This window comes from Janthinobacterium aquaticum, assembly GCF_009208565.1.
Lineage (GTDB): Bacteria > Pseudomonadota > Gammaproteobacteria > Burkholderiales > Burkholderiaceae_D > Janthinobacterium.
On record NZ_WFLK01000005.1, the window covers coordinates 112530 to 227872 of the forward strand.

General features: G+C 61.7%; 106 protein-coding genes and 1 riboswitch (2 of these 107 cut by a window edge). Of the genes, 42 read left to right on the top strand and 64 right to left on the bottom strand.

Annotation, left to right across the window (positions count from 1 at the left end):
* From GCM43_RS10310 to GCM43_RS10330, 5 genes are all read left to right on the top strand, one after another.
* On the top strand, nt 1-87 hold the end of the coding sequence (locus GCM43_RS10310) for a phage holin family protein (RefSeq protein ID WP_152243890.1). Its footprint begins 300 nt before the window's first position; 87 of the gene's 387 nt are visible here — the last part of the coding sequence; the start codon falls outside the window, past its left edge; the stop codon is at nt 85-87.
* Nucleotides 84-440 carry a hypothetical protein gene (locus GCM43_RS10315; RefSeq protein WP_152243892.1) on the top strand — a complete coding sequence of 119 codons (357 nt, stop codon included), beginning with the start codon at nt 84-86 and terminating at the stop codon, nt 438-440. Before GCM43_RS10310 ends, GCM43_RS10315 begins: the two co-directional genes overlap by 4 nt.
* Before the next feature lie 89 nt (nt 441-529).
* Nucleotides 530-1075 (top strand): DUF3455 domain-containing protein, encoded by a 546-nt coding sequence (locus GCM43_RS10320; RefSeq protein ID WP_152243894.1) that lies wholly within the window; start codon nt 530-532, stop codon nt 1073-1075.
* Nucleotides 1076-1167: 92 nt separating this feature from the next.
* Nucleotides 1168-1731, top strand: a complete 564-nt coding sequence (locus GCM43_RS10325; RefSeq protein WP_152243896.1) for a sigma-70 family RNA polymerase sigma factor — start codon at nt 1168-1170, stop codon at nt 1729-1731.
* A 2-nt stretch (nt 1732-1733) separates the two neighbouring features.
* Nucleotides 1734-2456 carry an anti-sigma factor gene (locus GCM43_RS10330; RefSeq protein WP_152243898.1) on the top strand — a complete coding sequence of 241 codons (723 nt, stop codon included), beginning with the start codon at nt 1734-1736 and terminating at the stop codon, nt 2454-2456.
* A gap of 104 nt (nt 2457-2560) precedes the next feature.
* On the opposite strand, the gene proC is transcribed toward GCM43_RS10330, so the two are convergent.
* Nucleotides 2561-3379: a pyrroline-5-carboxylate reductase gene (proC, locus tag GCM43_RS10335; protein ID WP_152244219.1), complete on the bottom strand. Its 819-nt coding sequence runs from the start codon at nt 3377-3379 to the stop codon at nt 2561-2563.
* Nucleotides 3380-3405: 26 nt separating this feature from the next.
* Entirely contained in the window at nt 3406-4107 is a 702-nt protein-coding gene (locus GCM43_RS10340; RefSeq protein WP_152243900.1) for a YggS family pyridoxal phosphate-dependent enzyme, read from the bottom strand.
* Nucleotides 4108-4143: 36 nt separating this feature from the next.
* Here GCM43_RS10340 and GCM43_RS10345 point away from each other — a divergent pair, with 36 nt between their 5' ends.
* From GCM43_RS10345 to GCM43_RS10355, 3 genes are all read left to right on the top strand, one after another.
* A complete protein-coding gene (locus GCM43_RS10345) occupies nt 4144-5187 on the top strand; it encodes a type IV pilus twitching motility protein PilT (protein ID WP_152243902.1) in 1044 nt (347 codons plus the stop codon).
* Nucleotides 5188-5191: 4 nt separating this feature from the next.
* Nucleotides 5192-6325 carry a PilT/PilU family type 4a pilus ATPase gene (locus GCM43_RS10350; protein WP_152243904.1) on the top strand — a complete coding sequence of 378 codons (1134 nt, stop codon included), beginning with the start codon at nt 5192-5194 and terminating at the stop codon, nt 6323-6325.
* Between the two features lie 215 nt (nt 6326-6540).
* Nucleotides 6541-8649: a putative bifunctional diguanylate cyclase/phosphodiesterase gene (locus GCM43_RS10355; RefSeq protein ID WP_152243906.1), complete on the top strand. Its 2109-nt coding sequence runs from the start codon at nt 6541-6543 to the stop codon at nt 8647-8649.
* 4 nt (nt 8650-8653) lie between these two features.
* Here the strand turns inward: GCM43_RS10355 and glcF are convergent, their stop codons facing one another.
* From glcF to GCM43_RS10370, 3 genes are read right to left on the bottom strand one after another with little or no spacing between them, the layout of a single operon-like run.
* On the bottom strand, nt 8654-9886 hold the full coding sequence (gene glcF / locus GCM43_RS10360; RefSeq protein WP_152243908.1) for a glycolate oxidase subunit GlcF: 1233 nt from the start codon (nt 9884-9886) through the stop codon (nt 8654-8656).
* A gap of 6 nt (nt 9887-9892) precedes the next feature.
* Complete coding sequence (gene glcE / locus GCM43_RS10365) at nt 9893-10975, bottom strand: glycolate oxidase subunit GlcE (protein WP_152243910.1); 1083 nt, start codon at nt 10973-10975, stop codon at nt 9893-9895.
* Nucleotides 10975-12462 carry an FAD-linked oxidase C-terminal domain-containing protein gene (locus GCM43_RS10370; protein ID WP_152243912.1) on the bottom strand — a complete coding sequence of 496 codons (1488 nt, stop codon included), beginning with the start codon at nt 12460-12462 and terminating at the stop codon, nt 10975-10977. Before GCM43_RS10370 ends, glcE begins: the two co-directional genes overlap by 1 nt.
* 143 nt (nt 12463-12605) lie before the next feature.
* Here GCM43_RS10370 and GCM43_RS10375 point away from each other — a divergent pair, with 143 nt between their 5' ends.
* From GCM43_RS10375 to GCM43_RS10385, 3 genes are all read left to right on the top strand, one after another.
* Nucleotides 12606-13157 carry a cob(I)yrinic acid a,c-diamide adenosyltransferase gene (locus GCM43_RS10375; RefSeq protein WP_152243914.1) on the top strand — a complete coding sequence of 184 codons (552 nt, stop codon included), beginning with the start codon at nt 12606-12608 and terminating at the stop codon, nt 13155-13157.
* Nucleotides 13158-13359: 202 nt separating this feature from the next.
* Nucleotides 13360-13536 (top strand): hypothetical protein, encoded by a 177-nt coding sequence (locus GCM43_RS26555; protein WP_413770945.1) that lies wholly within the window; start codon nt 13360-13362, stop codon nt 13534-13536.
* The gene (locus GCM43_RS10385; RefSeq protein ID WP_152243916.1) at nt 13520-13951 is read left to right on the top strand and encodes a DUF2442 domain-containing protein; all 432 of its coding nucleotides are present in this window, start codon (nt 13520-13522) and stop codon (nt 13949-13951) included. Before GCM43_RS26555 ends, GCM43_RS10385 begins: the two co-directional genes overlap by 17 nt.
* A gap of 11 nt (nt 13952-13962) precedes the next feature.
* Here GCM43_RS10385 and GCM43_RS10390 read toward each other — a convergent pair whose 3' ends face one another.
* From GCM43_RS10390 to GCM43_RS10420, 7 genes are all read right to left on the bottom strand, one after another.
* Complete coding sequence (locus GCM43_RS10390; protein ID WP_152243918.1) at nt 13963-15126, bottom strand: cytochrome-c peroxidase; 1164 nt, start codon at nt 15124-15126, stop codon at nt 13963-13965.
* 119 nt (nt 15127-15245) lie between these two features.
* Nucleotides 15246-17327 (bottom strand): FUSC family protein, encoded by a 2082-nt coding sequence (locus tag GCM43_RS10395; RefSeq protein WP_152243920.1) that lies wholly within the window; start codon nt 17325-17327, stop codon nt 15246-15248.
* Between the two features lie 88 nt (nt 17328-17415).
* The gene (locus tag GCM43_RS10400; protein ID WP_152243922.1) at nt 17416-18267 is read right to left on the bottom strand and encodes a carbohydrate ABC transporter permease; all 852 of its coding nucleotides are present in this window, start codon (nt 18265-18267) and stop codon (nt 17416-17418) included.
* Between the two features lie 9 nt (nt 18268-18276).
* Nucleotides 18277-19134 carry a carbohydrate ABC transporter permease gene (locus GCM43_RS10405; protein WP_226929430.1) on the bottom strand — a complete coding sequence of 286 codons (858 nt, stop codon included), beginning with the start codon at nt 19132-19134 and terminating at the stop codon, nt 18277-18279.
* A complete protein-coding gene (locus tag GCM43_RS10410; protein ID WP_413770946.1) occupies nt 19134-20354 on the bottom strand; it encodes an ABC transporter substrate-binding protein in 1221 nt (406 codons plus the stop codon). The genes GCM43_RS10405 and GCM43_RS10410 overlap by 1 nt, the downstream gene beginning before the upstream one ends.
* 88 nt (nt 20355-20442) lie before the next feature.
* The gene (locus GCM43_RS10415; RefSeq protein WP_152243926.1) at nt 20443-22395 is read right to left on the bottom strand and encodes a beta-galactosidase; all 1953 of its coding nucleotides are present in this window, start codon (nt 22393-22395) and stop codon (nt 20443-20445) included.
* Between the two features lie 4 nt (nt 22396-22399).
* Nucleotides 22400-23539 carry an ABC transporter ATP-binding protein gene (locus tag GCM43_RS10420; RefSeq protein WP_152243928.1) on the bottom strand — a complete coding sequence of 380 codons (1140 nt, stop codon included), beginning with the start codon at nt 23537-23539 and terminating at the stop codon, nt 22400-22402.
* Between the two features lie 278 nt (nt 23540-23817).
* Here GCM43_RS10420 and GCM43_RS10425 point away from each other — a divergent pair, with 278 nt between their 5' ends.
* Complete coding sequence (locus GCM43_RS10425; RefSeq protein WP_152243930.1) at nt 23818-24852, top strand: LacI family DNA-binding transcriptional regulator; 1035 nt, start codon at nt 23818-23820, stop codon at nt 24850-24852.
* 159 nt (nt 24853-25011) lie between these two features.
* On the opposite strand, the gene dxs is transcribed toward GCM43_RS10425, so the two are convergent.
* Genes dxs through GCM43_RS10440 form a run of 3 tightly spaced genes read right to left on the bottom strand, consistent with a single transcriptional unit; the run spans nt 25012 to nt 28037 of the window.
* Nucleotides 25012-26883, bottom strand: a complete 1872-nt coding sequence (dxs, locus tag GCM43_RS10430; RefSeq protein ID WP_152243932.1) for a 1-deoxy-D-xylulose-5-phosphate synthase — start codon at nt 26881-26883, stop codon at nt 25012-25014.
* Complete coding sequence (locus tag GCM43_RS10435) at nt 26884-27789, bottom strand: polyprenyl synthetase family protein (RefSeq protein WP_152243934.1); 906 nt, start codon at nt 27787-27789, stop codon at nt 26884-26886.
* The gene (locus tag GCM43_RS10440) at nt 27786-28037 is read right to left on the bottom strand and encodes an exodeoxyribonuclease VII small subunit (protein WP_152243936.1); all 252 of its coding nucleotides are present in this window, start codon (nt 28035-28037) and stop codon (nt 27786-27788) included. The genes GCM43_RS10435 and GCM43_RS10440 overlap by 4 nt, the downstream gene beginning before the upstream one ends.
* A gap of 415 nt (nt 28038-28452) precedes the next feature.
* Here GCM43_RS10440 and GCM43_RS10445 point away from each other — a divergent pair, with 415 nt between their 5' ends.
* Genes GCM43_RS10445 through GCM43_RS10455 form a run of 3 tightly spaced genes read left to right on the top strand, consistent with a single transcriptional unit; the run spans nt 28453 to nt 31411 of the window.
* Nucleotides 28453-29553, top strand: coding sequence for an aromatic ring-hydroxylating oxygenase subunit alpha (locus tag GCM43_RS10445; protein WP_152243938.1), 1101 nt, complete (start codon nt 28453-28455; stop codon nt 29551-29553).
* Between the two features lie 53 nt (nt 29554-29606).
* The gene (locus GCM43_RS10450; RefSeq protein WP_152243940.1) at nt 29607-30530 is read left to right on the top strand and encodes a DMT family transporter; all 924 of its coding nucleotides are present in this window, start codon (nt 29607-29609) and stop codon (nt 30528-30530) included.
* 26 nt (nt 30531-30556) lie between these two features.
* Nucleotides 30557-31411, top strand: a complete 855-nt coding sequence (locus GCM43_RS10455) for a sulfurtransferase (RefSeq protein ID WP_152244223.1) — start codon at nt 30557-30559, stop codon at nt 31409-31411.
* A gap of 43 nt (nt 31412-31454) precedes the next feature.
* Here GCM43_RS10455 and GCM43_RS10460 read toward each other — a convergent pair whose 3' ends face one another.
* On the bottom strand, nt 31455-32177 hold the full coding sequence (locus GCM43_RS10460) for a ZIP family metal transporter (protein ID WP_226929442.1): 723 nt from the start codon (nt 32175-32177) through the stop codon (nt 31455-31457).
* Here GCM43_RS10460 and GCM43_RS26120 point away from each other — a divergent pair.
* Complete coding sequence (locus tag GCM43_RS26120) at nt 32098-32313, top strand: hypothetical protein (protein WP_226929445.1); 216 nt, start codon at nt 32098-32100, stop codon at nt 32311-32313. The two genes, GCM43_RS10460 and GCM43_RS26120, sit on opposite strands and share 80 nt — an antisense overlap.
* 120 nt (nt 32314-32433) lie before the next feature.
* On the opposite strand, the gene GCM43_RS10465 is transcribed toward GCM43_RS26120, so the two are convergent.
* Together GCM43_RS10465 and polA are read right to left on the bottom strand one after the other, a co-directional pair.
* On the bottom strand, nt 32434-33321 hold the full coding sequence (locus GCM43_RS10465; RefSeq protein ID WP_152243944.1) for a dienelactone hydrolase family protein: 888 nt from the start codon (nt 33319-33321) through the stop codon (nt 32434-32436).
* A gap of 28 nt (nt 33322-33349) precedes the next feature.
* Nucleotides 33350-36100 (bottom strand): DNA polymerase I, encoded by a 2751-nt coding sequence (polA, locus tag GCM43_RS10470; protein ID WP_152243946.1) that lies wholly within the window; start codon nt 36098-36100, stop codon nt 33350-33352.
* A gap of 228 nt (nt 36101-36328) precedes the next feature.
* On the opposite strand from polA, the gene GCM43_RS10475 reads away from it, so the two are divergent.
* From GCM43_RS10475 to GCM43_RS10485, 3 genes are all read left to right on the top strand, one after another.
* Nucleotides 36329-36721 (top strand): hypothetical protein, encoded by a 393-nt coding sequence (locus GCM43_RS10475; RefSeq protein WP_152243948.1) that lies wholly within the window; start codon nt 36329-36331, stop codon nt 36719-36721.
* 81 nt (nt 36722-36802) lie between these two features.
* Nucleotides 36803-37759 carry a homoserine kinase gene (locus tag GCM43_RS10480; RefSeq protein WP_152243950.1) on the top strand — a complete coding sequence of 319 codons (957 nt, stop codon included), beginning with the start codon at nt 36803-36805 and terminating at the stop codon, nt 37757-37759.
* A gap of 3 nt (nt 37760-37762) precedes the next feature.
* The gene (locus GCM43_RS10485; RefSeq protein WP_152243952.1) at nt 37763-38548 is read left to right on the top strand and encodes a BPSS1780 family membrane protein; all 786 of its coding nucleotides are present in this window, start codon (nt 37763-37765) and stop codon (nt 38546-38548) included.
* Between the two features lie 174 nt (nt 38549-38722).
* Here GCM43_RS10485 and GCM43_RS10490 read toward each other — a convergent pair whose 3' ends face one another.
* From GCM43_RS10490 to GCM43_RS10550, 13 genes are all read right to left on the bottom strand, one after another.
* Nucleotides 38723-41035 (bottom strand): UvrD-helicase domain-containing protein, encoded by a 2313-nt coding sequence (locus GCM43_RS10490; protein WP_152243954.1) that lies wholly within the window; start codon nt 41033-41035, stop codon nt 38723-38725.
* A 57-nt stretch (nt 41036-41092) separates the two neighbouring features.
* Nucleotides 41093-41683 carry a hypothetical protein gene (locus GCM43_RS10495; RefSeq protein WP_152243956.1) on the bottom strand — a complete coding sequence of 197 codons (591 nt, stop codon included), beginning with the start codon at nt 41681-41683 and terminating at the stop codon, nt 41093-41095.
* A 128-nt stretch (nt 41684-41811) separates the two neighbouring features.
* Complete coding sequence (locus tag GCM43_RS10500) at nt 41812-42918, bottom strand: S-(hydroxymethyl)glutathione dehydrogenase/class III alcohol dehydrogenase (RefSeq protein ID WP_152243958.1); 1107 nt, start codon at nt 42916-42918, stop codon at nt 41812-41814.
* 13 nt (nt 42919-42931) lie between these two features.
* Nucleotides 42932-43564 carry an ANTAR domain-containing response regulator gene (locus GCM43_RS10505; RefSeq protein WP_152243960.1) on the bottom strand — a complete coding sequence of 211 codons (633 nt, stop codon included), beginning with the start codon at nt 43562-43564 and terminating at the stop codon, nt 42932-42934.
* A gap of 102 nt (nt 43565-43666) precedes the next feature.
* Nucleotides 43667-44272: a thiamine phosphate synthase gene (thiE, locus tag GCM43_RS10510; RefSeq protein ID WP_152243962.1), complete on the bottom strand. Its 606-nt coding sequence runs from the start codon at nt 44270-44272 to the stop codon at nt 43667-43669.
* 10 nt (nt 44273-44282) lie between these two features.
* Entirely contained in the window at nt 44283-45077 is a 795-nt protein-coding gene (gene thiD, locus GCM43_RS10515; RefSeq protein ID WP_226929431.1) for a bifunctional hydroxymethylpyrimidine kinase/phosphomethylpyrimidine kinase, read from the bottom strand.
* Complete coding sequence (locus tag GCM43_RS10520) at nt 45074-45862, bottom strand: thiazole synthase (protein WP_152243964.1); 789 nt, start codon at nt 45860-45862, stop codon at nt 45074-45076. The genes thiD and GCM43_RS10520 overlap by 4 nt, the downstream gene beginning before the upstream one ends.
* Nucleotides 45863-45890: 28 nt before the next feature.
* The gene (gene thiS / locus GCM43_RS10525) at nt 45891-46094 is read right to left on the bottom strand and encodes a sulfur carrier protein ThiS (RefSeq protein WP_152243966.1); all 204 of its coding nucleotides are present in this window, start codon (nt 46092-46094) and stop codon (nt 45891-45893) included.
* On the bottom strand, nt 46091-48004 hold the full coding sequence (thiC, locus tag GCM43_RS10530) for a phosphomethylpyrimidine synthase ThiC (protein WP_152243968.1): 1914 nt from the start codon (nt 48002-48004) through the stop codon (nt 46091-46093). Before thiC ends, thiS begins: the two co-directional genes overlap by 4 nt.
* A gap of 89 nt (nt 48005-48093) precedes the next feature.
* Nucleotides 48094-48205, bottom strand: a riboswitch (TPP riboswitch).
* Between the two features lie 70 nt (nt 48206-48275).
* Nucleotides 48276-49499 carry a type II toxin-antitoxin system HipA family toxin gene (locus GCM43_RS10535; protein WP_152243970.1) on the bottom strand — a complete coding sequence of 408 codons (1224 nt, stop codon included), beginning with the start codon at nt 49497-49499 and terminating at the stop codon, nt 48276-48278.
* Nucleotides 49496-49843 carry a helix-turn-helix transcriptional regulator gene (locus tag GCM43_RS10540; protein ID WP_152243972.1) on the bottom strand — a complete coding sequence of 116 codons (348 nt, stop codon included), beginning with the start codon at nt 49841-49843 and terminating at the stop codon, nt 49496-49498. Before GCM43_RS10540 ends, GCM43_RS10535 begins: the two co-directional genes overlap by 4 nt.
* A 112-nt stretch (nt 49844-49955) precedes the next feature.
* Nucleotides 49956-50210, bottom strand: a complete 255-nt coding sequence (locus GCM43_RS10545; RefSeq protein WP_152243974.1) for a hypothetical protein — start codon at nt 50208-50210, stop codon at nt 49956-49958.
* A gap of 48 nt (nt 50211-50258) precedes the next feature.
* Entirely contained in the window at nt 50259-51290 is a 1032-nt protein-coding gene (locus GCM43_RS10550; RefSeq protein ID WP_152243976.1) for a porin, read from the bottom strand.
* 465 nt (nt 51291-51755) lie between these two features.
* Here GCM43_RS10550 and GCM43_RS10555 point away from each other — a divergent pair, with 465 nt between their 5' ends.
* Both GCM43_RS10555 and GCM43_RS10560 read left to right on the top strand, forming a co-directional pair.
* Entirely contained in the window at nt 51756-54566 is a 2811-nt protein-coding gene (locus tag GCM43_RS10555) for a valine--tRNA ligase (RefSeq protein ID WP_152243978.1), read from the top strand.
* A 111-nt stretch (nt 54567-54677) separates the two neighbouring features.
* Nucleotides 54678-55145: a DUF2147 domain-containing protein gene (locus GCM43_RS10560; protein ID WP_152243980.1), complete on the top strand. Its 468-nt coding sequence runs from the start codon at nt 54678-54680 to the stop codon at nt 55143-55145.
* A gap of 82 nt (nt 55146-55227) precedes the next feature.
* On the opposite strand, the gene GCM43_RS10565 is transcribed toward GCM43_RS10560, so the two are convergent.
* The 10 genes from GCM43_RS10565 to tyrS form a co-directional block, all read right to left on the bottom strand.
* Complete coding sequence (locus GCM43_RS10565) at nt 55228-55698, bottom strand: YaiI/YqxD family protein (protein WP_152244227.1); 471 nt, start codon at nt 55696-55698, stop codon at nt 55228-55230.
* Between the two features lie 23 nt (nt 55699-55721).
* Nucleotides 55722-56777: a Holliday junction branch migration DNA helicase RuvB gene (gene ruvB / locus GCM43_RS10570; RefSeq protein ID WP_152243982.1), complete on the bottom strand. Its 1056-nt coding sequence runs from the start codon at nt 56775-56777 to the stop codon at nt 55722-55724.
* 12 nt (nt 56778-56789) lie between these two features.
* Complete coding sequence (ruvA, locus tag GCM43_RS10575) at nt 56790-57368, bottom strand: Holliday junction branch migration protein RuvA (protein ID WP_152243984.1); 579 nt, start codon at nt 57366-57368, stop codon at nt 56790-56792.
* Nucleotides 57369-57415: 47 nt separating this feature from the next.
* Nucleotides 57416-57955 (bottom strand): crossover junction endodeoxyribonuclease RuvC, encoded by a 540-nt coding sequence (ruvC, locus tag GCM43_RS10580; protein WP_152243986.1) that lies wholly within the window; start codon nt 57953-57955, stop codon nt 57416-57418.
* A gap of 146 nt (nt 57956-58101) precedes the next feature.
* Nucleotides 58102-59685: a bifunctional phosphoribosylaminoimidazolecarboxamide formyltransferase/IMP cyclohydrolase gene (purH, locus tag GCM43_RS10585; protein WP_152243988.1), complete on the bottom strand. Its 1584-nt coding sequence runs from the start codon at nt 59683-59685 to the stop codon at nt 58102-58104.
* 101 nt (nt 59686-59786) lie between these two features.
* The gene (locus tag GCM43_RS10590; RefSeq protein WP_008445162.1) at nt 59787-60020 is read right to left on the bottom strand and encodes a helix-turn-helix domain-containing protein; all 234 of its coding nucleotides are present in this window, start codon (nt 60018-60020) and stop codon (nt 59787-59789) included.
* A gap of 68 nt (nt 60021-60088) precedes the next feature.
* Nucleotides 60089-61126, bottom strand: a complete 1038-nt coding sequence (gene dusB / locus GCM43_RS10595) for a tRNA dihydrouridine synthase DusB (RefSeq protein ID WP_152243990.1) — start codon at nt 61124-61126, stop codon at nt 60089-60091.
* 103 nt (nt 61127-61229) lie between these two features.
* Nucleotides 61230-61874 carry a histidine phosphatase family protein gene (locus GCM43_RS10600; protein WP_152243992.1) on the bottom strand — a complete coding sequence of 215 codons (645 nt, stop codon included), beginning with the start codon at nt 61872-61874 and terminating at the stop codon, nt 61230-61232.
* Between the two features lie 22 nt (nt 61875-61896).
* The gene (gene dtd, locus GCM43_RS10605; RefSeq protein WP_152243994.1) at nt 61897-62367 is read right to left on the bottom strand and encodes a D-aminoacyl-tRNA deacylase; all 471 of its coding nucleotides are present in this window, start codon (nt 62365-62367) and stop codon (nt 61897-61899) included.
* On the bottom strand, nt 62364-63623 hold the full coding sequence (gene tyrS / locus GCM43_RS10610) for a tyrosine--tRNA ligase (RefSeq protein ID WP_152243996.1): 1260 nt from the start codon (nt 63621-63623) through the stop codon (nt 62364-62366). The genes dtd and tyrS overlap by 4 nt, the downstream gene beginning before the upstream one ends.
* Before the next feature lie 142 nt (nt 63624-63765).
* Here tyrS and GCM43_RS10615 point away from each other — a divergent pair, with 142 nt between their 5' ends.
* Both GCM43_RS10615 and GCM43_RS10620 read left to right on the top strand, forming a co-directional pair.
* Complete coding sequence (locus GCM43_RS10615) at nt 63766-65133, top strand: M23 family metallopeptidase (protein WP_152243998.1); 1368 nt, start codon at nt 63766-63768, stop codon at nt 65131-65133.
* 101 nt (nt 65134-65234) lie between these two features.
* Complete coding sequence (locus GCM43_RS10620; RefSeq protein WP_152244000.1) at nt 65235-66326, top strand: anhydro-N-acetylmuramic acid kinase; 1092 nt, start codon at nt 65235-65237, stop codon at nt 66324-66326.
* Between the two features lie 113 nt (nt 66327-66439).
* On the opposite strand, the gene erpA is transcribed toward GCM43_RS10620, so the two are convergent.
* The 4 genes from erpA to rplM form a co-directional block, all read right to left on the bottom strand.
* The gene (gene erpA, locus GCM43_RS10625; protein ID WP_029496047.1) at nt 66440-66802 is read right to left on the bottom strand and encodes an iron-sulfur cluster insertion protein ErpA; all 363 of its coding nucleotides are present in this window, start codon (nt 66800-66802) and stop codon (nt 66440-66442) included.
* Between the two features lie 101 nt (nt 66803-66903).
* A complete protein-coding gene (gene argC / locus GCM43_RS10630; protein WP_152244002.1) occupies nt 66904-67941 on the bottom strand; it encodes an N-acetyl-gamma-glutamyl-phosphate reductase in 1038 nt (345 codons plus the stop codon).
* A 165-nt stretch (nt 67942-68106) separates the two neighbouring features.
* Nucleotides 68107-68499 (bottom strand): 30S ribosomal protein S9, encoded by a 393-nt coding sequence (rpsI, locus tag GCM43_RS10635; RefSeq protein WP_152244004.1) that lies wholly within the window; start codon nt 68497-68499, stop codon nt 68107-68109.
* Nucleotides 68500-68508: 9 nt separating this feature from the next.
* Nucleotides 68509-68937 (bottom strand): 50S ribosomal protein L13, encoded by a 429-nt coding sequence (gene rplM / locus GCM43_RS10640; protein WP_152244006.1) that lies wholly within the window; start codon nt 68935-68937, stop codon nt 68509-68511.
* A 193-nt stretch (nt 68938-69130) separates the two neighbouring features.
* Between rplM and GCM43_RS10645 the strand changes: the two genes are divergently transcribed.
* On the top strand, nt 69131-69553 hold the full coding sequence (locus GCM43_RS10645; protein ID WP_152244008.1) for an OsmC family protein: 423 nt from the start codon (nt 69131-69133) through the stop codon (nt 69551-69553).
* Nucleotides 69554-69665: 112 nt separating this feature from the next.
* On the opposite strand, the gene coq7 is transcribed toward GCM43_RS10645, so the two are convergent.
* Together coq7 and GCM43_RS10655 are read right to left on the bottom strand one after the other, a co-directional pair.
* Nucleotides 69666-70310 carry a 2-polyprenyl-3-methyl-6-methoxy-1,4-benzoquinone monooxygenase gene (coq7, locus tag GCM43_RS10650; RefSeq protein WP_152244010.1) on the bottom strand — a complete coding sequence of 215 codons (645 nt, stop codon included), beginning with the start codon at nt 70308-70310 and terminating at the stop codon, nt 69666-69668.
* An 84-nt stretch (nt 70311-70394) separates the two neighbouring features.
* The gene (locus tag GCM43_RS10655) at nt 70395-70838 is read right to left on the bottom strand and encodes a hypothetical protein (protein ID WP_152244012.1); all 444 of its coding nucleotides are present in this window, start codon (nt 70836-70838) and stop codon (nt 70395-70397) included.
* A 135-nt stretch (nt 70839-70973) separates the two neighbouring features.
* Here GCM43_RS10655 and GCM43_RS10660 point away from each other — a divergent pair, with 135 nt between their 5' ends.
* The 4 genes from GCM43_RS10660 to GCM43_RS10675 all read left to right on the top strand — a co-directional run bounded on the left by GCM43_RS10660 (nt 70974) and on the right by GCM43_RS10675 (nt 77617).
* The gene (locus GCM43_RS10660; protein ID WP_152244014.1) at nt 70974-71753 is read left to right on the top strand and encodes an ABC transporter ATP-binding protein; all 780 of its coding nucleotides are present in this window, start codon (nt 70974-70976) and stop codon (nt 71751-71753) included.
* A 2-nt stretch (nt 71754-71755) separates the two neighbouring features.
* Entirely contained in the window at nt 71756-72952 is a 1197-nt protein-coding gene (locus GCM43_RS10665) for an ABC transporter permease (protein WP_152244016.1), read from the top strand.
* A 183-nt stretch (nt 72953-73135) separates the two neighbouring features.
* Complete coding sequence (locus GCM43_RS10670; RefSeq protein ID WP_152244018.1) at nt 73136-74029, top strand: ABC transporter ATP-binding protein; 894 nt, start codon at nt 73136-73138, stop codon at nt 74027-74029.
* A 9-nt stretch (nt 74030-74038) separates the two neighbouring features.
* Nucleotides 74039-77617, top strand: a complete 3579-nt coding sequence (locus tag GCM43_RS10675) for an ABC transporter permease/M1 family aminopeptidase (RefSeq protein WP_152244020.1) — start codon at nt 74039-74041, stop codon at nt 77615-77617.
* A 343-nt stretch (nt 77618-77960) separates the two neighbouring features.
* On the opposite strand, the gene GCM43_RS10680 is transcribed toward GCM43_RS10675, so the two are convergent.
* The 4 genes from GCM43_RS10680 to GCM43_RS10695 all read right to left on the bottom strand — a co-directional run bounded on the left by GCM43_RS10680 (nt 77961) and on the right by GCM43_RS10695 (nt 81631).
* Complete coding sequence (locus tag GCM43_RS10680) at nt 77961-78356, bottom strand: hypothetical protein (RefSeq protein WP_152244022.1); 396 nt, start codon at nt 78354-78356, stop codon at nt 77961-77963.
* Between the two features lie 170 nt (nt 78357-78526).
* On the bottom strand, nt 78527-79987 hold the full coding sequence (locus GCM43_RS10685) for a catalase (RefSeq protein ID WP_152244024.1): 1461 nt from the start codon (nt 79985-79987) through the stop codon (nt 78527-78529).
* Nucleotides 79988-80079: 92 nt separating this feature from the next.
* The gene (locus GCM43_RS10690; RefSeq protein WP_152244026.1) at nt 80080-80742 is read right to left on the bottom strand and encodes a DsbA family protein; all 663 of its coding nucleotides are present in this window, start codon (nt 80740-80742) and stop codon (nt 80080-80082) included.
* Nucleotides 80743-80779: 37 nt separating this feature from the next.
* Nucleotides 80780-81631 (bottom strand): MBL fold metallo-hydrolase, encoded by an 852-nt coding sequence (locus tag GCM43_RS10695; RefSeq protein WP_152244028.1) that lies wholly within the window; start codon nt 81629-81631, stop codon nt 80780-80782.
* A gap of 220 nt (nt 81632-81851) precedes the next feature.
* Here GCM43_RS10695 and GCM43_RS10700 point away from each other — a divergent pair, with 220 nt between their 5' ends.
* From GCM43_RS10700 to GCM43_RS10710, 3 genes are all read left to right on the top strand, one after another.
* Nucleotides 81852-83300: an alkaline phosphatase gene (locus GCM43_RS10700; RefSeq protein ID WP_413770942.1), complete on the top strand. Its 1449-nt coding sequence runs from the start codon at nt 81852-81854 to the stop codon at nt 83298-83300.
* A 51-nt stretch (nt 83301-83351) separates the two neighbouring features.
* Nucleotides 83352-84749 (top strand): alkaline phosphatase, encoded by a 1398-nt coding sequence (locus GCM43_RS10705; protein ID WP_193315596.1) that lies wholly within the window; start codon nt 83352-83354, stop codon nt 84747-84749.
* A 73-nt stretch (nt 84750-84822) separates the two neighbouring features.
* Nucleotides 84823-85530, top strand: a complete 708-nt coding sequence (locus GCM43_RS10710; RefSeq protein ID WP_152244032.1) for a hypothetical protein — start codon at nt 84823-84825, stop codon at nt 85528-85530.
* Between the two features lie 186 nt (nt 85531-85716).
* Here the strand turns inward: GCM43_RS10710 and GCM43_RS10715 are convergent, their stop codons facing one another.
* The 3 genes from GCM43_RS10715 to dprA form a co-directional block, all read right to left on the bottom strand.
* Entirely contained in the window at nt 85717-88359 is a 2643-nt protein-coding gene (locus tag GCM43_RS10715) for a DNA topoisomerase III (protein WP_152244034.1), read from the bottom strand.
* Nucleotides 88360-88597: 238 nt separating this feature from the next.
* Nucleotides 88598-89062, bottom strand: coding sequence for a Smg family protein (locus GCM43_RS10720; protein ID WP_152244036.1), 465 nt, complete (start codon nt 89060-89062; stop codon nt 88598-88600).
* 92 nt (nt 89063-89154) lie between these two features.
* The gene (gene dprA, locus GCM43_RS10725) at nt 89155-90267 is read right to left on the bottom strand and encodes a DNA-processing protein DprA (protein WP_152244038.1); all 1113 of its coding nucleotides are present in this window, start codon (nt 90265-90267) and stop codon (nt 89155-89157) included.
* A 242-nt stretch (nt 90268-90509) separates the two neighbouring features.
* On the opposite strand from dprA, the gene def reads away from it, so the two are divergent.
* From def to GCM43_RS10740, 3 genes are all read left to right on the top strand, one after another.
* Entirely contained in the window at nt 90510-91052 is a 543-nt protein-coding gene (gene def, locus GCM43_RS10730; RefSeq protein WP_152244040.1) for a peptide deformylase, read from the top strand.
* 95 nt (nt 91053-91147) lie between these two features.
* Entirely contained in the window at nt 91148-92110 is a 963-nt protein-coding gene (fmt, locus tag GCM43_RS10735; protein WP_152244042.1) for a methionyl-tRNA formyltransferase, read from the top strand.
* A gap of 12 nt (nt 92111-92122) precedes the next feature.
* Nucleotides 92123-93025, top strand: a complete 903-nt coding sequence (locus tag GCM43_RS10740) for a LysR family transcriptional regulator (RefSeq protein WP_152244044.1) — start codon at nt 92123-92125, stop codon at nt 93023-93025.
* Between the two features lie 4 nt (nt 93026-93029).
* Here the strand turns inward: GCM43_RS10740 and GCM43_RS10745 are convergent, their stop codons facing one another.
* Together GCM43_RS10745 and GCM43_RS10750 are read right to left on the bottom strand one after the other, a co-directional pair.
* Nucleotides 93030-93434, bottom strand: coding sequence for a tautomerase family protein (locus GCM43_RS10745; protein WP_152244046.1), 405 nt, complete (start codon nt 93432-93434; stop codon nt 93030-93032).
* Nucleotides 93435-93593: 159 nt separating this feature from the next.
* The gene (locus GCM43_RS10750; RefSeq protein ID WP_152244048.1) at nt 93594-96083 is read right to left on the bottom strand and encodes an IPT/TIG domain-containing protein; all 2490 of its coding nucleotides are present in this window, start codon (nt 96081-96083) and stop codon (nt 93594-93596) included.
* A 659-nt stretch (nt 96084-96742) separates the two neighbouring features.
* Here GCM43_RS10750 and metH point away from each other — a divergent pair.
* Nucleotides 96743-100540, top strand: coding sequence for a methionine synthase (gene metH, locus GCM43_RS10755; protein WP_226929432.1), 3798 nt, complete (start codon nt 96743-96745; stop codon nt 100538-100540).
* Nucleotides 100541-100819: 279 nt separating this feature from the next.
* Here metH and GCM43_RS10760 read toward each other — a convergent pair whose 3' ends face one another.
* The 8 genes from GCM43_RS10760 to rsmB form a co-directional block, all read right to left on the bottom strand.
* Nucleotides 100820-102100, bottom strand: a complete 1281-nt coding sequence (locus GCM43_RS10760) for an EAL and HDOD domain-containing protein (RefSeq protein WP_152244050.1) — start codon at nt 102098-102100, stop codon at nt 100820-100822.
* Between the two features lie 152 nt (nt 102101-102252).
* Nucleotides 102253-103032, bottom strand: coding sequence for a class II glutamine amidotransferase (locus GCM43_RS10765; protein WP_152244052.1), 780 nt, complete (start codon nt 103030-103032; stop codon nt 102253-102255).
* A 101-nt stretch (nt 103033-103133) separates the two neighbouring features.
* Nucleotides 103134-103391: a BTH_I0359 family protein gene (locus GCM43_RS10770; protein ID WP_152244054.1), complete on the bottom strand. Its 258-nt coding sequence runs from the start codon at nt 103389-103391 to the stop codon at nt 103134-103136.
* Nucleotides 103392-103546: 155 nt separating this feature from the next.
* Nucleotides 103547-103948 carry a P-loop NTPase family protein gene (locus GCM43_RS10775; protein WP_152244056.1) on the bottom strand — a complete coding sequence of 134 codons (402 nt, stop codon included), beginning with the start codon at nt 103946-103948 and terminating at the stop codon, nt 103547-103549.
* Nucleotides 103945-104667, bottom strand: coding sequence for a response regulator (locus GCM43_RS10780; protein ID WP_152244058.1), 723 nt, complete (start codon nt 104665-104667; stop codon nt 103945-103947). The genes GCM43_RS10775 and GCM43_RS10780 overlap by 4 nt, the downstream gene beginning before the upstream one ends.
* 112 nt (nt 104668-104779) lie before the next feature.
* Entirely contained in the window at nt 104780-107059 is a 2280-nt protein-coding gene (locus GCM43_RS10785) for an ATP-binding protein (RefSeq protein ID WP_152244060.1), read from the bottom strand.
* The gene (locus GCM43_RS10790; RefSeq protein WP_193315592.1) at nt 107059-107652 is read right to left on the bottom strand and encodes a DUF4390 domain-containing protein; all 594 of its coding nucleotides are present in this window, start codon (nt 107650-107652) and stop codon (nt 107059-107061) included. The genes GCM43_RS10785 and GCM43_RS10790 overlap by 1 nt, the downstream gene beginning before the upstream one ends.
* A gap of 19 nt (nt 107653-107671) precedes the next feature.
* Nucleotides 107672-109081 (bottom strand): 16S rRNA (cytosine(967)-C(5))-methyltransferase RsmB, encoded by a 1410-nt coding sequence (gene rsmB / locus GCM43_RS10795; protein WP_152244064.1) that lies wholly within the window; start codon nt 109079-109081, stop codon nt 107672-107674.
* Between the two features lie 375 nt (nt 109082-109456).
* On the opposite strand from rsmB, the gene argS reads away from it, so the two are divergent.
* The 7 genes in view from argS to GCM43_RS10830 are tightly spaced (at most 31 nt apart) and all read left to right on the top strand, a layout consistent with a single transcriptional unit that may run on beyond the window.
* Nucleotides 109457-111166: an arginine--tRNA ligase gene (gene argS / locus GCM43_RS10800; RefSeq protein WP_152244066.1), complete on the top strand. Its 1710-nt coding sequence runs from the start codon at nt 109457-109459 to the stop codon at nt 111164-111166.
* 20 nt (nt 111167-111186) lie between these two features.
* Nucleotides 111187-111891: an SPOR domain-containing protein gene (locus GCM43_RS10805; RefSeq protein ID WP_152244068.1), complete on the top strand. Its 705-nt coding sequence runs from the start codon at nt 111187-111189 to the stop codon at nt 111889-111891.
* Between the two features lie 9 nt (nt 111892-111900).
* A complete protein-coding gene (locus GCM43_RS10810; RefSeq protein WP_152244070.1) occupies nt 111901-112572 on the top strand; it encodes a thiol:disulfide interchange protein DsbA/DsbL in 672 nt (223 codons plus the stop codon).
* A 31-nt stretch (nt 112573-112603) separates the two neighbouring features.
* On the top strand, nt 112604-113374 hold the full coding sequence (locus GCM43_RS10815) for an SDR family oxidoreductase (protein ID WP_152244072.1): 771 nt from the start codon (nt 112604-112606) through the stop codon (nt 113372-113374).
* Between the two features lie 16 nt (nt 113375-113390).
* A complete protein-coding gene (locus GCM43_RS10820; RefSeq protein WP_152244074.1) occupies nt 113391-114182 on the top strand; it encodes a biotin--[acetyl-CoA-carboxylase] ligase in 792 nt (263 codons plus the stop codon).
* Between the two features lie 4 nt (nt 114183-114186).
* Complete coding sequence (locus tag GCM43_RS10825; RefSeq protein ID WP_152244076.1) at nt 114187-114930, top strand: type III pantothenate kinase; 744 nt, start codon at nt 114187-114189, stop codon at nt 114928-114930.
* A protein-coding gene (locus GCM43_RS10830) for an SPOR domain-containing protein (protein WP_152244078.1) crosses the window boundary here: on the top strand, nt 114923-115343 show its 5' portion. Its footprint extends 284 nt past the window's final position; only the first 421 of its 705 coding nucleotides appear in the window; it begins with the start codon at nt 114923-114925; its stop codon lies beyond the right edge, outside the window. Before GCM43_RS10825 ends, GCM43_RS10830 begins: the two co-directional genes overlap by 8 nt.

Genomic DNA, 115343 nt, shown 5'->3' on the forward strand with positions numbered 1-115343 from the left:
AAGCTGCTGTCATTCACCATGAACGAGCTGAGCAAGGATCTCGACAGCCTGCAGCATGTCGTTCACCGCACACCGGAGCAGCCATGACCACGCACCCGACCAAACTGGCGGCCGTACGCGAAGCCGCGACCCCGGCGCAGCGGCGCGACGCGCTGCTGGCCGAATGCGCATTGCAGCGCAGCGCGCTGGGCGTGGAAACGCGCCAGCTGCTCGAACCGATCAGCGGCGGCAAGCTGCGCCAGAATCTGATGGCGCGCCTGAAAGTGCCCCTGATTGCCGGCGCCGCCGTGCTGGGCGTGATGCTGCTGCGCCCGCGACGCACCTTCCCGCTGCTGCTCAAGGCCAGCGCCCTGCTGCGCCATGGCCGGCACGCGATGCCGCTGATACGCACCCTGCTGCAGCGCATGGACAAGCACCGGCAGGTGCCGCCAGCAAAATAAATTTTTTTTGCTGCATCCAAACGCCGTCCCCGTGGGTAGTACCGGTAACAGCCAGCCGGCTGCGATGCTACCCACCTGAGGAGACTGCCATGCAACGCCCTGCCATCACCGCCACCATCCTGTGTTCCTCCCTGCTGCTGGCCGCTTGTGCGCCCATGCCGATGAACACCCCCTATTCCCAGGACGCCCTGGCCGACGCGGTCAAGGTGCCGGCCGGCCACAAGGTGACCATGCAAACCGTGGGCGTGGGCAAGATCGTCTACGAATGCAAGGCCAAAAAAGACATGAGCGGTCACGAATGGGTGTTTGGCGGCCCTGACGCGGTACTCAATGACCGCGGCGGCATGCAGGTCGGCACCTATGTCGGCCCACCTGCCACCTGGGCCAGCCGCGACGGTTCGGCCGTCACTGCCACGCAAGTGGCCGTGGCGCCAGCGGGCGCCGGCAATATCCCCAGCCAGCTGGTCAAAGCCAATCCGGCCACCGGCAGCGGCGCCATGCAGGGCGTGACCTATATCCAGCGCGTGGCCACCCGTGGCGGCGTGGCGCCGTCGGCAACCTGCAGCGCAGAGAACCTGGGCGCGAAGCAATGGGTGTCCTACCAGGCCGATTATATTTTCTGGAAAGCAGCCTGAGCTTTTTTCATGACGGATGGCAAGAGTGCGCTTTTTCTGCCCTATAATCGATTGGAGATTGAAAATTTGCCAACCTGACGATAAGGCCACCCTTGCCTGCGCCAACTGCCACTTTTGACTACGACGCCGCGCTGCGCGCCTGTGCCCGCGGCGACCAGCAGGCGCTGCACGGCCTGTACCAGCAGGAAAGCCGCTACCTGCTCGGTGTGGCGCTGCGCATCGTGCGCCAGCGCGCACTGGCCGAAGACGTGCTGCACGACGCTTTCCTCAGCATCTGGCGCCGCGCCGGCAGTTTTGACGCCACGCGCGGCAGCGGCAAGGGCTGGATCTATGTGGTGGTGCGGCACCAGGCGCTTAACGTGGCGCGTGCCCGCACCCGTGAAGTGGGCGCCGACGAGGACACCGTGGAAGCGTTGCTGCATGAGCGGCAGGCCGAGGGCGGCGACAGCAGCGACGCGTATGCGCTGCAGGCCGACATGGGCCGGCTGCACGATTGCCTCGGGCACCTCGACGAGGCCAAGCGCAACTGCATCCTGTATGCGTATGTCGATGGCTGCTCGCACAGCGAAATCGCCCAGCGCCTCAGCTCGCCACTGGGCACCATCAAGGCATGGGTCAAGCGCGGCCTGGCCAGCTTGCGCCAGTGCCTGGGATGAATATGGATAACAACGACGACGAACTGCAAGAACTGGCCAGCCAATATGTGCTGGGCACGCTGGAGTCGGCCGAACGCATGCAGGTCGAGCAGCGCCTGGCACGCGAGCCGGCCCTGCGCGAGGCGGTCGACGCGTGGGAATTGCGCCTGCTGCCGCTGACAGCGCTGGCGCCGCCAGCCGAGCCGTCTGCACAGCTATGGCCGCGCATCAGCGCCAGCCTGACACCGGCCGCCGTGCGCCAGGTCGGCGGCTGGCAGGCATGGTGGAACAACCTGGCTTTCTGGCGCGTGTTGGCTGGCGGCGCCGTCGCCTGCACCGCCGTGCTGGCCGTGGTACTGGGCCTGCAACTGCAATCGCCCACCGGCCCCGGCTACCTGGTGGTACTGGTGGCGCCGCAGGACAAGGCGCCCGGCTGGATCGTGCAGGCCGGCAACCGCAACGCGCTGGGTAAACCCAATACCGACCTGGCCCTGATACCGCTGGGGCCAACGGCGGTGCCGGAACAAAAATCGCTGCAGTTCTGGACCAAGGGCAAGGACTGGAAGGCGCCTGTTTCGCTGGGTCTGGTGCAGGCCGGCCAGAGCCTGAAAGTCAATCTCGACAAACTGCCGCCGATGCAGGCCGACCAGCTGTTCGAGATCACACTTGAACCGCAGGCCGGCTCCCCCACGGGCCGGCCGACCGGGCCGATTCTGTATATCGGGCGCGCGGTCAAGGTGATGTAGGTCGGATTAGGCGCGTAGCGCCGTAATCCGACAACACCGCAAACGCCAACAATATTGTCGGATTACGGCCCCTTTGGGGCCTCGGCGGCCCCGCCTAATCCGACCTACTTGCCCAGCTCCTCGCCCAGCTCGCGTCCGCGCGCGGCTGCAGCCTTGATGCCGTCGACGATGCGCTGCTTGACGCCGGCTTCTTCCATGCTGGTCAAGGCGGCGTAGGTGGTGCCGCCCTTGGAGGTCACGCGCTCGCGCAGCAGCGCTACCGGCTCGTTCGATTGCGCCGCCAGTTGCGCTGCGCCGGTAAAGGTGGCAATCGCCAGCTGCGTGCCTTGCTCCGGGCTTAGCCCCAGTTCGCTCGCTGCCTGCTGCATCGCTTCGATAAAGTAAAACACATAGGCCGGGCCGCTGCCTGACACGGCGGTGACCGGGTCGATCTGCGCCTCGTCAGCCAGCCACACGGTGCTGCCGACCGCCTTTAAAATGGCATCGGCCTGTTCGCGCTGCTGCGCCGTGACGCCGTTGCTGGCCACCAGGCCGGTAATACCCATGCCGATCAGCGCCGGCGTATTGGGCATGGCGCGCACGATGGACGGATAGTCGCCCAGCCAGCGCGACAGATCGACGGCGCGGATGCCCGCCGCAATCGACAGCACCAGCGGCGTCTTGTCTGCGTCCAGGAACGGCAGCAGCTGCGCCGCCACCTCGCGCATGCTTTGCGGCTTGACGGCCAGCACGATCACGTCGGCATCGCGCAAGGCGACATCGGCTGCGCCTGCCGTGCTGACTCCGAACTGCACCTTCAGCTTTTCAAGCGCTGGCGCATGCGGATCGATCACGTGAATATTCGCGCCTGCCGTCAGTTTGTTGGCCAGTCCGGCGATCAGGGCCGCCGCCATATTGCCGCCGCCTACAAATGCTATCTTCAATGCCGTCATGTGTGTCTTTCGAAAGATCAGGAATAGTTGCGGGAACCAAAAATGGCGCTGCCCACGCGCACGATGGTGGCGCCTTCCAGCACCGCCGCCTGCAGGTCGGCCGACATGCCCATCGACAGGGTATCGAGCGCCAGGCCACCGTCACGCAACTGCTGGAACAACTGGCGTAATTGCGCAAAGGCGGCGCGCTGGCGTGCCGGGTCGGTTTCCGGTTCGGGAATCGCCATCAGGCCGCGCAGGCGCAGGCGCGGCAGCTGCGCTACCGCATGCGCCAGCGCCGGCAGGTCCGCTGGCGCCACGCCGCTCTTGCTCGCTTCGCCGCTGATATTGACCTGCAGGCAGATATTGAGTTCAGGCAGCTCGGCAGGACGCTGCTCGGACAGGCGCACCGCGATTTTTTCGCGCTCGACCGTATGCACCCAGTCGAAGTGTTCGGTAATCGGGCGCGTCTTGTTGCTCTGGATCGGGCCGATAAAGTGCCATTCGAGCCCTGCATCAGGCTGCGCTGCCTGCACGGCGGCAATCTTGTCGAGCGCTTCCTGCAGATAGTTTTCGCCAAACGCCGTCTGTCCCGCATCAGCGGCGGCCAGCACGGCGTCAGCGCCAAAAGTCTTCGATACGGCCAGCAGCATCACGTCGGCGGCAGGACGCTGCGCCTGGTCAGCGGCCTGGGCAATACTGCGCCGCACGGCTTGCAAGTTCTGTTCGATTGTGGACATAATCATTTTCTAATGGATACGGCACAGGGATTATAAATGGACATCTCCGAACTACTCGCATTCTCCGTCACCAACAAGGCCTCTGACCTGCATCTGTCGGCCGGCCTGCCGCCGATGATACGGGTCAACGGCGATGTGCGCCGCCTGAACGTGGCACCGCTCGAGCACAAGGAAGTGCACCGCATGATCTATGACATCATGAACGACGGCCAGCGCAAGGCGTACGAGGAAGCGCTTGAATGTGACTTCTCGTTTGAAATTCCCGGCCTGGCGCGCTTTCGCGTCAATGCCTACAATCAGGAACGCGGCGCCTCGGCCGTACTGCGCACGATTCCATCAAAAGTACTGACGCTCGAAGAACTCAATGCGCCGCGCATCTTTGGCGAACTGGCGCTGCGCCCGCGCGGGCTGGTGCTGGTGACGGGGCCGACCGGCTCGGGCAAGTCGACCACGCTGGCGGCCATGGTCAACCATGTCAACGAACGCCTGAATCACCATATCCTCACCATCGAAGACCCGATCGAATTCGTGCACGAGCCGAAAAAATGCCTGATCAACCAGCGCGAAGTGGGCGAACATACGCATTCGTTCAGCAATGCGCTGCGCTCGGCGCTACGCGAAGACCCGGACGTGATTCTGGTGGGCGAACTGCGCGACCTGGAAACCATCCGCCTGGCGCTGACGGCGGCCGAAACTGGCCATCTGGTGTTCGGTACGCTGCATACCTCGTCGGCCGCCAAGTCGATCGACCGCATTATCGATGTCTTCCCGGCCGAGGAAAAAGAGATGGTACGCGCCATGTTGTCCGAATCCTTGCAGGCCGTCATCTCGCAGAACCTGCTCAAGACCAAGGACGGCACCACCCGCGTGGCCGCGCATGAAATCATGCTGGCCACGCCGGCGATCCGCAACCTGATCCGCGAAGCGAAAGTGGCGCAGATGTATTCGGCCATCCAGACCGGCAGCCATGTCGGCATGCAGACACTCGATCAGTGCCTGACGGACCTGTTGCGGCGCGGCGTCATTTCGGCCGACACCGCGCGCACGGCCGCCAAGTCGCCTGAAAACTTCCCGGGATAAGCGCATGCAAAACCATCATCTCGACAGCATGCACGCGCTGCTGGCGCGCATGCGCGAACTGGGCGGCTCGGACCTGTTCATTACTGCCGGCTTTCCACCTGCCATCAAGCTCGACGGTAAAGTCACGCCCCTGGCAAGCGAGCCGTGCAGCGCCGAACAAAGCGCTGCCTGGGTAGGCGCCATCATGACCGACAAACAGGCGCTGGGGTTCGAGGCTGAAAAAGAAGCCAATTTCGCCATCAGCCCGCCCGGCCTGGGACGCTTTCGCATCTCCGCCTTTGTGCAGATGGGGCAGGCAGGCATGGTGGCGCGCGTAATCAATACCGCCATTCCCGACTTGTCCACGCTGGGCCTGCCAGCCACCTTGCAGGAGGTCGTGATGAGCAAGCGCGGGCTGGTGATCATGGTGGGCGCCACCGGCAGCGGCAAGTCGACCACGCTGGCAGCCATGCTGGGCCATCGCAACGCCAACAGCCACGGCCATATCATCACCATCGAAGACCCGGTGGAGTTCGTCCATCCGCACGGCAACTGCATCGTGACCCAGCGCGAAGTGGGCGTCGATACGGAAGACTGGGCAACGGCGCTGAAAAATACCCTGCGCCAGGCGCCCGACGTGATACAGATCGGTGAAATCCGCGACCGTGAAACCATGGATCACGCGATTGCGTTTGCTGAAACAGGCCATTTGTGCCTGGCCACGCTGCATGCCAATAATGCCAATCAGGCGCTGGACCGTATCATCAATTTCTTTCCCGAAGAACGGCGCCAGCAATTGCTGATGGATTTATCGCTTAATCTGAAAGCCATGATTTCGCAACGCCTGATTCCGCGCAAGGAAAGCAGCGGGCGCACGGTGGCGATGGAAATCATGCTCAATTCACCGCTGATGAGCGAATTGATCTTCAAAGGCCAGGTTCATGAAATCAAGGAGTTAATGAAGAAATCGCGCGAACTGGGCATGCAGACATTCGACCAGTCGCTGTTCGACCTGCACGAGAGCGGCGCCATCAGCTATGAAGATGCGCTGCGCAATGCCGATTCCGTCAACGACTTGCGGCTGTCGATCAAATTGCACGGCAAGGCCGATGCCGGGCGCGAGCCGGCGGCAGGCGGGCGACCACTGGGCTTGCTGTAGCAGATTGTTGTAGTAACAATACAATCAGGCTTTAATTTGAAACAACATTCGTATCTTATTTGATCAGTTTATTGTATTTAAGGACAAGTTTTCAATCTCATGTCGCAAATAACAATTTTTCAGCGATAATGTTTCCTTATTAAGAATATCGTTCCAACACGATCAAGAAAACAGCGATGCCACTTTTAAGGAAACTCTTATCGCCATGGCTCAAGATGGGAACATATTCCCGTCTGTTTATTCCGGTATTGCTGCTGATATTGATTGTTTCTGCCGTGCGTTACCATATTTTATTCAATGCAGAAACAAATGCAGCTGCCACCAGCTATCAATACGAGGCGCGCCAGCTCAATCTGTATCTGGCCAATACGGTCTTGCCGCAGGCCGTACGCACCGGCGATGCCGCCAGCGTGCAGCAGGCGCTGCGCGGCGCTTTGCCGCTCAACCGCAATCTCGACCTGCTGCGTTGGCACACCGCCCATACGCAGATCGAGGTGCGTCCTGGCGAAGCTGACGATACTGCGCCAGCGCGTGTGCCGGACTGGTTTGCCCGCCTGACCGGCATCGCCCCCATCCATAGCCGCATGACTGTGTCGCTACCGGGCGGCGAAGACGGCACGCTCGAGGCGCGCTATGCGCCGCAACTGCCGCAGCTGCAGGTATGGCAGGCCGTGCGCCAGCAGGCGCTGCTCAGCGCCGTCAATATCATGATCGTATTTTCCATGCTGGGCCTGCTGCTGTTGGTGTATCGCCGGCTGCTGGCGCGCCTGACACAGGCCATCGTACGTCTGCGCAGCGGCGACTTTACGGTGCGCATGGCCAGCGGCGTCACACCCGAGACCGGCCAGTTGTCGCTCGCTTTCAATGGCATGGTCGACGAGGTCGGCGAGATGCTCGCTTCGCTGCAGGCCAGCCAGCGCCGCCTCGGTGAACAGCTCGACGAAACGGTGCACATGCAACAGGCGCTGCAAAAGATGTCCTGGCAAAACTATAACGATGTACTGACCGGGCTGCCCAACCGCGCTGCGCTGGCGGCGCGCTTCGAACAGGAACTGTTCCTGGCGCGCGAGCGCCAGCGCCTGCTGGCCGTGTGCCTGTTCGATCTCGATCACTTCCAGCAGATTAACGACCGCTTTGGCGCCGAGGCCGGCGACGATATCCTGCGCCAGGTGGCTGCACGGCTGCAGGACTTTGCCGGCCAGGTGCATTACGTGGCGCGCCTCGGCGGCGATGAATTCGTTATCCTGCTGTGCGGCCAGGCCAGTATCGCCACCATCGAGCACAATGTCACGACGCTGATGCGGGCGCTCAATGAGCCGTATGTCTGCGACCAGCAGGCGCTCGACATGACGTCGAGCGTCGGCATCGCCGTGTATGCCGGCAAGGAGTTCAATACCGAGAGCCTGCTGCGCCATGCCGACCACGCCGTCTACCAGGCCAAGCTGACCGGGCGCAATCAATACCACTTCTTCGACACCAATCTCGATGAAGAAGTGCGCACCCACCACAACCAGCGCACCGAGGTGCGCCATGCGCTGATCAACAATGAACTGCGCCTGTATTACCAGCCCAAGGTCAATATGCGCACCGGTGTGGTGGTCGGCATGGAAGCGCTGCTGCGCTGGCAGCATGCGCGCCGCGGCGTGCTGTCGCCGGCGCAGTTTCTGCCGCTGGTCGAGCAGACCGACCTGATCATCGATATCGGCGAATGGGTGCTGCGCCAGGCGCTGTGGCAGATACGCCGCTGGAGCGCCGCCGGCCAGCACTGGGTGGTAAGCGTCAATATCGCCGCGCGCCATTTCCAGCGCCCCGATTTCGTGCCGCGCCTGAAAGCCATCCTGGACGAGTTTCCCGGCGTGCGCCCGAACATGCTGGAGCTGGAAATTCTCGAATCGTCGGCGCTGCACGACCTGGAGCACGTGCGCCGCATTATCCGCGCCTGCCAGGCGCTGGGCATTACCTTTGCGCTCGACGATTTCGGCACCGGCTACTCATCGATGTCCTATCTGAAGCGTTTGCCGGCCGATATCGTCAAGATCGACCAGAGCTTTGTGCGCAATATGCTCAACGATCCCGACGATCTGCACCTGGTGCGCGCCGTGATCGGGCTGGCACGCTCGTTCTCGCTGACCGTGATCGCCGAAGGCGTGGAGAGCGTCGAACACGGCGCGCGCCTGCTCGAACTGGGCTGCGACCTGGCACAGGGCTACGGCATTGCCCACCCGATGCCGGCCGAAACGGTACTCGACTGGGCCGGGAGCTTCGTGCCGGCGCCGCAATGGCAGGCGGCGCTGCATCACTCGGACGGCCAGCTTCAGGCCTGAAGCATCAAGCCCGCGCTGGCGGCAAGGCCGCGTCGAGCAATTCGATCCAGTGCCGCACTGGCGTTTCGGTACCCGACTGCAGATGCGACAGGCAGCCGATATTGGCCGACACGATCATGTCCGGTGCGCAGGCATCGAGATGGGCCAGCTTGTTGTCGCGCAGCTGCTGCGACAGTGCCGGCTGCAGCAGCGAATAGGTGCCGGCCGAGCCGCAGCACAGATGGCTGTCGGCGCACAGGCGCACATCGACGCCGACCGCGCGCAGCACCTGCTCGACATGGCCGCGCAGCTGCTGGCCATGCTGCAGCGTACAGGGCGGGTGGTACGCCACGCGCCCGTCAATGCGTCCCCTGAGCAGGCCGGCCAGCTGTGCTTCAAACGGTGGAATCACTTCGCACAGGTCGCGCGCCAGCGCGGTGATGCGCGCGGCCTTGAGCGCATAGCGCGCGTCGTGCGCCAGCAGATGGCCGTATTCCTTGACCGTGGCGCCGCAGCCCGAGGCCGTGATCACGATCGCTTCAACCTGCTCCACATACGGCCACCAGGCGTCGATATTGCGCCGCATGTCGTCCAGCGCCGCCTCCTGATCATTGAGGTGATGGCGCAGCGCGCCGCAGCAGCCGGCCTTGGGTGCCACGATCAGCTTCACGCCCAGCGCATCGAGCACGCGTGCGGTGGAAGCGTTGATATTGGGCGACATGGCCGGCTGCACGCAGCCGTCGAGCAGCAGCATCTTGCGCGCATGCGCGCGAGTCGGCCAGCGGCCAGGTTTTGCGGCCGGGCGCAGCTTGTCCTGTAAGCTTTTCGACAGCAGCGGGCGCAGCGCCTGGCCGGTTTTATACAGCGGCGTAAATAGCCAGCGGCGCGGCAGCGCTTCTTTCAGCGCAAAGCGCAGCGCGCGCTCGCGCAGGCTGCGCGGCACGCGCTGCTCGATCACCTGGCGGCCGATATCGGCCAGCCGACCATACTGGACGCCGGACGGACAGGTCGACTCGCAATTGCGGCAGGTCAGGCAGCGGTCGAGGTGGTTTTGCGTCTTGCTAGTCACCGGTGCGCCTTCGAGCACCTGCTTGATCAGATAGATGCGCCCGCGCGGGCCATCGAGTTCGTCGCCCAGCAACTGATAAGTCGGGCAAGTCGCGGTGCAAAAGCCGCAGTGCACGCAAGCGCGCAAAATGGCTTCGGCTTCGTCGCCAGCCGGCGTGTTTTTAATGAAATCGGCAAGGTTGGTTTGCATGCGTCCTCAGTACATTCTGTGCCGGTTGAAAATGCCGGCCGGATCAAACGCCTGCGCCAGGCGCTGGTGGATGCGCGCCACGGCCGGCGCCAGCGGCTGGAATACACCGACCGCCTTGTCGCCTCCACGAAACAGCGTAGCATGACCGCCGGCGGCAGAGACCACCTGGCGGATGCGCTGCGCCGCCTCGGCATCGGCAGCGCCGTCCAGCCTGAGCCAGCGCTGCGCCCCGCCCCACTCGATCAGCTGGCGCCCTTTCAGTATCAGGCTGCTGGCGTGCGGCGGCAGCGACAGGCGCCACAGGCTGCCGGCGCCGTCAAAAAAGGCGTGCGTCTGTTCGCGCAAGGTCAGCCAGAAAGCGCCGGCCGCTACGGCGTCGAGCAACTCTCCTCCCAGCGACTGCGCGGCTGCCTGCACCGCCGCCTCGGCGCCCGACAGGCGCAGCGTCAGCACGCCGTCATGCCAGCAACTGGCCGAGATCGGCAAAGGCTGGCCGGCCCATTCATTGAGCCGGCGCAGCGCCGCCACTTCTTCGCATTCAAAGCGCAAGCTCGCTTCGCGCAGCGGCAGTGGCAACACCTTGAGCGACACTTCGAGGATCAGGCCCAGCGTGCCCATGGAACCGGCCAGCAGCCGCGACACGTCGTAGCCGGCCACGTTTTTCATCACCTGGCCGCCAAAGGCCAGGCGCTGGCCGGCACCGTCAAGCAGCACCGCGCCCAGCACGAAGTCGCGCAGTGCGCCGGCACTGGCGCGGCGTGGCCCCGACAGCGCGCAGGCCACGGTGCCGCCGATGGTGGCGCCGGCGCCGAAATGCGGCGGCTCGAATGCCAGCATCTGGTTGCGCGCCGCCAGCGCTGCTTCGATCTCGGCCAACGGCGTGCCGCAGCGCGCCGTGATCACCAGTTCGGTCGGCTCGTAGTCGATAATGCCGGTGTAGCCGCGCGTATCGAGCACTTCGCCCTCGAGCTGCTGGCCGTACCAGTCCTTGCTGCCGCTGCCGCGCAGGCGCAGCGGCGTGCCGCTGGCGCTCGCTTCGATGATGCGCTCTTTGAATTGTGCCGCTATGGTCTCCACTGTACGCTCCATTAAAAACGCGGCAGGCCGGCAAACGGCAGCCGTCCGCCCGACACATGCATCTTGCCAAATTCGGCGCAGCGGTGCAGCGTCGGTATCGCCTTGTCCGGGTTGAGCAGGCCGTGCGGATCGAAGGCGCGCTTGACGGCAAAAAAGGCCTCGAGTTCGGCGCGCGCAAACTGCACGCACATGGAGTTGATCTTCTCCATGCCCACCCCGTGTTCGCCGGTAATGGTGCCGCCCACGGCCACGCACAACGCCAGGATATCGGCGCCAAACGCCTCGGCGCGCTCGAATTCCCCCGGCACATTGGCATCGAACAGAATCAGCGGATGCAGATTGCCGTCGCCGGCATGAAACACGTTGGCGCAGCGCAGGCCATGCGTCTGCTCCATGCGCGCAATGCCGGTCAGCACCTCGGCCAGCTTCTTGCGCGGGATGGTGCCGTCCATGCAGTAGTAATCGGGCGAGATGCGTCCGGCTGCCGGAAAGGCGTTCTTGCGGCCCGACCAGAAGCGCATGCGTTCGGCCTCGGTATTTGACACGGCAATCGCGCTGGCGCCCGCCCCTTCCAGCACCGATGTCATGCGGGCGATTTCCTCGGCCACTTCGGCGTGCGTGCCATCGGCTTCGCACAGCAAAATGGCGGCTGCATCGATATCGTAGCCGGCTTTGACAAACGGCTCGACCATGCGCGACGAGGTCTGGTCCATCATTTCCAGGCCAGCCGGAATAATGCCAGCGGCAATCACATTGGCCACTGCATTGCCGCCGGTGACGACGTCGTCAAACGAGGCCATGATCACGCGCGCCGTGGCCGGCTTGGGAATCAGGCGCACCGTGACTTCGGTGACGATGCCCAGCATGCCTTCGGAGCCGATAAAGACGGCCAGCAGATCGAGCCCGGGCGCGTCGAGCGCTTCGCCACCAAGTTCGATGATGTCGCCGTCGATGGTGGCTACGCGCACGCGCAGTACATTGTGCACTGTCAGGCCGTATTTCAGGCAATGCACGCCGCCCGAATTTTCCGCCACGTTGCCGCCGATGGTGCAGGCAATCTGCGACGACGGATCGGGCGCATAGTACAGCGCATGGGGCGCGGCGGCTTCGGAAATGGCCAGGTTGCGCACGCCCGGCTGTACCACGGCCAGGCGCGCATAAGCGTCGACGCGCACGATGCGGTTCAGGCGTGCCGTCGACAGCACCACCCCGTCGGCAATCGGCAGCGCACCGCCGGACAGGCCGGTGCCGGCGCCGCGCGGCACCACCGGCACCTGCAGCTCGCGGCACACCTGCAGGATGGCCAGCACCTGCTGTTCGGTGTCGGGCAAGGTGACGATCATCGGCAACTGCCGGTAGGCGGCCAGACCGTCGCATTCGTAGGGGCGCGTGTCTTCGGTAGCCGACAGCACGCAGCGCGCCGGCAGCACTGCCAGCAAGGCGGCCAGCACTTGCTGCTGGCGCGAGAGGGAAAATCCGGTGGATGCAGCAGTAAGCATGAAAGCGTGTCCTGGCATGGCATTGCCACGATTGTAAGCACAATTTGGCGCTGCACTGCAAGTTTTGGCGCGATTGGCCGTGCGGCCGCTGGCTGGCAGGCGCACAGTGTCGTATGCTGCCCCTTTTCATTGAAGGATCAACCATGGGCAAGCGACTCTCGAAAATAGCCACGCGCACCGGCGACGATGGCACCACCGGCTTGGGTGACGGCAGCCGCGTCGGCAAGGACAGCGCGCGCATCCACGCCATGGGCGACGTCGACGAGCTCAACTCCCATCTGGGACTGCTGCTGTGCGAAGACATGCCGGCCACCCTGGGCGACGAGCTGATGGCGATCCAGCACGACCTGTTCGACCTGGGCGGCGAAATCTGCATCCCTGGCTACCAGCTGATCAAGGAAGAGCATGTGCTGCGGCTCGACACCCTGCTGGCCAAATACAACGCTGACCTGCCTGCGCTGAGCGAATTCATCCTGCCAGCCGGCTCGCGCGCCGCTTCGCTGGCCCATGTCTGCCGCACCATCTGCCGGCGCGCCGAACGCCAGCTGGTGGCGCTGGCCGGCAGCGAAACCATCAATGCCCATCCGCGCCAGTACCTGAACCGCCTGTCCGACCTGCTGTTCGTGCTTGCGCGCGTGCTCAACCGCTTTGCCGGCGGCGGCGATGTGCTGTGGCGGCACGACCGCACCAGATAATTGAGGACTCTGCGATAGCGCAACCAAACCATCGATCACGACGGACAACCAGCGCAGGCCGGCCTAAGATGACCGCTGCTACTAAAAAATAGTAAAAAATAACCCAATCACTTAGGTTTACGCTAAAATTCCTACCATCCTGACCTTGCAAGGCCTGCGCGTTGTCATTTATTCCAATGATCATCGGCCGGCCCATGTGCATGTGATCGGGCGCGGGTGTGAGGCTGTGTTTGTCCTGTCGTGTCCCCATGGGCCACCGCAATTGCGAGAGAACTACGGCTACGCACGACAACAATTGAACCGGATCGTTGCGGCCCTGCTGGCCGTATTGACCGATCTGTGCTGGCATTGGAGGCAAATCCATGGACCTGACCGATAACGATTTTCTGCTGGCTAACCAGCGCGCGGCCGACAAGGCTGCCACCTTTCCTGCGGCCGTGGCCGTGCACTACGACCGGCATCTGGCGCGCGTGGTCATTACGCTGGCGTCAAAACTGCAGCTGGCTTTTGCACCGGGCGATGTGGAGGCGCTGGCACAGGCCACACCGGAACAACTCGACATCAGCGAAATCAGCCCATCGGGGCTGGGCGTGCATTTCCCGCTGGTTGACGCCGACCTGTATCTGCCTGCCCTGCTCGAAGGTTTTCTGGGGTCGCAACGCTGGGCAGCGGCGCAAAACGGTCGCAAGGGCGGCCAGGCGCGCTCAAGCGCCAAGGCTGCTGCATCGCGTGAAAATGGCAAACTGGGCGGACGCCCGAAGAAAGCCGGTGCGGCTGCCGAACCGGCAGCCTGACGCACCGGCAGTTACAGCACTTCCAGGAAACTCTTCATGGCATCGAGTTCGTCTGCCGTCAGTTTCAATGGCTGCAACAAATCTGACGATATCGGGAATTTCGGATCGGCTTTCTGCGCGGCTGTGCGCGGCTTGGGCTTGGGCATGCCGGTGTTGTACATGATCAGCACTTCATTGAGCGATGGAATCAGGCCATGGTGCATCCACGGGCCTGAATGCGACACCCCACGCAGCCCGGGCGTGCGAAACTTGCCCACATCGGCATCGGCGTTGGTGGCCTGGTAGCGGCCCCAGTCTTCAAAAAACTTGCGACCATACAGCGATAGCCCCAGGTTATGGAACTGCTGGTCGGTCAGCAGCACGCCGCTGTGACAGCTCATGCAGCGCGCCTTGGTGCGATACAAGTGCAGGCCCAGCAATTCACGGTCGTTCAGCGCCGTGCGCTGGCCTTCCAGGAACGTGTCAAACCGCGTCTCGGGCGGAATCAGGGTACGCTGGTAATCGGCCAGCGCCGTCAATATGCGCGGCAACGTCACGCCCCCCTCCTTGCCGAAGGCAGCATCGAACTGTTGCATGTAGTCGTCGAGCCTGGCCAGCTTGGCTGGCAGCGCCTCGATATCCATCGCCATTTCATCGGGATGCCTGAGCGGCCCCAGCGCCTGCTCTTCCAGCGTGGCGGCGCGGCCATCCCAGAACAGCGACTTCATCTGCCCCGCGCCCAGCAGCCCCGGCGTATTGCGCACGCCGGCGCGGCCACCATCGCCAATCGAAAAACGCTTGTTGTCGGCAAAACTGTAAGCGGGACTATGGCAGCTGATGCAGGCAATCGCGTTCGAGCCCGACAGGCGCTGATCGGCAAACAGGCGCTGGCCCAGCGCCACTACCTTGGGATCAACCTTGGGCTGCGGCAATGACGACACGGGTGCCATCTCGACCGGCGTAATGCCATCGGCCACCTGCGGCTTGGGCCAGTTGGCAATCGGCCCGGCATACACCTGGCGCAGGCAGGCGATGTTCCAGCCAGTGCCCTGCGCGCACGCATCGGTGCCCGGCGCCGCTGGCGCAACCCTGGCGGCGGCACGGGCCTGGCCGTCGCTGCCAGGCAAGGTCGCGCCGGCAGCCAGCAGCACGGCGCAAGCAAAAAAAGTCTTCTTCAGATGAAATCGGATGGTCATAGGCCGTCTGGTTAAGCCAAGCAGCGAGTTCTGCTTTGGCAACCCGAAATGATAGATAGTTGCATTTCCATTTGCAATGCCGAAGGCCATGTTTGTCAGCTTTTTTAACAGTGCTCAATTCATGCTTCGGCTGCGACCTGCCACAGCAGGCCATGCAAGGCCTGCAACTGCGCCACGGCATCGTGCTGCAGCGGCGTCAGGCCCTCTGGCGCGCAAGGCGGCAACGCTTTCGCGTCGGCGCCGTCGTGCAGCAAGGCTTCGATCTGCACCACCGCTTGCGCCAGCCACTGCTGCAGCGCCGGCGGCGCCGGCATGGCCAAAGGACTCAGGCTGATGCGCGCAGCGCTGCCGGCCACGCGCCGCAGCAGCGGCAGCAAGCGCATGGCGCGGTAGGCCAGGCCATGGCGTTCGAGCCGGCGTTCAATGCGCAGGCGCTGCAGCACCTGCTCGGCATTATTGCTGGCTAGTCCCGCCTCGCGGCGCACGCCGGCGATCGTGCGATCCCATTTGCCGCCGGCCGCCATCACGGCCAGCAAATACTGCAAATTGGCCGACACGGCCTGCGCCAGGCGCGGCCGCAGGTCGTCGGCCTCGCGGTCGGGCCACAGGAAAAAAGTGGCCAGCAGCGCCAGCAGGCAACCCAGCACATTGTTGCCCAGGCGGCTGATCGCATACATGGCCTCGTTCGCCGGCGCCGCGTAGTCGGCCACCAGCACAAAGGCCGGCGTCATGAACAGCACGTGCAGGCTGTAGCTGACGCGGCGCAGCGCCATGGTCGCCACGATCAGCGGAAACACGATCAGTGAAATGGCCAGCGGACTCTGGATCGCCAGCCCGATCAGCACCGCCAGCAGGGCGCCCAGCACGCTGCCGGTCACGCGCTCGATGCCGCGCGGCCAGGTGCTGGCCACCGACGGCTGCAGAATCAGCAACGTGGCCATGGTAGCCCAGTAGCCAAATGGAATCTGCAGCCAGGCCACCAGCGCAAAACCGGTGGTGGTGGCCAGCGCCACGCGCGCCGCATGGCGCCAGCCCAGCGACTGCACGGTGGCGTTGTTCTTGAGCGTCTGCCAGGCCTGCAGCAGGGTTTGCCTGGCAGCTTCGGGCCAAGGCAGCTCGACCATTGGGGCTGCGTCCAGTTCGATAGTGTCGACATGCAGGCGCAAGGGCAGCAGCGCGCCCAGCGCCGCCTCCAGCCGCCGGCCGCAGGCGGCCAGGCGCTGCTGCAGCACGGCAACTTCGCCCTCGCGCATATCGGCGCCGCCCGCCACGCGGCCAAAACGGCGCAGCAGCACCGCCATGGTGTCCAGACTGCGCCGCGCACGCGGCTGCGCATGCAGGCTCTGGCGTTCGTGCTCGCAGGTATGGGTGACGGCAATCAGGTAGGCAAACAGGCGCTCGGCGTCCGACAGCGCCAGCAGCAATTGCTCGTACTGATGATGGCGGGCGGCCTGCGACGGCGGCACGGCAGCGAGCGCCACGCGTCCGGCCTCCAGTGCGGCGCGGGCCCGTGCGCGATGCACGGCGCCATGGGCAACGCCCTCGCCTGTGGTACCGGCCAGCGGCGTGCGTGCCAGGAAGCGCGCATTGTCACGCGCAATGGCGGCCAGGCGCGCATAGGCGCTGCGCACGGCGCGCCGCGCCGGCAGCAGCGGATCGATGCGCCAGACGGTAAAGCTGAGCAGGGTGGCAAACAGACAGCCCGACAGGTAAATGCCGAGGAAAGACAGCGCCTGGCGCGCGTCATGCAAGGGATGCGTGACCATCACCACGCAGGCGGTGGCCGACAAAATAGCCACCAGGCCGGCCGCCGCGCCCCAGATACGCGCCAGCGCGCCCAGCCAGGAAAACAGCAGCACCGCCAGCGCCGCCGGCCAGATGCCCTGTGCGGCGGCCAGTGCCGAAACGCCGCCAGCGACGGTCGACGCTGCGGCAAAGCCCAGCATCGAGGCAAAGCGCATGCGCCGCGTGCCGGCCGCATCGGCCAGGCAGGTCCAGAAGGCGCCGATGGCGGCCCAGGAAAAATCGGGATGGTCAAACAGCCAGCCCAGCAGCAGCATGGCGGTGGCCGCGCTGGCCGCACGCAAGCCTTCGGACAGATTGGTTTCATCGACAGCCAGCACCGCCAGCCAGGCCGGACGGCGCTGTGCCCAGCGTTCGCTGGCACGCACTCTCATCTGCTGCAGTTGTTTCAGTTTCATGCGCCCCTTGCCGTCTCTGCGAATTGACCTGCAGATATTGTAAGGGGCGCAACGCCCGCCATGCAGCGGGGGGAACTACGTAGCGAACTTAACCCTTGGTCGCGCCAAAGGTCAGGCCGGCAACAAAATGCTTCTGCATCAGGAAAAACATGATCACCGATGGCAAGGCCGCCAGGATGGAGCCGGCCGAGACCAGATTCCAGGCCGTGGTCCACTGCCCTTTCAGGCCGGCCACGCCAACCGTGATCGGCGCCGCTTCGTCCCCTTGCGTCAGCACCAGCGCCCAGAAGTAGTCGTTCCACACAAACGTAAACACCAGGATGCCCAATGCGGCCAGCGCCGGCCGGATCAGCGGCAGGATCACTTTCGTGAAAATCGTCCACTCACCGGCGCCTTCAATGCGCGCCGCCTCGATCAGCTCGAACGGCAGCTGCTTGATGAAGTTGCGCAGGAACAGCGTGCAAAAGCCGGTCTGGAAAGCCACATGGAACAGGATCAGTCCCTGCACTGTGTTGAACACGCCAAACTCGAGCGACATATTGCGCACCGGGATCATCAGGATTTGCACCGGCACGAAGTTGCACGCTACAAAGGTCGCAAACAGCAAGATGTTGCCTTTGAACTTGTAGGTCGACAGGGCAAAGCCGGCCATGGCCGCCAGCGCAATCGAGCCGACCACCGAAGGCACGGTAATGAGGATGCTGTTCCAGAAATAATGCAGCATGGGCGAGGCAGTCAGCGCCTCGTGGTAATTGGCCCACAGCGACAGGTCTTTCGGCCAGCCCCAGTAATTGCCTTCCATCAGCTCTTCGGTCGAGCGCACCGACGTCACCAGTACGGCGATCATCGGCAGCAGCCACACCAGCAGCGCCAGCGGCAGGGACAGTTTGTAGAGGCCGCGATTGAACGGCTTCCACTTGGCAACGGGCATCGGATACATGGTTTCCCCTTATTTTTCGTTGCGCAGCATGCGCTTGAGGTGGTACACGATGTAGATCAGCATCAACCCGAACAACACCACGGCAACAGCTGCCGAATACCCCTGGCGGTAATACTTGATGGCCTGGTCATATGCGTAATAGGCCAGCACGGTCGAGCTTTCAAACGGACCGCCGCTGCTCATTACCGAAATCAGGTCAAAGCTGCGCAGCGCGCCGATAATCGTCACCACCACCGCCATGAAGGTACTGGGGCGCAGTTGCGGCAAGATGACGTACACCAGCATCTTCCAGCCTTTGGCGCCCTCCATGCGCGCCGCCTCCACCTGCTCGGAATTGATCGAGGTCAGGCCGGTCAGGTACAGGATCATGCAATACGCTGTTTGCGGCCACAGCGCGGCAAAGATAATGCCGTAGGTCACGTAGCGCGGGTCGCCCAGCACCGGCACGCCATGGCCGAGGATCAGCGCCAGCAGGCCAAAGGTCGGGTCGTAGAACCAGCTGAAGATCAGACCGACCACCACGCCCGAGAGCACGAACGGCGCAAAAAACAGCGACTTGACCAGCCGGATGCCGCGTACCTGCTGGTTCAGGTACAGCGCCACGGCCAACCCTGCCGGCGGCGCCAGCAGGAACAGCACCAGCCACAGGAAGTTGTTTTTCAGCGCAGTAAAAAACGTCTCCGCGTGGAACAGCTCGACATAGTTGGCCAGCCCGACGAAGCTCTTTTCCGCCAGACCATCCCATTCAAAAAAGCTCAGGTAGATCGTGGACAGGATCGGGTAGACGACGTACAGGCCAACCAGCAGGCAGGCCGGCGCCAGGAACAGGAAGGCGGCGCGATGCCGCTTGAACGCCGGCGAATTCATCACGATTTCTTGTAGATGCGTTTGCGGGCCTGTTCCAGCTGCGCCAGGATTTCATCGATGGCAGCCGGATTGTTGATGAATTTCTGCATGCCTTTCATGCCTTCATCAGCCATTTCCTTGGTCATGTCGCGGTCGTAGAACTGCGCAATGCCACCCTTGGTATTGGACAGGATCTCAAAACCGATGCGCGAGATCGGTTCTTCCGGCGGGGCCGATTTGCTGTTGGCCGGCAGCGAACCCAGGCCTTCGGCCAGCTTGGCGCTGATCGCGGGCGAGCCGGCAAAGGCCAGGAAGCGGCGCGCATCGACCTTGTTCTTGGCGCGGCTAGGAATATGCAGCGACTCGATCGGGCCTTCTTCGGCACCGACAATGGCAGGGTCGATAGTCGGGAACTGGAAGTAGCCCATCACCTGGGCCTGCTTGGCCGGGAAGCCCTTGGCAATGAAGGTGCCCATCAACATCATGGCAGCCTTGCCCTGGAACATGAACGGCTGGGCCGCGTCGAGGTCATACGACAGCGCATTGTCGATAAAGTATTTGCTGTCGAGCAGCGTCTTCCAGGTGGTGTAGACCTTTTTCACGCGCGCATCGGTGTACGGCACTTCGCCGCTCATCAGCTTTTGATGGAACTCGTAGCCGTTGATGCGCAGGTCCAGATAGTCGAACCAGCCAGCCAGGGTCCAGGCATCACGGCCACCGACGGTAAATGGCGTAATGCCGGCAGCCTTGAGCTTCTTGCTCGCGTCGAGCAGCTCGGCCCAGGTTTTCGGCTCGGCAGTGATGCCTGCTTTTTCAAACAGGTCCTTGCGGTAGAACATGCCCCACGAGTAGTACACGGTCGGCATTGCATACTGCTTGCCTTTGTAGGACGAGGCTTCCTTGCTCGAAGCAAAGGTTTCGTTCCAGTTGTTCTTGACCCAGTCGCCGCTCAGGTCTTCAAACAGGCCGCGGCTGGCGTAGTACGCCATGCGCTCGCCGTTGTGCCAGGTCACTACATCGGGCGCCGCCGACGACAGCCAGTTCGGCAGCTGGATCTTGTAGGCTTCTTCGTCGACAAACGCCACCTTCAGTTCCACATCGGGATTGGCCTTTTTGAATTCGTCGAGCGTCGATTGCCATACCGTGCGCTGGCTGGCACCCTTGTAGGCGATATTAATGGCCAGCGTGCCGGCCTGGGCGATACCACTGAGCATGACAGCGGAAGCCACTGCCGACAGCATTACAGTCTTGATCGTGCGTTTCATTTTGTCTCCTTGGTTTTTTATAAGGGAAGAGCCACTGCTACACAAAGTCGGATCTGCCGCCCGCTCACTGTTGATCCTCGAATACCGACACACCTTGCGGCGGCACCTGCTGCGCGCCGATCACGAAGCGTGCACCTGCCTGGGCTGGCGCCGCAGCGGGCGTATCGCCGTAATTGAATACATAAGTCAAACCGCCACGGCGGCTGATGCGCATGCTGTCGGCCAGGCGCAGTACCGTCAACCCCGCTTCCTGCGCCACTTCGGCAAAATAGTCGCGCATGAAGTCAGTATCGAACACGCTGGCCAGGTAATGAAACTGCTGGTGGCGCACGATGGCCGGATGGCCGTCATCGAAACTGGCGACCACCTTCGTGGCGCCCTGCACTTCAATCAGGTCGCGCCATTTTGTGGCCACGCCCTGCTGTGCGCCGCGCTGTACCGCTACTTCAGTGGTCGGACGCATCGAGTCGACACGCCAGACGCGCATCGGCAGTTGCGCTGTCAGTGGTCCCGGTGCCAGGTTGGCCGGTATGCTCAGTTCTACCGTTTTCGAGCCGCTGCGCGGACCGACAATCACGTGCGCACCGCTGTCGTGCAAACGCTGCACCAGTTCGCCGGACATCACCGGCAGCGGCGGCACCACGATCAGCGCGTAGCCGTCCAGCGCTGCCGACGCCGGAATCACGTCGACGTCAAAGCCCAGTGTGCGCAGGGCCGAGTAATAATCAAATACCAGCGGGCCATATTCAAAGTCGATACCCTGATGATGAATCTGGAACAGCCACTTGGCTTCGTAGTCGAAAATCAGCGCGACCTTGGTTGCCACCTTGGCGTCGGGCACGGCAATCGAGGCCAGCTCCTGCGCAACCTGGTGCGCTTCGCTGCCGCCGATATCGAGCACGTTGTCTGGCGTATTCAAGCCCGCGTGCATTTGCTCCTGTGCGAACGGGCACTGGCGCCAGCGGAAATACGACACGCAGCCGGCGCCGTGGGCAAACGCCTCCCAGCTCCACAGGCGCACCATGCCCGGCAGCGGCGCCGGATTCCATTTGGCCCAGTTGACCGGACCCGGTTGCTGCTCCATGACCCAGAACGGCTGCTTCGACATGCCGCGATACAGGTCGTGGTTGAACGAGGCAAAGTCAGGATGGCCGGTGCGCAGCCAGCGCGCTTTCACATCCGGTGCAAACCAGAATTCTTCCAGCGCGCCCAGCGGGTAGCTGTCCCAGGTAGCGGCGTCAAGGTCGGCGGCAACCGGATAGTGATCGAACTCGAAGAAGTTCTGCATGAAGTTATGCACCATCACGCGGCCCGGTGCATGGGCGCGCAGGATATCGACCTGCATGCGGTTGTAGCGCGCCACTTCGCTCGACGCGAATCGGTGGTAATCGAAGCGGTGCGCCGGATGCGCTTCGGTGACGGTACCGACCGGTGCGTCGATCTGGTCAAAGCTGGTGTATTCCATGCTCCAGAAGACCGTGCCCCAGGCCGTATTCAAGGCTTCGATGGTGGCGTAGCGCTCTTGCAGCCAGCCACGGAAACGCACTACCGCATCGTGCGAGTAGCTCAGTACCGTCTGGTGGCAGCCGTATTCATTGTCGGTCTGCCAGGCCGAGATGGCGGCGTGCTGGCCATAGCGCTCGGCCAGCAGGGTGACGATGCGCTGCGACGCCTCAAAATAGGCGGTCGACGAAAAATCGTAATGGCGGCGCGAGCCGAAACCACGCGTGCGGCCATCGGCACCGACCGGCAAAATATCGGGATGCTGGTCGATCAGCCACTTTGGCGGCGTGGCCGTCGGCGTCGACATCACCACCTGCAGGCCGGCAGCGCCCAGTACATCGATGGCACGATCAAGCCACTCCCACTGCAGCTTGCCTGGTTCAGGCTCGATGCGGCTCCAGGCGAATTCGCCGATGCGCACCTGTTCGATGCCGAGCGACTTCATGCGGCGGGCGTCGTCGGCCCACATCGATTCGGACCAATGTTCCGGGTAATAGCAAACTCCTAAACGCATGGCGTCACTCCTGAGGGGATGATTGAATGGGGGCAGGCACGGCGTTGCCGTCTTCCCTGAACAGATGGCAGTGCTGCGCCAGCATGCCCAGCGTCAGCTCGGCGCCGGCTTCGATGGCCACATTGCCGGGCGCCTTGGCCAGCAGCGACTCGCCACCAGGCTGCTCGAAATGCAGATAGGTCTGCTCACCCAAACGTTCGATCAGCATCACGCGGCGCGTCATGGCGTTGCCCGGCTGCGCAGACAGCAGCAGATGCTCAGGGCGGATGCCCACGCAAACGGCTTCGCCGTCGCGCAGCGTGCGGCCATCGGCCGCTACCGACAGCGTTTCACCCGTATGGTCGAGCGTCACGCGCACCATGTAGGCGCCAGCCGACGACACTTTGCCGGGCAGGAAATTCATTTGCGGCGAACCGATAAAACCGGCCACGAAGCGGCTGTTCGGGCGGTGATACAGTTCCAGCGGACTGCCGACCTGGGCGATGCTGCCCAGGCGCTGCACGTCAGGACCGGCGCGCAGCAGCACGATCTTGTCGGCCAGCGTCATCGCTTCAACCTGGTCATGCGTGACATACACCACGCTGGCGTCGGCAAACTGCTTGTGCAGGCGCGCGATCTCGATACGGGTCTGGCCGCGCAAGGTGGCGTCCAGGTTCGACAGCGGTTCATCGAACAGGAACACGCCAGGGCGGCGCACGATAGCGCGGCCGATCGCCACGCGCTGGCGCTGGCCACCCGACAACTGGCCAGGCTTGCGTTCGAGCAGCTCGTCCAGTTGCAGCACGCGCGCCGCTTCGCGCACGCGCCGGTCAAGTTCATCTTTGGGGGTTTTCGCCAGCTTCAGACCGAAGCCGATATTGTCATACACCGTCATGTGCGGGAACAGAGCATAGCTCTGGAACACCATCGCCACACCGCGGTCGGCCGGCGCCACATCGTTCATCAGCTTGCCGCCGATGCGCAGTTCGCCGCCGGTCACATCTTCCAGGCCGGCGATCATGCGCAGCAAGGTCGACTTGCCGCAGCCTGAGGGCCCGAGGAAAACACAAAATTCATGCTCGCCGATATCGAGGTCGACATTGCGGATCACCGCCGTCGCCCCGCCATACGACTTTTGCACCGCATTCAAGGTAATGCTTGCCATCTTTGTCTCCATCCAGCAGTAGGTTAAGCGCTTAACCTTCCTACTCAAAAAAAAGTGTCTGTCAGTCAGACACGGTTTTCCGGTGCGGTTTTTTTATTCTTGTAGCGCTTGCTTGACACGGAATATAACAAAGGATTTTTGCGCATGCAATCAATTCTTGTGATGCATTGCAGCATAGGCATTGCAGCATAGCTCGTGCCGTCAGGCTTCTGCCGGACGGCCATTGACAGGAGCACGCTAACGCTGTTGAATGCACGCATCTTCACCTGACCAGACCCATGACCACCCTTAGCCAAGTTGCCCAGCATGCCGGCGTTACCTCCGCCACCGTCTCGAACGTCCTGCGCCAGCGCGGCAAGGTTGGCGAGGAGACGCGCGCGCGTGTACTGGCGGCCGTCGAAGCGCTCGGTTATCGCCCCCACCTGACAGCGCGCGCGCTGGCCGAGGGCAGCGCGCCGACGCTGGCGCTGATGGTGGCCAGCATAGCCAACCCGTTTTATCCTGAATTTGCGCTGGCGGCCGAACAGGCGGCGCGCCAGCATGGCCGCTTTCTGATCGTCTGCAACACCAATGACGATCCCGATATCGGCCGCGCCTACCTCGACCAGATTGCCGGCACGCTATCCGATGGGGTGCTGGTGATGAATGCCAAGCTGCGCGTGGACGATCTGAAAATGACCCAGCGGCGCGGCGCACCGGTGGTGCTGGGCATGTGGGAAAAGCCGCATGAGCCGCCTGGCCTGCCGTGCGTGGCGGTCGACTTCCATCTGGCCGGTGCGCTGGCGGCGCGCCACCTGATCGCACTCGGGCATCGCAAGATTGGCATACTGTTTGGTGGTGGCGCCAGTTGCATCCACTCGGAGCGCGAACGCGGCTTTCACGATGCGCTGGCCGAACTGGGCCACAGCGACGCCGTGGTGCGCATCATGCATGTCCATGATTCGGTCGAAGGAGGCTTGAGCGCCGGCGCCGAGATGCTGGCCGACGGCCTGGTGACGGCCGTGTTTGCCACCAACGACCTGCCCGCGCTGGGCATGCTGCATGCGGCAGCCGACCTTGGCATCAAAGTGCCGCAGCAGCTGTCGGTAATCGGCATTACCGATATCCAGAGCGCGCGCCAGGCCCGCCCGGCCTTGACCACGGTGGCACTGCCAACCGAACAGGCCGCGGCCATGAGCATTGCACTGCTGCTTGAACTGATTGCCAACCCGAGCCTGGGCTCACCGATGCGCACGGCAGAAGCGCCACAGCTGGTGGTACGGGCGTCGACGGCGGTGGTGCCAAAACGCAGACTTAAGCGTAGGTCGGATTAGGCCCTTCGGGCCGTAATCCGACAACTGTGTTGGCACTGACTGTGGTGGTGTCGGATTACGCGGGGCTTTGCCCCGCCTGCGCGGCCCGGCTAATCCGACCTACGATCACGGCCAACGATCACGATCAACGGTCAACGATCAACGATGCACAACCCCGATTTACACCACGCTCAGGCGCGGCTCGGCTGCGTCCTGTGGAAAGCGCTGGCGGATCGAAGCGGCAATGCCGGCCGCATCGAGGCCCACGTTTTTCAGCAGCTGCACCGGGTCGCCATGGTCGATAAAGGTATCGGGCAGGCCCAGCATCAGGATCGGCTTGACCAGGCCTTCGGCAGCCAGCGCCTCGGCGACAGCCGAGCCGGCGCCACCCATGATGCTGCCCTCTTCCACCGTCACCAGGTAATCGTGATCGGCAGCGAGCTGCTTGAGCAGCGCCACGTCGAGCGGTTTGACAAAGCGCATATTGGCCACAGTCGCGCCCAGCTGTTCGCCGGCGGCCACGCTTGGCGCCACCATCGAGCCGAAGGCCAGAATGGCGACCTTCTTGCCCTGGCGCTTGACTTCGCCCTTGCCGATTTCAATCGTGTCGAGCTGCGGCTGTACGGCCACGCCGGCACCGGCGCCGCGCGGGTAGCGGATGGCCGCAGGACCGGGGTAGTAGTAACCGGTAGTGAGCATCTGGCGGCATTCGTTTTCATCCGAGGCAGCCATGATGACCATGTTCGGGATACAGCGCAAAAACGCCATGTCGTAGTTGCCCGCGTGGGTCGCGCCATCGGCGCCGACCAGACCGGCGCGGTCGAGCGCAAACGTCACATCGAGGTTTTGCAGCGCCACATCGTGGATCAATTGATCGTAGGCGCGCTGCAGAAAGGTCGAGTAGATCGCCACCACCGGTTTGAGGCCTTCGCAGGCCAGGCCGGCGCCAAAGGTCACCGCATGTTGCTCGGCAATGCCAACGTCAAAGTAGCGCTCGGGATACTGCTGCTCGAACTTGACCATGCCCGAGCCTTCGCGCATGGCCGGCGTAATGCCAACCAGGCGCTTGTCATGGGCCGCCATGTCGCACAGCCAGTTGCCGAACACTTCCGTGTAGGTCATCTTGGCGGGCGCCGTGGCCGGCTTGATGCCTTCGGCCGGGTTGAATTTGCCGGTGCCGTGGTACAGGATCGGCTCGTTCTCGGCCAGCTTGTAGCCCTGGCCTTTCTTGGTCACCACGTGCAGGAACTGCGGGCCCTTGAGCTGCTTGATGTTCTGCAGCGTCGGGATCAGCGAATCGAGGTCGTGGCCGTCGATCGGGCCGATATAGTTGAAACCGAACTCCTCGAACATGGTGGCCGGCACCACCATGCCCTTGGCGTGTTCTTCAAAGCGCTTGGCCAGTTCCAGCACCGGCGCCGGCAGCACCGACTTGCCGACGTTCTTGGCCGCCGCATAGAACTGGCCCGACATCAGCCGCGCCAGGTGGCGGTTCAGTGCGCCGACTGGCGGCGAAATCGACATGTCGTTGTCGTTCAGGATCACCAGCAGGTTCAGGTCTTCCTGCACGCCGGCGTTATTGAGCGCTTCAAAGGCCATGCCGGCCGTCATCGAACCGTCGCCGATCACGGCGATCGCATGCAGCGGGTCGCCCTTGATCTTGGCGGCCTGCGCCATGCCCAGCGCCGCGGAAATCGAGGTCGACGAATGGGCCGTGCCAAAGGTGTCGTATTCGCTTTCATCGCGCTTCGGAAAACCCGAAATGCCGCCCTGCTGGCGCAGCGTCGGCATGCGCTCGCGTCGCCCCGTCAGTATCTTGTGGGTATAGGTCTGGTGGCCTACATCCCACACGATGCGGTCGTGCGGTGTATTGAACACATAGTGCAGCGCCACGGTCAGCTCGACCGTGCCCAGGTTGGACGACAGATGGCCGCCCGTCTTGGAGACGGAATCGAGCAGAAAGCTGCGCAACTCCTGCGCCAGCGGCACCAGTTGCGAACGTGGAAGCTGGCGTACCTGTGCTGGCTCGTTGATGGTTTCTAACAGTTTCATTTATGCCTTCCGCTGCACAACCAGGTCTGCCAACTCGCGCAGGCGGCGTGCCTTGTCCCCGAATGGCGCCAGCGCCGCATGGGCGTCGCACCGCAATTGTTCTGCCAGGGCCTGCGATGGTTCCAGGCCCAGTATCGATACATACGTCGGCTTGTTGGCCGCCGCATCCTTGCCTGCCGTCTTGCCCAGCGTAGCCGAATCGGCCGTGGCGTCAAGCACGTCGTCGACCACCTGGAACGCCAGGCCGACCGCGCGCGCATAGGCGTTCAGCGCGGCCATCTCGCCAGGCTCCAGGTCCTTGCTGGCCAGCGCACCCAACACCACCGCCGCGCGTAGCAGGGCGCCGGTTTTGAGCTGGTGCATCTGCTCTAACTGCGCCAGCGTCAGCGGCAGGCCGACGCTGTCGAGGTCGATCGCCTGGCCGCCGCACATGCCGCTTGATCCTGATGCCTGCGCCAGCAGGCGCAGCATGGCCATCTGGCGCGCCGGGGGAATTGCCGCGCCTTCGGCCAGCAGCGTGAAGGCCTGCGATTGCAGCGCGTCACCCACCAGCAGCGCAGTGGCTTCATCATAGGCGATATGCACGGTGGGCTTGCCACGGCGTAAGGCATCGTCATCCATGCACGGCATGTCGTCATGCACCAGCGAATAGACGTGGATCATTTCCAGCGCACCGGCAGCGCGCGACACAGTGTCAGGATCGGCGTCAAACAGCTCGCCGGCGGCAAACACCAGCAAGGGGCGCACGCGCTTGCCGCCCCCCAGCAGCGCATAGCGCATGGCCGCATGCAGCTTGTGCGGCACCGTGTCGGCTGACGGCAGGAACTGGTCGAGTGCGCTTTCCACGCCGGCCTGGGTAGCCTGCATCCAGTCGCTGAAGGTCACGCCGTGATCGATGGCCGTCATTGTGCGGCCTCGCCGGCGTCGGAAAACGGTTTGAGCATGTCGCCTTCGAGCACCTTGACCTGCGCTTCGACACTGTCGAGCTGTGCGGCACAATACTTGACCAGCCCGGAGCCGCGCTGATAGGCGGCGACCGAGGCTTCCAGCGGCAACTGGCCAGCTTCCATTTGCGTTACCAGCTGCGCCAGTTCAGCCATGGCCTCTTCAAACGAGGCCGGCGCAGCGTCAGCAGCAGTTAATTTCTTAGACATAAACTCAGATCTTTTCGTGGCACGAGTGACTTGCCGGGAGACGCCAGGGCAGCCCCGGCCAGCACGGAAGCGTTATTTTAGAACAAACCACCAGCAGCGTGAAAACTAAAGCGCTTCTGCTGTGCTCAAAGCAAGGATTGACGGCCGTGAAGCTGCCGATTGTGATGAAATCGACCCCAATTGAACAAAATCGCATGATGTTGGCTCTATTTCGCCTGAATCTGGCGGTGCGATCAAGCTTTTGCAGGCAGGTCGGCAATGCCGGTGCCGATTCGCGCTATAATCTCCGGTTCTGTCCGAAATACCGTTTCAATTGTTTTGAATTCAGGTCTTTGCGGATTCTTTCTCTCTGTAGCGCTTGCCGTGGATGGTCCGGGCAAGCTGCTGACCGTTGTACCTATTATGGGGGGTTGGGATGTCCGATCTGGCTACGCAAGCCAAGCTGGCGCGTTCAAACGCGCAACTTCCGGTCCACGTCTATTTTGACGAAACGCTGTTGCAGCGTGAAATAAAGCAATTATTCCAGGCCGGCCCGCGCTATGTTGGCCATGAACTGATGGTGCCGGAAACCGGCGATTTTGCAACCCTGGCGTCCGAGAACGAGGGGCGCATGCTGGTGCGTAACAGTAATGGCATCGAGGTGCTGTCGAACGTATGCCGTCACCGGCAGGCGCTGATGTTCAACGGCCGCGGCAACGCCAACAATATTGTCTGCCCGCTGCACCGCTGGACCTATGACCTCAAGGGTGAATTGATCGGCGCACCGCATTTCCCCGAAACGCCGTGCCTGAACCTGGCCAAGACCACGCTGCAAAGCTGGAATGGGCTGCTGTTCGAGCAGAACGGCTATAACGTGATGGAAAAATTGAAAGATTTGTCCGTCTCGAAGGATCTCGATTTTTCCGGCTACATGCTCGACCATGTGGAAGTGCACGAATGCAACTACAACTGGAAGACTTTCATCGAAGTCTACCTGGAGGACTATCATGTCGAACCGTTCCATCCGGGCCTGGGCAGCTTTGTCAGCTGCGACGACCTGCGTTGGGAATTCGGCAAGGATTACAGCGTGCAAACGGTGGGCGTGCACCGCGGCCTGCAGCAGTCCGGTTCCGCCGCCTATAAAAAGTGGCAGGAGCAGGTATTGCAGTTCCGTGGCGGCGAGCCGCCGCCGTATGGCGCGATCTGGCTGACGCTGTATCCGAACATTATGGTCGAATGGTATCCGCACGTGCTGGTGGTGTCGACCCTGTGGCCGGACGGCCCGCAAAAGACACGCAACGTGGTCGAGTTCTACTACCCGGAAGAAATCGTGCTCTTCGAGCGCGAATTCGTCGAGGCAGAACGCGCCGCCTACATGGAAACGTGCGTCGAGGATGATGAAATCGGCCAGCGCATGGATGCCGGCCGCCGCGCGCTGATGCTGCGCGGCACCAGCGAAGTGGGCCCTTACCAGTCGCCGATGGAAGACGGCATGCAGCATTTCCACGAATGGTACCGCAGCAATATCGCACTGTAATCCCGGGGCCGCCTTGCGGCCCTTTTTTATTCCAGCCTTTTTCAGCTTAGCCCATGCAATCACTTTGGATGTTATTTGCCAGTTTCATGTTCGCCATTATGGGCGTGTGCGTGAAGCTTGCCTCCGACCTGTATTCCACTTCCGAGATCGTGATGTATCGCGGCATTATCGGCACGACCATCATGACCTGTACCGTGCTGTACCAGGGCGGCAGCTTCAAGACCAGCATGCCCTTGCAGCATCTGTGGCGCGGCGTGGTGGGCGTGGTGGCGCTATGGCTGTGGTTTTACGCCATTTCCATTTTGCCGCTGGCCACTGCCATGACGCTCAACTACATGGCGCCGATCTGGATTGCCGTGATCCTGCTGGTCGGCGGCTGGTGGAAAGGCATGGCGCAGGTCGAATGGCCACTGACCGTGGCCATTGCCATGAGCTTTGTCGGCGTAACGCTGCTGCTGCAGCCGGTGTTTGAAACCGACCAGGCTGCCGGCGCGATTACCGCCCTGGTCTCCGGCATGCTGTCGGCGCTGGCCTACCTGCAGGTGCGCAAGCTGGGCCTGCTGGGCGAACCGGAATACCGCGTGGTGCTGTATTTCTCGATCGTCAACTTCCTCGCCGGCGTGATCGGCCATGTGGCCAGCGCCGGCGGCGGCCCCGTGGTCTGGCACGCCCATACCAGCGCCTACGGCGTGGGCCTGCTGGCGGCCATCGGCCTGTGCGCAACCATGGCGCAGGTGGCCATGACGCGCGCCTATCGCCTCGGTAAGACGCTGGTGGTGGCCAACCTGCAATATACGGGCATCGTGTTTTCCAGCTTCTGGGGCGTGGTGATCTTTGGCGACCTGTTCGACTGGCACGGCTGGCTTGGCATCGGCATTATTCTTGCCTCCGGCCTGGCGGCAACCTATTACAATACACGCAAGACTGCACGTGGCGTGGCCGTCGAACGCACCGACCCGATTGCCAGCGAAGTGTAAAGTATAAGGAGACTGCCTTGCCCAATATCCATCTGACCACCCTGATCAGCGCCAGCGAACTGGCCAGCCACCTCGGCGACGACAACTGGGTCATCCTCGACTGCCGCCATGACCTGATGAATCACGCCGCCGGCAGCGACGCTTTTGCCGCCGGGCATATCCAGAACGCACAGTTTGCCGATATCGATACCGTATTGTCGGGCCCCAAGGCGCCGGCCGGCGTGGACTTTACCGGCCGCCATCCCTTGCCCGAACGCACGGCGCTGATTGCGGCGCTGCGCGCCTGGGGCGTCAATCACGACACGCAAGTGGTGGCCTACGATGCGCAGGGCGGCATGTTTGCCGCGCGCCTGTGGTGGCTGCTGCGCTGGATCGGCCACGCGCAGGTAGCCGTGCTCGACGGCGGCCTGGCCGCCTGGCAGGCACAAGGCTTGCCACTGGTCACGCCGGTGGCGCCGCGCGCACCCGGCAATATTACCGAACAAGCGAGCCTGACGCGCACCGTCAGCGTGCAGGACCTGGTCGCCAATCTGGAAACGCAGGCGCTGCAGGTGCTCGACGCGCGTGCGCCGGACCGCTTCCGTGGCGAAAACGAAACCATCGACCCGGTCGGCGGCCATATTCCCGGCGCAAAAAACCGCTTTTTCAAGGACAACCTGCAGGCTGACGGCCGTTTCAAGAGCGCCGATGAGCTGGAAAAGGAGTTCGCCGGACTGATCACCACACCACAAGCAACCGTGCTGCAATGCGGTTCGGGCGTCACGGCCTGCCATAACCTGCTGGCAATGGAAGTGGCGGGCCTGCCGGGCGCAGCGCTGTATCCCGGTTCCTGGAGCGAATGGTGCGCCGATCCGGCGCGGCCGGTGGCGACCGGACACTGAAAAAAAAAGGCGAACCTGAAAGTTCGCCTTTTTTATTGATGCCTCAGCCGTGCCGGTGACGCGTCAGAAACAGCACAATACATACCCCCAGCGCAATCAAAATCACCTGCGGAATGGTTTCGCGCAAGGTAGCGCGGCGTTGCATCTGCGGCATCAGGTCGGACAGGGCAATATAGATAAAGCCCGATGAGGCAAACACCAGCACATAGGGAATCAGGTTGCTGGCGCGGTCGAGCGTAAAGTAACCGAGCAGGCCGCCAGCGACCGCCATCAGGCTGCACAAGAGGTTGAACACAAACGCGCGCAAACGCGAGAAGCCGGCGTTGAGCAGCACGATGAAGTCGCCGATTTCCTGCGGAATCTCATGCGCGATAATCGCCAGCCCCGTGACAATGCCCAGTTTCGGGTCAGCCAGGAAAGCGGCGGCAATCAGAATGCCGTCGGTGAAATTGTGCATGCCGTCGCCGACCAGGATCATCCAGCCGGCCTTGCCCGCTTCATGCTTGTCATGCCCATGCGCATGGTGGTGGCCGTCGCCTTCGTGATGGTGCGAATGGCGCAGGATGGCAAACTTTTCCAGCATAAAAAACGCCAGCAGCCCGGCCAGCAAGGTGGCAAACAGGCTGCGCGGGTCGGCCTGCGACTCGAATGCCTCAGGCAATGCATGCAGCAAGGAAGTCGACAGCATGATGCCGACCGACAGGCTGACCATGCGCTCGACCACCTTGGACAGGAAGGCAAACGAAAAGATCGCCGCCGCAGTAATGCTGACGACACCTGCGACGGTGGTCGCAAGCAAAATGGATATAAGGACGGGATCGATGATGTCTTACCTCAAAATGGGCGTCAAAGTACTGGCGCCCGCGATGCTGGAGCCTGCAAATACGGTGTTGCTTGAGTGAATGAACGATGCAACCTGGCGGCGGCGCGGTGCAAACAATAATCTACAAGATGCAATTGTACTGCATCTGGTGACAGGCCGGGCATTTGCTGCCTGGCCGGCTTGACTCAGGGCAAGGCCATCAGGACGCCACGCCGTGCTGTTTGAACCACGCCAGGCAGCGCGCATAGCCGTCTTTGGCGTCAGCGGCTACGTAGCTGGGGCGATAATCGGCATTGAAGGCGTGGCCGGCGTCGTCGTACACCACGAACTCCGAGCGGCTCGTGCCCTTGGCCAGTGCAGCCTTCATTTTGGCTATCGTGTCGAGCGGGATGCCGGTGTCCTTGCCGCCATACAGGCCCAGCACCGGCACCGTCAGGCTGGCGGCAATATCGACCGGGTGCTGCGGCGTGACCGGCGTCGATTCGCCGACCAGTCGGCCATACCAGGCCACGCCGGCCTTGACCTGGGGATTGTGCGCTGCATACATCCAGGTAACACGCCCGCCCCAGCAAAAACCGGTAATGCCCAGGCGGCTGATATCGCCGCCATTCTGCTTGGCCCAGGCCACCACCGCATCGAGGTCTGTCATGACCTGCGCATCGGGCGTCTTGCCGACAATGTTTTTCATCAACTCGGGAATGCTGGCCACCTTGGTGGCGTCGCCCTGGCGCACGAACAGGTCTGGCGCCAGTGCCAGGTAGCCTTCCTTGGCAAAACGGCGCGCCATGTCGGCGATATGCTCATGCACGCCAAAGATTTCGGAAATGACCAGCACCACCGGCAAACCGGTCTTGCCTTCAGGCTGCGCCGCATACACAGGAATATCCTGGCCGTCGACCTTGACCGTGATGGTGCCCGAAACCAAGCCGACGTTGTCGGTCTTGATCACGTTTTGCGCCACCACCGGCATCACGGCCACAGCAAAACCGGTGCCGAGCGCCACTTTCAAAAAGCCGCGCCGGCCATCAGGACCGGACAGCGTGCTCGGTCCCAGCAAACTTTCACCATCGGTAATCAAATCCTTCATTGCCGCTCCTTTGTGATTAGGTTGAAAATCAATGCGCCTCGTCCCAGTTCTTGCCCACGCCCACTTCGGCAATCAATGGCACTTTCAGTTCGGCCACGCCGGCCATCAGTTCGGGCAGCCGGCGCTTGACCAGTTCGAGTTCGGCGTCCGGCACTTCAAGCACCAGTTCGTCATGTACCTGCATAATCATTTTGGTCTGCAGGCCATCGGTTTCGAGCCAGTTCTGGACGGCAATCATGGCCAGCTTGATCAGATCGGCGGCCGTGCCCTGCATTGGCGCATTGATCGCGGCGCGCTCGGCGCCCTGGCGGCGCGGGCCGTTCGGTGAATTGATTTCAGGCAGCCACAGGCGGCGGCCAAACACGGTTTCCACATAGCCGCGCGCCTTGGCTTGCTGGCGCGTATCTTCCATATACTGCTTCACACCCGAGAAGCGTGCAAAGTAGCGGTCGATATAGCTTTGCGCGGCGGCCCGCTCCAGGCCCAGGTTGCTGGCCAGGCCAAAGGCGCTCATGCCGTAGATCAGGCCAAAGTTGATGACCTTGGCGTAGCGGCGCTGTTCGCTTTGCACTTCGCTCGCTTCCACGCCGAAGATCTCGGCTGCCGTGGCGCGGTGAATGTCGACGCCTTCGGCAAAGGCGCGCAGCATCGCTTCGTCGCCGGAAATATGCGCCATGATGCGCAGTTCGATCTGCGAATAGTCGGCCGAGACGATATGGCTGCCGTGCGGCGCAATAAACGCTTCGCGGATGCGGCGCCCTTCGGCGCTGCGGATCGGAATATTCTGCAGATTGGGATCATTCGAGGCCAGGCGCCCCGTCACCGCCACCGCCTGCGCATAGTTGGTATGCACGCGGCCGGTGGTCACATTGATCATCTTGGGCAGCTTGTCGGTATAGGTCGACTTGAGCTTGGCCATGCCGCGGTAGTCGAGCAGCACCTTGGGCAGCGGATAATCCTCGGCCAGCTTCTGCAACACCTCTTCGTCGGTTGACGGCGCGCCGGTCGGTGTTTTCTTGACCACCGGCAGTTTCAGCTTGTCAAAGAAGATTTCACCAATCTGCTTGGGAGAGCCGAGGTTGAAGGGCTGGCCGGCCAGTTCATGGGCCTGCTTTTCCAGGTCCAGTATCTTGATGGCCAGTTCGGCCGACTGCACATTGAGCAGCGCATCGTCGATCAGCACGCCATTGCGCTCGATCTTCTGCAGCACCGTAGCCGTCGGCAGCTCGATCTTTTCATAGATAAAGGTCAGCTTTTCATCATTGGCCACATTGCCCCACATGGTGTTGTGCAGGCGCAGCGTGATATCGGCGTCCTCGGCCGCGTATTTTGCCGCCTGTTCGATCGCTACCTGATTGAAGGTGATCTGCTTGGCACCCTTGCCGCACACATCCTCGAAAGGAATGGTGGTGTAGTTCAGGTGGCGCAGCGCCAGGCTGTCCATATCGTGTTTCTTGTGCGACTCGAACACATAAGATTCAAGCAGCGTGTCATGCACGATGCCGCGCAGCGTAACGCCATGGTTGGCGAAGATATGGCTGTCGTATTTCAGGTTCTGGCCCAGTTTTGGCTTTGTATCGTCTTCCAGCCAGGATCGCAGCTTGCCCAGTACATGTTCGCGTGACAATTGATCGGGTGCGCCCGCGTAATCGTGTGCCAGCGGGATATAGCAGGCGGCGTGCTCGGCCACGGACAGCGAGATGCCGACCATTTGCGCGGCCATCGGTTCAAGCGAGGTGGTTTCCGTATCGACTGCCGTCAATGGCGCGGCCATGATCAGGGCGATCCATTTATCGAGCTGGGCGTCGGTCAGCACGGTTTCATATTCCGCTTCAACGGCCGGGGCGGCGTCGGCAAACATATCGCCGGTGGTATTGGCTGCCAGCACCGGAGCGCCAACAGGCGACATCGGCGGCGGCGCCGCACCGAGTTCGCGCAGCAGCGCCTTGAAGCCATAGCGCTGGAAAAACGCCAGCAGCGCTTCCTTGTCTTCGCCCTTGGCCACCAGCGATTCGCCGATCGAGGCCATATGGTCCGACAGGTCGCAATCGGTTTTCACGGTAATGAGTTCGCGCGCTTTCGGCAGCCATGGCAAGGCCGTACGCAGGTTTTCGCCAACCGCGCCGCCCACGCTGGCGGCGTTTTCCATAATGCCGTCCAGGCTGTCATACTGGGTCAGCCATTTGACGGCCGTTTTCGGGCCGCATTTCGATACGCCTGGTACATTATCGACCGTATCGCCGATCAGCGACAGGTAATCGATAATGCGGTTGGGCGGCACGCCGAACTTGGCCAGCACGGCCGCTTCGTCGAGCTTTTCATTGCTCATGGTATTGATCAGCGTGACCTGGCTGTTGACCAGCTGCGCCAGATCCTTGTCGCCGGTCGATACCACCACGTTCATGCCCGCTTGCGCGGCCTGCACGGCCAGCGTGCCGATCACGTCATCGGCCTCCACGCCGTCAACCATCAGGATCGGCCAGCCCATGACGCGCACGGCCTCATGAATCGGCTCGATCTGCAGGCGCAAATCATCGGGCATCGGCGCACGCGTGGCCTTGTAATCGGCATACATATCATCGCGGAAGGTCTTGCCCTTGGCGTCAAACACGCAGGCAATATAGGCAGCCGGGTAGTCGGCGCGCAGGCGGCGCAGCATATTGACCATGCCGTGCATGGCGCCAGTCGGATAGCCATCCGGGCTGCGCAAATCGGGCAGCGCATGGAAGGCGCGATAAAGATAGCTGGAACCGTCGACTAACAGCAGGGTATTTTGCATAAGACTGATCATTTACTGATGAATAAGGTGAGCCGCGCTGGCAAACAGAAAAAGCCGGCGGGCAGGATGATTCATTATCGCAGAGTTTGCCCGCGCCCCACTGAGCGCACCACGCCCTATTTCTGCGCTTTCATCACAGCATGTTGACCAGTTTGTTACAATGCTTTCAGATACAGACGGCATGAAAACTGCAATGGCTGCAGTTCACTACATGGAAGCGAGCCCATCATGATGCGTACCCCGACACTCTGGAAAATCCTGGCCCTGCCCCTGCTGGCAGTGGCAGCTGTTGCGGGCGCCCAGACGCCTGCCAAACCGAGCGATGCGCCACCGCAGCTCGAACGTATCGACGAAATGGGCGAAGCGCCCATTACCGTGACGCCGCAGGCGCCCAAACAGCAAATCACCGAAAAACGCGAAGGCGGCGCCGTCACCGAAGTGAAGGTCACCACCGGCGGCAGCACTTATTACATGAAGCCGTCGGCCGGCGGCGACCTGGCCAACAGCGGCACCCTGCGCGGCCCGCAGTGGAAAGTGCTGGAATTTGATCTGGGCAAGAAAAAACAGAAGCAAAACGAAGAAGAGGCCGCTGACGTACCGGCGCCGCCACCGGCCAAGTAAGTCTGCCCTGCCGCCCTGGTTCCCGCGCTTTTCGCGGGGCCACGGGCTTTTTTTGACCGTTAGACCTTAATCCTACTTCCCATGGCAGTTTTTACCGCGCTAAACCTGGACGATATCGGCCAGTGGATGCAGCAATTTCCACTCGGCAAACCTCTGGCGCTCAAAGGCATTGCTTCCGGCATTGAGAACAGCAATTTCTTCCTCACCACCGAGCGTGGCGAGTTTGTGCTGACGATCTTTGAAAACCTGAGCTTCGAGCAACTGCCGTTTTACCTGCAGCTGATGCGCCACCTGGCCGAACGCGGCGTGCTGGTGCCGGCGCCGATTGCCAACGCCGATGGCGAACTGGTGTGCGCCTTGCAGGGCAAACCGGCCGCCATCGTCAGCAAGCTCGACGGCCAATCGCAGATGGCACCGCAAGCCGTCCACTGCGCCGCCGTGGGCGCCATGCTGGCAAAGATGCACCTGGCAGCGCAGGACTTTCCGTTGCAGCAGCCGAATCTGCGCGGCCTCGATTGGTGGAACGCCACCACGCCCACGGTGCTGCCGCATCTCGATGACGCCAGGGCGCACCTGCTGCGAGCGGAAATCCATTTCCAGGATGCGTTTGCAGCGTGCGCCAGCTACAAGGCCTTGCCGCGCGGCCCCGTACATGCCGACCTGTTTCGTAATAACGTGATGTTTGACGGTGAACGGCTGACCGGCTTTTTCGACTTTTATTTTGCCGGCTGCGACAGCTGGCTGTTTGACGTGGCCGTCACCATCAACGACTGGTGCATCGACCTCGATACCGGCGTACTGGACATTGCTCGCGTACGCGCCCTGCTTGATGCCTATCAGGCTGTGCGGCCATTTACTGCAGAAGAACAGACCGCCTGGCAGCCGATGCTGCGCGCTGCCGCCTTGCGATTCTGGCTGTCGCGCCTGTACGATTACTATCAGCCGCGCGCAGCAGAGATGCTCACGCCGCACGACCCCACGCATTTCGAACGCATTTTGCGCGAACGCATTGCTACACCCGCACCGGAATTGTTTTAAAAAATGGAAAAATTACCTGCAGTCACAGGCTGGCACTGGGTGAAGGAAGGCTTCGGCCTGTTTCGCAAGCAGCCAGGCGGCCTGTCAATGCTGTTTCTCGGCTATATGTTCTGCATGCTGGCAGTGAGCATTATTCCCTTGCTGGGCCAATTGCTGCCAGTGATCCTGGTGCCGGTGTTTTCGGTGGCCTTTGTACAAGCCTGCCTCAATATCGACCAGGGCAAGCGCGTGTTTCCCAGCCTGCTGTTGTCGGGCTTTCGCAAACCGGCCTTTCCGATGCTGTTTTCGCTGGGCCTGCTGTATCTGGGCGCCGCCATTATCGCCATCGGCGCTTCGTCGCTGGTGGACGGCGGCGTATTGTGGCAATTGGTCAGCGGCCAGCTGGCGCGCGACGACGCCGCCGATGTGATCCGCAATTCCAATATGGGTTCGGCGCTGCTGCTGACCATTTTGCTGTATGTGCCGGCCGCCATGGCGTTCTGCTTTGCCGCACCGCTGATCTATTGGAAACAAACCAGCTTGATCAAGGCGCTGTTCTTCAGCTTTTTCGCCGTCTGGCGCTCACTGCGCGCCTTCCTGGTGTTTGCCGCCACCTGGTTTGCCATCAGCATCGTGACCAGCCAGCTGCTGTTCATGATCGCCGGCCGCACACCGATCGCCATGCAGCTGATGATGCCGCTGTCGATGATCTTGACCGTGATTATGCATTGCTCGTTTTATGCGGCGTACCGGCAGATTTTCGGCTTGCCGGTGGATACTGCCAAGACGGTATCGCTCGATAAAGACTGAGCGGTGTTGTCGGATTACGGCCTGGCGGCCTAATCCGACCTACGGCACTAAGCAAGTGTTGTCTACGGTTTTTTCGCCGCGTAGGTCGGATTAGCCGCTGCGCGGCGTAATCCGACAACATTGTTGGCGTCCGCGGGGTTGTCGGATTACGGCCCCATCGGGGCCTAATCCGACTTACCGTCCCAGTTTTTCCAGCTTGGCAATACCGAGGTCCAGCACCTTCATGCCATGCTGGCCAAAGTTGATCTGCGCACGCGCATTGCCGCCACCGCCTTCGATATTGACGATCACGCCTTCGCCAAACTTGGCGTGGGCTACCGATTCGCCGATGCGCCAGCCGCCGCCTGGCGACTTTTGCGCGATCTTCTGGGCAATCGCATTGTCCGAGCCCAGGCTGCCGACCGTGCGCGGTGCTTCGTCCCAGGCGGATTTACGGTTGCCGAACCAGTTGGCCTGCACCTTGGGCGAGAGCCACTTCAGCGATTCTTCCGGCAATTCGTCAAAGAAACGCGACTTCATGTTGTAGCGGGTCTGGCCGTGCAGCATGCGCGTTTGCGAAAAGCTCATATACAGACGCTTGCGGGCACGCGTAATGGCCACGTACATCAGGCGCCGCTCTTCTTCCACGCCGCCGTCTTCCTTGGAGCTGCTTTCGTGCGGAAACAGACCCTCTTCCAGACCCGTAATAAACACGTTGTCAAATTCCAGGCCCTTGGCCGAGTGCACGGTCATCATCTGCAAGGCGTCCTGACCGGCCTGGGCCTGGTTGTCGCCCGCTTCGAGCGACGCATGCGACAGGAAAGCCGACAATGGCGACATTACGGCTGGCAGCGGTGCATCGGCATCGAGGATCTCGATGCCATCCTGGTTCAGCACTGCTTCGCCAGCCTGCGCCTGGGCCGCCGGCCCCAGATGGGCGGGAGCAGCCTGGCCAAAGCCTTCTTCGGACACAAACTGTGTGGCCGCACCGACCATCTGCTCCAGATTCTCGATACGGTCGGCGCCTTCTTTTTCGTTCTGGTAATGCTGGAGCAAAGTACTCGCTTCAAGCACCACGCGCACCATTTCCGGCAACGATAGTTGCTGGGTTTCAAAGCGCACGCCTTCGATCAGGCGCACGAAGCCGCCCAGGCTGGTGCCAGCCTTGCCGGTCACATACGGCACGGCCGCGTACAGCGAAATACCGTATTGCTCGGAGGCTGCCTGCAGCTGCTCGATCGAGCGCATGCCGATGCCGCGCGTCGGGAAGTTCACCACGCGCAGAAAGGCCGAATCGTTGTGCGGATTGTCCATCAGCTGCAAATAGGCAATCGCATGCTTGACCTCGGCGCGCTGGAAGTAGCGCTGCCCGCCGTACACATGGTACGGAATGGCCGCTGAAAACAGCGCGTGCTCGATTACGCGCGACTGCGCATTGGAGCGGTACAAAATCGCGATCTCGCTACGCGAGGCGCCTTCGGCAATCAGCGTCTTGGCTTCTTCGATGATCCACTGCGCTTCCTGCAGATCGGAGCTCGCTTCATACACGCGTACCTGCTCGCCATGGCCGGCGTCGGTGCGCAGATTCTTGCCCAGGCGCTTGCTGTTGTTCGCGATCAGCAAGTTGGCGCTGTCGAGAATATGGCCATGCGAGCGGTAGTTCTGTTCGAGCTTGATCAGGTTTTTCACCTGGAATTCATGCTCGAACGCGCTCATATTGCCGACGTTGGCGCCGCGGAAAGCATAGATGCTCTGGTCATCGTCGCCGACGGCAAACAGGGCGCCGCCGTCGCGCGTGCCGTGTCCTGCCAACAATTTGAGCCAGTTGTACTGGAGATTGTTAGTGTCCTGGAACTCGTCGACCAGGATATGGCGGAAGCGCGCCTGGTAATGCTCGCGCAGCGGCTGGTTGCGGCTCAACAACTCGTAGGTGCGCAGCAGCAGCTCGGCAAAATCGACCACGCCTTCGCGCTGGCACTGGTCGTCATACAGCTGAAACAGCTCGACCATCTTGCGCTCGTGCGCATCATGGGCCTCGACATCGGTGGCGCGCAGGCCCTGGTCCTTGGCGTTGTTGATGAAGTACATCACCGTTTTCGGCGGAAACTTTTCATCATCAATATTATTGGCCTTGAGCAGGCGCTTGATCATCGACAGCTGGTCTTGCGAGTCGAGAATCTGGAACGTCTGCGGCAAGGCGGCGTCACGGTAATGCGTACGCAGCAAGCGGTTGCACAGGCCGTGGAAGGTGCCGATCCACATGCCGCGCGTGTTGATCGGTAACATGGCCGACAGGCGCGTCAGCATTTCCTTGGCCGCCTTGTTGGTAAAGGTCACGGCCAGGATGCCGGGCGGCGACACCTGCTGGGTCTGGATCAGCCAGGCGATGCGGGTAGTGAGCACGCGGGTCTTGCCCGAGCCGGCGCCGGCCAGGATCAAAGCGTTTTGCGCCGGCAAGGTCACGGCGGCGTATTGCTCGGTATTGAGATTGTGCAGAAGATTAGCCATGTCCCGATTATACCGGCAGCGCGCAATCTACTGTGGATTTGTCCAGCAGTAACGCGTTCAGTCTCCAGGCACCGGTTTGGCTTTGCCATTTTGCAGCGCTTCCCCGATCAGGCTGCGCGTGGTGCGTTCGGCCTGCTTGCTGGCCTTGCCCTGGCGCTCGCCCAGCTTGCCCATGCGTTCACTGAGGCTGGCCATGGGTTTTTCATGCGCCTCCATCTTGCGCTGCGTCGCGTCGCTCTGTTCGCCACGCACGGCCTGCTGGCCTATCTGGCGGCCCAGCTTGCCCATCTGCTGGCCATGCCCGTTCATTTCCTTGCCCAGGCTGGTCATTTCCTGCCCCAGCGCACGCATCGGCTGCCAGGCCTGGTCGGCCCGCGCCAGCAGCTCGCGGTCGTCGATCAGATAGGACTCGCCATGATCGCGGAACCAGATAAAGGGGGCGCGATGGCTGCGTTTCGCACGTTCCAGCGCGGCGTTATCGGCGTAGTTGCCGCTGACCGAGATGCCGGCGCCTTCCTGCTGTACCAAGGCATACGGCTCGCCGTCGCCACTGCCACGCACGATATTGACCGCGCCGGTAGCGGCCAATGCATTAAAGGAAAGGACGGCACCGGCCAGGCACAGTGACAGACGCGACGGGATAGACATGAAAACCTCGCAACAGGAAATAGTGGAGCTTGCACTGTAGCGCGGACCATGTCGGCAGACATCGCTGATGCGATAAACGGCAGAAATACAGGAACAGGCTGGCGCATGGCGCGCCAGCCCGGATCAACTTAGTACAGCACCACCGAGCGGATCGACTCGCCGCTCTTCATCAGCTCGAAGCCCTGGTTGATATCGTCAAGCTTCAGGCGATGGGTAATGAGGTCATCGATATTGAGCTTGCCTTCCATATACCAGTCGACGATCTTCGGCACATCGGTGCGCCCGCGCGCGCCGCCAAAGGCCGAACCCTTCCAGACGCGGCCGGTCACGAGCTGGAACGGACGCGTGGAAATTTCCTGGCCGGCAGCGGCCACGCCGATAATGATCGACTGGCCCCAGCCCTTGTGGCAGCACTCGAGCGACTGGCGCATGGTGGTGGTATTGCCGATGCACTCGAACGAGTAATCGGCGCCGCCATCGGTCAGCTGCACGATGGTATCGACCACATTTTCCACTTCGTTGGCGTTGACGAAATGCGTCATGCCGAACTTGCGGGCGATTTCCTGGCGCGCCGGATTGATATCGACGCCGATAATCTTGTCAGCGCCGACCATTTTGGCAGCCTGGATCACATTGAGGCCGATACCGCCCAGGCCAAACACCACCACATTGGCGCCCGCTTCGACCTTGGCGGTAAACAAGACGGCGCCCACGCCGGTGGTCACGCCGCAACCGATATAGCAGACCTTGTCGAACGGCGCGTCGGAGCGGATCTTGGCCAACGCAATTTCCGGCACCACGATGTAGTTGGAAAAGGTCGACGTGCCCATGTAATGGAAGATCGGCTTACCGTCGATGGAAAAGCGCGAGGTAGCATCTGGCATCAGGCCGCGACCCTGGGTCGAGCGGATCGACTGGCACAGATTGGTCTTTTGCGACAGGCAGAATTTGCACTGACGGCATTCCGGCGTATACAGCGGAATGACGTGATCGTCTTTTTTCAGGCTTTTTACACCAGGACCAACGTCGACCACCACGCCGGCGCCTTCATGGCCGAGTATCGACGGGAAAATGCCTTCCGGATCGGCGCCCGACAAGGTGTAGTAATCGGTATGGCAGATGCCGGTGGCCTTGATTTCCACCAGCACTTCGCCCTCGCGCGGGCCGGCCAGATCGACTTCTTCAATCGTCAGGGGTGCGCCGGCCTTCCAGGCAATCGCTGCTTTGGTTTTCATGGATATCCTGTCTTTACTTGGTGGTTTTGGCGCGGTTCAAAAAGGCGCCATGCAAGCCGTTCAGCGTTTCTTCGGCCAGCAGCAACTGGCTGGCGATTTCATTGATCTTGCGGCGGCTCGAACGCGCATGGTCGCGCAGTACTTCAAACGCGGTATTGCGGTCGGTCTGGAACTTGCCCATCAACAGGCCCACGGCCAGGCTGGTCTCGCGGCCGGCAGCGAGCGCAGCGTTCAGGTTCAGTTCAGTACGGCGCAGCTGGCGAATTTCGTCGGCGCGCGCCAGGCCTGCTTCAAAAGCCGGCATCAGGCGGCCTTCGTCGACCGGTTTGACAACATAGCCGACAGCGCCATAAGCGGCTGCCTGCTTGCCCGATTCGCTGTCGCCACTGCCCGACAGAAACATGAACGGCACGGCCGTTTCGGCATGCAGGCGCTTGGCCAGGTCCAGCCCGGACATGCCCGGCATATGGATATCGAGCAGCGCCATGTCCGGCTCACGCTGGGCGACCAGTTCCAGCGCCGCTTCGGCAGAACTGGCCAGCGCCGTCTCGTAGCCGGCATGGCGCAGCACTTCGCCGAGGAATTCGAGCAGCAGCTGGTCATCGTCAACGATCAGGATCAGGCGTTTGGCGGCAGGCTGAGTCATGGGCACGGTAAACCTCTTAGTTAGTCAGTGGTAATAAAATATGGTCTCATTATAAGCCGACTTTTTCGTAAAACCACGGACGCCAGCAGCACTGGTCCGCCGTCAAAACAAGGCGTTAAATTTCCGCACTGCAATAACCACATCACTGGCCTGCACCACGCTGCTGATTGCCGCCACCATGTCGGCGCCGCGCACAACGAGCGGCGCCGCATTGTCCGGCGTCATGCCGCCGATCACCACCACCGGCACGGCAAGCTCGCACCTGGCCTGCTCCACGATGTCTGGCGGCGTGGTCACCGGATACTGCTTGACTTGCGAAGGATAAAAGCCGCCAAAGGCCACATAGCTGGCGCCGGCCGCCTGGGCTGCATGCGCCAGCGCCAGCTCGCCATAGCATGAGGCGCCGACGATCTTGCCCGGGCCCAGCCGCGCGCGCGCTTCGGCCACCGTCATATCGGTGCCACCCACATGCAGGCCATCGGCGTCCAGCTCCTCGCACAGGTCGAGATGGTCGTTGATAATCAGGGGCACGCCATGGCGGCGCGCCAGCGCCAGCAGCGCTGTCGCCTGGCTGCGGCGCAGGGCCGCATCGGCGCTCTTGTGGCGGTATTGCAGCAGCGCTACGCCAGCCTGCAGCGCCTGCTGCGTCACGGCCAGCAGTTGTTCGGTGTCGTCCCAGTTGGGCGTGACCAGATAAAGTCCGCGCATCGTCTGTTCCTTATAAAAGTATGGCCAGGCGCTGCGGTATCAACTGCCCCGGCGCAATGGCGTAAGCGCTGCTGAGCGCGGCATAACAATGGCGCTGGGCAGCATCAAGCGCTTCGGACATGGCGTCGCCCTGCGCCAGGCGCGCGGCGATGCTGGCCGCCAGCGTGCAGCCGCTGCCATGGAACTGGCCAGGCAGGCGCGGCCAGCGCCAGTCCTGCTGGCATCCATCCTGCTCGAACCAGCGGTTCAGCACGGTTTCGCCTTCGCCATGGCCGCCGGTAATCAACACATCGCGGCAGCCCTGCGCCTGCAGATACGCCGCTTGCGCTGCCGCCTCAAGCGTGCCGGCCAGGCTGGCCGCTTCCGGGCCGTTCGGTACTATCACGGTAGCCACTGCCAGCAGCGGCGCCAGCGCCAGTACCGCATCGTCGCGGCATAACAGGTCGCCATGGCCGCTGGCCAGCACCGGGTCGAGCACTACCGGCAAGGCCGGCTGGCCAGCACGCAACTGCACGATCAGCTGCGCAATGGCCACAGCATTGGCGGCGCTGCCCGGTATGCCGATCTTGACGGCAGCGATGGCCACCGTATCGATCAGCGCCTGCGCCTGCCGGCGCACCAGCTCGGGCTCTACCGGATGGACGCTGTGCACGCGGTTATTGTCCTGCACGGTCAAAGCCGTGATCACCGGCAACGCATGCGCGCCCTGCGCAGCAATGGCCAAGATATCGGCTGCAATCCCGGCGCCGCCCGAAGGGTCAAGGCCGGCAAACACCAGCACCGTTGGCAAGCGAGGTACCGTCACGCCAGCCGGCCGGCCATCGGCGACGATGGCGATGCGGCAAACTTGCGCGGCATGCGCCCGGCCAGATACGCTTCGCGCCCTGCCCGCACGGCCAGCTTCATGGCGTGGGCCATGCGCACCGGATCGCGCGCGCCGGCTATCGCGGTATTCATCAGCACGCCGTCGCAGCCCAGCTCCATGGCAATGGCCGCATCCGAGGCCGTGCCGACACCGGCGTCGACCAGCACGGGTACGCGGGCCTGCTCGATAATCAGCGACAGATTCCACGGGTTCAGTATGCCCATGCCCGAGCCGATCAGCGAGGCCAGCGGCATTACCGCCACGCAGCCGATGTCCTCTAAAATTTTTGCCTGGATCGGATCATCGCTGCAGTACACCATCACGTCAAAGCCGTCTTTCACCAGCGCCTCGGCCGCCACCAGCGTTTCCGGCATATGCGGGAACAGCGTCTTCTCGTCGCCCAGCACTTCAAGCTTGACCAGCTTGTGGCCACCGAGCAGCTCACGCGCCAGTTGCAGCGTGTAAATGGCGTCTTTTGCCGTATAGCAGCCGGCCGTATTGGGCAGGATCGTGTAGCGGTCTGGCGGCAGTACATCGAGCAGGCTCGGTGCGTTCGGGTCCTGGCCGATATTGACGCGGCGAATCGCCACCGTAATGATCTCGGCCTCGGCCGCATCGGTGGCCTCGCGCGTTTGCGCCAGGTCGCGGTATTTGCCGCTGCCTACCAGCAGGCGCGATTGATATTGTTTGCCTGCAATGGTCAGCAGGTCGTTCGGGTTTTGCATATTTTTTCCTGTTATGAATTAGCCGCCATTAGCCGCCGCCGATGGCGCGCACGATATCGACCTGGTCCTGTGGCACCAGCATGCGCGCAGGCCAGAGCTGGCGAGGTACCACGCTGCGGTTGACGGCCAGCGCCAGCGACTGATGCTGCAGCTGCAGGGTTTCGATCAGTTGAGCCAGTGTCTGGCCAGCCGGCACTGCATGGGGCGCGCCGTTCAGCGTAATGTCGATCACAGCTTGCGATACAGCTCGGCGCCGTCCTTGATGAATTCAATCGCCTTGACCTGCATCCCCTGCTGCAGCGCCTGCTCGTCGGCCAAGCCAATGCCAGCCGCGTAGTCGCGCACCTCCTGGGTAATCTTCATAGAACAGAAATGCGGGCCGCACATCGAACAGAAGTGGGCCACCTTGGCCGAATCTTTGGGCAAGGTTTCATCGTGGAATTCGCGCGCCTTGTCCGGGTCCAGGCCGATATTGAACTGGTCGTCCCAGCGAAATTCAAAACGTGCCTTGGACAGGGCGTTGTCGCGTATCTGCGCGCCCGGATGACCCTTGGCCAGGTCGGCCGCATGGGCGGCAATCTTGTAGGTAATAATGCCGTCTTTCACGTCGTTCTTGTTGGGCAGCCCCAGGTGCTCCTTGGGCGTGACATAGCACAGCATGGCCGTGCCGTACCACCCGATCTGGGCCGCGCCGATGCCCGACGTGATATGGTCGTAGCCAGGGGCGATATCGGTGGTCAGCGGCCCCAGCGTATAGAACGGCGCCTCGCCGCACTGTTCGAGCTGCAGGTCCATGTTTTCCTTGATCAGCTGCATCGGCACATGGCCGGGGCCTTCGATCATCACCTGTACATCGTGCTTCCAGGCAATTTGCGTGAGCTCGCCCAGCGTTTTCAGCTCGCCCAACTGCGCTTCGTCGTTGGCGTCGTAGATCGAGCCAGGGCGCAGGCCGTCGCCCAGCGAGAAGGCCACGTCATACGCTTTCATGATCTCGCAGATCTCTTCAAAATGCGTATAAAGGAACGACTCCTGATGATGCGCCAGGCACCACTTGGCCATGATGGAGCCGCCGCGCGAGACGATGCCGGTCAGGCGCTTGGCTGTCAGCGGCACATAGCGCAGCAGCACGCCGGCATGGATGGTGAAATAGTCGACACCCTGCTCGGCCTGCTCGATCAGGGTATCGCGATATATTTCCCAAGTTAAATCTTCAGCCTTGCCATTGACCTTTTCCAGCGCCTGGTAGATCGGCACGGTGCCGATCGGCACGGGGCTGTTGCGCACGATCCATTCGCGCGTCTCATGGATATGCTTGCCGGTCGACAAATCCATCACATTGTCGCCGCCCCAGCGGATGGCCCAGGTCATCTTTTCCACCTCTTCGCCGATCGACGAGGTGACGGCCGAATTGCCGATATTGGCGTTGATCTTGACCAGGAAGTTGCGCCCGATAATCATCGGTTCCGATTCCGGGTGATTGATATTGGCCGGAATAATGGCACGGCCCCGGGCAATTTCCTCGCGCACGAACTCGGGCGTGATCTCCAGAGGAATGCTGGCGCCAAACGACTGCCCCGGATGCTGGCGCCCCATCACATCGGCCAGGCGTGCGCCCATGGCACCGGCCTCGCGCAGCTGCTGCAGATACTGCTGGCGGCGCATGTTTTCACGGATCGCCACGAACTCCATTTCCGGCGTGATAATGCCCTGGCGCGCGTAATGCATCTGCGTTACATTCTTGCCCGGCAAGGCGCGGCGTGGCTTGCGCTGCAGATTGAAGCGCAGTTCGGCCAGCTTCGCATCGGCCAGACGCGCGCGGCCGTAATCGGAAGTCGGGCCGGACAGCTCTTCGGTGTCGCCGCGTTCGCGTATCCAGTCCAGGCGCGGCGTGGCCAGGCCCGAACGGATATCGATGGCGACGTCAGGGTCGGTATAGGGGCCGGAGGTATCGTAGACGTAGATGGGGGGATTTTTTTCGCCACCGAACGACGCCTGGGTGTCGGACTGGCTGATCTCGCGCATCGGCACGCGAATATCAGGCCGGCTGCCGGTGACATAGATCTTGCGGGAATTTGGTAGTGGTGCGATCGCGGCCTGGTCGACCGTGGCGGTAGCAGAAAGAAAGTGCGGCTGGGCGTTCATGTGGCTCCTTGGCTTGGCTCGGTATAGCCTGGAGCCAGCCAAGGAGATTCGGGTGTGCACCTCCACGCAATGACAGATGGAGCATGGGTGTGCAGCAGCCTGAGCTTCCCTTCGCTGGCATTATCCAGATCAGGTTCAGAGGGTATTTCTCACCCACATCCGACGGTTTTCACCGCCGGTGCAGGACCCCTAGCATTTGCCGCCTTGCGGCAGCGGGCCAATTATAAGCCTTATTTTTTAAAATGGTAATGCCTGCCGATGCCGGTCCGGTTCAGGCCATGCGCTTGCGATTCGCTTCGATCGCGTTTTTGATGGTGCGCAGCGTGGCCGGCCTGATACCGGCTCCGCGTGCATGGGTGGCGAACGTCCCGGCCACGGCCGCGATCCGTTCGATCGTGTGGCCAGCCCATGCCAGCGGCAGATCGGCTGCATTTGCCAGCGCCAGCAAATCTTCGCGCGCCGGATTGCGACCTTCACCGCTGATCGTCATCTGATGCTCACCGCCCGCACCGACGTTGTACGTCAGGTCGTAGCACGGCGCCAGTTGCCACTGCATCGACTGGCTCATCACGTAACCGAAATTTTTGGTGTGGTCATCCCGGTTATTAAAAACGACATTGAACACGCATCGTTCGAACGCCTTCTTCACTTGCCGCTCATCCCTGGTGAGCGCTCTTGTTGCTTTGAGCAACACCTCATAATCGCGTGTCGGCAGGCGGAAATTATCGTCGAGCAGCGCGGCCAGGCTCAGGGTTGGTACCCGCATGCCGTTTTGACGATCAAAGCGCGCAATGCCAAAACCGGCCAGCTTCGGCGTCAGGTCAAAGTAGTGGGTGGCGGGCATGTCCAGGCCGCACCGCTCTGCCATCGTGGCGTAAAGCATCTCGATGGCACAGACCTCCTTTACTTCTCCCTGGGCCTGGAATTTGACCAGCCATGGCGCACCTGGCGCCACCCGGTCAGTGCTGACCTGGCCTGTGGCGATATCGTACTGAACCAGTACCTTCGGCCGTGCGCCGTGCGGTGAGCCGCCTGTCAGCGCCAGTTGCTCCAGGATCGTCGTTTCATGGCCGGCCAGCACCACCTGGGCGCCCTCGGCCAGCACCCGCAAGTCCTGATATTCGGGGTCATGGCTCAGTTCATCGGGCGGGGCAAACAGTAGCGCGCCCATTGCACGATCACTGATGAACGCCAGACGCTCAAGCGGCGAGATGCCGGCCGGATTGCGCCCAACTTTCTGGAAACAACGGTCCATCAGTATCCGGCCCCAGCCATCAGGCAATGCATCGGCTATCAGTCCCGGCAAATAGTCTTGCGTGCCGGGAAAACCCACATAGGCAACTTGACGCAGCTTCAGATAAATGGGCGACAACTCCACGCCACGCTGCAGCGCCTCATCGGAGTATTCAAATAACAGCACGCGTCCTTCATGGGCCAGGGTCCCAAGGTGCCAGTTTTGCCCCCATCCGCAAAAATGCACATCGAGCTTTTTCATGACATCTTTTTTCGCGTAACGCGTTGGCGAACCGGCATGCTGGTCTGTTCCAGCTCCCTGATCGACATCGGTTTCTGCAAAAACAGCGGTTCGAGTTCTTTTGTCAGGCCCAGGGAAACAATCAGACGCAACACGGTTTCAAGCGTGGCCTTGCCGGTTTTTTCAAAACCGGACACCGTCCCCAGCGCCACCCCCGCACGCAGCGCCAGTTCAGGCTGAGAGATATCGAGACGCATGCGTTGCATCTTGATACGCCGCGCCATCTCCTTGCCCAGCTCCGACGGACTGGCAAACGTAAAATCCATCATTCTGAAGTTATCCCCAAATAAGGCTGATAATTTCAATATATTAGCATTTAAACGTCAAACAACACGCCATCTACAACTTCATATATCTGAATTTATCAGGCAAATTAGCCAGTTAACTTGAAATTATTGAATTTATCTTGAAAAACTCTTACTTTTTGCCCCAGCGCCAGCGCGTCGGTTCGCCCTTGCGCTGGCAAATGAACAGCAGCAGCGCAAACACCGCCACCTCATAGACGATATAGGCAACCAGCATCTGCTGCGGCGGGAACAGGAAAGCGCCGCAGGCAAACAGCAGCAGCGCTCCCAGGAACACCAGCCAACCCTGCCACGTAATCGGCAGGCCCCAGCCAAAGCCATAGCTCTTGGCGGGAAACCAGTATTTGGGCGACGTGGACTTGTTCATGCATGCTCCTGAAAAAACGCCGGAATAGCGCAAGACAAGTATAGCGGCTTAGAAGGCGTGCCGCAGCCCCAGGTTGAAGGCGCGGTTGCCCGTTCCCACGTCCGTGGCGTTGCCGACCATATAGGCGGCGCCGTTGTGGTTGCGGATATGCGCATACGCCATATAGATCTTGCTGCGCTTGGACAAGGCATAGGTGGCGCCGATGGCAAGCTGCTGCGCATCGCGGTTGGCGGCATTACGGTCATCCTTGCGCACCACCGACGCCAACAAGGTTGCTGCGCCCAGCGGCACCGACACACCGACTATGGCATCGCGGCTGTCGGTCGAAACAGTTGGTGCCACCGGTGCGCCGTAAGGATTGTCGGCAAAGAACATCGAGCTGCCCTCGCCCGTATTGCGGCCATAGCCGCCAAAGGCGGTGGCCACGCCAAAGTTGTAGTTGGCAGCCAGGTAGGTGTTGTTGGCGTCGGCGCGGCCGGCTTCGCCGCCCCGGCTCTGGCGCGCCAGGCGCAGCGTCAGCGGCCCGTTGACGTAACCCAAGCCCAGACCCAGCGAACGCTGGTCGCCGGCGGCGCCCGATTTTTCGCCAAAGCCGTATTGGATGGTTGCCGACAGGCCACGAAACTCGGGCGTACTGTAGCGTACGGTATTGTCGATACGGGTGGCCGAGTAGCCGGCCACGTTGGTCGAAGCACCCGCCATGCCGCCCTCGAAAGGATCGGACACATCGGTCAGCGCCTGGCTTTGCAGGTTGTACTGGCGGCCCACGGTCAGCATGCCCAGCGGGCCATTGAGGCCGACAAAAGCCTGGCGGCCAAACAGCTGGCCGGCCTGGTCGGAGCGGCCGGTATCGGTCAACAGGCCCGCTTCGAGCGTGAATACCGCGTCAACGCCCTGGCCGAGCGCTTCGGTACCGCGAAAACCGAGACGCGAGCCGGCCGAGACACCACTGGTCAGCTTGCTCAGGCCGCCCTCTTGTACCATTGCAGCATCCATCAGGCCGTAGACCTGCACGGATGATTGGGCAACAGCAGCGGGCAGCACGCCCATCGTGGCAAGCGCAAGACAGATTTTTTTCATGGTGGTTTCCTTATGAGGCGAAACCGGGAACGCTGGCGGCCATGGCGCTGCCACCGGCACTGAGAGGCCAGGCAGCATTGCCGTATCGATCAACGACGGGCCAGATCAACGATCCTGGCTAAGCAATGGCGACGCGGCCTTCGAGGCCGGCACATTCGCCGTGAATGGTGCACCGCTGGCGGTGCGCGTGAAGCTGGCCAACAGGGGCCAGCAAGGCGCCGGCGTCACGGACGCCTGGCATCTGACGGGCGAGAGCTGGATAAAGCTGCACCGCATCAGGCACTGCCGATGCAATCGAATGCGGCAGAGAGGGCGACAGTATAGCATCGGTGCAACATTATTCCGCGTTCGATAGGCCGCCGGCGGCGCGCCAGGCCAGTAAAACCGGCAAAAATGGCCCTTGCCGCAGTGCAGGACAGAGCCAGTCATTTATAATGGTTTCTTTTGCCAAACACACGCCAAATCATGGAATTAGCCAAGTCTTTCGAGCCTGCCGACATTGAACAATTCTGGCGCAACGAGTGGGAATCGCGCGGTTACTACAGCGCCACCCTCGATGCCGGAAAACCGAGCTTCAGCATCCAGTTGCCGCCGCCGAACGTGACGGGCACCCTGCACATGGGCCATGCCTTCAACCAGACCATCATGGATGGCCTGACGCGCTATCACCGCATGCTGGGCGAGAACACCGCCTGGGTTCCCGGTACCGACCACGCAGGCATCGCCACGCAGATCGTGGTGCAGCGCCAGCTCGACGCGCAGAAAATTTCGCGCCATGACCTGGGCCGCGAGAAGTTCGTGGAAAAAGTGTGGGAGTGGAAAGAAAAATCAGGTTCCATCATTACCGGCCAGATGCGCCGCCTGGGCGCCTCGGCCGACTGGAAGCGCGAATATTTCACAATGGACGAGCCACGGTCGAAAGTGGTGACCGATGTGTTCGTGCGCCTGTTCGAGCAGGGCCTGATCTACCGTGGCAAACGCCTGGTCAACTGGGATCCGGTGCTGGGCACGGCCGTGTCCGACCTGGAAGTGGTGTCGGAAGAAGAAGACGGCTCGATGTGGTACATCAAGTACCCGCTGGCTGACGGCAGCGGCACCCTGACGGTGGCCACCACGCGTCCTGAAACCATGCTCGGCGACGTGGCCGTGGCGGTTGACCCGACCGACGAGCGCTATACAGCGCTCGTCGGCAAAATGCTCAAGCTGCCACTGACAGACCGCGAAATCCCGGTGATTGCCGACGAATATGTCGACAAGGCCTTCGGCACAGGCTGCGTGAAGATCACGCCGGCGCACGACATGAACGACTATGCGGTTGGCCAGCGCCACAAGTTGCCGCAGATCGTGATCCTGACCCTGGACGCAAAAATTACCGACGACGCACCGGAAGCGTATCGTGGCATGGACCGCTTTGCTGCGCGCAAGCAGATCGTGGCCGACCTCGATGCGCAAGGCCTGCTGGAACAGGTCAAGCCGCACAAGCTGATGGTGCCGCGCGGCGACCGTACCGGCGTGGTGATCGAGCCGATGCTGACCGACCAGTGGTTCGTTGCCATGAGCAAACCGGCCCCGGAAGGCACCTACAATCCGGGCAAGTCGATTGCCGAAGTGGCTTTGGAAAAAGTCGCCACTGGCGAAATCAAGTTCGTACCGGAAAACTGGAGCACCACCTACAACCAGTGGCTCAACAATATCCAGGACTGGTGCATCTCGCGCCAGCTGTGGTGGGGCCATCAGATCCCGGCCTGGTACGACGACGCCGGCAATATCTTCGTGGCCAAGACCGAAGCCGAAGCGCAAGCCAAGGCCCAGGCTGCCGGCAGCACCGGTGCGCTCAAGCGCGACGACGACGTGCTCGACACCTGGTTCTCGTCGGCGCTGGTGCCGTTCTCGACCATGGGCTGGCCGGAAGAAACGCCGGACATGCAGGCCTTCCTGCCATCGTCGGTGCTGGTGACCGGTTTTGACATCATCTTCTTCTGGGTGGCGCGCATGGTCATGATGACCGCGCACTTTACCGGCAAGGTGCCGTTCAAGACCGTCTACGTGCATGGCCTGGTGCGCGATTCGACCGGACAGAAAATGTCCAAGTCGAAAGGCAACACGCTCGACCCGATCGACCTGATCGACGGCATCGACCTGGAAAACCTGATCGTCAAGCGCACCACCGGCCTGATGAACCCGCGCGACGCCGAAAAAATCACCAAGGCCACGCGCAAGGAATTCCCGGAAGGCATCGCTGCCTACGGTACCGATGCGGTGCGCTTTACCATGGCCAGCTACGCTTCGCTGGGTCGCAATATCAACTTCGACCTGGGTCGCTGCGAAGGCTATCGCAACTTCTGCAACAAGATGTGGAACGCCACCCGTTTCGTGATGATGAATACGGAAGGCCACGATTGCAGCGCCAACGATGCCGACCTGTCGCAGGCCGACAAGTGGATCATCTCGCTGCTGCAGCGCGCCGAACTGGACGTGGCCAAGGGCTTTGAAGACTTCCGCTTCGACAATATCGCCGCCGCCATCTACAAGTTCGTGTGGGACGAATATTGCGACTGGTATCTGGAAGTAGCCAAAGTGCAAATCCAGCACGGCAGCGAAGGCCAGCAACGCGCCACCCGCCACACGCTGCTGCGCGTGCTGGAAGTGGTGCTGCGCCTGGCCCATCCGGTGATTCCGTTTGTCACCGAAGCGCTGTGGCAAAGCGTGGCGCCGCTGGCCGGCAAGGTGTCCAAGGCCGAAGGCGAAAGCGTGTCCATCATGATGCAGTCCTACCCGATCGCCAACACCGGCCTGATCGACGAAGGCGCCGAAGCGTGGATGCAGCAACTCAAAGCCCTGACCGACGCCACGCGCAACCTGCGCGGCGAAATGCAAATCGCTCCGTCGCTGCGCGTGCCGCTGATCGTCGAAGCGGGCAATGCTGCTGAAAAAGCCGCATTGACTTCGTGCGCCCAGTATATCCAGGCGCTGGGCAAGCTGGCCGAAGTGCAGATCGTCGACGCCCTGCCGGACTCGCCGGCAGCGGTGGCCATCGTTGGCACCACCAAGCTGATGCTGAAAGTGGAAATCGACGTGGTAGCCGAACGTGCGCGCCTGGGCAAGGAAATCGCCCGTATCGAAGCCGAGATTGCCAAGGTCAATGGCAAGTTGGGCAACGAGAGCTTCGTCGCGCGTGCGCCTGCTGCGGTGGTTGCGCAAGAAAACGAGCGCTTGCTCAGTTTTTCAGCCACAATAGAAAAACTGCGCGAACAGTTTGCTAAACTGCCCGCATAGGCAAGTTTGGAAAGATGGCGCGGCGCCCTGGCGCGCCGCGCATCATCGCTGGTCTTGCCTTGGTATCGTAGCTGTTCGCGTAACAAGTAAAAAACCAATAGGAGACTAGCGATGCGTACTGTATTGAAAACCACCCTCTCGGCCAGCCTCATGCTGGCAACCCTGGCCATGGGCGGCAGCGCCGCCGCACGCGGCGACAACCTGACCCCGGTCGGCACATGGAAAACCATCGACGACACCACCGGCAAAGCCAAGTCGCTGGTGGTCATTACGGAGTCGAATGGCGTCCTGCAGGGCAAAATCGAAAAACTGTTCCGTGGCCCGGACGAAGACCAGAACCCCAAGTGCGTCAGCTGCAAGGACGCCCGGAAAGACCAGCCGATTATCGGCATGGTCATGCTGTCGGGCCTGAAATATGACGGCAAGGAATGGACCGGCGGCGAAATCACCGACCCGGCCACCGGCAAGGTCTACAAGAGCAAGGCTGAACTGACCGATGGCGGCACCAAGCTGCAAGTGCGCGGCTATGTGGGCGTGCCGATGTTCGGGCGCTCGCAGACGTGGGTGCGGGAGGAGTAGGTCGGATTAGCCTGGCAAAGCCAGGCGTAATCCGACAACATTGTTGACGTGTGCGGCATTGTCGGATTACGGCCCGAAGGGCCTAATCCGACCTACCGCTATGCCGGCTCCGGTATTTCTGCAAATGCCGGTCCAGGCTGTTGGCAAAGCTTTGGCGGTCGCCCTGGCTGAAGGCGGGCGGGCCGCCGGTATCGACGCCACCGCTGCGCAGCTCTTCCATAAAGGCGCGTATGGTCAGTTGCTGGGCGATATTGTCCACCGTGTAGAACTCACCGCGCGGGTTGAGCGCGTAGCCGCCTTTTTTCAGCACGTCGGATGCCAGCGGAATATCGCCTGTAATGACCAGGTCGCCAGGCTGCAACAGCCGCACGATTTCCTGGTCGGCCACATCCGGTCCCGACGGTACCTGCACGGTGCGCACAAAGCGCGATGGCGGCACGCGCAGGCCTTGGTTGGCCACCAGCGTCACCTGCAACTGCAAGCGCTCGGCCACGCGGTACAAAATCTCCTTGATCACGCCCGGGCAGGCGTCGGCGTCGACCCAGATCTGCATGGGCGGCTGGCCGGCGACTTCGCTTACAGCGTCCATGCTTCGCCGCTCGGATTCAGGCGCGGCGCGGACACGCCGAAGTGCAGATAGGCAGCCGGCGTGGCGACGCGTCCGCGCGGCGTACGCTGCAAAAAGCCCTGCTGGATCAGATACGGCTCCAACACATCTTCAATGGTGTCGGCCGCTTCGCCAATGGCCGCTGCCAGGTTGCCGATACCGACCGGGCCGCCGCCGAACTTGAACAGCACCGCTTCGAGCAGCTTGCGGTCCATTACGTCAAAGCCGACCGAGTCGACGTCGAGCATGGCCAGCGCGCGGTCGGCCACCACCTTGGTGATCTCGCCATTGCTTTTGACTTCGGCAAAGTCGCGCACGCGGCGCAGCAGGCGGTTGGCAATGCGCGGCGTGCCGCGCGCGCGCTGGGCAATTTCCTGCGCGCCATCGGGATCGATCGGCGCTTTCAACAGTGCGGCGCTGCGCGTGACGATGCGCGTCAGCTCAGCGGTGTTATAGAACTCCAGGCGGGCCACGATGCCGAAGCGGTCGCGCAGCGGATTGGTCAGCATGCCGGCGCGCGTGGTGGCGCCCACCAGCGTAAACGGTTGCAGATCGAGCTTGACCGAGCGCGCCGCCGGGCCTTCGCCGATCATGATGTCGATCTGGTAGTCTTCCAGCGCCGGGTACAGAATTTCCTCGACCACCGGCGAGAGGCGGTGGATCTCGTCGATAAACAGCACATCGTTCGCTTCGAGGTTGGTCAGGATGGCCGCCAGGTCGCCCGGGCGTTCCAGCACCGGGCCGGAAGTCTGGCGCAGGTTCACGCCCATCTCGCGCGCAATGATATGCGCCAGCGTGGTCTTGCCCAAGCCCGGCGGGCCGAACAGCAGCGTATGGTCGAGCGCTTCCTGGCGCTGGCGCGCCGCCGTGATGAAAATTTCCAGCTGGTCGCGGATTTTTTCCTGGCCTACATATTCGTCGAGCTGCTTGGGGCGCAAGGCGCGCTCGATCGCTTCTTCGTTATGCGAGATCGGCGCTGCATCGATAATGCGCTGTTCCGTAAAGATATCGGTCTGGATACTCATGCCGTGTTCCCGTTAGCCTTTCGACAGCGCTTTCAGCGCCAGCTTGATGCCGTCCGACACGCCGGTACCTGCCGGCACGTTCTTGACGGCGGCCAGCGCTTCCTTGTCCGAATAGCCCAGCGCCATCAGGGCGTTGAGGATATCGGACTGCGCATCCGGCGCTGCGTGTGCACTCAGCGGCCCCAGATCGGCGCCGATCTTGCCCTTCAGTTCCAGCAGCAGGCGCTCAGCAGTTTTCTTGCCGATGCCAGGCACTCTGACCAGCCGGCCCGAGTCCTGCAGGGTGATCGCCTGCGCCAGGTCGGCTACCGTCATGCCCGACAGAATGGCCAGCGCCATGCGCGCACCGACGCCGGTAATCTTGATCAGCTGGCGAAACACCACGCGCTCGGCCGCATTGCCGAAACCGAACAGCAGGTGCGCGTCTTCGCGGATCGCCTGGTGGGTAAACAGCACGACTTTCTCGCCCACATTGGGCAGGTTGTAAAACGTGCTCATCGGCACATCGACTTCATAGCCGACGCCCTGGCAATCGACCAGCAATTGGGGCGGATTTTTTTCAAGCAAAATACCGGAGAGACGGCCTATCATGATGGATTCCTATGGTTGACTGGCAGTGTAGCGTATTGGTGCAGCGATTAGCCAACCAGCCGGCCGCGCTTCATGCGCAGGCCCTGCAGTTGCGGCGCCAGTGAACTCAGCATGGCCAAGGTGTCGACGCTGTTGGCATGGCAGATGGCCACGCCGAGCGCATCGGCAGCATCGCTGCCGGGCAGGCCAGGCAGGCACAGCAGGCGCGCAACCATTTCCTGCACCTGCTCCTTGGCCGCCTTGCCGTGCCCGGTCACGGCCTGCTTGACCTGCAGCGCCGTATATTCGGCCACCGACAGGTCGGCATGCACGAGCGCGCAAATGGCCGCACCGCGCGCCTGGCCCAGCAGCAAGGTCGATTGGGGATTGACGTTGACAAAGACTTTTTCAATGGCCGCGCAGGTCGGCCGATAAGTGGCGACGATTTCCCCCACACCCTGCAAAATAATCTTCAGGCGCGGCGGCAAATCGCCCTCGGACGCCGTCTTGACCGTGCCAGAGGCAATATAGCGCAGCTTGCTGCCGTGTTTTTCAATCACCCCGAAGCCGGTAGTGCGCAAGCCAGGATCGATGCCGAGAATAATCATCGCCAGATTTTATAATGAATACGGCAGGCCCAAGTGGATAACTGGGGCCTGCCGTGGTGTATGCCGGCGCAACAGTGTTGTCGGATTACGTCCTGCGGACTAATCCGACCTACGCGACCTACGCGATCAACGCGATCAACGCGATTTTAGTGGCGGAAATGACGGGTGCCGGTGTACAGCATGACGACGCCACGCTCATCGGCTGCATCGATCACTTCCTGGTCGCGCATCGAGCCGCCCGGCTGGATTACGCAGGTCGCGCCAGCGTCCACCACCACATCGAGGCCGTCGCGGAACGGGAAGAAAGCGTCCGACGCCACCACCGAACCGGCCAGGCTCAGGCCAGCGTTCTGCGCCTTGATCGAGGCGATGCGGGCCGAGTCGATACGGCTCATCTGGCCGGCGCCCACGCCCAGCGTCATATTACCGCCGCAGAAAACAATCGCGTTCGACTTGACGAATTTCGCCACTTTCCAGGCAAACATCAGGTCGATCAGCTGCTGTGGCGATGGTTTCAGTTTGGTCACCACGCGCAGGTCGCCAATGGCCACGTTTTTCGCGTCCGGCGACTGTACCAAGAGGCCGCCACCGACGCGCTTGAAGTCCATCGCATTGACGCCGGCGCCCAGCGGAATTTCCAGCATGCGCACGTTCTGCTTGCTCGACAGGATTTGTTTCGCTTCTGCAGAGAATGACGGGGCGATCAGCACTTCCACGAACAGCTTGGCGATCTCGCCGGCAGTGGCGCCGTCGAGTTCGGTATTGAAGGCGATAATGCCGCCAAAGGCCGAGGTCGGATCGGTCTGCAGCGCGCGCGCATACGCTTCGGCCGCGTTAGTGCCCAGCGCCACGCCGCATGGATTGGCGTGCTTGACGATCACGCAGGCAGCGCTTTGCTCGAAGCCGCCCAGGCTTTTCACGCATTCCCAGGCCGCATCGGCGTCAGCGATATTGTTGTACGACAGTTCCTTGCCTTGCAGCTGGCGGTAATTGGCCAGCGCGCCATCGGTTGCCGCCAGGTCGCGGTAGAACGCAGCGCTCTGGTGCGGGTTTTCGCCGTAGCGCATGTCCTGTACTTTTTCAAACGCCACGTTGAGAATCTGCGGGTAGGCGCCGCGCTCGGCGTGAACCTTGGTCGGGCCCAGGCTGGTCAGGTAGTTGGTAATGGCGCCATCGTATTGCGCGGTGTGGGCAAAGACCTTCTTGGCCAGCATGAATTTGGTGTCATAGCTGACGTCGCCGGCGGTATCGCCAGCCTTGATTTCGGCCAGCACCACTTCATAATCGGTCGGGTCGCAAATGACCACCACGTCCTTGTGGTTTTTTGCCGCCGAACGCAGCATGGTCGGGCCGCCGATATCGATGTTTTCAATCGCGTCTTCCAAGGTGCAGTCAGCCTTGGCTACCGTGCCCTGGAACGGATACAGGTTCACCACCACCATGTCGATGGTCGGCATGTCATGCTCGACCAGTTTGCCCATATGCTCGGGAAAATCGCGGCGCGCCAGGATGCCGCCGTGCACTTTCGGATGCAGCGTCTTGACGCGGCCATCGAGCATTTCCGGGAAACCCGTGTAGTCGGCTACTTCCGTGACCGGCACGCCGTTATCGGCCAGCAACTTGGCGGTGCCGCCGGTCGACAGGATATTGACGCCGAGGGCGGACAGGGAACGCGCGAAGTCGAGCACACCGGTCTTGTCGGATACGGAAATAAGGGCTTGTTTGATCATGGCTGTGGCTAGGTGGTTAAGTGTTCTTGGCGAATGCGCAGCGCGCAGCAATACCTGGCGCTGTGGAAAATTCAAATCTTGGCGTCACTTGCACGCCGGCCTTACAGCAGGCCGTGCTCCTGCAGTTTCTTGCGCAGCGTGTTGCGGTTAATGCCCAGCATTTGCGCGGCATGCGACTGGTTGCCATCGGCGCGCGTCATCACGACTTCGAGGATGGGCTTTTCCACGGTCAGCACGACCATGTCATAGATATTCGATGCTTGCTGCTCGCCCAGGTCATTGAAATAATCTTCCAGACTCTTCTGAACGACTTCCTGTATGCTTTCTTTACTCATGATTCAACCTGCTTCTTGATATGTCTGGCGCCTGCTGCGCGCTGCATGATGTTGAGGCTTGCGCCTTTCTATACTGCCGTGGCCACTTCCAGGCCGCTCTTGTCATCTTGGGAGAGGCGGTATTGTAACCGTTCGCCGAACTTCCATTGCGACTCAAAAAATTGATCGACCGCCAGCAATTGCGCGTCCGTCGATTCCAGCAGATTCATTTGTTGGCGGAATTGTTCGCCGCCTTCGAGGTCTTTCACATACCAGCCGATATGCTTGCGCGCCGTGCGCACACCGAGAAATTCGCCATAAAACGCATAGTGGGCGCGCAGGTGCTCGTCCATCAGCGTGCGCACTTCGTCCACGTACGGGGCCGGCAGCAAGGTGCCAGTACGCAGGAAATGGTCGATCTCGCGGCAGATCCACGGCCGCCCCTGCGCCGCGCGGCCGATCATGACGGCGTCGGCGCCGGTCTGGTCGAGCACGTAGCGCGCCTTTTCCGGGCTGGTGATGTCGCCATTGGCCACCACCGGTATGCCGACCGAGGCCTTGACGGCGGCGATCGTTTCATATTCGGCATCGCCCTTGTAGCCATCGGCGCGCGTGCGCCCGTGCAGGGTCAGCATCTGGATGCCGGCCTGCTCGGCGATGCGGGCGATCGTCAGCGCATTCTTGTTTTCGCGGTTCCAGCCGGTGCGAAATTTCAGTGTCACTGGCACATCGACGGCCGACACCACCGCGTGCAATATTTTTTCAACCAGGCTTTCGTTTTGCAGCAGGGCCGAGCCGCACCAGCTGTTGCAGACCTTTTTCACCGGGCAGCCCATATTGATGTCGATAATCTGCGCGCCACGGTCGACATTGAATTTGGCGCAGTCGGCCAGGTCCTGCGGATCGGCGCCGGCAATCTGCACCGCTTTCGGTTCCATTTCACCGTCGTGGTCGGTGCGGCGCGAACTTTTTTCGGTCGCCCACAGGCGCGGATTGGAGGCCGCCATCTCGGAAACGGCATAGCCGGCGCCCAGTTGCTTGCACAGCTGGCGGAACGGCCGATCCGTCACCCCGGCCATGGGAGCGACGAAAACGTTGTTACGCAGAATGTGAGGACCGATTTGCACTGAGGGAACCTGAAAGAACGGGGGAACCTGCTATTTTAACCGATTCCCTGCCTAAATAATAAGCACTATTTTTCAGGCGCTTGCGCCAGGAGCGGCGCCTTTGCTATCCAAGCTCGTCCATCGCAGGCGCCGCCAGATGCTCGACATTACCCCAATGCAACAGATGCAGACTGCCATCGGCGTAGGAAAACCGGTTGACGCTGGCGTTTTTCACGGCAAAATCGCGCGGGCTTTCCAGGCTCATGCCAACCGCCTCGCGGTATGCGCATTCAAGCACACCGCCATGGGCCACGATGGCAATCGTCTGGCCGTCATACTGGCGCGCCCAGTGCGCAATGGCAGCGTTGGTGCGCTGGTAGAACTGGCGAAAGCTCTCTGCCTGGCGCTCACCGGACGGCATCACGGCGTCGATCTGGCGCGCCTGCCACTGTGCATACTCATGCGGATAGCGCGCCGCAATCTCGCTGTACAGCAAGCCCTCAAAGGCGCCGTAGCAGCGCTCGCGCAACTGTGCATCGGTCTGCACGGGCAAGCCATGCAGGTCGGCCACGGCCCGCGCCGTTTGCTGCGCGCGTTGCAGATCGCTGGCCAGCACGGCCGTCAACGGTGCACCGGCCAGCGCCTGCCCCAGCGCCTGCGCCTGCTGCAGGCCGGTGTCATTCAGTGCGATATCGATATGGCCCTGCAGGCGGCGCGCCGCATTCCAGGCCGTTTCGCCGTGGCGTATCAATAGAATCGTGGTACTCATGTTGCCTTTTTAATCCAGAGTTTCACGGCGATGCCTGTGGCTGGGCCGGCTTGGCATTGACCTGTAGCCAGAACGTGACCGGCCCGTTATTGGTCAGCGACACTTGCATGTCGGCGCCAAACTGGCCCGTCTGCACCAGCGCATGGCGACTGCGCGCCTGGTCGACGAAATGACTGAACAGGCGCAGGCCGTCCTGCGGACTGGCCGCTGGCGTAAAGGATGGGCGCGTCCCCGATTTGGTGTCGGCCGCCAGCGTAAATTGCGGCACCAGCAGCAAGCCGCCGGCCACGTCGGTCACGCTGCGGTTCATCTTGCCGGCCTCGTCGGCAAAGACGCGGTACGACAGCAGCTTGGCCAACAGGGCATCGGCTTCCTTTTCGGTGTCGCCACGCTCGGCGCAGACCAGCACCATCAGGCCGCTGTCGATGGCGCCAATCACGGCGCCATCGAATTCCACCTTCGCTTGCGTCACGCGTTGCAGCAGCGCAATCATGCGCTCAAGGTGACGCGCGCAAACTTGCGCTTGCCAACTTGCAGCACCAGCACGCCGGCGTCCACTTTCAAGGCCTTGTCGGAAATCACCGTGCCGTCGATGCGCACGCCGCCCTGGTCGATCATGCGGGTTGCTTCCGATACGGAAGGGCACAGGCCGGTCTGCTTGAGCAACTGGGCAATGGCCAGCGGTGCACCGGCCAGCGTGACCTCAGGAATGTCATCCGGAATACCGCCCTTGGAACGGTTGACAAAGTCGGCCAGCGCTTCTTCGGCCGCCTGCTGCGAGTGGAAACGCGCGACGATTTCCTGCGCCAGCGCCACTTTGGCGTCGCGCGGATTGCGCCCGCCCTCGACTTCGCTTTTGAGTAGCGCCAGTTCGGCAATCGAGCGCCACGACAGCAGCTCGTAATAACGCCACATCATCACGTCCGAAATACTCATCACCTTGGCGAACATGGTGTTGGCCGGTTCGGTAATGCCAATGTAGTTGTTCTTCGACTTGGACATTTTTTCCACGCCGTCCAGCCCTTCCAGCAGCGGCATGGTCAGGATGCATTGCTGTTCCTGACCATACTGCTTCTGCAGCTCGCGCCCGACCAGCAGATTGAACTTCTGGTCGGTGCCACCGAGCTCCAGATCCGATTTCAGCGCGACCGAGTCGTAGCCTTGCATTAACGGGTATAGAAATTCATGCACGGAGATCGGCACGCCGCCCTGGAAGCGCTTGGTAAAGTCGTCGCGCTCGATCATGCGCGCGACCGTGTAGTGCGAAGCGAGCTGGATAATGCCGCGCGCGCCCAGCGGATCGCACCACTCGGAGTTATAGCGAATTTCGGTTTTGCTGGCGTCGAGCACCAAAGAAGCTTGCGCGAAATACGTCATCGCGTTAATCTCGATCTGTTCTTTGGTCAGCGGTGGGCGCGTGACGTTGCGGCCCGATGGATCGCCGATCATCGAGGTGAAGTCGCCGATCAGGAAAATCACCTGATGGCCGAGGTTTTGAAGCTGGCGCATCTTGTTCAGCACCACGGTGTGGCCAAGATGCAGGTCGGGAGCGGTCGGGTCCAGACCCAGTTTGATGCGCAGCGGTACGCCGGTCTGTTCGGAGCGCGCTAATTTTTGCGCAAATTCGCTTTCGATCAACAGTTCGTCAACGCCGCGCTTGGTAATGGCAAGCGCTTCTTGTACTCTATCGGACAGCGGCAACGCTGTCTGTGCGTTAGGCCCCTTAGCAGATGATGTATTAATATCCATAAAATCTTAAATGTAGTAGTAAGTAGCAGAATTTGATATAATGCTCGATTCCATCAATCTTGCCGCATGAAAACGCACCAAAATAACAATAAAAAAGGACACTAGTTCACGAAGCGTTCAAGGGCAAATTTTAACTGATTGCATGAACCCTATACAGAAAATCACAAGCTCACACTTGTACACCCAGCTGGCGACCAGTCGCAAAGCACGTATCGTCGGCGCGTCCGCGGTCATGCTGACGATGGTTGCTTTTGGCGCTGTCGCTGTGGCGCCTATGGCCCCTGATGCGTCGGACCTGCCGGTCCGTTCGATTGACCAGAATCTGGAAATGCCGGATCTGTCCTCGCAAATCACCGCGCTGGAACAGGTCGACCAGAATTTCACCCACGAAGAAAAAGTCCGTGCTGGCGATACGCTGGCGACGCTGCTGACACGCCTTGGCGTCGATGATGCGGCCGCGGCCAACTTCATCAAGACCGACAAGGTCGCGCGCAATGTGATGCTGCTGAAAACGGGCAAACGCGTGCAGGCACAGACCACCGAAAACGGCGAACTGAACTGGCTGCGCGCCACCATGGTTGACGGCACCGACAAGTCGGTCAAGAACATCATGATCACCCGCAAGGGCGACAAGTTCGTGGCCAGCGAAGTAGCTGCCCAGCTCGAACGCCGCGTAGAAATGCACGCACGCAAGATTACCTCGACCCTGTTTGCCGCCACCGATTCAAGCCTGGACGGCACCCGCCTGCCAGACACGATTTCGGCGCAGATCGTGGAAATGTTCTCCACCAATATCGACTTCCGCTCCGACGTCAAGCGCGGCGACTCGTTCAATGTGGTCTACGAGACATTTTGGCAAGACGGCGAATTTGTCCGAGCGGGCCGCATTCTGGCTGGTGAATTCACCAACCGCGGCAAGACGTTCCAGTCGGTCTGGTTTGAAGACCCGGCCACCAAGCAAGGCGGCGGCTACTACAGCTTCGACGGCAAGGCCCTCAAAAAAGCTTTCCTCAAATCCCCACTGCAATTCTCGCGCATTTCGTCCGGTTTCTCGATGCGCAGCCATCCGATCTCCGGTCAATGGAAACAGCATAAAGGCATCGACTTTGCTGCCGCGACCGGCACGCCGATCCGCGCTTCGGGCGATGGCGTAGTCGATTCGGTCGGCATGCAAAATGGCTATGGCAATGTAGTGGTACTGAAACACTGGTCCAACTACAGCACCGCGTACGCTCACATGAGCCGCTTTGCTTCCGGCCTGAAAAAAGGCCAGAAGGTCAGCCAGGGCGATGTGATCGGCTACGTCGGCACCACCGGCTGGTCGACCGGCGCGCACTTGCACTATGAATTCCGCGTTGGCGGCGTGGCGCAGGATCCGGCCAAGCTCAACGTGATGGCGCAAGCCCCGCTGACGCCAGCCGAACTGTCGCGCTTCCGCATGGTTTCGGCCGACATGATGCATCGCTTTACCCTGCTGCGTCCGAACGACACGGCACTGGCTGCACGCTAAGCATACTGCCCCGCCCTCTTGGGTGGGCAAGTACAAGGCACCGCCCGTTTCAACGGCCGGTGCCTTTGTTTTATCTGCAATACTTTCGTGAGGAGAATCACATGCTGTATATCGGCCTGATGTCCGGCACCAGCCTGGACGGCGTGGACGGCGCCCTGCTCGACGCCTCCGGTGAACAGCTACGCAGCCTGGGCGACGCCCATGTGCCTTTTCCAGCCCAGCTGCGGCAGGACCTGATGGCGCTGCAGGCAGCAGGGCACAATGAAATCGAACGCGAGGCGCTGGCGGCCAACCAGGTCGTGCGCCTGTATGCGCAGTGCGTGGCGCAGCTGCTGGCCCAGGCCGGCATCGGCGCCGACGCGGTAGCGGCCATCGGCGCCCATGGACAGACCATCCGCCATCGCCCGGAACTGGGCTTTACGCGCCAGCTCAACAACCCGGCGCTACTGGCCGAACTGACCGGCATTGATGTGGTGGCCGATCTGCGCAGCCGCGATGTGGCCGCCGGCGGCCAGGGCGCACCGCTGGTGCCGGCCTTTCACCAGGCCATCTTCAATCAGCCTGGCCAGACGCGCGTGCTGGCCAATATCGGCGGCATCAGCAATATCAGCGTGCTGCATGCCGATGGCGCGGTTGCCGGTTTCGATACCGGCCCTGGCAATGCTCTGATGGACGGCTGGGTGCTGCAGCATATGGGGCAGCACTATGACAAGGACGGCGCCTGGGCCGCCAGCGGCAGCGTGCATGCCGGCCTGCTGGCGGCCATGCTGGCCGAACCCTATTTTGCGCTGCCGGCGCCGAAAAGCACCGGACGCGACCTGTTCCATGCCGACTGGCTGCTGGCCAAGCTGGCGGCATTTCCCGCCATCGCGCCGGCCGACGTGCAGGCCACGCTGACCGAACTGACGGCCGCCAGCCTGGCGCAAGCCATACTGCGCGACGGCGCCGGGGCACAAACCGTGTATGTATGCGGCGGCGGCGCCCATAACGCCAGCCTGATGCAGCGCCTGGCGCAGGCCATGCCAGGCAAGACGGTGACCTCGACCGAGGCGCTGGGCGTGGCGCCCGGCCAGGTCGAGGCGCTGGCTTTTGCCTGGCTGGCCTGGCGCTTTACCCAGCGCAAGCCGGGCAATTTGCCGGCGGTGACGGGCGCGCGCGGCCTGCGCATACTGGGCGCGCTGTATCCGCATTGACGCTACGCCGAAACGCAAATAGCGGATCCATGGATCCGCTATTTTCTTCTTGCAGGTGTTTGTCGGATTACGCCGTTCCGGCTAATCCGACCTACGCGACTGTTTTACCTGCTTTATACGGAAAAAGACGAACCGCAGCCGCAAGTCGAAGTAGCTGTTGGGTTTTTAATCACGAACTGCGCGCCTTCCAGGTCGTCCTTGTAGTCGATCTCTGCGCCGACCAGATACTGGTAGCTCATCGAGTCGATCAGCAGTTGCACGCCGTTCTTGACCATGGTGGTGTCATCTTCGTTGACGATTTCATCGAAGGTGAAACCGTACTGGAAGCCGGAGCAGCCGCCGCCCTGCACGAAGACGCGCAGTTTCAGGTCGGGATTGCCTTCTTCTTCGATCAGTTGCGCGACTTTTTCAGCAGCGCTATCGGTAAAGATGATCGGCGATGGAATCACATCTTGCATTTCAGCGACAGCATTCATTTCATACTCCTCAGAAAACATGCGTCCATTATAGACGTTTGCTGCAAGTCGCGCTGCGACCGGCCGATTTACGAGGGCCGCAGCGTTGTTATCCGGGCCGCTTACGGCAGCAACGCGATATGTTGCAGGCCAGCCGTTTCTTTCAGGCCAAACATCAGATTCATGCACTGCACAGCCTGGCCCGAAGCGCCTTTGACCAGATTGTCCTGCACCACCAGCACGATCACGGTATTGCCGCCTTCTGGACGATGCAGCGCCAGGCGCAGCATGTTCGAGCCGCGCGTCGAGCGCGTTTCAGGATGCGAGCCAAATGGCATCACATCGACAAAGGGCTCGTCCTTGTATTGCTCTTCAAACAAGGCTTGCAGTTCTTCGTTGCTGACATCCTTGTTCAGCTGCGCGTACAGGGTCGAATGCATGCCGCGGATCATCGGCACCAGGTGCGGCGTAAAGGTCAGCGCCACTTTCTCGTCGCTAAAGCGCTGCAGCTGGGCCGTGGTTTCCGGCAGGTGGCGGTGGCCAGCCACGCCGTAGGCCTTGAAGCTGTCGCTCGCTTCCGAGAACAAAATGCCGATCTCGGCCTTGCGGCCGGCGCCCGACACGCCCGACTTGCAGTCGGCAATCAGACCGCCGGCATTGACCAGGCCGGCTTTCAGCAGTGGGTAAAAGCCCAGCTGCATGGTGGTCGGGTAGCAACCCGGGTTGGCAATCAGGCTGGCCTTTTTGATATCTTCACGATTCAGTTCCGGCAAGCCGTACACGGCCTGCTCGATCAGCTCGGGCGCCGTGTGCGGGATCTTGTACCACTGTTCGAACTTGGCCTGGTCTTTCAGGCGGAAGTCCGCAGCCAGGTCGATCACTTTGACGCCAGCGGCCAGCAGGGCCGGCGCCTGCGCCATGGCCACGCCGTGCGGGGTGGCAAAAAACACCACGTCGCACTGCTCCAGATTGGCCTTGTCGGGCGAGGAAAACGCCAGCTTGACATGGCCGCGCAGCGAAGGATACATGTCGGCGACCGGCAGGCCGTCTTCCTTGCGCGAGGTAATCGCCGTCAACTCGACGTCGGGATGGGTTGCCAGCAGGCGCAACAGCTCCACGCCAGTGTATCCAGTGCCGCCGACGATGCCAACTTTGATCATGTTTTTTCCTTGTGTATATATAGATAGAGAGGATGCTGCGCCTGACCCGGATGGGTTTTGCGCGTATTTTACAGCGCAACGCCAAGTCACGCAGAAATGAAAAAAGCCGCCTGACCAAAGGCCGGCGGCTTTTTGAACAGCGCCACCAGGGCGCTGCAGCGAAAATTAACGCTTCGAGAATTGTTTTGCGCGACGTGCTTTGCGCAGACCAACTTTTTTACGCTCGACTTCACGTGCATCGCGGGTAACGAAGCCGGCTTTGGCCAGTTCCGGTTTCAACGCTGCATCGTAGTCGATCAGAGCGCGGGTGATGCCGTGACGCACGGCGCCAGCCTGGCCCGACTCGCCGCCGCCGTGAACGTTGACTTTGATGTCAAAACGCTCGACGTTGCCGGTCAGTTCCAGCGGTTGACGGATGACCATCAGACCGGTTTCGCGCGAGAAGTACTCAGCGGCTGGTTTGCCATTGACGATGATTTGGCCAGTGCCAACTTTGATGAACACACGAGCTACTGCACTCTTGCGACGGCCGGTGCCGTAATTGTAGTTACCGATCATGTCAGTTCCTTAGATTTCGAGTGCTTTAGGTTGCTGGGCAGCGTGCGGGTGCGAACCTTCAGCGTACACTTTCAGCTTCTTGATCATTGCGTAGCCGAGTGGGCCTTTAGGCAGCATGCCTTTGACCGCTTTCTCAAGCGCGCGACCTGGAAAACGCTGTTGCATTTTCTGGAAGTTGGTTTCGTAGATGCCGCCTGGATAGCCCGAGTGACGGTAGTAGATCTTGTTGGTAGCTTTGGTACCGGTCACGCGCAGTTTGCCTGCGTTGATGACGACGATGAAATCGCCCGTATCGACGTGAGGAGTAAATTCCGGTTTGTGTTTGCCGCGCAGTCGGAGTGCCACTTCGCTGGCAACACGTCCGAGGACTTTGTCCGTCGCGTCAACCACGAACCAATCGCGCTGGACTTCATGTCCTTTAGCGGAAAATGTTTTCATGTTGACTTCCTAATAGATTACACGCTCAAATGGTGGTTCCGCCTTGTACAACATGCGGACACTGCCTTGTATACTTTTCCTGAGCGAACGGAAAGCCGACAAGTATAAGCGACTTCGCACCAAGCGGTCAAGCCACAATCGCGACCCGCTTACATTACAATATGGAACGCCTATTTATTTTCGGAGAAGTACGATGGAATGCAAAGTCAGCTGGAATGGCCCGTCGGGCATGAGTTTTCGGGCAGAAACCGGCTCCGGCCATATGGTCAATATGGATGGCGCACCGGAAGGCGGCGGTCACAATCTGGCCCCGCGTCCGATGGAAATGGTGCTGTTGGGCACCGGAGGCTGTACTGCGTACGACGTGGTGCTGATCCTCAAACGCGGCCGCGCCGACGTCAAGGGCTGCGAAGTCACGCTCAAGGCGGACCGCGCCGAGACCGACCCGAAAGTCTTTACCAAGATTCACTTTCACTTTACCGTGCGCGGCAAGGACCTCAAAGCCACCGTAGTCGAGCGCGCCGTGGCGCTGTCGCACGACAAGTATTGCTCAGCATCGATCATGCTGGCCAAGACGGCGGAGATTACCCACTCGTTTGAAATTATCGAAGAGTAAATTTTAAGGGTAGGTCGGATTAGCGGGGCACAGCCCCGCGTAATCCGACAACACCACTGGCGCCAACCATGTTGTCGGATTACGGCCCAAAGGGCCTAATCCGACCTACGTATTATATGTAATACGCGGTTTTGGTCATCACCTTGCCCATCAGCCCCATCAGCGCGCGCACCGGCGCCGGAGTGTCGATGGCGCCCAGGCGTTGGGCGGCGGCGCCGTGTTCGATTTCATCGATCTGCATCTGGCGCACGATGGCGCGCGACTTGGCGTCCTGCGGCGGCAGGTCCACCAGATGGCTGGCCAGGTGCGCCTCGACCTGGCGCTCCGTTTCCACCACAAACCCCAGGCTCTGGCCATCGCCCACGCGCGCGGCCAGCGTACCGAGCGCAAAGGCGCCGGCGTACCACAGCGGGTTGAGCAAGCTCAAACGCGAACCGAGTTCATTGACGCGCTGCGCGGTCCAGGCCAGGTGATCTTCCTCGTCACGACCGGCTTCGTCAAACTGCGCGCGGATGGCCGGGCTGTGCGCATGGCGCGCCTGCGAGTTGTACAGCGCCTGCGCGCACACTTCCCCCACATGATTGACACGCATCAGGCCGGCGCTATGGCGCTGCTCGGCCGCGCTCAGGGTGGCATCGGCCGCCTGGACTGCCGGCGTCGGGCGCGAAGCATGGGCAACGCCGGCGATCACGCGCAGCGCCTTGTCGGCATCAACAATCAAACGATCCAGGGTGGGAAGGTAGCGGTGCGCTGTCATCGTAGCTCGTCTTGTAGGGAAAAAACATAATTATAGGACGATCACTGCCAGGCGTACCCGCGCCGCTAACAGGACGAAACGGCTTTATTGCGGGTTTTGTTGATTTATGCGGGCTTTTTCCTTTTCGATCCAGTCGACCACCGGGCCGACGGCGTCCAGGCCGGAAAGGTTCTTTGCCACCCCCAGGTTGAGCGAAATGAGGAAGTGGATACTGTCGATGGGAATATCGGTGCAATGCCGGGCAAAGGCCGCCAGGAAGCGCGGCGACTCGAGCACCTTGAGCACCTTGACCCCGCTCATGTATTGCAGCAGGCTGGAAATGCTGTGGCCGCCGCCCAGCGTATGGTAGATAAAGCGATTGTATTGGGCGTCGATTTTCTTGAAATCGAGCTCCTCCTTCGTCATCAGGCCGGCCAGATAGTACAGCCCCAGGCTGACGCGAAAAAAACCGATGGCTTCGGGGCTGGTCATGCCAGCACGCCCGACGGCCATGACCTTGTCCTGCGTCTCCTGATCGATGCTTCTCATTGCACGCCTCCCCCATAGCAGCTTGTCAGCGTGCATGAAGATGCTGCCTTTTTCAATAGCCTGTTCAATATTTCCACCTTGCAAGTTACATTTTTTACATGTTACTCTGAGCATCCTATAAGAATGGACGAGCATATGATAGAGGTCAAGCATCTGGCGAAACGTTTCCGCATGCCCAAGCATCGTGGCAAGGCTCCGGCCAGCACCGATCCGCGTGAACACGACGGCTGGTTCCATGCCGTGCGCGATGTCAGTTTCAGCTGCGCGCCGGGCGAAGTGCTGGGCCTGCTCGGCCCCAATGGCGCCGGCAAGACTACCACCTTGCGCCTGCTGTCGACCGCACTGCAGGCCGACGGCGGCAGCGCGCTGGTCAATGGCGTCGATGTGCTGCAGCAGCCGCTGGTGGCGCGCCAGAGCATCGGCTTTTTGTCCGGCTCGACCGGATTGTACGGCCGCCTGACGGCCCGTGAAAACGTCGAATACTTCGGCCGCCTGCACGGCATGACGCCGGAGGCGCTCAAGCGGCGCTGCGACGAGCTGTTTGCCCTGCTGCAAATGGAGCAATACGGCGACAAGCGCGCCGACCAGTTGTCGACCGGCATGAAGCAGAAATGCGCGATTGCCCGCACCGTGGTGCATGAGCCGCAGGTGGTGATCCTGGACGAACCGACTTCCGGCCTCGATGTGATGTCGGCCAAGATCCTGCTCGACTTCATTGCCAGCTACAAGGCGCTGCGCGTGCCGCTGATTTTTTCCACCCATCATCTGCACGAAGTGGAAAAACTGTGCGACCGCGTCTGCATCATCAATCATGGCACCACCGCTTTTAACGGCACGCTGGACGAACTGCGCATGCTTGGCGGCAGCAGCGACCTGTACGACGCCTTTGTCGACGTGATCAACCGGGGAATATAAGCATGTGGACAATTTACCTGAAAGAACTGCTGGAACTGACGCGCGACCGCAAGACGCTGATCTTTACCATCCTGATTCCCATCTTTGCCATGCCGCTGATCTTTGGCGGCTTTGCTTATGTCTCGAACAATATGTTCAAGAACGCCAAATCGGCGGAAATGCGCTACGCCATGATCGGCAAGCAGCATGCACCGGGCCTGGCCGAACGCTTCAGCGCGCAGGCCAATCTGCGCGAAGTGCCGCTGGCGTCCGAAGGCGAGATCCGGCAGGCCATCAGCGACGAGCGCATCAAATTTGCGGTAATCGTGGCGCCTGATTTCGAGCAAACCCTACAGCAGCACAAACAGGCGCATATCGAGCTCCATTACAACAGCGCCAGCACGGTCGACCTCACGCACCAGCGCGTGCGCGAAATCGTCGAAGGCTATAACGGCGTGCTGCGCGAAAACGCCCTGTCTGCGCTGAACCTGAACGCCGGCCAGCTGGCGTTCGCGCTCAATCCGGTGGTGCTGGAGAAAAAATCGACCGCCAACGAACGCGAGCAAATGGGCGCGGCCATCGGCGGCCTGCTGCCGTATATTTTGCTGATGGTGTGCCTGACGGCGGCCATGTATCCGGCCATCGACATGGGCGCCGGTGAAAAGGAGCGTGGCACGCTGGAAACGCTGCTGCTGGCGCCGGTACCGCGCGGCACCATCGTGCTGGCCAAATTCCTGGTGCTGTTTACGGTCGGCCTCACGTCAGCCGTGCTGATGGTGGGCAGCATGGCCACCTTGCTGGTGGTGTTCGGCAGCTCGCTTGACGGCGTGATGGCGGTGCTGGTGCGCAGCATCGGCCTGCCCGACCTGGCCATGGTCACGCTGATGCTGGTGCCGACGGCCGCCATCTTTGCTTCACTGCTGCTGTCGATCTCGATCTACGCAAAGAGCTACAAAGAGGCGGCCGGCATGATTACGCCGCTGATGCTACTGGTGATCCTGCCGACGCTGGTGGCGATCTTGCCTGGTGTCGAACTGAACTGGCTGTGGTCGATGGTGCCGCTGACCAACGTCTCGCTGGCCATGAAGGAACTGGTCAAGGGCACCATGGATTACCGCATGTTCGGCGTGATCATGGCGTCGAGCAGCATCATTGCCGGCGCCCTGCTGCTGCTGTGCCGCTGGTGGTTTACGCGCGAAGCGGTGCTGTTTCGCAACTGATTCTGCTAGGATGACGGCCCGCGCGGCCGCCATCCGCCCGCGCAGGCTGCACTCTGGGCACGCAAACATGCCGGCTATCGCATGCAACTGCCCAGTATGTCTCAAATTCACTACAATGCCACCATATGAAACCCCTGATGCGCCTGCGCGGCGCCGGGCTGCCCAGCATCAGCAAGGAGTGGTATGGAATTGCAAATTCGCAACTTGTCGAAAACCTACGCCAATGGCGTGGTGGCGCTCGACGATATTTCGCTGACGATCCCGCCAGGCATGTTCGGCCTGCTCGGCCCCAACGGCGCCGGCAAGTCGACCCTGATGCGCACGCTGGCCACCTTGCAGGAATGCGACGCCGGCTCGGTCTTCTTTGGCGACTATGATGTGCTCGATGACAAGGACGAGGTGCGCCGCCTGCTCGGCTACCTGCCGCAGGACTTCGGCCTGTATCCGAAGGTGACGGCCTACGAACTGCTCGACCATTTTGCCATGTTGAAAGGCCTGTCGAACCGCGCCCGGCGGCGCGAAGTGGTCGACGGCCTGCTGCAGCAAACCAATCTGTTCGACGTGCGCCACCAGCGCCTGGGCGGCTTTTCGGGCGGCATGCGCCAGCGCTTCGGGATTGCCCAGGCACTGCTGGGCGACCCGAAACTGATTATCGTCGACGAGCCCACGGCCGGACTCGACCCGCAGGAACGCGTGCGCTTCCACAATCTCTTGTCGGACATCGGCGAAGACAAGACCGTGATCCTGTCGACCCATATCGTGTCGGACGTGGCCGACCTGTGCGCCAACATGGCCATTATCAACAAGGGCCATCTGCTGCTGTGCGGCAGGACCCAGGACCTGATCGATGAAGTCAGCTACAAGATCTGGGCGCGCTTTGTCGACAAGAAAGACTTGCCGGCGTTCCAGCAGCGCCATGCCGTCATTTCCACGCGCCTGCTGTCGGGCCGCACGCTGATCCATGTCTACAGCGACAACGATCCAGGCGACGGTTTCGAAGAGGCCATCGGCGACCTGGAGGACCTGTATTTCGCCACCATTGCCGGGCGCCACCGCGTGGCCCCGACCTGCGATTAAGGCCAGCCCATGTTTGCCATCGCAGCGTTTGAAGCCAGACAGCGTCTCAAGCTGCTGTCGACCTGGGTGTATTTCGCCATGTTCCTGGCGCTGGCCATGTTGTGGATGGCTGCCGTCGGCGGCGTCTTCAAGGAAGCCACCATCAGTTTCGGTGGCAAGTCGCTGATCAATGCGCCGCGCTCGGTGGCGCTGACCTGCAGTTTTCTCGGCTGCTTTGGCGTGGTGGTGGTCGCCGCCATGATGGGCCGCTCGGTGCAGCAGGATTTCGAACACCGCATGCAGCATTTCTTCTTCAGCGCGCCGATACACAAGCATGACTATGTGTTTGGCCGCTTCCTCGGCGCCGCGTTCGTGCTGGCGGTGGTGTTTGCCAGCATACCGCTGGGCGCCTGGCTGGGCGCCTGGCTGCCCGGCATCGATCCGGAACGGCTGGGGCCGCACATGGCGCTGGCCTACCTGCTGCCTTATCTTTTTACCCTGCTGCCCAACCTGTTTATTTTTGGTGCCATCTTCTTTGTGATTGCCGCGCTGACGCGGCGCATGCTGCCGGTCTACATCAGCTCGGTAGTGATGCTGATCGGCTACCTGGTGGCGCCCTCGCTGGCGCGCGACCTCGACTATAAAACGCTGGCCGCACTGATCGATCCGTTCGGCACCACCGCCGTGATCCGCCTGACCGAATACTGGACCAATGCCGAGCGCAACAGCGAACTGGTGCTGCTGGAAGGCGTCTACCTGCTTAACCGCGCCATCTGGTCCGGCTTTGCGCTGGTGGCCTTGCTGCTCGGCTACTGGCGCTTCCAGTTCCTGGCCACCGCCGACCTCGGCGCCGCCAAGCGCCAGGGTGAAGGGACGCCAGTGCAGCGTCTGAGCAGCACCGCGCAGTCTACTACGCAGGCGCCCGACTTCCAGCAGCGCAGCCTGGCCTTTCTGCTGCTCAAGATGAGCTGGCTGAACCTGCGTGAAACCGCCAAGAATATTTACTTTGCAGTGATCGTGCTGGCCGGCGTGCTGACCATGTATGCCGGCGCGCTCGACCTGGGCTCGCTGTTTGGCACCAACACCTATCCGGTCACGCCGCAGGTGCTGGAAATGGTCAGCGACTCGTTCGGGCTGTTCATGCTGGTGATCACCGCTTTCTATGCGGGCGAACTGGTGTGGCGTGAACGCGAAAGCGGCTTGCAGCTGATGCTCGACGCCCTGCCCGTGCCAAACTGGCTGCCGCTGCTGTCGAAGCTGTTTGCGCTGATCGGCCTGCAAGCGCTACTGAGCCTGGTCATCATGCTGTGTGGCATGTCGATCCAGGTGGCCATGGGCTATTACCGGTTGGAGCCTGGCCTGTATCTCGAGTCGCTGTTCCTGACGCACTTGCCCGGCTATGCACTGACCGCAGTACTGGCGATTTTCCTGCAGGTCGTGCTCAACCAGAAATACCTGGCCTATTTCGCCACTATTTTGTATTACCTGGCCAGCATTGCCTTCCCGGCGCTGGGGCTGGGCGACCCGCTACTGTTGTACGGCAATACGCCGCAGTTTCTCTACTCGGCCATGAATGGCGCCGGCCACTACCTGCTGCGCGAACGCTGGTATCTGCTGTACTGGAGCGGCGCGGCGCTGATGCTGACGGTGCTGGCGCTGCTGCTCTGGCCACGTGGCGCGCAGGACAGCTGGCGTATCCGGCTGCGCCTGGCGCGCCACGGCTTGAGCCAGCCGGTGCTGGCCAGCTTTGGCGTGGGACTGGCCATCTGGCTGGGCGCTGGCGGCGTGCTGTTCTACACCTTTCATATCGCCAACGACACCAAATCGGCTTATGCGCGCGACGCCGACCTGGCCAGCATGGAGCGCCAGTACCAGCACTATGCGGCCACGCCGCAGCCGCGCATTGCCGACGTCAGGCTCGACGTGGCGATCCATCCGGCGCAGCGCAAGCTGGTCGTCAAGGGACGCTATCTGCTGCAAAACAGAACCAGTGCGCCGCTCAGCCTGATCCTGGTGCAGCAGGATCCGACCTCGCGCATGCGCCTGCGTTTCGATACGCGCGTCCATCCGGGCCTCGACGATACCCGCCTGGGCTTTTACAGCTATCGCCTGGAAACGCCGCTGGCCCCGGGCGCCACGCTGGGCATGGATTTCGATGTCGACTACGCGCCGCGCGGCATTTTCGGCCTGGGCCAGGAAACGCCGGTGGTGGCCAACGGCACCTTCTTTACCAATGCCGTGCTGCCGCATATCGGCTACCAGCAACGGCTGGAACTGCAGGACCCGCGCGACCGCAAGAAACACGGCCTGCCACAGAAGGAACGGGCGCTGGCGCGCGACGATGCGCGCGGGCTGGCCAACAACTACATCAGCAACGACGCCGATCTCATCAGCTTCGAGGCCACCGTCAGCACCGTCGACGGCCAGACGGCCATTGCACCGGGCACGCTCGACAATGACTGGGTCGCCGATGGCCGCCATTATTTCCATTACAAGATGGAGCAGCCGATACTCAATTTCTATTCCATCCAGTCAGCCCGCTATGCCGTGCGCCATGAGCGCTGGCACGACGTGGCAATCGATGTGTACTACCAGCGCGGACACGAAGTCAACCTCGACCGCTTCGTGCGCGGCACCCGCGAGGCGCTCGACTATTACACCAGCAACTTCGGCCCCTACCAGCACAAAATGGTGCGCATCGTCGAGTTCCCGCGCTACACCAGCCAGGCGCAGTCGTTCCCCGGCACCATTCCATTTTCGGAAGGCCTGGGCTTTATTGCCAAAGTCGACGAAAAAAATCCCAAGGATCTCGACTATCCCTTTTATATCACCGCCCATGAGGTGGCGCACCAGTGGTGGGCGCACCAACTGATCGGCGGCAATACGCGCGGCGCCACCGTGCTGAGCGAAACACTGGCCGAATACTCGGCGCTGATGGTGATGAAAAAAACCATGGGAGCAGACAAGATGCGCCGCTTCCTGCGCCACGACCTGAACGGCTATCTGCGCGGACGCAGCAGCGAAATCAAGAAGGAAATGCCGCTGGCCGACGATGAAAACCAGTCTTATATCCATTACCAGAAGGGCAGCCTGGCCATGTATCTGCTGCAGGACATCATCGGCGAAGACAAGGTCAACGGCGTATTGCGCGAGCTGCTGCAAACGCATGGCGGCAAAGTACCGCCATACGCCAGCGTGACGGCCCTGATCGACGGTTTGCGCAAGGTCACGCCGCCGGCGCAGGCCTATCTGATCGACGACCTGTTTGAAAAAATCGTGCTGTTCGATAACCGCGCTTTATCGGCCAAGGCGCGCAAGCTGCCCGACGGACGCTATGAAGTGACCATCAATGTGCAGGCCAGCAAGCTCAACGCGGGGGAACAGGGGCAAGAGCGCGAAGTGCCGCTCGACGATCTGATCGAGATTGGGGTCGATGACAGGAATGGCCAGCCGCTGCTGCGCGAACGACTGCGCATGACGGCAAAACAGGGCAGCTATGTGGTGCAGGTCAAGGCACGTCCGGCCAGGGCCGGTATCGATCCGGACAACAAGCTGATTGACCGCAAGCCTGATGACAATATGGTGGCCGTCAGTATCAGCGAACCATAAGGCGGGTCAGATGGCAATAAATGCCGCTAAGTTAAGAGGACGGTAGGTCGGATTAGCGTAGCGTAATCCGACAATTGGCAGCTGATATTGTCGGATTACGCCGCTACGCGGCCTGCGCGGCTCGGCTAATCCGACCTACTTAGTTTGCCAAGATTTTTCCTTAACTTAGCCGCATTAGGGCTAGGTGGCAATAAATGCAGCTAAGTGAAGCTTTTTCAGGCATTGAAAGTAGTAAGGCGAAAAAATGGCGCGCCAAGCGGCGCGCCTGTGCTGGCGTCTGGAATATTGCCAACCTTTACTGGTGTGCTTGTGGCCCTGAGACGCTAACGTAACGGCATTAAGATCAGGCAGAGATAGGAGCGGACGCGCCGCCCTCGCGCACCGCCACGCTCAGGCTGATGCCCATCTCGCCAAGCACGCCCAGATCGGCCAGCGACAGATCGAGCGAGGCGGCCTGCTGTGCATCGCCCTGCAATTCAAATTGCAGTTCGGCCACGATGCGCGGCATGCTGAAAGACACGCCGCGCGAATCGCATTCGGCCAGGTAGCTGCGCATGCGCGAGGACAGCGTCTGCGCCTGCGCCGCCTGGGCAATCAGGACCTCGAAACCGGAATCGAGATAGACGCGGCCGGCCTCCTTCGGCTCACCCTTGCGCCACTGGCGTTCGGGCTCGGTCGGCAGGACGTCCAGGATGGACCTGAGCGTCGTGTCATCGCCATGCACGTTCAACTTTGCCATATTCATGTTGCAGCACTTTCCGGTTCAGGATGCCGCCAGGCTGGCAGCGCAATCTCAGATCATCGAGTCTACGCAGGAAAGCAAAATATGTCCACACAGCAATATTTATTATCAAACTGATGCTTGCGCAGCATCAATCCCGGCCGTTGCAAGCAGCCGGGATTGGCACCTTACAGCTGCACGCCGCGCGCCTGCAGGGCGGCGCGTACACCGTCGCCGTAGGCGGAATCGGCACGGTCGAAATGCGCGAGCTGGCGTTGCAACGTTTCCACACGCACCTGACTCAGCGGACCGGCCAGGTTATCGAACAGGTTCTGCTTGCCCACCGGCGTCAGCAGGCGGAACAGATTACCGGCCTGCGTGTAATCGTCCTCTGCGCCGCGCCCGTCAAAGCGGCCGGCGTCGCCGTGCAGTGCCAGGCCCTGCTCGCCATGACCCATGCCGCCTGGCGCCGTGCCGCTGGCCACTACATTGGCATAGTTGCGCGCCGCGCCGCCGTTGTTGATCGCCATGCTGCCGTCGCGCTGCTGGTTGTGGAACGGGCAGCGTGCGGCATTGACCGGCAGATGCTGGTGGTTGGTGCCGACGCGATAGAGCTGCGCGTCATGGTAGGCAAACAGGCGCCCCTGCAGCATCTTGTCGGGCGAATAGCCGATACCGGGTACCGCGTTGGCCGGTGAAAACGCGGCCTGCTCGACTTCGGCGTGGTAGTTGTCCGGGTTGCGGTTCAGTTCGAAAACGCCGACTGGCAGCAGCGGAAAATCGCCATGCGGCCAGACCTTGGTCAGGTCGAACGGATTCCAGCCGGTACGCGTGCTCCAGGCGTCGAGCTGCTCTTCGGTCGCCACCTGCAGCTTGACCTCCCACTGTGGAAACTCGCCGCGTTCGATGGCGCCAAACAGGTCGCGCTGGGAGTAATCGGGGTCGCTGCCGGCCAGGCGGCCCGCTTCTTCGGCGCTCAGGTTCTTGATGCCCTGGCGCGTCTTGAAGTGCCATTTCACATACACGCGCTGGCCTTCGGCATTGATCAGGCTGTAGGTGTGGCTGCCGAAGCCGTCCATATGGCGGTAGCCGTCCGGCGTGCCGCGGTCGGAAAACAGCATGGTGACCTGGTGCAGGCTTTCCGGCGCATGGCTCCAGAAATCAAACATCATCTCGGCCGATTTCAGGTTGCTTTGCGGATTGCGCTTTTGCGTATGGATAAAGTCCGGAAACTTGATCGGATCCTTGATAAAGAACATCGGCGTATTGTTACCGACCAGGTCCCAGTTGCCTTCTTCGGTATAGAAGCGCAGGGCGAAACCGCGTGGATCGCGCTCGGTGTCGGCACTGCCGCGCTCGCCGCCGACGGTGGAAAAGCGCGCAAACGTCGCCGTCTGCTTGCCCACTTCGGCAAACAGTTTTGCCTTGGTGTAGCGCGAAATATCATGGGTAACGGTAAAAGTGCCATACGCGCCCGAACCCTTGGCATGGACCACGCGCTCGGGAATACGCTCGCGGTTGAAATGCTGGAGCTTTTCGATCAGGTGAAAATCCTGCAGCAACAAGGGGCCGCGTGGACCGGCGCTCAGGGAATTCTGGTTGTCAGCGACGGGGATGCCCGAAGCGGTGGTAATTGGCGGCTGGCTCATGATGCTTTTCCTTCGTTGTTGACTGATGAGTTCAGTTTAACCAGTCAAGCAAAAAAGGAAAAGATAATTGATTTTATCGAATCAATAGATAATTACAATGAACAGCCTGACGCATCACATCTGCTGCCCAGCATGGCCACCAGTTTGCCGGGCTGGCCCAGATAGCTTCCGGCATCGATCTGCCTGAGTTGGCGTGAACCATCGTCCAGTACAAAGGTGGGAAAACCCTGGCCGCGTACCTGCACCAGCAGCGCCCGGCTGTCGGCAATATGGCGCGCCGTGGCCTCGCCTGCCAGTTCGGCATAGCGCGCCTCGAAGGCGGCGCCGTCGAGTCCCAGCTGCTGCGCCAGCGCCAGCAACACTGGCAACTCGGCAATGCGCAGGCCATCGACATAATGTGCATGCTGCACGGCATGAAGCATGGTGGCGCCCTGCCCTTCGACAGCTTCGGCGGCCAGGATGGCGGTAATCGGCGGCGAAGAATCAAGCATGGCGCCCAGATCGTTCAACAGGCCGTCGCGGTAGCCATCGCCAAACGGCTGGCCGGTCATTTGCGCGATGCGCGCGTCGTGTGGCAGCACATAGTTGCGCCAGTCAGGCGTGATCGGGCGGCGGTTATTGCCACTCATCATGCCGCCGCCATGCAGCGCCAGGCGCAAGCCAGGCACGCTGCGCGCCGCCTCGACCAGCGGCGCGGCGCCGTAGCACCAGCCGCACAGGGGATCGTAAATATAATGCAGGACTGCTTCGGCCATGGCCGTCTCCTTGAAATTGCAACGTTGTTTCAGCGGCTTACCACTGTATTTCGCCCTTGGCCACTTTGGCGCTGAGCTTGAGGTCGTCATCGACCGGCAGGGCCGGATAGTGGCGCTGCATGGCAGCAATCAAGGCTGCCGAATCGGCCGCTTTGGCCGCTTCGGCCTCAAACGTCTGCACATAGTTGCGGGTAAAGCCGATGCTGTCGGGCGTATAGCTGGAACCGGGCTTGAAGTGGCCCGGCACGACGGTGACCGGTTTCAACGCGGCGATGCCATCGAGCGTGGTGATCCAGTCCCGGCGCGACTGCGCACTTTGCGTATCGGCCATCCATACATGCATATGGTTCGACAGCACCACGCCGCCGGCCACCGCCTTGATCGATGGAATCCACACATAGGTGCGTTCCGGTGTCGGGCCCGATATTTCCAGCGTCTGGCCTTCGAGCGTCATGCGCTTGCCTGTCAAGACATCGGGCACGATCAGGCTGGCCGGCGCATTGGCTTTCAGGATCGGCCCCCAGTAGGCCAGCTTGGCGTCCTTGTTGGCGCGTATGGCCGCCACCGTCTCGGCCGTGGCCACGATTTCTGCCTTGGGAAACGCCGCCTTGAGCACCTCGAGCCCAAAATAGAAGTCCGGGTCGCTATGGCTGATATAGATGGTACGCAGCTGCTTGCCGCTGGCACGGATTTTCTCTACCAGCTTTTGCGCATCGGCACGGGCAAACTGCGCATCGATCAGCACGGCATCGTGCTGGCCGGTCACCAGCACCGAGGCGACGGGAAAAATCGCGGCCTCGCCCGGATTGAACACATCGAGCTGCAAGGGAGCCGCCTGGACAGCACCGGCACCGAGCAGAAAAGCAAACAGCCATGAGGGCTTGAACATGATGAAGGTCTTTCAAAGTGGTCAGGATAAAGCCATCTTACGTTGCTTTTTCCGGAAGAAAAACCATTCAAAGTGCAATGGTTTGTTGCTTGATTCGCCGCAATCAATCAGACCTTACCTTTCCAATGTTTCGCAATGTTTCAAAACATGTCAGTTCGTCACGACCCTGTAATAATCCACCGTTATCTTGCTAGCTTTCAACACTAGCCGGATGAACCACATGACTCGCAGAAAACTTTCCGTCGCTGGCTGCAGCGTCGCCATTTCCATGATGCTGGCCGCCTGCGGCAGCAGCAACAACGACGACGTGGCCGTTGCAACGCCGCCAAAAAACGTGATTTTCTTCCTCGGCGACGGCATGGGCCTGACCACCATGACTGCGGCGCGCATCTATTCGGTGGGCGAAGAAGGTTCGCTGACCATGGACACGCTGCCGGAAATGGCGTTTGTCAAAACGTTCTCGGGCGACGCGCAGGTGACCGACAGCGCACCGTCGATGGCCGCCTACATGACGGGCGTGAAGATGAACAATGAAGTGATCTCGATGTCGGCCAATACGGTCGCCAAAGACCCGATCAACGACGCCAACGGCAACAAGCTGGCCAACAACTGCGGCACCGGTAACGGCACGCCGGCCACTACCCTGCTGGAAATGGCCAAGGCCAAGGGCTACTCGGCGGGCGTGGTCAGCACCGCGCGCGTCACCCACGCCACGCCTGCCGCAACGTACTCGCATATCTGCCACCGCGACCTGGAAAACGATATCGCTGCAGCGCTGGTGCCAGGCGGCACCGGCTATAACAGCGCGCTGGGCACCAATGGCCTGGAAGTGGTACTGGGCGGCGGTGCACAGTTCTTTACCCCGTTCAAGAACGGCGGCAAGCGCTCGGACAACCGCGACCTGGTGGCCGAACTGAAAGCCAAGAGCTACACCATCGCCAACACCGGCGCCGACTTCAAGGCCGTTGACGCTGCCAAGACCGACCGCCTGTTTGGCGTCTTTACGTCGAGCCACATGAGCTACGACCTGGACCGCGATGCGGCCAAGGAACCAAGCCTGGCAGAAATGACCACCAAGGCGATGGACGTGCTGGCCAAGAACAAGAAGGGCTACTTCCTGATGGTCGAAGGCGGACGCATCGACCATGCGCTGCATGAAACCACCGCCAAGAAAGCGCTGCAGGACACGGTAGCCTTCGACACCGCCATCAAGGCTGCCATCGACAAGGCCAAGCTGACCGATCCGGATTTGAAAAACACCCTGATCGTGGTCACTGCCGACCATGACCACACGCTGGTGCTGAACGGCTACGCCAAGCGTACCGGCAAGACCACCGCCACCAACCCTGGCGTGTTGGGCGTGGTGAAAAACTACGTGACCGGCGCAGTTGAAAAAGACCTGGACGGCGCACCGTATCCGATCATCGCCTTCGGCAATGGCGAAAAACGCATCCAGTCGAGCCGCGCCGCCATGGCCAGCCTGACCGAGACCAACACCAGCGCCAACGATTTCCACCAGGAAGCGGTGATCCGCATGGGCGTCGGCGGCGAAACCCACGGTGGCACCGACGTGTTCCTGGGCGCCATCGGCATGGGCGCCGACACCTTCCTGGGCACCATCGACAACACCAAGGTCTTTGGCCTGGTCAAGACCGCCGGCGGCCTGTAACTGACATACGAACTGGATACGCACATGAAATCTTCACTGAAACCCGCTCCAATGAAATCCGCACTGAAACTGTCCCTGCTGGGCGCACTGGTGGCCGCCAGCGTGGCCAACGCCCAGGCTGCCGACGCCAAGAACGTTATCTTCTTCCTCGGCGACGGCATGGGCCCGTCGGTCGTGACCGCTGCACGCATCTACAAATACGGCGAAGCGGGCAGCCTGAACATGGACAAGCTCGAACGCACGGCGCGCATCAAGACGTTTGCCAACGATGCACAAACGACCGACAGCGCGCCATCGATGGCCGCCTACATGACCGGCGTCAAGATGAACAACGAAGTCATCTCGATGGCGCAGGAGACCATCGCCAAGGAACCGGGCCGCGACGCCAACGGCAACCTGGGCGTGGACAACTGCCCGGCCGGCGGCAAGAGCGCCACCACCATCCTGGAACTGGCCAAGGCCAAAGGCAAGGCCGTGGGCGCCATTACCACCACCGAACTGACGCACGCCACGCCAGCGACCACCTTCTCGCATATCTGCAACCGCAATGCACAATACGCAATTGCCGCGCAAACCGTGCCCGGCGGCACCGGTTACAACACGGCACTGGGCGATGGCGTCGATGTGCTGATGGGTGGCGGGCGCAACCACTTCACGCCATGGTCGACCAGCAACCGCAATGGCCGCGCCGATGGCCGCAACCTGCTGAACGAATTTGCTGCCAAAGGCTATACGGTGGCCGCCACCAAGGCCGAGATGGCTGCCGCGCCGAACAACAAGAAATTCATCGGCCTGTACAGCACGCGCAGCCACCTGGAATATGAACTGGACCGCACCGCCGCCACGCCCACCGGTGAAGGCGCGACCCAGCCGAGCCTGACGGACATGACGCTCAAGGCCATGGCCATGCTGTCGGCCAACACCAACGGCTACTTCCTGATGGTCGAAGGTGGCCGTATCGACCATGCGCTGCACGGCATCAACGCCAAGCGCGCGCTGGCCGACACGATTGCCTTTGACGACGCCATCAAGGCCGCCATCGACAAGGTCAAGGAAACCGATCCGACCCTGGCCAACACGCTGATCGTGGTCACGGCTGACCATGACCATACGATGGCGATTAACGGCTACTCCAAGCTGGGCAATCCGATTCTCGATATCAGCAAAGGCTATCGCGACGGCCTGCCGGCCAAGGACGCCGATGGCAAGACCTATACCACGCTGGTATTCGGCAATGGCCCGAACCGTCCTGACATGCGCGCCGACATCAGCAGCGTGCAGGCCCAGGCCGACAACTACCTGCAGGAAACAGGCGTGCGCCTGGCCAGCGAAACGCATGGCGGCGGCGACGTCAAGCTGTTGTCGACCGGCGCCGGCTCGAAAGCCTTCAAGGGCACCATGGATAACACCAAAGTGTTTGAACTGCTGAAGACGGCGCTGGGCCTGTAATCCTCCCGCGCCGACTCACCGGGGCCGATGGCAGCAATGCCATCGGCCCATTTGTACATTTCAAGGAACCACAATGAAATCGACCCTGCTTGCCATCTTGCTCGCTACCGGCTTTGCCGCGCATGCCCAGGCTGCCCCGGCCGCACCCGACCTCGACCTGCGCATTACCTACTACAGCCGCGTGCTGACGCCCGAAGGCGTGACGCGCGAAAGCCGCTACGATGAAAAAATGCTGCGCCGCCCGGGCCATGTGTGGGTCGAGCGCGTGCTGGCGCCGGCCACCGACGCCCATGCCGGCCACGATCACGGCGCCAGGGCGCCCGCCAACAAGAAAGTGGCGCATGAGCACAAGCATTTCAACCCGGTGCTGATCCCGCGCCATGTGATACTGGAAAAAGACACCGTGCGCGTCGAATATATCGATGCGCATGACAAGGTGGTGGTGTCGATCCCGAAGGTGGAATTTGAAAACGTCAACTTTGACGGTTCATGGGAAAACAGCTACTACCTGCTCGATCCGAAACAGGTGGCCGCCATGCCACTGTCGAAGCAAGCCTCGACAGTGCCTGGCGCGCGCTGGCGCGAAGTGCAGAAAAACGGCAACTTCCAGCGCGTACTGTGGGATGAGCAGAAGCAGATACCTTTGATGATCGAAAGCGGCGACCTGGCCAATACCTTCTACCGCCGCGTCGATGTGAAGCAGGAGCCACTCAGCAAGGGGCAACCGTGGAGCAATTTGAAGAACTTCGCGCAGCGCGAGTATTCGGATTATCTTGATTAAACCCAGACGTGCACGTAGGTCGGATTAGGCCCCAGAGGGGCCGTAATCCGACAACACTGCAGGCGCCAAAAATATCGCCAGATCAGGCCCCGCAGGGGCCGTAATCCGACAACACTGCAGGCGCCAACAATGTTGTCGGATTACGCGGGGCTTTGCCCCGCTAATCCGACCTACGTGGTTACTGACTTACTCGGCTGCCGCCTTCTTGGCTGGTGCCTTTTTGGCGGCCGGCTTTTTCACTGCGGCAGCTTTCTTGGCCGGCGCTTTTTTGACCGCGACTTTCTTGGCCGGTGCGGCCGCTTCGTCGCCTTCCGGCTCGGCAGCTGCCTTGCCCTTGGCTGGCGCCTTGGCCTTGCGCTCTTCAAACTCGAAACTCACCTTGCCATCCTTGCCGCGTACCAAAAAGGCCTTGAACGGACGGCGCGTGCGCTGCGAGATAAAGCCTGGCAGCAGATCGGTCTTGCCGTCGTTGAGCAGCTTGGCCATCTGTTCAGGCAGGATTTCCTGCTGCAGGATAATGCGTCCGCTGCGGAAGTCGCACGTCTTCGGTTTGGCTACGCTGTGTTCGCAAACGTAGGCCAGGCCCATTTCATAGACGCCGCCGTTGCACTTGGGGCAAGGTCCCAGCGGGGTCTGGCCGGTGAAGTCGACGCCTTCGCCGTCTTCGCTCTCGTCGTTCTGGCCGAAATCGAATTCCAGTTTGAAATTCTTGATCTCTTCATCGCGCACGATACGCAAAATGGCGGCAAACGGACGGCCCATTTTTGAGCGGAAACCCTGCAGCGGACCGATGGTGCGTTCCTTCAGCAATTCTTCCACTTCAGCAATCTCGAACTGGCGCGAACCAGGCGTCTTGCTCATCGAAAAATCGCACTTGGTGCAGGCAAAGCGACGATAATTTTCCTTGACCACGCTGCCGCAATTCGGGCACGGCGTGTGCATGGTGGCGTAGTCGCCAGGGATGGTATCGTTGTCGTATTCCTTGGCGCGCTTGACGATGATTTGCGTCATCTGGGCAATTTCACGCATGAATTCATCGCGTGAAATCTTGCCCTTCTCCATCTGCGACAGCTTGTATTCCCATTCGCCGGTCAGCTCGGGCGCCGTCAGTTCATTGACGCCCAGTCCGCGCAGCAGCGTCATCAGCTGCGACGCCTTGGCCGTCGGCATCAGCTCGCGTCCTTCGCGCAGCAGATAGCGCTCCGTCAGCAGGCCCTCGATGGTGGCGGCGCGCGTCGCTGGCGTACCGAGGCCCTTGCCGGCCATGGCGTCGCGCAGTTCATCGTCGTCGATCAGCTTGCCGGCGCCTTCCATGGCCGACAGCAAGGTCGCCTCGGTATAGCGCGCAGGCGGCTTGGTCACCAGGCCGTTGGCTGTCACGCTTTCGGTCTGCACTTTCTCGCCCTTGGCCACCGGCACCAGATTGCCGCCGGCGTTGCTTTCCTTGTCGCCGTCAGTCGACGCTTCCTTGCCGTAGATGGCCAGCCAGCCCGGATTGGTCATGACCTTGCCTTCAGTCTTGAACTGATGGCCGGCCACTTCCGTAAAGCGGGTGGTGACCTGGAACTCGGCTGGCGGGAAAAAAACCGCCATGAAACGACGCGTGACCAGGTCGTACAGCTTCTGTTCCGGCTCCGACAGGTTCTTTGGCGCAATCGTGGTCGGGATGATCGCAAAGTGATCCGAAATCTTCGTGTTGTCGAAGATGCGCTTGTTCGGCTTGACCCAGCCCTTGTCGATAATCTGCTTGGCAAACTGGTGGTAGTTGCTGTTGCCCTTGACCGTTTCCAGCGCCTGCAGCACGGTCGGCATATAGTCTTCCGGCAGGTGGCGCGAATCGGTACGCGGGTAAGTCAGCACTTTGTGCTTTTCATACAGTGCCTGGGCCAGGCCCAGCGTGTTCTTGGCCGAGAAACCAAAGCGCGAGTTCGCTTCGCGCTGCAGGCTGGTCAGGTCGAACAGGCCCGGCGACATCGAGGTGGTCGGCTTCGATTCTTCCGTGACCACGCCCTGGCGGCCGCGGCAGGCGGTGGCGATGGAGTCGGCCGCAGCCTTGCTCCACAGGCGCTCGGCGCGCTTTTCGGGATCGTTCTCGTCCTTCTTGAACTTGGTGTCGAGCCAGCGGCCTTCATAGATGCCGGCGGCGCAGACAAATTCGGCGCGCACTTCCCAGAAGTCGCGCGGCACGAATTTCTTGATCTTGTCTTCACGCTCGACCACGATCGACAGCGTCGGCGTCTGTACACGGCCCACGGTGGTCAGGTAAAAGCCGCCCTCTTTCGAGTTAAAGGCCGTCATGGCGCGCGTGCCATTGATGCCGATCAACCAGTCCGCTTCCGAACGGCAACGGGCCGCATCGGCCAGCGGCATCATTTCTTCATCGCTGCGCAGATGGGTAAAACCGTCGCGTATCGCGTTCGGCGTCATCGACTGCAGCCACAGGCGCTTGACCGGTTGCTTGGCCTTGGCGTTTTGCGCGATCAGGCGGAAAATCAGCTCGCCCTCGCGCCCCGCGTCGCATGCGTTGATCAGGGTGGTGACGTCTTTACGCTTGATCAGCTTGTTCAATACTTTGAGCCGCGCTTCGGTCTTGGCGATCGGGTTGAGCGCGAAATACGGTGGAATCATCGGCAGGTGCGCAAAGCTCCATTTGCCGCGCTTGATATCGTATTCTTCCGGTACGGCAATCTCCAGCAGGTGACCCACTGCTGACGACAGGACGTATTCATCCGATTCAAAGTACTCATCGTGCTTGGTAAAGCCGCCAAGCGTCTTCGCGATATCGTTCGCGACAGAAGGCTTCTCGGCGATGATGAGGGTTTTTGTCATATTTATTAGTCTCGAAAAATGCTCTGGGAGTGGTTCAGCATGCGCATCATACATGGCATTGCCGGGCGCGGACGCTTTTGTCTGCGCACCGCGCCGTGACTTGCAGTCTTGTCAAGCAACCAATGATAAGCGCCGAATGAAGGGTTCGGCAAGTTATCTGCACGTATAGATGCGTGGGGAAAATTCAAGCCTGGCGCCACAAAACAGTGCTGGCGCCACAGGCAGCACGACAGGAAAATTAATGCAGCAGCCGGGGCGCGATATCGGCGTCGTCAACAAACAGGTCATCGAACATCAGGGCGTCCGGTTCCTTGCCCTGGCTCCACAGGAGCATCAGGACGATGACCTTGAGCTTGCCCAGGGCAACCGGCGTGTCGTCGAGCGCCAGCGCGCGTTCGATCACGATTTCACGCTGCAGCGGCGTCAGTACGCGCGCGCTTTCAAGGAACTGGATAAAGCCGATGGCGGCCGTGCCGAGCACATCGCTTTCCTGCTGCACGTAGAAACGCGTGCCGGTCGAACTGGCGGTCAGCGCATGGTCGACGCTGGCCATGGCGGTCAGATCGGTCAGCCAGACCAGCGCTTCGGAGATCTCCACGTCGTCGAAACCGACGGCCGACAACTTGCGCGCCAGCGCCTCCGGCTCGGGGCAGGCGTCGGGGCGATAATAAGTCTCGTAGAGATAAACCAGGATATCGAACATGGCTCTACTTTATCAGCTAAGTTCGCTAGCGCACAAGCTTGGTGCAGCCGCAAAGACCGCCAGTGCGGCAAGGCCGCCACACAAGTGTCAGACTAGCATTTGCAGCGTTGAAACAGTGCGCCGGGCAAGCGCTCCACCTGTCCCGCCAGTTCCAGCGCCAGCAAGGCCGCCATGGTTTCCCCGACCGGCATGGCGCAACGCATGGCCAGGGTGCCGGCGTCGCAGGGGTCGAAACCAAGCGCGGCCAGCAGCGGCGTCTCGCTGGCGGCGGCGGTCGGGGTGCTGATATGCTGCCCGGGCCATCCCATTTCCTGCAAGATATCGTCGACCGACTCGACCAGCCGGGCGCCCTGCCGTATCAGGCTGTGGCAGCCCTTGGCCAGCGCCGAATGAATCGAACCGGGCACCGCATACACATCGCGCCCCTGCTCGCCGGCCAGGCGCGCCGTGATCAGCGAGCCCGATTGCGCGGCCGCCTCCACCACCAGCACGCCGCGCGCCAGCCCGCTGATCAGGCGATTGCGGCGCGGAAAATTGCCGGGCATGGCAGGCAGGCCCAGCGCATATTCGCTGACAATGCAGCCATGCTGTGCAATGCGCTGCGCCAGTTCGGTATTGCGCTTCGGATAGACCAGGTCGGCACCGGTGCCGATCACTGCCACCGTACTGCCGGCGCCGCGCAAGGCGCCTTCGTGCGCATGCGTGTCGATGCCCAGCGCCAGCCCGGAAATCACCGTCAGCCCGGCGCCGCTCAGCGCCTCGGCAAAAGCGGCGGCGTTCTGCTTGCCCTGCACGCTGGCGTTGCGGCTGCCGACAATGGCAATGCCAGGGCGCGACAACAGCTCGGCGTGCCCACGCACATACAACAACAGTGGCGGATCGGGTATTTCCAGCAGCAAAGGCGGATAGCTGGCGTCGGCCAGCGTCAGCACCGCGTTGCCCGGCTGCGCCAGCCACTGCAGCGTCAACGCCAGCTGGCTGTTGGCCAACTGGCCGGGCGGCGCGCAAATGACGCGCGCCAGCCGCGCCGGAACCAGCTCGCACAGGGCCTCGCGCGATGCGGCAAACAGCTGCGAGGGCAAGCCGAAGCGCGCCAGCAGCAGGCGCGCTGCCACCGGCCCCACACCCGGCAGATATTGCAGGCGCAGCCAGGCCGCCAGTTCAATGATGGCCTCCTTGTCGCTGCTGGCGGCAGATGGATTCATCCCTGCATGCTAGCGCCATGGCGAGGCGGCGATGCCGAACTGCGCAAACGGCGTGCGCGCAGCCGTTAAAACTGCCCGCCGGCGACAGCGCGCCAGGCGTCTGTGATAAAATTTCTGTTTATAGCTGCCATTTTACAGCTGCCATTTCTGGCACAACCCAACAAGCCTGAACCGTCCGCGCGCATGGCCCAGGCAGCACTGATCGAGCGCGCATCGCGCCCACTAACCCTAGTCAAATCCGTATGTCCATATTAAATATCCTGCGTTACCCCGATCCGCGCCTGCACACGGTGGCCGTGCCCGTCACGGAGTTTGACGACAAACTGCAGACCCTGATCGATGACATGGCTGAAACCATGTATGACGCGCCTGGCGTAGGCCTGGCGGCGTCGCAAGTCGACCAGCATATCCAGATGATGGTGATCGACGTCACCGAAGAAAAAAACCAGCTGCAGGTCTTCATCAACCCGGAAATCACCTGGGCCAGCGAGGAAAAGCAGGTCTACGACGAAGGCTGCCTGTCGGTGCCGGGCGTGTATGACGGCGTCGAGCGCCCTTCGCGCATCAAGGTGCGCGCGCTGGACCGCCATGGCAAGAGCTTCGAACTGGAAGCCGACGGCCTGCTGGGCGTATGCATCCAGCATGAAATGGATCATCTGCTGGGCAAGGTATTTGTCGAATACCTGTCGCCACTGAAGCGCAACCGCATCAAGACCAAGCTGGTCAAGGAACAGCGCGGCCTCGAACGCGAAGCCGCCCTGCGCGCGCAGAACCGCCGTTTCTGAACCTGCGTGCTGTGCCTTTGCAGGACAGTCGCTTACACTTTGCCAGCGACGCGCCTTCGGGCGTGCGCCTTTCGCCCTTCACCTCAAGGACCGCCATGAAAGTGATCTTCGCAGGCACGCCCGAATTTGCCGCCATCGCCCTGAAAGACCTGCATGAGGCAGGCTTCGAGATTCCCCTGGTGCTGACCCAGCCCGACCGCCCGGCCGGACGCGGCATGCAGCTGCACGCCTCGGCCGTCAAGCAGTATGCGCAGCAGCATGGCATCGAAGTGCTGCAGCCGCTGTCGCTGCGCATGGACAGCAAGGATGCGCAGCGCGCGGCCGAAGCAAAAGCCGCCCACGAACGCCTGCTGGCCACCGATTACGACGTGATGGTGGTGGCCGCTTACGGCTTGATCTTGCCGCGCAGCACGCTCGACATCAAACCCTGCATCAATATCCATGGCTCGCTGCTGCCGCGCTGGCGCGGCGCCGCACCGATCCACCGCGCCATCGAAGCCGGCGACGATGAAACGGGCGTGACCATCATGCAGATGGAAGAAGGGCTCGATACCGGCCCCATGCTCGCCATCGAGCGCGTGGCCATCGAAGCGGGCGACTCGACCGCTACCCTGCACGACAAGCTGGCCGCCCTGGGCGGACGCATGATTGTTGCAACCCTGCGCCAGATGCAGCAGCAAGCGGTGCCGGCAGTGCCGCAGCCCGAGGCGGGCCTCACGTACGCAGCAAAAATTGCCAAGGAAGAAGCGCTGCTCGACTTCAGCCTGCCGGCGCTGGAACTGGGCCTGAAAATACGCGCCTTCAATCCTTTCCCCGGCGCCTGCGGCCAGATCGACGGCGTGACCGTCAAGATCTGGGCGGCCGATGTGATCGACGCCGGCAGCGATCAGCCGCCCGGCCAGATCCTGGCAGCCGACGCCCAGCTCGGCATCGTGGTGGCCTGCGGCAGCGGTTCGCTGCGCCTGACCTCGCTGCAAAAGCCGGGCGGCAAGCGCCTGCCGGCGCGCGAATTCATCAAGGGCTTTGCGCTCGAAGGCAAGCGCTTCGAGGCCATCTGACCCGGGCCCGCCATGGACCAGCTGACGGCCCTGCGCGCACTGCGCCGCGTGGTGGAACTGGGTAGCTTTACGGCGGCCGGCAATGCGCTGGGCATCTCGCATTCCATCGTCTCGCGCCAGGTGCGCCAGCTGGAAAACCAGCTCGGCGTGCAGCTGCTTAACCGCACCACACGGCGCTTTGCGCTGACCGCCGCCGGCCAGGATTACTACCTGGCCAGCCGCGACATCCTCGATGCACTCGACGCGGCCGACCGTGCTGTTACCAGCCATCAGCTGCAGCCGGCAGGCAGCCTGCGCATCAATGCGCCGATGGCGCTGGGCACGCTGGAGCTGGCCGGCTGGCTGCCGCGCTTTGCCGCACGCTACCCGCTGCTGCAGATCGACCTGGTCTGCAATGACCGCATGGTCGACCTGATCGATGAAGGCTTCGATGTGGCGCTGCGCATCAGCCATGGCCTGCCCGACTCCACGCTGGTGGTGCGCAAGCTCGCTTCGAGCGCCGTGCTGGCGGTAGCAGCGCCCTCCTACCTTGCCCGCCACGGTGCACCGCGCACGCCACAGGAACTGGCACACCACGATTGCCTGCGCTATACGCTGGCCGAGAAACCCGATGTCTGGACGTTCCAGGATGCCGATGGCGCCAGCCACGCAGTTGCCGTGCGCGGCAGCCTGCAGGCTAACACCGGCGTGGCGCTGTGCGCGGCAGCGGTCGGCGGCATGGGCATTGCCGCCACTGCCGACTTTATCGTACGCAAGGCCCTGCAGGACGGGTCACTGGCGCCAGTGCTGCCCGGCTACCGGCTGGCGCCGCGTGCGCTGTACGCGCTGTACCCGGCCAGCCGCCACCTGTCGCCGAAGGTACGCTGCTTTATCGACTTTGCCGCTCAGCACTACGCAGCCACGCCCTGGGCGTGAGGGTTCACTGCTGCAACTGCCTGCGCACGGCGCGAAACTGCTGCGTCAGCCCGCCATAGCCCCAGGCTGCCGGGCGTGCATCATGCACGTGGACATAGCTCACCTCGTGCAGTTCGCCCAGCGTCGCCTGCATGGCGGCAAACACGGCCGCCACATACGCTGACTTTTCAGCCGCCGTATTGGTTTCGTCGGTCACCAGGATATCGAGGAAAAAACTGGTCTTTTGCTGCGCCTGCAGCGACGCTCCGCCAACAAACCAGTGGGCCGGATCGATATGGCTGATCGCTACCGACGTCAGTTCGGGCGCCTTGTGCAGCAAGTCGGCGGTCAGCCGACTCAGCGTGGCGGCCAGCGCGGCAGATAGCGGCGCATCGGCTGCGCCGGACAATTGCAGTTTCAGGATGGGCATGACAGTCTCCTTGATAGAAAGACCCCATTCTAGGCAGCCGGCCTGCGCCTGGGCAGCCCTGGCGCCACACATGATTTGTGCGCGTTCTGCACAAATTATCGCCAAAACAAAAAGAGCTTGCCGCGGCAAGCTCTTTTCATTTGCAACAACGGCAATCGATCAGCGCGCGACCTTGACCATGCGACCGCGTACCGACGACGACAAACTCACTTCAAAGCGGCCGCCGGCTGGCAGGGCGCTGACATCGACCGAAGCAGTGCCGCCGGTCAGGCCGCTGGCCACCACGGTCCTGCGTCCATCGGCTGCCACGTGCAGCACGCTGACAAACGGTTCAGCCTGCGCATCCCAGGTCACAGCAAGCTTGCCTGCAGTTTGCGTGGCGTCAAAGGCAGCGGTGGTGCTGGCCACTACGGCGCGGCGGGTGGCCGGCTGCTGCAGCTTGCCAACGACGCGGCCATTGGACAGCACATCGACATCGCTGATATCGCCAGGGTTGGCAAAGCTGACGCGGAAGTGGCTCAGGTCGCTGCGTGCATCGGCCAGCTGCATGGTATCGAAGGGCACGTTGATAGTTTGCCCGGACGCAGTAGCGATCCGCAGGCTGTAGGTGGCGCCCGCCGAAGCGGCTACCGGACGCGCAGTGGCCGAGGCCACGGCTGGCTGCAAGAACACGCCGGTGGCGGTAATGCGGCCGGAAATGGTCAGGTAGCCGTTTTCAGGCGCCGCCACGCTGGCACCGATGCTGGCACCGGTCAGTTTCAGGGCGCTGCGCTTTTCCAGGAACTGCTGGATGCGGGTATAGCTGTAGTCCGAGAACCAGGCGCCGCTGCAATAGCTCATCACATCCTTCATCTGCTTGCTGCCGCTGCCGCTGGCATAAGCCGGCTGGCCCAGCTGGCCGATGGTGGCGCCGTAGCTGCTGTTATACAGAGGCTGCTGGCCCAGGTCGCCGTTGGCGTACGGATAATCGGTAGCCGGATTGCTTGGCGAGCCGCAAGGCACGTGTTGCAACGCATGGTTATGGCCGATCTCGTGGATCATCGTGGTCAGCCATTCAGGCCAGGCGTTGCCGAACGAGTCGGTCGAGGCGATACGCGTATTGGTGGCGTCCAGGCCCAACGCCGACGGCGTGGTCTGGCCGGTTGCCGGCAAACCGATATAGGCCAGGCCGGCGGTGCGGCTCGACGACATCTGCGAAGCGAAACCATAATAGAAGGCGGTATTGTCTTCCTGGCTGCGGGCCGCTTCGATCAGTGGCAGGGTGGTGTTCCACCAGTTGTCCGAGGTGCTGCTGCCCGGCACGCTCAGGGGCGCACGCGTGACAATCGTGATGTCGCCAGCGGCGTAAGGATAGACGCGCACCATGGCCGCGCGCACCACTTCAGGGTCTGGCGTGACGGAAGTGCCGTCATCGGACTTGAGCGGCACCAGCACCAGGCGGATCTTGGCAGCAGACGAAATGGCTGGCGTCGCCTGCTGGCTTACCTGCGTGCCATCGTTGCCTACGGCGGTGACGCGGATCTGCAGGCCAGGCTGGATCCAGGCCGCTGGCAGGGCGGCGCTGAAGTTGCCGTCGAAGCTATAGGTGTTTTTTACCGTCGGCAAGGTGGCCGGACCGGTGAGGGTCAGGCTGCCCAGGCTGGTGCCACTGGACGAGGTGGCTGCCAGCGTCACGACCGGGCTGCTGCGGCCGGCCAGCGTGCCCAGTACGGTAACGCGCACGGCGGCGGCCTTGCCGCGCGTCAGGCGCAGCGCGGTGTCGCTGGCGCTCAGGTTGAGCACTTGCGAGAAATCAATGGCGCCCAGCGTAAAGGCCGACACGGTGCCGGCGTTGACGGCCGCACGCGAAGGGGCCGACAGCATCACGTTGCCGGTGGCCGAGCTTGGTGCCGACAGGCGCAGTTCGGTGGCGCTGGCGCTGACGATGGTTGCAGCCGTGGCGCCGACCGTGGCGCTGCTGACCTGGTCCAGATTGGTGCCCGCTACGGTGATCAACAGATTGGCGCCGCTGTAGCTCGGACTGATCGAGGTCACGCTCACGGCAGGCAGGACCGTAAAGGCGGCGCTGCTGACCACTTCGTTGAAGCTGCCGCGTAGCGTCAGCTGGCCCGAAGTGGCGCCCACTGGCACGGCAAAGGTCACGCTGCTGTCGGTACGGCTCTGCACGGTTGCGGCCGTGCCGTTGGCAAACACCACCGCCGTCAGATCGGCCATGCCGGCGCCGGTCACGGTCACGCTGCTGCCGACCGCGCCGCTGCCGGGCGTCACTTCATTGACCGTCAATGGCTGGTACACGGTGATGCCGTGCGCCGTGGCGCTGCTGCCGCTGGCGCTAACCAGCGTCAGGGCGCCGGCAACCGGTGCTGCCGGCGCTGTCAGGGTCACGCCGCTGGCGCTCTGGCCGCTGGCAACAAGCGTCACGCCGCTGACCTGGAACGCGGTGACGCGATCAAGATTGGCACCGGTCAAGGTGAAGCTGGCGCCAACGGCCACGTTATTGGCCGATACCGTGCTGACGCTGGCCACGATGGCCGGCGTGTTGGCGTTGGACGCCACCACGGTTTCACCGGTGCTGCCACCACCGCCGCCACCGCCGCAGGCGGACAGGCCGAGCATGACAAACAGTGCGAGAAGCAATGGCGTTTTCATGGCGGACTTCCGGTTCCGCGCAGCGTAGCTGGAGGTGGTATGTGACATATCGGTGACTTTTAGAGAGAATGTGCGTTGAAAGAAGCGTCATTATCTCTTAATAAAATTCCCAAGAACAACAATTAATGCTTTTGGTTTAACTGGCTCTGGCAAGAATCAAAATATTTTCTTGATAACGTTAATTTTAGGCATTATCGGCTTTCACTCTGTAGCGCTAAAAAGCAGATGTGATTTTTGGTGAGAATATTGGCAGTTGATACATGAAAAATAATTTTGCCGATTTAAAAAAAGTGTAGGGATTTTTCCACACAGCAATGCCGTTAAAGAATGTGTGATTTTCGGTGAAAGAATTAACAATGATGGCGAGTATTGCCTAAATGCATCATGTGAAAAATTGCATCTGAAACAATGATCGGGGAGGAATAGCAGTGTTGCGCAGGCGGTCATAAATCAGGCTCAAAACGTCGCGCCAGGGCTGTTGGCCAGAACCAAAGCAGCGCGATGCCGTATAATTTTAGACCCGGTGAATTGAAGCGATTGCCACCTCTGCCAGCCTACCCGGCCGGCGCTCTCCGTCAGCTGACCGTGCTGACTTGCAACCGCCGCTGCCACCGTCCTGCTCGCCGCGCCGCCGCCAGTTTGTCTATTGAAAGCAAGAAATGAACGATACCGTGACCCCTGCCATGTCCCCGACCGAAGCCACCTTGCGCGCCATCATGGCGCGCCGCATCATGATTCTCGACGGCGCGATGGGCACGATCATCCAGCAGTACAAACTCGACGAAACCGCCTATCGCGGCGGCCCGCAGGGGCGCTTTATCGACTTTGCCGCACCGGCCGATTCAGGTGCGCGCGAGTTGTTCGTCAAAGGCAACAATGAGCTGCTGACCCTGACGCAGCCGCACGTCATCCAGGAGATCCACGAACGCTATCTGGCAGCCGGCGCCGACCTGATTGAAACCAATACCTTTGGCGCCACCACCATTGCCCAGGACGATTACCATATGGCCCACCTGGCCTATGAAATGAACGTCGAGGCAGCCAAACTGGCGCGCGCCGCCTGCGACAAATATTCGACCCCGGACAAGCCGCGTTTCGTGGCCGGCGCGCTGGGACCAACGCCAAAAACCGCCTCGATTTCGCCCGATGTGAACGATCCGGCCGCGCGCAACGTGACTTTCGATCAGCTAGTGACTGCCTATCTGGAGCAGACGCGCGGCCTGGTCGAAGGCGGCGCCGACGTGCTGCTGGTGGAAACCATCTTCGATACCCTCAACTGCAAGGCAGCGCTGTTTGCCATCGACCTGTTCTACGAACAGAACCCGGACGTGGTGCGCCTGCCCCTGATGATCTCGGGCACCGTGACCGATGCATCGGGCCGCATCCTGTCGGGCCAGACCGTGCCGGCCTTCTGGAATTCGGTGCGCCATGCGCGTCCGCTGACCATCGGCCTGAACTGCGCGCTGGGCGCAGCGCTGATGCGCCCTTACGCCGAAGAGCTGGCAAAAATTGCCGATACCTTTGTCTGTATCTATCCGAATGCCGGCCTGCCCAACCCGATGAGCGACACCGGCTTTGACGAGTTGCCGGCCGATACTTCGGCGCTGCTGCGCGAATTTGCCGATGCCGGTTTCCTGAACATGGCCGGCGGCTGCTGCGGCACCACGCCCGAGCATATTGCCGCCATCGGCGAACTGCTGTCGAAAAACACGCCGCGCACGGTGCCGCCGCCATCGACCGACCTGCGCCTGTCCGGCCTGGAACCGTTCGTGATCGACGACAGCTCGCTGTTCGTCAACGTGGGCGAGCGCACCAACGTGACCGGTTCAAAAGCGTTTGCACGCATGATTTTGAACGAGCAATATGACGAGGCCTTGTCGGTGGCGCGCCAGCAGGTGGAAAATGGCGCGCAGGTGATCGACATCAATATGGACGAAGCGATGCTCGATTCGCTGGCCGCCATGACGCGCTTTCTGAACCTGATCGCATCCGAGCCCGATATCTCGCGCGTGCCGATTATGGTCGACTCCTCGAAATGGTCGGTCATCGAGGCCGGCCTCAAATGCGTGCAGGGCAAGGCCATCGTCAACTCCATTTCCATGAAGGAAGGCGAAGCGGAATTCCTGCGCCAGGCGCGCCTGTGCCGCCGTTATGGCGCGGCCGTGATCGTGATGGCCTTCGATGAAAAAGGCCAGGCCGATACCTTCGAGCGCAAGATCGAGATCTGCGCGCGCGCCTATCACCTGCTGGTCGACGCGCTCGATTTCCCGCCGGAAGACATTATTTTCGACCCGAACATCTTTGCGGTGGCCACCGGTATCGAAGAGCACAACAACTACGCGGTCGACTTTATTAACGCCACGCGCTGGATCAAGGAAAACCTGCCGCACGCCAAGATTTCGGGCGGCGTGTCGAACGTCTCGTTCAGCTTCCGCGGCAACGACCCGGCCCGCGAAGCGATCCACACCGTGTTCCTGTATCACGCCATCAAGGCCGGCATGACCATGGGCATCGTCAACGCCGGCATGGTCGGCGTGTATGACGATCTCGATCCGGAACTGCGCGAGCGCGTCGAAGACGTGGTGCTGAACCGCCGCGAAGACTCGACCGAACGCATGATCGAATTTGCCGGCACCCTGAAAGCCGGTGGCGGCAAGGCCGATGTGCAGAACCTGGCCTGGCGCGAAGGCACGGTGCAGCAGCGCCTGTCTCACGCGCTGGTGCACGGCATTACGCAGTGGATCGTGGAAGACACGGAAGAAGCGCGCCAGGAACTGTTGCATAACGGCGGGCGCCCGATCCATGTGATCGAAGGCCCGCTGATGGCCGGCATGGACGTGGTTGGTGATCTGTTTGGTCAGGGCAAGATGTTCCTGCCGCAGGTGGTGAAATCGGCGCGCGTGATGAAACAGGCGGTGGCCCATCTGATTCCGTTTATCGAAGAAGAGAAACTGGCCGAAGAAAAACGCACCGGGATTGTCGCCAAACCGAAAGGCAAGATTATTATGGCCACCGTGAAAGGCGATGTGCATGATATCGGCAAGAATATCGTCACCGTGGTTTTGCAATGCAATAACTTTGAAGTCGTCAATATGGGCGTAATGGTGCCCTGCTCCGAAATCCTGGCGCGCGCCAAGGTGGAAAACGCCGATATTATCGGCCTGTCCGGCCTGATTACGCCATCGCTGGAAGAAATGGCCTATGTGGCCAAGGAAATGCAGCGCGACGACCATTTCCGCATGCTCAAGATCCCGCTGCTGATCGGCGGCGCCACCACCAGCCGCGCCCACACGGCCGTGAAAATCGCCCATAACTACGAAGGCCCGGTGATCTATGTACCGGACGCCTCGCGTTCGGTGTCGGTGGCGCAGTCGCTGCTGACGCCCGAGCAGCGCGACAAATACGTGGAAGAGATCGAGATCGACTACGCGCGCATCCGCGAGCAGCACGCCAACAAAAAGGCGCTGCCGATCCTGCCATTGGTGCAGGCGCGCGCCAACCGCATGATCGTGCCGTTCGATGGTGCCGGCACGCCAGTCAAACCGAAATTTATCGGCCGGCGCGTGTTCAAGAATGTCGACCTGGCCACGCTTGCCAACTATATCGACTGGGGCCCGTTCTTCCAGACCTGGGACCTGGCCGGTCCCTTCCCCGCCATCCTGACCGATGACGTGGTCGGCGAAGCGGCCAGCAAAGTCTATGCCGAAGGCCAGGCGCTGCTGAAAAAGCTGATCGACGGGCGCTGGCTGACGGCCAACGGCGTGGTCTCGCTGTTGCCGGCCAATACCGTCAACGATGACGATATCGAGATCTATACCGACGACACGCGCAGCACCGTGGCCTTTACCTATTACGGTGCGCGCCAGCAAGGCGTCAAACCGATCGTCGACGGCGTGCAGCGCCCGAACCAGTGCCTGTCGGACTTTATCGCGCCCAAAGCCTCGGGCGTGAAGGACTATATCGGCATGTTTGCCGTGACCTCGGGCCTGGGGATTGAAAAGTACGAGAAACGCTTTGAAGATGCGCATGACGACTACTCGTCCATCATGCTCAAGTCGCTGGCCGACCGCCTGGCCGAAGCGTTTGCCGAATACCTGCACGAGCGCGTGCGCAAGGACCTGTGGGGCTACGCGCCGGACGAACACTTGAGCAACGACGAGATGATCGGCGAAAAATACCTGGGCATCCGCCCTGCCCCAGGCTATCCGGCCTGTCCCGAGCACACGGTGAAAAAAGAGATGTTCGAGGTCATGCAGGCCGAAGAAATCGGCATGCAGCTGACCGAGTCCTACGCCATGTTCCCGGGCGCGGCCGTATCAGGCTTCTACTTTGCCCATCCCGAATCGAAATACTTCGTGGTCGGCAAAATCGGCATGGACCAGGTCGACGACATGGCCGCACGCCGCGGCGTACCGAAGGAAGACATCGAGCGCTGGCTGGCGCCGAATTTGTCGTAAAGAGGGGAAAATGTAGGTCGGATTAGGCCCTTCGGGCCGTAATCCGACAACATTGTTAGCGCCAGCGGTGTTGTCGGATTACGCCGCTTCGCGGCTAATCCGACCTACAGCTCAACGGCATCAGGGGCCGCCCTTTCCAAGCATCACACAAACGTCACGACACCTGCACAAACCGTCGCGAGCGGAAGGGAGAGGTGGCCGAGAAGCGCAACCGTACGCACGTACGGTGAGCATCGCAGGCCGCCTATACCGACGCGCAGCAGGTTTGTGCAGGTGTCATCACAAAGCGTAACGGACGACGTTATCACTCCATTCATAGGCCGCCATCTCCAGCTCCACCAGATCGTCGGGCGACATGGCCAGATCGCGCAGCGTCGGCACGATCTCGCCTTCGCGCTCTTCGATGCGCTCGATGCATTCGGCCAGGCGCAGCAGGTCGCCGTAGAAGCCGCTGCGCGTCAGCAGCGCTTCGGCCACTTCCTCGTTGACTTCGATTTGTTTCAAAATCTCCGACATCGACACGCCAAACAGCGTATCCATCAGCGACATGATGCCGACCGTAAAGGCCACATCGGCCGAATGGGCATGGGCAGGGCGCAGCTTGTGTGCCAGCAGTTCGAGCAGGCGGCCACGGGTGGTGGCCAGCATCAGCAGCGGCGTCATGCTGTGGCCGCGCTTGCTCGGTTCGGCGTACAGCATGATCTGCAGCCAGCGCTGCAGCTGGCGACGGCCGAGCACGCTGACCGCCTGGCTCAGCGAATCGATGCGCTGGCGCGCGCCCACCGCCGGGGTATTGACCAGGCGCAGCAGATTGAGCGCCAGCGACACGTCGCGCTTGATGGCGCGTTCGATGTCGACATTGTCGGCGTCGGATGTGACCAGTGTCATCAGCTCCATCACGGCCAGTTGTGATGGCGACAGTTTTTTGCCGGTCATAATGGCCGGCTTGGCAAAGTAATAGCCCTGGAAATAGTCGAAGCCCAGGTCCAGGCCGGTCTTGAATTCCTCGCGCGTTTCCACCTTTTCCGCCACCAGCTTTTTCTGTTCGCGCTTGAAGCGCGGCGCCAGGCTGGCCAGGGTCAGGGGATCGACGCTGCGCATATCCATCTTCACATATTCGACCAGCGGCAGCAGTTCCTGCACCTGGGCCGTATCGGACACCACGTTCTCCAGTGCAAAGCGGAAACCATGGCCGACCAGTTCGCTGATGCGCGCGCGCAGTTCGGGCGTGACCTGCATCGATTCGACAATTTCCAGTACCACTTTTTCACGCGGCAGGAAGACAAAGATGTCGCTCATGATCACGTCGGCGTCGACGTTGACGAAGCCCAAAGCGTCGCCGACGACTTTTTCCATGCCCAGCTGCGAGGCATGGGCAATTACCGACGCGGTGGCCGACAGGTCGCTGGTAATATTGGCAGGGCCGACCGGAGCGTTGCGAAATAACAACTCATAGCCGAACAGGCCCTGATTACGGTCAAGTATAGGCTGGCGCCCCAGATAAAACTCGCGCACGCGCAAGGGTTTGGGGGTGATATCGTTGCTGGAAATATCGATCATTAAGTCTTCATCAATCACGTCAAGTGACAAGGGCGGCGCGGCGCCCGCATCAAGGTTCACTATTGACAATACTTTAGCGGAATTTCGTTTGCCCTGCCGGCCTATTTTGGTAACACAGTATTGCAGGTATTACCGGTTTTGTCGTCAAAATATCAATCGGCAGGCCAATCCTGCACCGCGCCGTCGACAAACAATTTCAATTCGCCGGGTGAAAGCGCCGTCCATTGTTCATTGTTGGTCAATGGCTGGGTCACGATCACGGCCACCCGGTCCTGCGGTGTCGTCACCTGCGAAAAATCCACGCTCAAGTCGTCGTCGGACAGTTTAGCAGTCGGGAACGGATGCTGTCGCACCAGATAATGCAGGCTGGTCGAGCAATGCACGAACAGCGCTTCGCCCGAAGAGAGCATCATATTGAAGGTGCCGTGGGCAGCGATGCCGGGCAGCAGCTCGTCCAGCGCCTGGTGCAGTTGCTGCAAGCCCGGCGGCGCATCGCCAAAGCGCGCATGCAGCTCTTGCAGCAGATAGCAGAACGCCAGTTCACTGTCGGTGCTGCCAACCGGGCGATAACTGCCGGTCAGGACGGGATTGAATTGCTTGAGGTCGCCATTATGGGCAAATACCCAGTAACGGCCCCACAGTTCACGCACGAAAGGATGGCAGTTTTCCAGCGCCACCTGGCCTTGGGTGGCCTTGCGGATATGCGCAATCACATTGCGCGACTTGATCGGATAGCGTTTGATCAGCTCGGCAATCGGCGACGCGACGGCAGCCTGGTGATCGACAAAATGGCGCACGCCGGCGCCTTCAAAAAAAGCGATGCCCCAGCCATCGTGATGGGTATCGGTCTGGCCGCCACGCATGGCAAAGCCGGTAAAGCTGAAGACAATGTCGGTGGGGACATTGCAGTTCATTCCAAGTAATTGACACATGGCAAAAAGAAACAGAGGCTGATGCCAGCCACCTTACCATGTCCCCGGGCAGCTTGGCGATCCCGATTGCCACTGCCGCCCGGGCAATGCCGCTTCACCGATCAGTGCAGCAGCACCGGCTGGCTCATCAACGTGTCGTAATTGCCGAGGAATTCATCGATTTCCTCCATGCTCGGCTCACTGGCGATCAGTTCGCTGACATCGCGGCGGAAGTTTTGCGCCAGTTCCCCGGCAATAAAGGTTTCACGCTTGCCGCTCTTGTCGACGATTTCGTAGCCGCCGAAGCGCAACGCTTCGAGATCACGGTCGGCACCAAATTCGACCACGCTGTACTGCTCGCTATTGTAGATGAGGTTCATTGTGCGTCCTTCGCTCAGGCAGCAGTGGGAGCCACCGCTGCGGTTTCAGAACAGAAATGGGGACCAGGCTGCGCCAATTCAAGCGCTCCCCACACTCAGGCAGCAACGCAATTGTAAGCAGATGCAATTGCGCGCCGGTACACCAAGGACGTCATTCAGGACACGAACAGGTCCGGCTCAAGCGCCAGCCAGCCGTCGTAGGGACTGGCGGACAGCCAGCTGCGCAGCTGTTCGATATGCGTGGCGTCTGCCAGGCTGATGAACAGGCGCGCCGGCGGCTGGCGCAGGAGACGATTCAATGTTACACGCAATACCAGATTGCCGCTGCAGCACAGGCAACCGGGCGCGATGCGCAGCACTTGCAAGGTGGACGTATCGGTAGCGATCTGTGCTGCAGCCAGCTCGGTCAATATGGAATTGCCGCTAGCCAAGCCTTCGAGTATCGCGGCCGTGCTTTGCCCGGGCCGCAAGGCCGAGGCAATAGCCGCCTCCCGCTCGTTGGCACGCCCGCCGCTGACCAGCGTCAGCAGCGTGGCGCGCCGGGGGGCTGGCGTCACAGGTTTTTCTTGGCCAGCTTGCCTGGCTCGACGCCAAGCTGCTTGAGCTTGCGATAGAGATGGGTACGCTCGAGACCGGTTTTTTCCGCCACCCGCGTCATGCTGCCGCCTTCGCGGCCCAGGTGGTGTTCAAAATACATGCGCTCGAACGCGTCACGCGCTTCGCGCAGCGGCAGGTCGAACGACAGGTTGTAGCCGTGGCCTTCGGCCTGCGCAACCGGCGCAATGCCAGGGCGCACCATCATCTGCTGCGGCGCGCTGCCGCCAAAGGTGGGTGCCGGATGGCTGCTGGACTCCTCGGCCGGGGCCGGCGCTGCCGGACGCGGTGCAGCCGCTGGCGCACGCGCCGTTTCCTGGGCCCGCGTCAGGCCTTGCTGCACTGCCTTGAGCAGTTTTTGCAGGGCAATCGGCTTTTCCAGGAAGTTCAGCGCGCCGATGCGCGTCGCCTCGACTGCCGTATCGATGGTGGCGTGACCCGACATCATAATTACCGGCATGGTCAGCAAGCCATCGCGCTGCCATTCCTTGAGCAGGGTGACGCCATCGGTATCGGGCATCCAGATATCGAGCAGCACCAGGTCAGGCGCACCGGCGGCGCGCGCTTCGCGCGCCTGCTGCGCATTCTCGGCCAGCTGGATGGCATGCCCTTCGTCGCCCAATATCTCCGAGAGCAACTCACGGATACCCATTTCATCATCCACTACGAGTATGTTTGCCATGCGTGTTTTGCCTTCCTCATTTCGCCGCCCTGCGCACACTCACTGTGCGCTGCGGTCACTATGATCTTATTAGTGTTTTAAATACTAAACCAGACTGTTACGCCAGCAATTGCTATGCCAGCGCATCTGGTGCCAACTTTAACAGCAAAATGACAACCGAAGCGCCACTGCTGTCGCTACGGTTCTCGATATCGATGCGGCCACCATGTTCATCGATGATTTTCTTCACCATTGCCAGGCCCAGGCCCGTGCCGCGCGCCTTCGAGGTGACGTAAGGCTCGAACGCGCGCGCCAGGATTTTTGGCGCAAAGCCGGGACCGTTATCGGTGATGGCCATGCGTACTGCAATATTCACGCCACCGTCTGCACTGCGATAATGAATTGCTTCGGTGCGTACGTCAATGCGCGGATGCGGAGCGTCGGCCGGCAGATCGGCCATCGCGTCCTGCGCATTTTGCAAAAGATTGTGGATGACCTGGCGCAACTGCGTCGGGTCGCCCATCACCATCGGCAGGTTCGGCGCCAGCTGCGGGTGGATGATATCGCCATCATCGCCGCGCAGATACAGGCCCAGTATTTCCTCGATCAGCTCGTTCAGACGCAGCGGTGACAGCACCGCCGGCGGCGTGCGCGCATAGTCGCGGAAGTCGTCGACCATGCGTTTCATGGCGTCGACCTGCTTGACGATGGTGGTGGTGGCGCGCTCGAGCAAGGCGGCGTCAGCGTCTTCAAGCTTGCTTTCCAGCTTCATCTGCAGGCGTTCGGCCGACAGCTGGATCGGCGTCAACGGATTTTTGATTTCATGGGCCAGGCGGCGCGCCACCTCGCCCCAGGCGATCGAACGCTGGGCTGAAATCACGTCTGAAATATCATCGAACACCACGATATAGCCGCTGCCCGATTCGAGCGGCAGGCGCGAGCCGCGCGCCAGCAAGGTGATGTCGTGCTCGTCGGCGCTGCTGCCGGCGCGGCGCGGAATTTCAATCTGGCGCTGCCAGTGCAGGCGCTGCAGGTTGCGCCCGGCCGCCGTTTGCGCGCTTTGCGCTGAAAAGGCGCTGACGATGGCCTCACCAAACTCTTCCATGCCGCTGATGCCATTCAACGGCTGACCGGTCATGCTGGCGCCCGGATGCTGGAGGATGCGCTCGACCGATTCATTGCTGGTGACCAGACGGAAGTCGCCATCGAGCACCATCACGCCGGCCGACATATTGGCCAGCACCGACTCTAGGTGGGCCTTGGCGTTCTGCAGCGCGGCGCGGTTGCTTTCCACCGCCGTGCGCGCATCGAGCAACTGGCGCGTCATGCTGTTGAATGACTGCGTCAGCGTGCCCAGCTCATCTTTCGTGGCCACGATGGGGCGCGGCGACAGGTCGCCGCCTGCCACCGCGCGCGTGCCTTCGGCCAGCACCAGCAGCGGCTGCGCCAAATGGCTGGCGATCAGGAAAGCGCTGCCGATTGCGCCGAAGATGGCCAGCAGCAGGGTCAGCGTGAGTATCTCCATATACATCTTGCGCAGGCCCACGCGCGCCACAAACCGTTCCTTGTATTCGCTGTAGGCAGCGCGCAGCATCTCGCCGTTGGTGGCCAGCTTGGGCGGCACCGATTTGAGCAACTGCAGGTAGCGCGGTGAAACGGAAGGACCGGGCACGCCCACCAGCACCCGCAGGCGCAGGCTGGTCGCCGCCTCAAGCGAAGACGGCGGCGTGGCGTGGGCGCCGCCGCCCGTCTCCATGCCGTTGTCATGCAATTCGGCGCCGCCCTCGGCCGAGGCATAGCCGGCCGGCGTGGCGGCCTGCGCCAGCATGGCGGCGGTCGGCAGATCGGCTCCGCTGTGCGAGCCGGCGCTGGCCAGCAGCACGCCGTCGCCGCTGACGATCATGACGTTTTGCATGCCTTCTTCGCGCAGCAGGCTGGTCAGCACTGCCGGCCCGGCCACCGGATCGTCGCGCATCTCTTCGACCGCCCGCTTGCCGCGGCGATCAAGTTCCACCAGCGCCGAATCGAGCCCGGCGCGGCCCAGCTCCAGGCCCGACTCCAGCGCCGCTTCGATCCGGACGTTAAACCAGGACTCGATCGAATGGGAAACAAAGTTGACCGACACCATGAAAATCACCAGGCCGGGCAAGATGCCGACGGCGGCAAACAGCAGCACCAGCCGCGCCATCAGCTTCGAGCCGAACTTGCCGCTCTTGTAGCGCGCATACAGGCGCGCCAGCGAAATGCCAACCAGCGCCAGCAGCGATACGGCGACGGCCGCATTGAGGCCCAGCAGCCAGGAATAGTAGCGGTCAAAGAAACCGGAATTGTCGGAGGCCGAGGCCAGCAGGAACAGCAGGATGCTGACGATGCCGCCGGCGACGACCAGTAAATAACGCAAGGCCTGACTCACTACTCGGCCGTATACAAAAAGGTTTTCTTGTTCGAGGACAAGCGCCAGTCGCTGTTATTGAAGGCGTTGACCTGGATCGGCTTGGGCAGGTAATCGCGGTCCATGCCCATGCGCAAGGTGACGTTATAGGTCTGCCCCACTTTCAGCGCGCCGCGCGCCGCCACCAGCCAGCGGCTGGGCCGGCGGATCAGGAACAGCGCATCGTCGAGCGTGGAAAAGGTCTGCTGCACGCTGCCGCCAACCGAGACATAATATTGCCGCAACAATACGTTGTAGGACAGCTTGCTGGTCTGGCGCGCCACGATGGCTTTCTCGTCGAACCAGTACCAGCGCGGCCGCGTCAATTCGATCTCGGTCGTGAAATACAGCGGCACGCCATGCTGTACCGCATCGTCGAGGTCGTGATTGAGGTCAAACGCATAGCTGGCAGCGAGCTTGTAGCCCTCTTCGCCGGACTCGATATAGGCGCGCGTGATGTCGACCACATCGGCGGCATGCGCCCGCGGCATCGAACAGGCCAGCAGCAGCGTCAGGAACAGGAGGCGGAAAAAAGTCACAAGCGTGCGAGTGTAGTCCGTAAAGAAAGGGGGCATGCCCGGTGTAAAACCGGATCTAGGCCGCATTTTTTTGAAACAGCGCATAGAACAAGCCGTCATGGTCCTGCTCCGCACTGCCAGTTGGCAACAGCTGGCCGGGCGCAGGCAGACGCGTTGCATTATTGCGCACCGCAAAGGCAGCAGCCTGCGCTTCCGACTCCTGCGGCCACAAGGAGCAAGTCACGAACAACAATTTACCATCGGGACGCAGCATCTGCCACAAATTGTCCAGGATTTTGGCAGAAAGTGTGGCCAGTTGCAGTGCATCGCCCTTGCGGCGCAGCCAACGGATATCGGGGTGGCGGCGCACGATGCCCGAAGCCGTGCACGGCACATCGGCCAGGATGCGGTCGTACTGCTGGCCATCCCACCAAACGTTCGACTGGGCATCCTGCGCCTTCAGGGTCGCTGACAGGCCCAGTCGGTCAAGGTTCTCAGCGATGCGCGTCAGGCGTTTGGCGTCGGCATCGATGGCCGTCAGTTGCACATCGGCCAGTTCCAGCAGGTGGCCGGTCTTGCCGCCAGGCGCGGCGCACGCATCGAGCACGCGCATGCCGTCCTGCACATCGAGCAATGGCGCGGCCAGTTGCGCGCCCGCATCCTGCACCGACACCACGCCGGCCTCGAAGCCGGGAATCAGCTGCACGCCGATCGGCTTGTCCAGGCGTACGGCAAACGGCCCGACCTGGCGCGCGGCAATACCGGCTTCGGCCAGCACGGCCAGGTAGGCCTCGACCGTGCTCTTGCGGCGATTGACGCGCAAGGTCAGTGGCGGCGCCGCATTGCCGGCCGTCAGGATCGCCTGCCAGTCACGCGGATAGGCTGCACGCAGCGCATCGATCCACCACTGCGGATAATTCCATTGCGCCAGCGGCTGCTTCATGACTGCTTCGAGCAGGCTGGCGCGTTCGCGCTGGAAGCGGCGCAGCACGGCGTTGACCATGCCCTTGGCATGCGCCAGGTCAGGGTGAGCGGTCGCAGCCGTGACGGCCTGGTCGACCACCGTAAACTCTTCGTAGGGCCGCTCTTGCGGCTCGACCAGCATCAGCGCCAGCGCGCCGCACAGCAAGCCGGCCAGCATCGGCGGCTCGGGCGCCTTGGAGGTCATCAGGCTGATCAGCGTATCGCTGCGGCCCAGCTGGCGCATGGTACGGTAGGAAATATCCTGGATCGCGCCGCGCGCCTGCGGATTGGCGTTCGACTGGGTAAAGACCTTGGCCAGCGCCTGCGGCAGGGCCGTGCCGGTGCGCACCTGCGCCACCGCATTGGCGGCGCCCAGCAGATAAAAGGCCAGCGAGTCCGTTGGCAGGTCGGCCTGGTAGCCGGGCTGCAGTACGGGCTTGACGGCAGGGTGATAGCTGGGGCGCAATGTCGGCGCGCCTGGCGCGGCTTTGGGTTTGAGTTTCAGCGTAGGGCGCTTGTTCATAGTTATCCGGTGTGGCAGCGCGCAAAGATGGCAAAGGTGTCAACACTTTGCAAGCGCGCGTAATCTAAAGGGTCGATTGTAGCGTTTGTCAGGCCTTCTGCACCAAGCGAATACCATGATCGCGGCGATTCGCCGCAAAAAAGTGCACATATGCAACTGGAACAAGACACGATGATGTTTTCGCGCACAAAACACGGGCGTCGCCCCACTTGCGTCGGTGGACAAGCATGCAAGAAACGCTACGCCCGTGGCGTATTGTTCCCGGCAGCAAACCAGTATAATTAACGCTGACCGGGCGGCCGGAGGATACGCCGTCCCTTGTGCATCCCGATTTACTCTATTCAATCTTAATGCGGCAACGCCGCCATCCTGCTCATGCTCGCCCAACAGAAACAAGAAATCATCGCCCTGTTCCAGGCCGCCCTGGCCCCCATCCTGGCCGGCACTTCGCTGACGCCGTCGGTGGTGCTGGAGCGACCACGCGACGCATCGCACGGCGACGCCGCCTGCAATATCGCCATGCAACTGGCCAAGCAGCTGAAACAGAATCCGCGCGAACTGGCGCAAACCATCGTCACAGCCGTGCTGGCCAATCCGGCTGGCAAAGGCCTGATCGAGGCAGTGGAAATCGCCGGTCCGGGCTTTATCAATGTGCGCGTCTCGAACGCCGCCAAGCAGGCGGTGGTCAACACCATCCTGGCGCAAGGCGATCAATATGGCCGCAGCAGCGCTGGCGCCGGCAAGCAGGTGATCCTCGAATTCGTCTCGGCCAATCCGACCGGCCCGCTGCACGTGGGCCACGGCCGCCAGGCGGCGCTGGGCGACGCTCTGTCGTCGCTGTTCGATGCGCAGGGCTACCAGGTCACGCGCGAGTTTTACTATAACGACGCCGGCGTGCAGATCCAGACCCTGGCCAATTCGGTACAGGCGCGCGCGCGCGGCTTCAAGCCGGGCGACGCCGAATGGCCCGAGTCGGCCTATAACGGCGACTACATCAGCGATATCGCTGACGACTTCAAGGCCGGCAAGACCGTCTCGGCTAGCGACGGCCAGCCGGCCACGGCCAACGGCAATGTCGAGGACATCGATTCGATCCGCCCGTTTGCCGTGACCTACCTGCGCAACGAGCAGGATATCGACCTGCAGGCCTTTGGCGTGAAGTTCGACAATTACTACCTCGAGTCCTCGCTGTATGCGGACGGCAAGGTCAACAGCGCCGTCGAGAACCTGGTCAAGGCCGGTCACACCTACGAGCAGGACGGCGCGCTGTGGCTGCGCACCACCGAGTATGGCGACGACAAGGACCGCGTGATGCGCAAGACCGACGGCACCTACACCTACTTCGTGCCGGACGTCGCCTATCACCTGGTCAAATGGCAGCGCGGCTACGGTCAGGCCATCAATATCCAGGGCAGCGACCACCACGGCACCATCGCGCGCGTGCGCGCCGGCCTGCAGGCGCTCGACATGGGCATCCCGCAAGGCTATCCCGACTACGTGCTGCACAAGATGGTCACCGTGATGAAGGACGGCGAAGAGGTCAAGATCTCGAAACGCGCCGGCTCCTACGTCACCGTGCGCGATCTGATCGAATGGTCGGGCGGCGGCGATATCGCCAAGGGCCGCGATGCGGTGCGCTTCTTCCTGATCTCGCGCAAGGCCGATACCGAATTCGTGTTCGACGTCGATGTGGCGCTGAAAACCACCGATGAAAACCCGGTCTATTACGTGCAGTACGCGCATGCGCGCATCTGCCGCATCCTGGAAAACTGGGGCGGCGACGTGTCCTCCATCGCTGGTGCCGACCTGTCTGCATTGACCGCGCCGACCGAGGCAACGCTGCTGGCCACGCTGGCGGCCTACCCGGAAATGCTGGCGCGCGCGCAAAGCGAACTGGGACCGCACCAGGTGGCGTTCTATCTGCGCGACCTGGCCGCCAACCTGCACAGCTTCTACTTTGCCGAAAAAGTGCTGGTCGAGGACGAAGCGCTCAAACTGGCGCGCCTGGCGCTGGTGCTCGCTGCGCGCCAGGTGCTGCGTAACGGCCTGTCGCTGATCGGCGTTTCCGCGCCAGAAAAAATGTAACCGTCAAGGCGCCTTTGTCCATGAAACCAGTTTCCCGCACCACCCGCTTTACTTCGTCGCGCCGCCAGCAAGGCAATACGCTGGTCGGCATCATTATCGGCCTGGTCGTCGGCCTGGGCATCGCCGTGGTGGTGGCCCTGGTCATCTCCAAGGGCGCCTCGCCATTTACCGACAAGACCGCCAAGCCCAAGTCGGCCGATACGGCCGGCGGCCAGATCGCCGACCCGAACAAGCCGATGTATGGCAACCGCGATGCGGCGCGGGAAGCGGCGCGCGATTTTTCCAAGGAGCCGCGCGAGACGGTCATTCCTGGCCAGCCGACGGCGCCCAAGGAAGAGCCTGATGCATTGCAGGAGCTGATCGGCAGCCTGAAGGACAAGCCGGCGCCGAAAGCTCCGGCGGCCCCGGCGGCCGCGCCCGCCCCTGCACCTGCTGCGGCCCCGGCAGCGGCAGTGCCGCCGCAGGCCAAGGCCGATGCAGCGTCCGACAAATGGATTTATTATCTGCAGGCCGGCGCCTTCCGTGACATGGCGGACGCCGAAAGCACGCGCGGCAAGTTGGCCCTGCTGGGCTTTGAAGCGGCCATCAGCGACCGCAGCACCGATGCCGGCGTGCTGCACCGCGTACGGATCGGCCCGTTCAATCAGCTCGACGCCATGAACCGCGCGCGCGCCAAACTGTCTGAAAGCGGCATCGATGTCGCTGTCGTTCGCAACCAAAAATAAGGAATCAGCATGCGCTTCATGAAAAAGGTCTTGTTTGCCGCCGCCCTGTGCGTCGCTGCCACCGGTGCCTCGGCCTCGCCGGCCGACCCGAAAAACGGCGTCGAGTACGAAACCCTGGCCACGCCACAGGCGACCGAATCGGGCAAGAAGATCGAAGTGACCGAGTTTTTCGCCTATTACTGCCCGCATTGCAATGTGCTCGATCCGCAGCTGGCCGCCTGGGTCAAGAAGCAGGGCGACAATATCGCGTTCAAGCGCGTGCATGTATCTGCCAACGAAGCCGTGGCGCCGCAGCAGCGCCTGTACTTCACCCTGCAGGCGATGGGCCTGACCGAACAACTGCACAGCAAGATCTTCCGCGCCATGCACGTTGAACACAACCGCCTCAATACCGATGAAGCCGTGTTTGATTTTGTGGCCAAAAACGGCGTCGACCGCCAGAAATTCATCGACACCTACCGCTCGTTCGGCGTAGCCGGCCGCGTGCGCAAGGCCGACGCCATGATGCAGGCCTATAACGTCACCTTCTGGCCGATGATCGCCATCGACGGGCGCTACATCACCTCGCCATCGCAGGCCGACAAGGGCAGCCAGTCCGCCCGCAATGAAGAGCAGCTCAATGCGCAGGCGCTGACCGTGATGGACATCCTGGTGGCCAAGGCCCGGGCAGAAAAGAAATAAGCATGACCGCCCTGCCCGCGCGCGCTGCCTGATGCAGGCCGTTTTTATCACCGGTGCGTCGAGCGGCCTGGGCGCCGCACTGGCGCTGCAGTACGCGCGCCAGGGCGCCCGTCTGGGCCTGCTGGCGCGCCGCAGTGACAAGCTGCAGCAATTGATCGCCTCGCTGCCCAATCCCGAACTGCACCGCGCCTATGCGCTCGACGTGTGCGACCATGCGGCGTTGGCGCAGGCTGCCAGCGACTTCCTGCGCCATGCCGGGCGCATCGATGTGGTGATTGCCAGCGCCGGCGTTTCCTACGGTACCTTGACCGAACACGCCGAAGACCTCGATGCTTTTGCGCGCCTGATGGCCATCAACGTGACAGCCACCGTGGCCACCTTTGCGCCATTTATCGCCGCCATGCAGCAGCAAGGCAGCGGGCGCCTGGTCGGTATTGCCAGCGTGGCCGGCATACGCGGCCTGCCTGGCGCCGAAGCCTACAGCGCCTCCAAGGCCGCCATCATCAGCTATTGCGAATCGCTGCGCCTGGAACTGAAACCATCGGGAATCGGCGTGGTCACCATCACGCCAGGCTACATCGATACGCCGATGACGCGCCATAACGCCTACCGCATGCCATTTTTGATGCCGGCAGAACGCTTTGCCGCGCGCGCGGCGCGCGCCATCGACGAGGGCGACAGCTACCGCGTGATTCCCTGGCAGATGGGCATCGTGGCCAAGGTGCTGCGCCTGCTGCCCAACTTCCTGTACGACCTGGCCTTTGCCAGGGCGCCGCACAAGGCGCGCCAGCCCCACCCCTGACGGCCAGAACAACACCATGACCAAGCATTCCGATTTGAGCAGCGCCGCCATTGCCGCGCAGTGCGCCACGGGCGCAGCCCATGTGGCGATAGAGATCGTCGACGAAACCGGCTCGACCAACGCCGACCTGCTGGCGCGCTGCACCACCTTGGCCGGCCCCACCCTGCGCATCGCCGGCCAGCAGACGGCCGGACGCGGACGCGCAGGACGCCCCTGGCTGTCGCAGGCCGACGCCAGCCTGATGTTTTCGCTGGCCTGGCGCTTCAAGGGCCCGCTACAGCACATGGTCGGCCTGCCGCTGGCTGTCGGCATGGCGCTGGCCGAGACCATGGGTGCGCTGGGCATGCCGGTCCAGCTCAAGTGGCCCAATGACCTGCTCAGGGATGGCAAGAAGCTGGCCGGCATCCTGGTCGAAACCCAGCAGTCGCCCGATGGCGTATGGGCAGTGATCGGCTGCGGCATCAACCTCCTGATGCCCGACGCGCTCGAGCAGCAGATCGGGCGCAGTGTGTCGGCCGTGCCGTGGCTGGCGCAAATGGATCGCAATGCACTGGTAGCAGCCCTGTTGAGCCGTCTGGCCGGCGTGCTGGCTGAATTTGACGATACCGGCTTTGCGCCGTTTGTCGAGCGCTGGAACGGGCTGCACGCCTGGCAGGGCCAGCAGGTGAAAATCCTCGACAACGGCCAGTTGCTGCAGCAAGGTATAGCCGCCGGCGTCGACCAGTTGGGCCGCTTGCAACTGCGCACCGACAACGGTCTGGCCGCAGTGATGTCGGGCGACGTCTCGCTGCGCCTGGCGCAGGAGTAAGCGCGTGCTACTGCTGATCGACGCCGGCAATACCCGCATCAAATGGGCGCTGGCCGCCCCCTCGGCCGCCAGCGGTCACTGGCTGGCCAGCGGCGCCGTCACGCATGAGCAACTCGGCACATTAGCTGGCGCCTGGCAGCGCCTGCCGATCAGCACAGTGTTACTGTCGAACGTGGCCGGCGAGACCATCGGCACGCGCCTGCGCGCCATGCTGCCGGTCGCGCCGCATGACTTCCGCTCGCAGCCCGCACTGGCCGGCGTGCGCAACGGCTATCGCGAACCAGCGCAACTGGGCTGCGACCGCTTTGCCGCCGCCATCGGCGCGCATGCGCTGGCGCCAGGACAGGCCGTGATCGTGGCCAACTGCGGCACCGCCACCACCATCGACGCCGTCACGGCCGACGGCGTCTTTTTGGGCGGCATGATCCTGCCCGGCCTGGGCCTGATGGCCAGTTCGCTGGCGAAAAATACGGCGCTACTGCCGCAGATCGCCGATGCAGCACCGCTGCCGGCCGGCTTTGCCGACAACACCGCCGACGCCATACTGTCAGGCTGCCTGGCGGCGCAGGCCGGCGCCATCGAGCGCGCCGTGCGCATGCATGGCGCCGGCGCCTGCCTGCTGTCGGGCGGCGCCGCGCCGCGCATCGCCCAGGCGCTGGCCCTGCCATTCCGGCTGGTGGACAATATCGTCATGATCGGCCTGCAAACGGCCGCGCGCACGCTTGATCTCGGAGAAACGCATGCTTAAATTCGTCTTCTGGTTGCTGGCCGCCGTCAACCTGCTGGTGCTGGCCATCGGCCAGGGTTACCTGGGCAGCTTTCGCGGCGAGACGCGCGAGCCGGCGCGCCTGAAAAACCAGCTGCATGCCGACCAGTTCAAGCTGCTGAGCGAAGCCCAGGCCACCGCCCCGCCGCCACCGCCGGCAGCCACACCTGAACCAGCGCCAGCACCAACGCCGGCAGCACCGCCGCCACCGAAAACCTATGCCTGCACCGAAGTGGGCAACTTCGTGCTGGCCGACGCGCGCCGCTTTGAAGCGCAGGTGGCCGCGCTGGACCTGGGCGACCGCCAGTCGCGCCGCAACGTCGCCAGCCAGGATATTTCAAGTTATATGGTGTATATCCCGCCACAGGGCAGCAAGGAAGGCGCCGACCGCAAGG

Bases quoted from the DNA above. Each gene is read 5' to 3' on its own strand.
- GCM43_RS10715 (WP_152244034.1), bottom strand. From the start codon at position 88,359: ATGACAAAAACCCTCATCATCGCCGAGAAGCCTTCTGTCGCGAACGAT.
- GCM43_RS10745 (WP_152244046.1), bottom strand. From the start codon at position 93,434: ATGCCCATCCTGAAACTGCAATTGTCCGGCGCAGCCGATGCGCCGCTA.
- GCM43_RS10330 (WP_152243898.1), top strand. From the start codon at position 1,734: ATGGATAACAACGACGACGAACTGCAAGAACTGGCCAGCCAATATGTG.
- dtd (WP_152243994.1), bottom strand. From the start codon at position 62,367: ATGATTGCGCTGCTGCAACGCGTGACGCAAGCGAAGGTGGAATTCGAT.
- GCM43_RS10670 (WP_152244018.1), top strand. From the start codon at position 73,136: ATGGAATTGCAAATTCGCAACTTGTCGAAAACCTACGCCAATGGCGTG.
- ruvC (WP_152243986.1), bottom strand. From the start codon at position 57,955: ATGATTATTCTCGGCATCGATCCTGGCTTGCGCACTACCGGCTTCGGG.
- tyrS (WP_152243996.1), bottom strand. From the start codon at position 63,623: ATGGATATTAATACATCATCTGCTAAGGGGCCTAACGCACAGACAGCG.
- GCM43_RS10480 (WP_152243950.1), top strand. From the start codon at position 36,803: ATGGCAGTTTTTACCGCGCTAAACCTGGACGATATCGGCCAGTGGATG.
- GCM43_RS10740 (WP_152244044.1), top strand. From the start codon at position 92,123: ATGGACCAGCTGACGGCCCTGCGCGCACTGCGCCGCGTGGTGGAACTG.
- GCM43_RS10695 (WP_152244028.1), bottom strand. From the start codon at position 81,631: ATGTTCAAGCCCTCATGGCTGTTTGCTTTTCTGCTCGGTGCCGGTGCT.
- GCM43_RS10415 (WP_152243926.1), bottom strand. From the start codon at position 22,395: ATGCGTTTAGGAGTTTGCTATTACCCGGAACATTGGTCCGAATCGATG.
- GCM43_RS10395 (WP_152243920.1), bottom strand. From the start codon at position 17,327: ATGAAACTGAAACAACTGCAGCAGATGAGAGTGCGTGCCAGCGAACGC.
- GCM43_RS10355 (WP_152243906.1), top strand. From the start codon at position 6,541: ATGGGAACATATTCCCGTCTGTTTATTCCGGTATTGCTGCTGATATTG.
- erpA (WP_029496047.1), bottom strand. From the start codon at position 66,802: ATGAATGCTGTCGCTGAAATGCAAGATGTGATTCCATCGCCGATCATC.
- def (WP_152244040.1), top strand. From the start codon at position 90,510: ATGTCCATATTAAATATCCTGCGTTACCCCGATCCGCGCCTGCACACG.
- GCM43_RS10370 (WP_152243912.1), bottom strand. From the start codon at position 12,462: ATGCTTACTGCTGCATCCACCGGATTTTCCCTCTCGCGCCAGCAGCAA.
- GCM43_RS10320 (WP_152243894.1), top strand. From the start codon at position 530: ATGCAACGCCCTGCCATCACCGCCACCATCCTGTGTTCCTCCCTGCTG.
- fmt (WP_152244042.1), top strand. From the start codon at position 91,148: ATGAAAGTGATCTTCGCAGGCACGCCCGAATTTGCCGCCATCGCCCTG.
- GCM43_RS10590 (WP_008445162.1), bottom strand. From the start codon at position 60,020: ATGAGTAAAGAAAGCATACAGGAAGTCGTTCAGAAGAGTCTGGAAGAT.
- GCM43_RS10790 (WP_193315592.1), bottom strand. From the start codon at position 107,652: ATGCCCCCTTTCTTTACGGACTACACTCGCACGCTTGTGACTTTTTTC.
- GCM43_RS10440 (WP_152243936.1), bottom strand. From the start codon at position 28,037: ATGTCTAAGAAATTAACTGCTGCTGACGCTGCGCCGGCCTCGTTTGAA.
- glcF (WP_152243908.1), bottom strand. From the start codon at position 9,886: ATGCAAACCAACCTTGCCGATTTCATTAAAAACACGCCGGCTGGCGAC.
- rpsI (WP_152244004.1), bottom strand. From the start codon at position 68,499: ATGATCGGTAACTACAATTACGGCACCGGCCGTCGCAAGAGTGCAGTA.
- GCM43_RS10350 (WP_152243904.1), top strand. From the start codon at position 5,192: ATGCAAAACCATCATCTCGACAGCATGCACGCGCTGCTGGCGCGCATG.
- GCM43_RS10815 (WP_152244072.1), top strand. From the start codon at position 112,604: ATGCAGGCCGTTTTTATCACCGGTGCGTCGAGCGGCCTGGGCGCCGCA.
- dprA (WP_152244038.1), bottom strand. From the start codon at position 90,267: ATGAATCCATCTGCCGCCAGCAGCGACAAGGAGGCCATCATTGAACTG.
- GCM43_RS10490 (WP_152243954.1), bottom strand. From the start codon at position 41,035: ATGGCTAATCTTCTGCACAATCTCAATACCGAGCAATACGCCGCCGTG.
- GCM43_RS10760 (WP_152244050.1), bottom strand. From the start codon at position 102,100: ATGATCGATATTTCCAGCAACGATATCACCCCCAAACCCTTGCGCGTG.
- GCM43_RS10505 (WP_152243960.1), bottom strand. From the start codon at position 43,564: ATGACTCAGCCTGCCGCCAAACGCCTGATCCTGATCGTTGACGATGAC.
- GCM43_RS10665 (WP_152244016.1), top strand. From the start codon at position 71,756: ATGTGGACAATTTACCTGAAAGAACTGCTGGAACTGACGCGCGACCGC.
- GCM43_RS10615 (WP_152243998.1), top strand. From the start codon at position 63,766: ATGAACCCTATACAGAAAATCACAAGCTCACACTTGTACACCCAGCTG.
- GCM43_RS10720 (WP_152244036.1), bottom strand. From the start codon at position 89,062: ATGTTCGATATCCTGGTTTATCTCTACGAGACTTATTATCGCCCCGAC.
- GCM43_RS10560 (WP_152243980.1), top strand. From the start codon at position 54,678: ATGCGTACTGTATTGAAAACCACCCTCTCGGCCAGCCTCATGCTGGCA.
- metH (WP_226929432.1), top strand. From the start codon at position 96,743: ATGAACGATACCGTGACCCCTGCCATGTCCCCGACCGAAGCCACCTTG.
- GCM43_RS10780 (WP_152244058.1), bottom strand. From the start codon at position 104,667: ATGGCAAACATACTCGTAGTGGATGATGAAATGGGTATCCGTGAGTTG.
- GCM43_RS10450 (WP_152243940.1), top strand. From the start codon at position 29,607: ATGCAATCACTTTGGATGTTATTTGCCAGTTTCATGTTCGCCATTATG.
- GCM43_RS10435 (WP_152243934.1), bottom strand. From the start codon at position 27,789: ATGACGGCCATCGATCACGGCGTGACCTTCAGCGACTGGATGCAGGCT.
- GCM43_RS10520 (WP_152243964.1), bottom strand. From the start codon at position 45,862: ATGCAAAACCCGAACGACCTGCTGACCATTGCAGGCAAACAATATCAA.
- GCM43_RS10485 (WP_152243952.1), top strand. From the start codon at position 37,763: ATGGAAAAATTACCTGCAGTCACAGGCTGGCACTGGGTGAAGGAAGGC.
- GCM43_RS26120 (WP_226929445.1), top strand. From the start codon at position 32,098: ATGATGCCGACCGACAGGCTGACCATGCGCTCGACCACCTTGGACAGG.
- GCM43_RS10675 (WP_152244020.1), top strand. From the start codon at position 74,039: ATGTTTGCCATCGCAGCGTTTGAAGCCAGACAGCGTCTCAAGCTGCTG.
- GCM43_RS10565 (WP_152244227.1), bottom strand. From the start codon at position 55,698: ATGCAGATCTGGGTCGACGCCGACGCCTGCCCGGGCGTGATCAAGGAG.
- GCM43_RS10820 (WP_152244074.1), top strand. From the start codon at position 113,391: ATGACCAAGCATTCCGATTTGAGCAGCGCCGCCATTGCCGCGCAGTGC.
- GCM43_RS10655 (WP_152244012.1), bottom strand. From the start codon at position 70,838: ATGAGAAGCATCGATCAGGAGACGCAGGACAAGGTCATGGCCGTCGGG.
- GCM43_RS10315 (WP_152243892.1), top strand. From the start codon at position 84: ATGACCACGCACCCGACCAAACTGGCGGCCGTACGCGAAGCCGCGACC.
- GCM43_RS10685 (WP_152244024.1), bottom strand. From the start codon at position 79,987: ATGAGCCAGCCGCCAATTACCACCGCTTCGGGCATCCCCGTCGCTGAC.
- GCM43_RS10700 (WP_413770942.1), top strand. From the start codon at position 81,852: ATGACTCGCAGAAAACTTTCCGTCGCTGGCTGCAGCGTCGCCATTTCC.
- GCM43_RS10710 (WP_152244032.1), top strand. From the start codon at position 84,823: ATGAAATCGACCCTGCTTGCCATCTTGCTCGCTACCGGCTTTGCCGCG.
- rplM (WP_152244006.1), bottom strand. From the start codon at position 68,937: ATGAAAACATTTTCCGCTAAAGGACATGAAGTCCAGCGCGATTGGTTC.
- GCM43_RS10660 (WP_152244014.1), top strand. From the start codon at position 70,974: ATGATAGAGGTCAAGCATCTGGCGAAACGTTTCCGCATGCCCAAGCAT.
- GCM43_RS10385 (WP_152243916.1), top strand. From the start codon at position 13,520: ATGGACCTGACCGATAACGATTTTCTGCTGGCTAACCAGCGCGCGGCC.
- GCM43_RS10550 (WP_152243976.1), bottom strand. From the start codon at position 51,290: ATGAAAAAAATCTGTCTTGCGCTTGCCACGATGGGCGTGCTGCCCGCT.
- GCM43_RS10500 (WP_152243958.1), bottom strand. From the start codon at position 42,918: ATGAAAACCAAAGCAGCGATTGCCTGGAAGGCCGGCGCACCCCTGACG.
- GCM43_RS10445 (WP_152243938.1), top strand. From the start codon at position 28,453: ATGTCCGATCTGGCTACGCAAGCCAAGCTGGCGCGTTCAAACGCGCAA.
- GCM43_RS10340 (WP_152243900.1), bottom strand. From the start codon at position 4,107: ATGTCCACAATCGAACAGAACTTGCAAGCCGTGCGGCGCAGTATTGCC.
- GCM43_RS10810 (WP_152244070.1), top strand. From the start codon at position 111,901: ATGCGCTTCATGAAAAAGGTCTTGTTTGCCGCCGCCCTGTGCGTCGCT.
- GCM43_RS10475 (WP_152243948.1), top strand. From the start codon at position 36,329: ATGATGCGTACCCCGACACTCTGGAAAATCCTGGCCCTGCCCCTGCTG.
- GCM43_RS10765 (WP_152244052.1), bottom strand. From the start codon at position 103,032: ATGTGTCAATTACTTGGAATGAACTGCAATGTCCCCACCGACATTGTC.
- GCM43_RS10680 (WP_152244022.1), bottom strand. From the start codon at position 78,356: ATGGCAAAGTTGAACGTGCATGGCGATGACACGACGCTCAGGTCCATC.
- GCM43_RS10545 (WP_152243974.1), bottom strand. From the start codon at position 50,210: ATGAACAAGTCCACGTCGCCCAAATACTGGTTTCCCGCCAAGAGCTAT.
- GCM43_RS10750 (WP_152244048.1), bottom strand. From the start codon at position 96,083: ATGAAAACGCCATTGCTTCTCGCACTGTTTGTCATGCTCGGCCTGTCC.
- GCM43_RS10345 (WP_152243902.1), top strand. From the start codon at position 4,144: ATGGACATCTCCGAACTACTCGCATTCTCCGTCACCAACAAGGCCTCT.
- GCM43_RS10600 (WP_152243992.1), bottom strand. From the start codon at position 61,874: ATGAGTACCACGATTCTATTGATACGCCACGGCGAAACGGCCTGGAAT.
- argS (WP_152244066.1), top strand. From the start codon at position 109,457: ATGCTCGCCCAACAGAAACAAGAAATCATCGCCCTGTTCCAGGCCGCC.
- GCM43_RS10555 (WP_152243978.1), top strand. From the start codon at position 51,756: ATGGAATTAGCCAAGTCTTTCGAGCCTGCCGACATTGAACAATTCTGG.
- GCM43_RS10405 (WP_226929430.1), bottom strand. From the start codon at position 19,134: ATGAATTCGCCGGCGTTCAAGCGGCATCGCGCCGCCTTCCTGTTCCTG.
- GCM43_RS10645 (WP_152244008.1), top strand. From the start codon at position 69,131: ATGGAATGCAAAGTCAGCTGGAATGGCCCGTCGGGCATGAGTTTTCGG.
- GCM43_RS10410 (WP_413770946.1), bottom strand. From the start codon at position 20,354: ATGCTGTCGGCAGTGGCTTCCGCTGTCATGCTCAGTGGTATCGCCCAG.
- thiE (WP_152243962.1), bottom strand. From the start codon at position 44,272: ATGCGCGGACTTTATCTGGTCACGCCCAACTGGGACGACACCGAACAA.
- GCM43_RS10375 (WP_152243914.1), top strand. From the start codon at position 12,606: ATGGGCAAGCGACTCTCGAAAATAGCCACGCGCACCGGCGACGATGGC.
- GCM43_RS10535 (WP_152243970.1), bottom strand. From the start codon at position 49,499: ATGAAAAAGCTCGATGTGCATTTTTGCGGATGGGGGCAAAACTGGCAC.
- ruvA (WP_152243984.1), bottom strand. From the start codon at position 57,368: ATGATAGGCCGTCTCTCCGGTATTTTGCTTGAAAAAAATCCGCCCCAA.
- GCM43_RS10390 (WP_152243918.1), bottom strand. From the start codon at position 15,126: ATGACCATCCGATTTCATCTGAAGAAGACTTTTTTTGCTTGCGCCGTG.
- rsmB (WP_152244064.1), bottom strand. From the start codon at position 109,081: ATGAACAAGCGCCCTACGCTGAAACTCAAACCCAAAGCCGCGCCAGGC.
- GCM43_RS10465 (WP_152243944.1), bottom strand. From the start codon at position 33,321: ATGAAGGATTTGATTACCGATGGTGAAAGTTTGCTGGGACCGAGCACG.
- GCM43_RS10620 (WP_152244000.1), top strand. From the start codon at position 65,235: ATGCTGTATATCGGCCTGATGTCCGGCACCAGCCTGGACGGCGTGGAC.
- GCM43_RS10690 (WP_152244026.1), bottom strand. From the start codon at position 80,742: ATGGCCGAAGCAGTCCTGCATTATATTTACGATCCCCTGTGCGGCTGG.
- GCM43_RS10400 (WP_152243922.1), bottom strand. From the start codon at position 18,267: ATGTATCCGATGCCCGTTGCCAAGTGGAAGCCGTTCAATCGCGGCCTC.
- ruvB (WP_152243982.1), bottom strand. From the start codon at position 56,777: ATGAGTATCCAGACCGATATCTTTACGGAACAGCGCATTATCGATGCA.
- argC (WP_152244002.1), bottom strand. From the start codon at position 67,941: ATGATCAAAGTTGGCATCGTCGGCGGCACTGGATACACTGGCGTGGAG.
- GCM43_RS10495 (WP_152243956.1), bottom strand. From the start codon at position 41,683: ATGTCTATCCCGTCGCGTCTGTCACTGTGCCTGGCCGGTGCCGTCCTT.
- glcE (WP_152243910.1), bottom strand. From the start codon at position 10,975: ATGGAGCGTACAGTGGAGACCATAGCGGCACAATTCAAAGAGCGCATC.
- GCM43_RS10705 (WP_193315596.1), top strand. From the start codon at position 83,352: ATGAAATCCGCACTGAAACTGTCCCTGCTGGGCGCACTGGTGGCCGCC.
- GCM43_RS10425 (WP_152243930.1), top strand. From the start codon at position 23,818: ATGACCACCCTTAGCCAAGTTGCCCAGCATGCCGGCGTTACCTCCGCC.
- coq7 (WP_152244010.1), bottom strand. From the start codon at position 70,310: ATGACAGCGCACCGCTACCTTCCCACCCTGGATCGTTTGATTGTTGAT.
- GCM43_RS10770 (WP_152244054.1), bottom strand. From the start codon at position 103,391: ATGAACCTCATCTACAATAGCGAGCAGTACAGCGTGGTCGAATTTGGT.
- GCM43_RS10420 (WP_152243928.1), bottom strand. From the start codon at position 23,539: ATGGCAAGCATTACCTTGAATGCGGTGCAAAAGTCGTATGGCGGGGCG.
- polA (WP_152243946.1), bottom strand. From the start codon at position 36,100: ATGCAAAATACCCTGCTGTTAGTCGACGGTTCCAGCTATCTTTATCGC.
- dxs (WP_152243932.1), bottom strand. From the start codon at position 26,883: ATGAAACTGTTAGAAACCATCAACGAGCCAGCACAGGTACGCCAGCTT.
- GCM43_RS10805 (WP_152244068.1), top strand. From the start codon at position 111,187: ATGAAACCAGTTTCCCGCACCACCCGCTTTACTTCGTCGCGCCGCCAG.
- thiC (WP_152243968.1), bottom strand. From the start codon at position 48,004: ATGAACGCCCAGCCGCACTTTCTTTCTGCTACCGCCACGGTCGACCAG.
- purH (WP_152243988.1), bottom strand. From the start codon at position 59,685: ATGATCAAACAAGCCCTTATTTCCGTATCCGACAAGACCGGTGTGCTC.